General features: G+C 29.7%; 96 protein-coding genes, 2 tRNA genes, 1 pseudogene, 1 riboswitch and 1 other annotated feature (1 of these 101 running past the window's edge). Of the genes and pseudogenes, 25 read left to right on the top strand and 74 right to left on the bottom strand.

Features of this window, described 5'->3' with window-relative positions; all coding sequences use genetic code 11:
* The 17 genes from KEC93_RS01715 to KEC93_RS01635 form a co-directional block, all read right to left on the bottom strand.
* Nucleotides 1-654, bottom strand: partial view of an electron transfer flavoprotein subunit beta/FixA family protein gene (locus KEC93_RS01715; protein ID WP_011967673.1) — the 5' portion only. 126 nt of this gene lie to the left of the window's left edge; the window shows 654 of its 780 coding nt (coding positions 1-654); its start codon is at nucleotides 652-654; its stop codon lies off the left edge, out of view.
* A gap of 13 nt (nucleotides 655-667) precedes the next feature.
* Nucleotides 668-1,807 (bottom strand): acyl-CoA dehydrogenase, encoded by a 1,140-nt coding sequence (locus KEC93_RS01710; protein WP_077870055.1) that lies wholly within the window; start codon nucleotides 1,805-1,807, stop codon nucleotides 668-670.
* Nucleotides 1,808-1,891: 84 nt separating this feature from the next.
* The gene (locus tag KEC93_RS01705; RefSeq protein WP_011967671.1) at nucleotides 1,892-2,677 is read right to left on the bottom strand and encodes a short-chain-enoyl-CoA hydratase; all 786 of its coding nucleotides are present in this window, start codon (nucleotides 2,675-2,677) and stop codon (nucleotides 1,892-1,894) included.
* Nucleotides 2,678-3,053: 376 nt separating this feature from the next.
* On the bottom strand, nucleotides 3,054-3,689 hold the full coding sequence (locus tag KEC93_RS01700; protein ID WP_017209928.1) for a redox-sensing transcriptional repressor Rex: 636 nt from the start codon (nucleotides 3,687-3,689) through the stop codon (nucleotides 3,054-3,056).
* A gap of 534 nt (nucleotides 3,690-4,223) precedes the next feature.
* Complete coding sequence (locus KEC93_RS01695) at nucleotides 4,224-4,805, bottom strand: zinc dependent phospholipase C family protein (RefSeq protein ID WP_011967669.1); 582 nt, start codon at nucleotides 4,803-4,805, stop codon at nucleotides 4,224-4,226.
* 362 nt (nucleotides 4,806-5,167) lie between these two features.
* A complete protein-coding gene (locus tag KEC93_RS01690; RefSeq protein ID WP_011967668.1) occupies nucleotides 5,168-6,235 on the bottom strand; it encodes a mannose-1-phosphate guanylyltransferase in 1,068 nt (355 codons plus the stop codon).
* Between the two features lie 115 nt (nucleotides 6,236-6,350).
* Complete coding sequence (locus tag KEC93_RS01685; protein ID WP_077869593.1) at nucleotides 6,351-7,028, bottom strand: transaldolase family protein; 678 nt, start codon at nucleotides 7,026-7,028, stop codon at nucleotides 6,351-6,353.
* Between the two features lie 210 nt (nucleotides 7,029-7,238).
* Complete coding sequence (locus KEC93_RS01680) at nucleotides 7,239-8,174, bottom strand: glycyl-radical enzyme activating protein (protein WP_023976416.1); 936 nt, start codon at nucleotides 8,172-8,174, stop codon at nucleotides 7,239-7,241.
* 3 nt (nucleotides 8,175-8,177) lie between these two features.
* Nucleotides 8,178-10,532, bottom strand: a complete 2,355-nt coding sequence (locus KEC93_RS01675; RefSeq protein WP_023976417.1) for a glycyl radical protein — start codon at nucleotides 10,530-10,532, stop codon at nucleotides 8,178-8,180.
* Nucleotides 10,533-10,810: 278 nt separating this feature from the next.
* Nucleotides 10,811-11,722 carry a hypothetical protein gene (locus tag KEC93_RS01670; RefSeq protein ID WP_077869592.1) on the bottom strand — a complete coding sequence of 304 codons (912 nt, stop codon included), beginning with the start codon at nucleotides 11,720-11,722 and terminating at the stop codon, nucleotides 10,811-10,813.
* A gap of 18 nt (nucleotides 11,723-11,740) precedes the next feature.
* A complete protein-coding gene (locus KEC93_RS01665; RefSeq protein ID WP_077869591.1) occupies nucleotides 11,741-12,313 on the bottom strand; it encodes an RNA polymerase sigma factor in 573 nt (190 codons plus the stop codon).
* A gap of 339 nt (nucleotides 12,314-12,652) precedes the next feature.
* Nucleotides 12,653-14,056, bottom strand: coding sequence for an FAD-binding oxidoreductase (locus tag KEC93_RS01660; RefSeq protein ID WP_011967662.1), 1,404 nt, complete (start codon nucleotides 14,054-14,056; stop codon nucleotides 12,653-12,655).
* A gap of 3 nt (nucleotides 14,057-14,059) precedes the next feature.
* Nucleotides 14,060-15,250, bottom strand: a complete 1,191-nt coding sequence (locus KEC93_RS01655) for an electron transfer flavoprotein subunit alpha (protein WP_023976420.1) — start codon at nucleotides 15,248-15,250, stop codon at nucleotides 14,060-14,062.
* Between the two features lie 55 nt (nucleotides 15,251-15,305).
* Entirely contained in the window at nucleotides 15,306-16,094 is a 789-nt protein-coding gene (locus KEC93_RS01650; RefSeq protein WP_011967660.1) for an electron transfer flavoprotein subunit beta/FixA family protein, read from the bottom strand.
* 523 nt (nucleotides 16,095-16,617) lie between these two features.
* Nucleotides 16,618-17,319: a FadR/GntR family transcriptional regulator gene (locus tag KEC93_RS01645; RefSeq protein ID WP_011967659.1), complete on the bottom strand. Its 702-nt coding sequence runs from the start codon at nucleotides 17,317-17,319 to the stop codon at nucleotides 16,618-16,620.
* A gap of 183 nt (nucleotides 17,320-17,502) precedes the next feature.
* Nucleotides 17,503-18,345, bottom strand: coding sequence for a patatin-like phospholipase family protein (locus tag KEC93_RS01640; protein ID WP_077869590.1), 843 nt, complete (start codon nucleotides 18,343-18,345; stop codon nucleotides 17,503-17,505).
* A gap of 234 nt (nucleotides 18,346-18,579) precedes the next feature.
* A complete protein-coding gene (locus tag KEC93_RS01635; protein WP_077869589.1) occupies nucleotides 18,580-20,289 on the bottom strand; it encodes a methyl-accepting chemotaxis protein in 1,710 nt (569 codons plus the stop codon).
* Between the two features lie 598 nt (nucleotides 20,290-20,887).
* On the opposite strand from KEC93_RS01635, the gene KEC93_RS01630 reads away from it, so the two are divergent.
* Nucleotides 20,888-23,551: a cation-translocating P-type ATPase gene (locus KEC93_RS01630; protein ID WP_077869588.1), complete on the top strand. Its 2,664-nt coding sequence runs from the start codon at nucleotides 20,888-20,890 to the stop codon at nucleotides 23,549-23,551.
* A gap of 328 nt (nucleotides 23,552-23,879) precedes the next feature.
* Here KEC93_RS01630 and KEC93_RS01625 read toward each other — a convergent pair whose 3' ends face one another.
* The 11 genes from KEC93_RS01625 to KEC93_RS01575 form a co-directional block, all read right to left on the bottom strand.
* Nucleotides 23,880-24,773 carry an IS982 family transposase gene (locus KEC93_RS01625; protein ID WP_023977109.1) on the bottom strand — a complete coding sequence of 298 codons (894 nt, stop codon included), beginning with the start codon at nucleotides 24,771-24,773 and terminating at the stop codon, nucleotides 23,880-23,882.
* A gap of 332 nt (nucleotides 24,774-25,105) precedes the next feature.
* Nucleotides 25,106-25,444: a hypothetical protein gene (locus KEC93_RS01620; protein WP_077869939.1), complete on the bottom strand. Its 339-nt coding sequence runs from the start codon at nucleotides 25,442-25,444 to the stop codon at nucleotides 25,106-25,108.
* A 21-nt stretch (nucleotides 25,445-25,465) separates the two neighbouring features.
* The gene (locus KEC93_RS01615; RefSeq protein ID WP_077869938.1) at nucleotides 25,466-26,491 is read right to left on the bottom strand and encodes a hypothetical protein; all 1,026 of its coding nucleotides are present in this window, start codon (nucleotides 26,489-26,491) and stop codon (nucleotides 25,466-25,468) included.
* Between the two features lie 139 nt (nucleotides 26,492-26,630).
* Entirely contained in the window at nucleotides 26,631-27,293 is a 663-nt protein-coding gene (locus KEC93_RS01610; protein WP_077869937.1) for a YiiX/YebB-like N1pC/P60 family cysteine hydrolase, read from the bottom strand.
* A 69-nt stretch (nucleotides 27,294-27,362) separates the two neighbouring features.
* Nucleotides 27,363-28,934, bottom strand: a complete 1,572-nt coding sequence (locus tag KEC93_RS01605; protein WP_077869936.1) for a S8 family serine peptidase — start codon at nucleotides 28,932-28,934, stop codon at nucleotides 27,363-27,365.
* Complete coding sequence (locus KEC93_RS01600) at nucleotides 28,935-29,231, bottom strand: peptide maturation system acyl carrier-related protein (RefSeq protein ID WP_077869935.1); 297 nt, start codon at nucleotides 29,229-29,231, stop codon at nucleotides 28,935-28,937.
* A gap of 15 nt (nucleotides 29,232-29,246) precedes the next feature.
* Nucleotides 29,247-30,365: a TIGR04066 family peptide maturation system protein gene (locus tag KEC93_RS01595; protein WP_077869934.1), complete on the bottom strand. Its 1,119-nt coding sequence runs from the start codon at nucleotides 30,363-30,365 to the stop codon at nucleotides 29,247-29,249.
* A gap of 21 nt (nucleotides 30,366-30,386) precedes the next feature.
* Nucleotides 30,387-31,829 carry a Cys-rich peptide radical SAM maturase CcpM gene (gene ccpM, locus KEC93_RS01590; protein ID WP_077869933.1) on the bottom strand — a complete coding sequence of 481 codons (1,443 nt, stop codon included), beginning with the start codon at nucleotides 31,827-31,829 and terminating at the stop codon, nucleotides 30,387-30,389.
* Between the two features lie 113 nt (nucleotides 31,830-31,942).
* The gene (locus KEC93_RS01585) at nucleotides 31,943-32,119 is read right to left on the bottom strand and encodes a CLI_3235 family bacteriocin precursor (protein ID WP_172462782.1); all 177 of its coding nucleotides are present in this window, start codon (nucleotides 32,117-32,119) and stop codon (nucleotides 31,943-31,945) included.
* A 96-nt stretch (nucleotides 32,120-32,215) separates the two neighbouring features.
* A complete protein-coding gene (locus KEC93_RS01580) occupies nucleotides 32,216-33,970 on the bottom strand; it encodes an ABC transporter ATP-binding protein (protein ID WP_077869931.1) in 1,755 nt (584 codons plus the stop codon).
* Between the two features lie 273 nt (nucleotides 33,971-34,243).
* Nucleotides 34,244-34,420 carry a hypothetical protein gene (locus KEC93_RS01575; protein WP_172462780.1) on the bottom strand — a complete coding sequence of 59 codons (177 nt, stop codon included), beginning with the start codon at nucleotides 34,418-34,420 and terminating at the stop codon, nucleotides 34,244-34,246.
* Nucleotides 34,421-34,902: 482 nt separating this feature from the next.
* On the opposite strand from KEC93_RS01575, the gene KEC93_RS01570 reads away from it, so the two are divergent.
* The 8 genes from KEC93_RS01570 to KEC93_RS01535 all read left to right on the top strand — a co-directional run bounded on the left by KEC93_RS01570 (nucleotide 34,903) and on the right by KEC93_RS01535 (nucleotide 40,389).
* Nucleotides 34,903-36,102: a glycosyltransferase family 39 protein gene (locus KEC93_RS01570; RefSeq protein WP_077870032.1), complete on the top strand. Its 1,200-nt coding sequence runs from the start codon at nucleotides 34,903-34,905 to the stop codon at nucleotides 36,100-36,102.
* Entirely contained in the window at nucleotides 36,095-36,955 is an 861-nt protein-coding gene (locus KEC93_RS01565) for a decaprenyl-phosphate phosphoribosyltransferase (protein WP_077870027.1), read from the top strand. Before KEC93_RS01570 ends, KEC93_RS01565 begins: the two co-directional genes overlap by 8 nt.
* A 15-nt stretch (nucleotides 36,956-36,970) precedes the next feature.
* A complete protein-coding gene (locus tag KEC93_RS01560) occupies nucleotides 36,971-37,591 on the top strand; it encodes an HAD-IB family hydrolase (protein ID WP_077870028.1) in 621 nt (206 codons plus the stop codon).
* Entirely contained in the window at nucleotides 37,588-37,905 is a 318-nt protein-coding gene (locus tag KEC93_RS01555; RefSeq protein ID WP_077870029.1) for an EamA family transporter, read from the top strand. The genes KEC93_RS01560 and KEC93_RS01555 overlap by 4 nt, the downstream gene beginning before the upstream one ends.
* Nucleotides 37,895-38,185 (top strand): hypothetical protein, encoded by a 291-nt coding sequence (locus KEC93_RS01550; protein WP_077870030.1) that lies wholly within the window; start codon nucleotides 37,895-37,897, stop codon nucleotides 38,183-38,185. The genes KEC93_RS01555 and KEC93_RS01550 overlap by 11 nt, the downstream gene beginning before the upstream one ends.
* A gap of 101 nt (nucleotides 38,186-38,286) precedes the next feature.
* Nucleotides 38,287-39,651, top strand: a complete 1,365-nt coding sequence (locus KEC93_RS01545; RefSeq protein WP_077870031.1) for a DUF2334 domain-containing protein — start codon at nucleotides 38,287-38,289, stop codon at nucleotides 39,649-39,651.
* 56 nt (nucleotides 39,652-39,707) lie between these two features.
* Nucleotides 39,708-40,310, top strand: a complete 603-nt coding sequence (locus KEC93_RS01540) for an accessory gene regulator B family protein (protein ID WP_111944733.1) — start codon at nucleotides 39,708-39,710, stop codon at nucleotides 40,308-40,310.
* The gene (locus KEC93_RS01535; RefSeq protein ID WP_077869878.1) at nucleotides 40,270-40,389 is read left to right on the top strand and encodes a cyclic lactone autoinducer peptide; all 120 of its coding nucleotides are present in this window, start codon (nucleotides 40,270-40,272) and stop codon (nucleotides 40,387-40,389) included. The genes KEC93_RS01540 and KEC93_RS01535 overlap by 41 nt, the downstream gene beginning before the upstream one ends.
* On the opposite strand, the gene KEC93_RS01530 is transcribed toward KEC93_RS01535, so the two are convergent.
* The 3 genes from KEC93_RS01530 to adhE all read right to left on the bottom strand — a co-directional run bounded on the left by KEC93_RS01530 (nucleotide 40,365) and on the right by adhE (nucleotide 45,454).
* On the bottom strand, nucleotides 40,365-41,612 hold the full coding sequence (locus tag KEC93_RS01530; protein WP_077869877.1) for a GHKL domain-containing protein: 1,248 nt from the start codon (nucleotides 41,610-41,612) through the stop codon (nucleotides 40,365-40,367). The genes KEC93_RS01535 and KEC93_RS01530 overlap by 25 nt on opposite strands.
* Nucleotides 41,602-42,360, bottom strand: coding sequence for a LytR/AlgR family response regulator transcription factor (locus KEC93_RS01525; protein WP_077869876.1), 759 nt, complete (start codon nucleotides 42,358-42,360; stop codon nucleotides 41,602-41,604). Before KEC93_RS01525 ends, KEC93_RS01530 begins: the two co-directional genes overlap by 11 nt.
* A 511-nt stretch (nucleotides 42,361-42,871) precedes the next feature.
* Complete coding sequence (gene adhE, locus KEC93_RS01520; protein WP_077869875.1) at nucleotides 42,872-45,454, bottom strand: bifunctional acetaldehyde-CoA/alcohol dehydrogenase; 2,583 nt, start codon at nucleotides 45,452-45,454, stop codon at nucleotides 42,872-42,874.
* 524 nt (nucleotides 45,455-45,978) lie between these two features.
* On the opposite strand from adhE, the gene hydE reads away from it, so the two are divergent.
* Nucleotides 45,979-47,025 carry a [FeFe] hydrogenase H-cluster radical SAM maturase HydE gene (hydE, locus tag KEC93_RS01515; RefSeq protein ID WP_017209748.1) on the top strand — a complete coding sequence of 349 codons (1,047 nt, stop codon included), beginning with the start codon at nucleotides 45,979-45,981 and terminating at the stop codon, nucleotides 47,023-47,025.
* 240 nt (nucleotides 47,026-47,265) lie between these two features.
* On the opposite strand, the gene KEC93_RS01510 is transcribed toward hydE, so the two are convergent.
* Nucleotides 47,266-48,021, bottom strand: coding sequence for a DUF3298 and DUF4163 domain-containing protein (locus KEC93_RS01510; RefSeq protein WP_077869874.1), 756 nt, complete (start codon nucleotides 48,019-48,021; stop codon nucleotides 47,266-47,268).
* Nucleotides 48,022-48,427: 406 nt separating this feature from the next.
* Between KEC93_RS01510 and KEC93_RS01505 the strand changes: the two genes are divergently transcribed.
* The gene (locus KEC93_RS01505) at nucleotides 48,428-49,387 is read left to right on the top strand and encodes a polysaccharide deacetylase family protein (RefSeq protein WP_077303902.1); all 960 of its coding nucleotides are present in this window, start codon (nucleotides 48,428-48,430) and stop codon (nucleotides 49,385-49,387) included.
* 15 nt (nucleotides 49,388-49,402) lie between these two features.
* Here the strand turns inward: KEC93_RS01505 and KEC93_RS01500 are convergent, their stop codons facing one another.
* Nucleotides 49,403-50,434: an anti-sigma factor domain-containing protein gene (locus KEC93_RS01500; protein ID WP_077869873.1), complete on the bottom strand. Its 1,032-nt coding sequence runs from the start codon at nucleotides 50,432-50,434 to the stop codon at nucleotides 49,403-49,405.
* Between the two features lie 381 nt (nucleotides 50,435-50,815).
* Here KEC93_RS01500 and ispF point away from each other — a divergent pair, with 381 nt between their 5' ends.
* Nucleotides 50,816-51,295, top strand: coding sequence for a 2-C-methyl-D-erythritol 2,4-cyclodiphosphate synthase (ispF, locus tag KEC93_RS01495; protein ID WP_077303896.1), 480 nt, complete (start codon nucleotides 50,816-50,818; stop codon nucleotides 51,293-51,295).
* A gap of 107 nt (nucleotides 51,296-51,402) precedes the next feature.
* Here ispF and KEC93_RS01490 read toward each other — a convergent pair whose 3' ends face one another.
* Entirely contained in the window at nucleotides 51,403-52,005 is a 603-nt protein-coding gene (locus KEC93_RS01490; protein WP_373866465.1) for a hypothetical protein, read from the bottom strand.
* 423 nt (nucleotides 52,006-52,428) lie between these two features.
* On the opposite strand from KEC93_RS01490, the gene KEC93_RS01485 reads away from it, so the two are divergent.
* Complete coding sequence (locus KEC93_RS01485; protein WP_011967645.1) at nucleotides 52,429-52,833, top strand: HNH endonuclease; 405 nt, start codon at nucleotides 52,429-52,431, stop codon at nucleotides 52,831-52,833.
* 120 nt (nucleotides 52,834-52,953) lie between these two features.
* On the opposite strand, the gene KEC93_RS01480 is transcribed toward KEC93_RS01485, so the two are convergent.
* From KEC93_RS01480 to KEC93_RS01470, 3 genes are all read right to left on the bottom strand, one after another.
* Nucleotides 52,954-53,028: transfer RNA gene (locus tag KEC93_RS01480), tRNA-Gly, on the bottom strand.
* 4 nt (nucleotides 53,029-53,032) lie between these two features.
* A tRNA-Leu gene (locus tag KEC93_RS01475) sits at nucleotides 53,033-53,117 on the bottom strand.
* A 90-nt stretch (nucleotides 53,118-53,207) separates the two neighbouring features.
* On the bottom strand, nucleotides 53,208-55,685 hold the full coding sequence (locus KEC93_RS01470; RefSeq protein WP_077868912.1) for a methyl-accepting chemotaxis protein: 2,478 nt from the start codon (nucleotides 55,683-55,685) through the stop codon (nucleotides 53,208-53,210).
* A 204-nt stretch (nucleotides 55,686-55,889) separates the two neighbouring features.
* Nucleotides 55,890-56,155: a binding site (T-box leader), on the top strand.
* A 128-nt stretch (nucleotides 56,156-56,283) separates the two neighbouring features.
* On the opposite strand from KEC93_RS01470, the gene thrS reads away from it, so the two are divergent.
* Nucleotides 56,284-58,215, top strand: a complete 1,932-nt coding sequence (gene thrS, locus KEC93_RS01465) for a threonine--tRNA ligase (protein ID WP_023974746.1) — start codon at nucleotides 56,284-56,286, stop codon at nucleotides 58,213-58,215.
* 151 nt (nucleotides 58,216-58,366) lie between these two features.
* Here thrS and KEC93_RS01460 read toward each other — a convergent pair whose 3' ends face one another.
* Both KEC93_RS01460 and KEC93_RS01455 read right to left on the bottom strand, forming a co-directional pair.
* Entirely contained in the window at nucleotides 58,367-60,976 is a 2,610-nt protein-coding gene (locus KEC93_RS01460; protein WP_077868911.1) for a transcriptional regulator, read from the bottom strand.
* A gap of 34 nt (nucleotides 60,977-61,010) precedes the next feature.
* Complete coding sequence (locus tag KEC93_RS01455) at nucleotides 61,011-61,601, bottom strand: 5-formyltetrahydrofolate cyclo-ligase (protein WP_077868910.1); 591 nt, start codon at nucleotides 61,599-61,601, stop codon at nucleotides 61,011-61,013.
* 281 nt (nucleotides 61,602-61,882) lie between these two features.
* Between KEC93_RS01455 and KEC93_RS01450 the strand changes: the two genes are divergently transcribed.
* Nucleotides 61,883-62,500, top strand: coding sequence for a HutD family protein (locus KEC93_RS01450; protein ID WP_039772633.1), 618 nt, complete (start codon nucleotides 61,883-61,885; stop codon nucleotides 62,498-62,500).
* Between the two features lie 83 nt (nucleotides 62,501-62,583).
* Here the strand turns inward: KEC93_RS01450 and KEC93_RS01445 are convergent, their stop codons facing one another.
* The 3 genes from KEC93_RS01445 to KEC93_RS01435 all read right to left on the bottom strand — a co-directional run bounded on the left by KEC93_RS01445 (nucleotide 62,584) and on the right by KEC93_RS01435 (nucleotide 65,901).
* Nucleotides 62,584-63,000 (bottom strand): hypothetical protein, encoded by a 417-nt coding sequence (locus KEC93_RS01445; protein WP_011967639.1) that lies wholly within the window; start codon nucleotides 62,998-63,000, stop codon nucleotides 62,584-62,586.
* A 157-nt stretch (nucleotides 63,001-63,157) separates the two neighbouring features.
* On the bottom strand, nucleotides 63,158-63,745 hold the full coding sequence (rbr, locus tag KEC93_RS01440) for a rubrerythrin (protein ID WP_017209758.1): 588 nt from the start codon (nucleotides 63,743-63,745) through the stop codon (nucleotides 63,158-63,160).
* 152 nt (nucleotides 63,746-63,897) lie between these two features.
* The gene (locus tag KEC93_RS01435; protein ID WP_077868909.1) at nucleotides 63,898-65,901 is read right to left on the bottom strand and encodes a methyl-accepting chemotaxis protein; all 2,004 of its coding nucleotides are present in this window, start codon (nucleotides 65,899-65,901) and stop codon (nucleotides 63,898-63,900) included.
* A gap of 339 nt (nucleotides 65,902-66,240) precedes the next feature.
* Between KEC93_RS01435 and KEC93_RS01430 the strand changes: the two genes are divergently transcribed.
* Entirely contained in the window at nucleotides 66,241-66,912 is a 672-nt protein-coding gene (locus KEC93_RS01430) for a helix-turn-helix domain-containing protein (protein WP_077868908.1), read from the top strand.
* A 131-nt stretch (nucleotides 66,913-67,043) separates the two neighbouring features.
* Here KEC93_RS01430 and KEC93_RS01425 read toward each other — a convergent pair whose 3' ends face one another.
* Together KEC93_RS01425 and KEC93_RS01420 are read right to left on the bottom strand one after the other, a co-directional pair.
* Nucleotides 67,044-69,305, bottom strand: a complete 2,262-nt coding sequence (locus tag KEC93_RS01425; protein ID WP_077868907.1) for a glycogen/starch/alpha-glucan phosphorylase — start codon at nucleotides 69,303-69,305, stop codon at nucleotides 67,044-67,046.
* 218 nt (nucleotides 69,306-69,523) lie between these two features.
* Nucleotides 69,524-70,300 carry a putative phage replisome organizer gene (locus KEC93_RS01420; RefSeq protein WP_077868906.1) on the bottom strand — a complete coding sequence of 259 codons (777 nt, stop codon included), beginning with the start codon at nucleotides 70,298-70,300 and terminating at the stop codon, nucleotides 69,524-69,526.
* Between the two features lie 627 nt (nucleotides 70,301-70,927).
* On the opposite strand from KEC93_RS01420, the gene KEC93_RS01415 reads away from it, so the two are divergent.
* From KEC93_RS01415 to KEC93_RS01400, 4 genes are all read left to right on the top strand, one after another.
* Nucleotides 70,928-71,401 (top strand): MarR family winged helix-turn-helix transcriptional regulator, encoded by a 474-nt coding sequence (locus tag KEC93_RS01415; RefSeq protein ID WP_077868914.1) that lies wholly within the window; start codon nucleotides 70,928-70,930, stop codon nucleotides 71,399-71,401.
* A 389-nt stretch (nucleotides 71,402-71,790) separates the two neighbouring features.
* Entirely contained in the window at nucleotides 71,791-72,042 is a 252-nt protein-coding gene (locus KEC93_RS01410) for a hypothetical protein (RefSeq protein WP_172462783.1), read from the top strand.
* Nucleotides 72,043-72,125: 83 nt separating this feature from the next.
* The gene (locus KEC93_RS01405) at nucleotides 72,126-72,521 is read left to right on the top strand and encodes a metal-dependent transcriptional regulator (protein ID WP_077868904.1); all 396 of its coding nucleotides are present in this window, start codon (nucleotides 72,126-72,128) and stop codon (nucleotides 72,519-72,521) included.
* A 32-nt stretch (nucleotides 72,522-72,553) separates the two neighbouring features.
* Complete coding sequence (locus KEC93_RS01400) at nucleotides 72,554-73,879, top strand: CynX/NimT family MFS transporter (RefSeq protein ID WP_077868903.1); 1,326 nt, start codon at nucleotides 72,554-72,556, stop codon at nucleotides 73,877-73,879.
* A 214-nt stretch (nucleotides 73,880-74,093) separates the two neighbouring features.
* Here the strand turns inward: KEC93_RS01400 and KEC93_RS01395 are convergent, their stop codons facing one another.
* Nucleotides 74,094-74,642 (bottom strand): flavodoxin family protein, encoded by a 549-nt coding sequence (locus tag KEC93_RS01395; protein ID WP_077868902.1) that lies wholly within the window; start codon nucleotides 74,640-74,642, stop codon nucleotides 74,094-74,096.
* A 44-nt stretch (nucleotides 74,643-74,686) separates the two neighbouring features.
* Nucleotides 74,687-75,892 carry an alpha/beta hydrolase family protein gene (locus tag KEC93_RS01390; RefSeq protein ID WP_077868901.1) on the bottom strand — a complete coding sequence of 402 codons (1,206 nt, stop codon included), beginning with the start codon at nucleotides 75,890-75,892 and terminating at the stop codon, nucleotides 74,687-74,689.
* Between the two features lie 30 nt (nucleotides 75,893-75,922).
* On the opposite strand from KEC93_RS01390, the pseudogene KEC93_RS26815 reads away from it, so the two are divergent.
* Together KEC93_RS26815 and KEC93_RS01385 are read left to right on the top strand one after the other, a co-directional pair.
* Nucleotides 75,923-76,147 (top strand): annotated as a pseudogene (locus KEC93_RS26815) (TetR/AcrR family transcriptional regulator); the annotation flags it as partial.
* Entirely contained in the window at nucleotides 76,148-76,633 is a 486-nt protein-coding gene (locus KEC93_RS01385) for a TetR-like C-terminal domain-containing protein (RefSeq protein WP_242960328.1), read from the top strand.
* Nucleotides 76,634-76,813: 180 nt separating this feature from the next.
* On the opposite strand, the gene glmS is transcribed toward KEC93_RS01385, so the two are convergent.
* From glmS to KEC93_RS01360, 5 genes are all read right to left on the bottom strand, one after another.
* On the bottom strand, nucleotides 76,814-78,640 hold the full coding sequence (gene glmS / locus KEC93_RS01380) for a glutamine--fructose-6-phosphate transaminase (isomerizing) (protein WP_026886609.1): 1,827 nt from the start codon (nucleotides 78,638-78,640) through the stop codon (nucleotides 76,814-76,816).
* 664 nt (nucleotides 78,641-79,304) lie between these two features.
* Nucleotides 79,305-80,450, bottom strand: coding sequence for a mannitol-1-phosphate 5-dehydrogenase (locus KEC93_RS01375; protein WP_077868900.1), 1,146 nt, complete (start codon nucleotides 80,448-80,450; stop codon nucleotides 79,305-79,307).
* A gap of 1 nt (nucleotide 80,451) precedes the next feature.
* Nucleotides 80,452-80,892, bottom strand: a complete 441-nt coding sequence (locus tag KEC93_RS01370) for a PTS mannitol transporter subunit IIA (RefSeq protein WP_011967596.1) — start codon at nucleotides 80,890-80,892, stop codon at nucleotides 80,452-80,454.
* Nucleotides 80,892-82,943: a BglG family transcription antiterminator gene (locus KEC93_RS01365; protein ID WP_077868899.1), complete on the bottom strand. Its 2,052-nt coding sequence runs from the start codon at nucleotides 82,941-82,943 to the stop codon at nucleotides 80,892-80,894. Before KEC93_RS01365 ends, KEC93_RS01370 begins: the two co-directional genes overlap by 1 nt.
* Nucleotides 82,944-83,481: 538 nt before the next feature.
* Nucleotides 83,482-84,888 carry a PTS mannitol transporter subunit IIBC gene (locus KEC93_RS01360; protein WP_039772661.1) on the bottom strand — a complete coding sequence of 469 codons (1,407 nt, stop codon included), beginning with the start codon at nucleotides 84,886-84,888 and terminating at the stop codon, nucleotides 83,482-83,484.
* Nucleotides 84,889-85,237: 349 nt separating this feature from the next.
* On the opposite strand from KEC93_RS01360, the gene KEC93_RS01355 reads away from it, so the two are divergent.
* Entirely contained in the window at nucleotides 85,238-85,723 is a 486-nt protein-coding gene (locus tag KEC93_RS01355) for a MarR family winged helix-turn-helix transcriptional regulator (protein ID WP_039772663.1), read from the top strand.
* 184 nt (nucleotides 85,724-85,907) lie between these two features.
* Here KEC93_RS01355 and KEC93_RS01350 read toward each other — a convergent pair whose 3' ends face one another.
* The 5 genes from KEC93_RS01350 to KEC93_RS01330 all read right to left on the bottom strand — a co-directional run bounded on the left by KEC93_RS01350 (nucleotide 85,908) and on the right by KEC93_RS01330 (nucleotide 92,291).
* Nucleotides 85,908-87,044 carry a trans-sulfuration enzyme family protein gene (locus tag KEC93_RS01350; RefSeq protein WP_077868898.1) on the bottom strand — a complete coding sequence of 379 codons (1,137 nt, stop codon included), beginning with the start codon at nucleotides 87,042-87,044 and terminating at the stop codon, nucleotides 85,908-85,910.
* Between the two features lie 34 nt (nucleotides 87,045-87,078).
* Complete coding sequence (locus KEC93_RS01345) at nucleotides 87,079-88,227, bottom strand: trans-sulfuration enzyme family protein (RefSeq protein WP_077868897.1); 1,149 nt, start codon at nucleotides 88,225-88,227, stop codon at nucleotides 87,079-87,081.
* 137 nt (nucleotides 88,228-88,364) lie between these two features.
* Nucleotides 88,365-88,482: riboswitch (SAM riboswitch) on the bottom strand.
* Nucleotides 88,483-88,849: 367 nt separating this feature from the next.
* The gene (locus tag KEC93_RS01340; RefSeq protein ID WP_077868896.1) at nucleotides 88,850-90,121 is read right to left on the bottom strand and encodes an ABC transporter permease; all 1,272 of its coding nucleotides are present in this window, start codon (nucleotides 90,119-90,121) and stop codon (nucleotides 88,850-88,852) included.
* On the bottom strand, nucleotides 90,112-90,849 hold the full coding sequence (locus KEC93_RS01335; RefSeq protein WP_011967589.1) for an ABC transporter ATP-binding protein: 738 nt from the start codon (nucleotides 90,847-90,849) through the stop codon (nucleotides 90,112-90,114). Before KEC93_RS01335 ends, KEC93_RS01340 begins: the two co-directional genes overlap by 10 nt.
* A 5-nt stretch (nucleotides 90,850-90,854) precedes the next feature.
* On the bottom strand, nucleotides 90,855-92,291 hold the full coding sequence (locus KEC93_RS01330; RefSeq protein WP_077868895.1) for an HlyD family secretion protein: 1,437 nt from the start codon (nucleotides 92,289-92,291) through the stop codon (nucleotides 90,855-90,857).
* Nucleotides 92,292-92,796: 505 nt separating this feature from the next.
* On the opposite strand from KEC93_RS01330, the gene KEC93_RS01325 reads away from it, so the two are divergent.
* Nucleotides 92,797-93,255 carry an HTH domain-containing protein gene (locus KEC93_RS01325; protein WP_077870063.1) on the top strand — a complete coding sequence of 153 codons (459 nt, stop codon included), beginning with the start codon at nucleotides 92,797-92,799 and terminating at the stop codon, nucleotides 93,253-93,255.
* Nucleotides 93,252-94,154 carry an IS3 family transposase gene (locus KEC93_RS01320; RefSeq protein ID WP_211969883.1) on the top strand — a complete coding sequence of 301 codons (903 nt, stop codon included), beginning with the start codon at nucleotides 93,252-93,254 and terminating at the stop codon, nucleotides 94,152-94,154. Before KEC93_RS01325 ends, KEC93_RS01320 begins: the two co-directional genes overlap by 4 nt.
* Here the strand turns inward: KEC93_RS01320 and KEC93_RS01315 are convergent.
* The 18 genes from KEC93_RS01315 to glmM all read right to left on the bottom strand — a co-directional run bounded on the left by KEC93_RS01315 (nucleotide 94,126) and on the right by glmM (nucleotide 115,279).
* Nucleotides 94,126-94,479, bottom strand: coding sequence for a hypothetical protein (locus KEC93_RS01315; protein ID WP_241395523.1), 354 nt, complete (start codon nucleotides 94,477-94,479; stop codon nucleotides 94,126-94,128). The two genes, KEC93_RS01320 and KEC93_RS01315, sit on opposite strands and share 29 nt — an antisense overlap.
* A gap of 215 nt (nucleotides 94,480-94,694) precedes the next feature.
* On the bottom strand, nucleotides 94,695-95,900 hold the full coding sequence (locus tag KEC93_RS01310; protein WP_077869242.1) for a CapA family protein: 1,206 nt from the start codon (nucleotides 95,898-95,900) through the stop codon (nucleotides 94,695-94,697).
* A gap of 69 nt (nucleotides 95,901-95,969) precedes the next feature.
* A complete protein-coding gene (locus KEC93_RS01305; RefSeq protein ID WP_077869243.1) occupies nucleotides 95,970-97,367 on the bottom strand; it encodes a methyl-accepting chemotaxis protein in 1,398 nt (465 codons plus the stop codon).
* A 320-nt stretch (nucleotides 97,368-97,687) separates the two neighbouring features.
* On the bottom strand, nucleotides 97,688-98,689 hold the full coding sequence (locus KEC93_RS01300) for a LacI family DNA-binding transcriptional regulator (protein ID WP_077869244.1): 1,002 nt from the start codon (nucleotides 98,687-98,689) through the stop codon (nucleotides 97,688-97,690).
* Between the two features lie 385 nt (nucleotides 98,690-99,074).
* Nucleotides 99,075-100,565 carry a 4-alpha-glucanotransferase gene (malQ, locus tag KEC93_RS01295; RefSeq protein ID WP_077869245.1) on the bottom strand — a complete coding sequence of 497 codons (1,491 nt, stop codon included), beginning with the start codon at nucleotides 100,563-100,565 and terminating at the stop codon, nucleotides 99,075-99,077.
* A 304-nt stretch (nucleotides 100,566-100,869) separates the two neighbouring features.
* A complete protein-coding gene (locus KEC93_RS01290) occupies nucleotides 100,870-101,769 on the bottom strand; it encodes a carbohydrate ABC transporter permease (protein WP_077869246.1) in 900 nt (299 codons plus the stop codon).
* Nucleotides 101,769-102,635: a carbohydrate ABC transporter permease gene (locus KEC93_RS01285; RefSeq protein WP_017209786.1), complete on the bottom strand. Its 867-nt coding sequence runs from the start codon at nucleotides 102,633-102,635 to the stop codon at nucleotides 101,769-101,771. Before KEC93_RS01285 ends, KEC93_RS01290 begins: the two co-directional genes overlap by 1 nt.
* A 108-nt stretch (nucleotides 102,636-102,743) precedes the next feature.
* Nucleotides 102,744-104,057, bottom strand: coding sequence for an ABC transporter substrate-binding protein (locus KEC93_RS01280; RefSeq protein WP_023974782.1), 1,314 nt, complete (start codon nucleotides 104,055-104,057; stop codon nucleotides 102,744-102,746).
* Nucleotides 104,058-104,429: 372 nt separating this feature from the next.
* Nucleotides 104,430-104,693: a GIY-YIG nuclease family protein gene (locus tag KEC93_RS01275; RefSeq protein WP_023974783.1), complete on the bottom strand. Its 264-nt coding sequence runs from the start codon at nucleotides 104,691-104,693 to the stop codon at nucleotides 104,430-104,432.
* Between the two features lie 123 nt (nucleotides 104,694-104,816).
* On the bottom strand, nucleotides 104,817-105,821 hold the full coding sequence (ilvC, locus tag KEC93_RS01270) for a ketol-acid reductoisomerase (RefSeq protein WP_077869247.1): 1,005 nt from the start codon (nucleotides 105,819-105,821) through the stop codon (nucleotides 104,817-104,819).
* A 12-nt stretch (nucleotides 105,822-105,833) separates the two neighbouring features.
* Nucleotides 105,834-107,507: a biosynthetic-type acetolactate synthase large subunit gene (gene ilvB / locus KEC93_RS01265; RefSeq protein ID WP_077869248.1), complete on the bottom strand. Its 1,674-nt coding sequence runs from the start codon at nucleotides 107,505-107,507 to the stop codon at nucleotides 105,834-105,836.
* A gap of 69 nt (nucleotides 107,508-107,576) precedes the next feature.
* On the bottom strand, nucleotides 107,577-108,659 hold the full coding sequence (leuB, locus tag KEC93_RS01260) for a 3-isopropylmalate dehydrogenase (RefSeq protein ID WP_011967568.1): 1,083 nt from the start codon (nucleotides 108,657-108,659) through the stop codon (nucleotides 107,577-107,579).
* 139 nt (nucleotides 108,660-108,798) lie between these two features.
* Nucleotides 108,799-109,284, bottom strand: coding sequence for a 3-isopropylmalate dehydratase small subunit (leuD, locus tag KEC93_RS01255; protein WP_017209668.1), 486 nt, complete (start codon nucleotides 109,282-109,284; stop codon nucleotides 108,799-108,801).
* A 13-nt stretch (nucleotides 109,285-109,297) separates the two neighbouring features.
* Nucleotides 109,298-110,557 (bottom strand): 3-isopropylmalate dehydratase large subunit, encoded by a 1,260-nt coding sequence (leuC, locus tag KEC93_RS01250; RefSeq protein WP_077869249.1) that lies wholly within the window; start codon nucleotides 110,555-110,557, stop codon nucleotides 109,298-109,300.
* Nucleotides 110,558-110,570: 13 nt separating this feature from the next.
* Nucleotides 110,571-112,166, bottom strand: coding sequence for a citramalate synthase (gene cimA, locus KEC93_RS01245; RefSeq protein WP_011967565.1), 1,596 nt, complete (start codon nucleotides 112,164-112,166; stop codon nucleotides 110,571-110,573).
* Between the two features lie 65 nt (nucleotides 112,167-112,231).
* Entirely contained in the window at nucleotides 112,232-112,741 is a 510-nt protein-coding gene (ilvN, locus tag KEC93_RS01240) for an acetolactate synthase small subunit (RefSeq protein ID WP_011967564.1), read from the bottom strand.
* A 539-nt stretch (nucleotides 112,742-113,280) separates the two neighbouring features.
* A complete protein-coding gene (locus KEC93_RS01235; protein ID WP_039772693.1) occupies nucleotides 113,281-113,706 on the bottom strand; it encodes a hypothetical protein in 426 nt (141 codons plus the stop codon).
* Between the two features lie 226 nt (nucleotides 113,707-113,932).
* The gene (gene glmM, locus KEC93_RS01230; protein ID WP_017209671.1) at nucleotides 113,933-115,279 is read right to left on the bottom strand and encodes a phosphoglucosamine mutase; all 1,347 of its coding nucleotides are present in this window, start codon (nucleotides 115,277-115,279) and stop codon (nucleotides 113,933-113,935) included.
* Between the last annotated feature and the right edge of the window lie 64 nt (nucleotides 115,280-115,343).

The following is a 115,343-nucleotide window of genomic DNA, read 5'->3' as shown; positions in this document are numbered from 1 at the left end:
GCCTTTAAGCCCTAATTCAGCTACATCTACATCTATATCAGCTGCGCTCATAACTTTGATTTCATCATCTGAAGTTTCGAATATATCTACAACATTCATATATCTAGTTTCATTTAATTCTTCGATTGCAGTTAATAGACATGGAGTTTTAACTTCTACTACTTGATGTCCATCTTCTAGTGCTCTATTTACTATTAATGTATTTCCTTCAACTTTAACGTCTTGAACGTAAGTTACTTGAGGAATGTTTAAATGTTCTGCTATTTCTGGTCCTACTTGTGCAGTATCTCCATCAATCGCTTGTCTTCCAGCAAATACCAAATCATAATCTAATTTAGCTATTACTCCTGCAAGTGCCTTTGAAGTTGCTAATGTATCTGCTCCCCCAAGTGCTCTATCTGTTAATAGGACAGCTTCATCAGCTCCCATACATAATGCTTCTCTTAAAACCGCTTTAGCCATTGGAAGTCCCATACTTATTACAGTAACTTTTCCTCCAACTTTTTCTTTTAATTGTAATGCACCTTCTAAAGCGTGTTTATCCTCTGGATTCATTATTGATGGAACACCATCTCTTATTAATGTACCAGTTTTAGGATCAATTTTTACTGCTGTAGTATCTGGAACTTGTTTTACACAAACTACTATATTCATTCTAAAAGTCCTCCTATCTTAAAATGCTTCCTGCGATAACCATCTTTTGAACTTCTGAAGTTCCTTCGTAGATTTCGCATATTTTAGCATCTCTCATCATTCTTTCTACTGGGTATTCTTTAGTGTAACCATATCCACCAAAGATTTGAACTGCTTTAGTTGTAACTTCCATTGCAACATCTGCAGCAAATAATTTAGCTCTTGCAGCATCCACTGAGTAAGGCTCACCAGCTTGCTTCTTTGTTGCAGCTAGGTATACTAAGTATTTAGCAGCTTGGATTTTAACATCCATTTCAGCTATATACCATTGTAATCCTTGGAATGCTGATAATGGTTTATTAAACTGTTTTCTTTCTTTCATATAGTTAACAGCTTCTTCAAAAGCTCCTTCTGCAATACCTAAAGCTTGAGCAGCTATACCAATTCTTCCTCCATCAAGAGTTTTCATTGCTATACCAAATCCCTTACCTTCTTTGCTAAGTAGGTTTTCTTTTGGTACTATGCAGTTTTCCATAACTAACTCAGTAGTTGAAGATGCTCTGATCCCCATCTTGTTTTCTAATTTTCCTATTGAGAATCCTGGGAATGACTTTTCTACTATGAATGCAGAAATTCCTTTTGTTCCTTGACTCTTATCAGTCATAGCAAATATTATGAAAGTTTCAGCAACTCCACCATTTGTTATGAAGATTTTTGAACCATTTAATACATAATGGTCTCCTTCTAATACAGCAGTTGTTTGTTGTCCTGCAGCATCTGTACCAGCGCCTGGTTCTGTTAATCCGAAAGCACCGATTTTCTTACCACTACAAAGATCTGGCAAATATTTTGCTCTTTGTTCGTTAGTTCCATTTTCATTAATTACTGATGCACATAATGATGTATGCGCTGAAAGAATAACTCCTGTAGTACCACAAACTTTTGATAATTCTTCCACAGCTATTATATATGAAAGAACATCTCCGCCTGCTCCACCAAATTCTTTAGAAAATGGGATACCCATCATTTTAAGCTTAGCCATTTTTTCAACGTTTTCCATAGGGAATCTTTCTGATTCGTCGATTTCAGCAGCTATTGGCTTAACTTCATTTACTGCGAATTCTCTAACCATTTGTTGTACTAATTGTTGTTCTCTAGTTAATTGGAAATTCATTAAATTACCCTCCTTGTTAATTAAACCTATTTGATACAAACTATATATAAATCTCTAATAGATTTTTAACTAATTATTAAAAAATTATTTATTTTGAAAATTCTTTTCTGCTCTTCTTTCTAAGAACGCAGTCATTCCTTCTGTTTGATCTTCTGTTGCAAAGCACTTTCCAAAGTCTTCTGCTTCTATTAATATAGCTGCATCTATATCAACTTGCATTCCTCTGTCTATAGCATCTTTACAATATGCAACTGCTTTTGGAGCATTAGCTGCAATCTTGTTAGCCATTGCTTTTGCTTCTTCCATCAATTTTTCTAATTCAACTACTTTATTAACTAAACCTATTCTATAAGCTTCTTCTGCATTTATAAGGTCACAAGTATAAATTAATTCTTTAGCTTTTCCTGGCCCTACAATTCTAGCTAATCTTTGAGTTCCACCAAATCCTGGAGTTATTCCAAGTCCTGCTTCTGGTTGACCAAATTTAGCTTTAACTGAAGCTATTCTTATGTCACATGACATAGCAAGTTCACATCCACCACCAAGAGCAAATCCTGATATAGCTGCGATAACTGGCTTATCCAATTTTTCTAATCTTCTGAAGACATTGTTTCCTAAAATACCAAATTCTTTACCTTGTTCTTCATTAAGATCTTTCATTTCTGAAATATCTGCTCCAGCAACAAAAGATTTCTCACCAGCACCTGTAACTATAACTGCATACACATTGTTGTCTGCTTCTAAATCATCTAAAACAACATTTAAATCTTTTAGTGTTTCTGAATTCAATGCATTTAATGCCTTTGGTCTATTGATTGTAACAATAGCTAAATGCCCTTCTTTTTCAAGAATAACATTTTTTAATTCCATTCTAAGGACCTCCTTCAAACTTGCTTATTTTTTTAATTTTCACACTATTTTTTATATTTTTTATCCTAATTGTTAATAATATAACAAATAAGTCTAAAAAAATATCAAGACTTCACGCCTCAATTAAAATTATAATACGTTCCTAGATTATTTGCAATAAAATATTGCGTTATTAATATAAGTTTTTAAGTATATGAAAAAAATAACTGATCAAAGGTATATATCTATTTTCATGCCAAACAGAGAAGAAAACTTTATTCATGTAAAGCTTTTGCATAAATTTTTCTTAAATCTATTTCTAAAAACAAATATATATATTTAATCTGTTATTTTTTGAACAAGCTTTAAATAATATATTGCAATATTTATTATATTTTTAACCTTCACTCTCATTTAATAAATAAATTAAAGTCAATAAGCTTTCACTTAGATGTACATTTTCTACTTTCACATGATCTGGAACTACTAAATCTACAGGTGCAAAATTCCAAATTGCTCTTACTCCCCCCCTTATTAATTCATCAGCAACAACTTGAGCATTTTTTCTAGGAACACAAATTATACCAATATCTATTTTATGTTCTTCTAGTACGGATTCCATTTCGTCTATATCCATTATTTCTACATCTCTGATTTTCATTCCTATTAATTTAGGATTTGCATCAAATATTGCTGTTATTTTAAATCCTAAATTTTCAAATCTAGAATAATTCGAAACTGCTTGCCCTATATTTCCAGCACCAACCAGTGCAGCTTCATAACCTCTGTCTAATCCCAATATAGCGCTAATTTGGGTATATAGTTCCTTAACATTATATCCATAACCTTGTTGTCCAAAATCTCCAAAACAATTTAAATCTTGTCTAATTTGTGATGCAGTAAATCCAATCTTTTCTCCTAATTCTTTTGAAGAAATTCTATCCACCTCATTTTTCATAAGTTCTTCAAGATATCTATGATACTTAGGCAACCTTTTGATAACTGCCATCGATATATTTTTATGCTTTTCCATATCTACTTTCTCCTATTTCAATACTTTTATATTTTTCGACCCTATAATATTTATATCAAATTAAATTATATAACTACTATTTAGACTTTTAGTAATTATGATTAGTCTATTTATTAACAATCAATTTTAAAATTATATTCACATTGTTAAATTTTAATTAATTGCTATAATTTATAATTCTACCATATTTCTATATTTTTATGTCAAGCTTAATTAAATTATTTATTCAAAAGTGCCTATAAATTTAAAATTTCTCTTGATAAGCAACAGAAGTCTCTAGAAAACTCACTGCTATGAAATTTTACTTTTTTATATTTTGACCACTTTTTTTAATTTAAACCGCTTTATTTTTAACCTTTTCTATATAATAACAATATCAATACTTAAACATGTGTTCAAGAATTTTATTTTAACATTGCGATTTTTGTTTATATTAAATAATATCTTTATAAAATTTTATACCTTTTAACAAAATCAAAAAAATATTTCAAAATAATTTTTCAACCATTTTGAAATATTTCTTATCTTAAGAAATTAAATTACTTTAATTACCTTATTTTCATTGATAAACACATTGTTCAATATCATATTTAATACGCTATCGCAAACATAATACGAAAAGGTTAAATCATTATAATAATTTATAGTTCCATCATATTGCTTCTGTAGCTGCATTATAAACTCTTCTATATTACTTGAATCTACATGTGTATTTATAATTCCTGTCGGATCAAACGACTTAGCTACCTTAGCTAAATTTTTCTCATACATCATATGATGTTTTACAGCGCTCGTACTCTTAAATTCCCATCTATAATAGTGTGGTGCACAGAAAAAATCACATAAAAAGTGACATATTACTCCAAGCTCTTCACTAAACTTACCAATTGTCATATCATAGTATATTTCTTCCAATGATAATGATGATAAATGTATAATCTTTTCAATAATCATATTTATACTTTCATTAAAATAATGCTTCTTAAATTTATATTTAGGCGCACAATCAGGTTTCACGTTCCCCCATATAAATCTTTTATTATTAATTAAATAAATACTCTTTGTATTAGCATATTTTATAATATTTTCTGCCATAATCTTGTGAGTATTGATCATCAATGCTTGATCACATCCTCTGCATATTAAATTTTATATTTTATGAAACCCTCATTTAGGCGTTTCGTTATTTTTTATAAATTAAATTTGTTTTGTATACTTATAATAATACTCTAGATTCAAATTTACAACACTTTATTAATCGATTTCTTCAAGTATTATATGTACTAATACCCAAGAATATCAAAGCTCATAACGTATTAAACTATATTAGTAAAAATATTAGTTTAATATAGTTTAGGCATACATTTCATATGTTTTCCTTATATACTAACTCTAACTTGCACATGCTTTCTAAGTGCATCTCCAAAGATAAATAAGCTGCTTCAGTATCATTAAGATATATTGAAACAGCTTACTTACTATAGAAATTTATTATATTCTTTATTTTCGTTGAGCCTATTTAATAAATGTTTTATTTCCTGATCCTTATTTTTATCCATTACAAGAATAACATCTCCAGCATCTACTACAACTAAGTCTTTTATTCCAAACCCAATTATCAGGTTCTTGTCCCCAAATATGGAGCAATTCTCGCAATCGTCAATATAAACATTCTTAGATATACTATTATTTCTATAAGTGCTCAGTAGCCTACTTAAAGCGCCAAAACTTCCCATATCATCCCAACTAAAATCACATTTAATAACATAGGCTTTTCTAGTTCTTTGCATAACCCCAAAGTCTATAGAAATTCCGTCTATAAGTTCATATTGGTCTTTTATAACACTCTCTTCATTTTCCTCTCCTAAATTTTTATATATCTCCATCAGTGATTTATGCAATTTAGGCAAGTATTTTTCTATTTCTCTTAGTATAACGTCGGCCCTAAATATAAACATCCCAGAATTCCATAAATAAGTTCCTTTTAATATGAAATCTTTAGCTACCTCTGAATTTGGTTTTTCTGTAAACCTTGCAATTCTATAAGTTGGTATGCTTCCAGCAGTTCTTTCCCCCATTTCTATATATCCATATCCTGTTTCAGGTCTACTAGGTTCAATCCCAAGTGTAACGATACACCTTCTCCTATTTGCCATCTCTATTGCTTGTGATAAAGTATCTATATAATTCTTCTCACCCTGAATATAGTGATCTGATGGTAATACAACCATTACTGCATTAGCATCTTGTTTTAATAATTTTACTGCAGACAAACCTATACAAGTTGCAGTTTCTTTATTAGCAGGCTCTACAAAAATATTTTCCTCTCTAATTCCTATTAGTTCATCCTTAACTTTTTCTTTGTAGTCCATATTGGTTACAATATAAATATTATCCCTGTCTATTAATGGCATTATCCTATCAACAGTATTAACTAAGAAACTTTTATCGTTAATTAGCTTTAAAAATTGTTTTGGTTGATCGGCTCTTGATAGAGGATATAGTCTACTGCCCTTACCTCCAGCTAAAATCAGCCCGTATATCACGCATTTTCAACTCCATGTAATGATACTAGTTCATTATATGTCAAAATATTTGTATGTGTGAGTCTATAGTAAAAAGAACAATAAATTATTTCCCTTAAATGTTCTTCTTCCTGAATTATAGCCCCTCCATTGTGTTCCCTTCACCAACCAAGCTATAGAAATCTTTTGTAAATACATCTACTGCATTTTTAGTTGCATCATTTTTTATTAATCCTTCTACTACATCTGGTGCTGCTGTAACTGATCCAATTCCATACTTGCATAAATTCAAAACTTGTTGTGAATTTTTGAAGCTTGCAGCTAATACATCCGAATTTAATCCATGCATTTTAAACATGTCATGAATGTCTTTTGCAACTTGAACTCCATCAGCTCCCATATTATCAATCCTATTTACATAAGGTGCTGTATATCTTGCCCCTGCTTTTGCTGCCATGAATGCTTGCATCGAAGTATAAATAGCTGTTGCTGTAATATTTACATTTTCCTTACTTAATAATTTCATAGCTTTTATTCCTTCAGGTGTTACAGGAATTTTAATATAAGTGTCCTTTCCAAGTACTTCAATCATATGTTGTGCTTCATCAACCATTTTTTCAGCAGTTAACGATACAACTTGAGCATGTAATTGTGCCCCTTCTGGTAAAAATTCTCTAATTGCTTTTAATACCTCCATAGGATTTCCACCTTGTTTTTTTAAAATAGATGGATTAGTTGTCACCCCATCACATGGGTAAAATTCATAAATCCTTTTAATTTCATCTAAGTTTGCATCATCAATTAACATTAACATTTTTTCTTCTCCCTCTCTCTTTTTAATTTCTATATTTAAATTAAGTAAATGCGTTATAAATACTATAAAACAATACTCCTATTCCAAGAATATATATTCTTATATTGTAATATTCTAAACAATATATATTCTTAAGAATTTTAGAACTTTAGAATAAAAACATTTTTATTTATACCTTTTTATTCAGCAATCAATGAATATCCGAAACAACTACTTAACTAAATTTCTTATTCCTGCTGAATAAGCTATATCATAAAATTCCTCCATTTGAGTCTCAGTATACATTTTAGGATTCTCTTCAAAACAATAATCTAAATTATTGATTAAGTTGTATTTTGATTTTGCAAGTGGATTATAATTTAATAGTTCATACCTTACTTTTGAGTAAATGCTTGAAATATATCCACTTATATCATGAATATTAATTTTATTTGCTGTAAATTGAGGTATTAGCGGAGTTCTGATAATCACATTATCTTTCTTATTGCTTTCTAAAATAAACTTGATGTTCTTTTTGATTAGTTCATTACCTACGCCAGTAAAAATCTTATGCTTATCATTATCAAATACCTTTAAATCTGCAAAAATTGTATCTAGATACGGTAGCGCTTCTATTATATATTCAGTAGGGACGAATAAAGATGTTTCAATCGCTGTATTTATTCCAGCTTCTTTTAACATTTTAAGTAATACAACTACAAATTCTTTCTGGTACAATGGTTCTCCACCAGATAAAGTTACCCCACCGCCGTATTTAAAAAACGCTTTATCCTTCAGTGCTATTTCTATAACTTCATCTAAAGTATAATTTTTAGAATCCATAGTTAACGCACCAGTCGGACAAATATCTGTAACAATTTCATTTTGTTCATCTATACATTTATCTTGAACAACACATATTTTATTATTTTCTCGTATAACTGATTTATTAGAGCATTTTTTAACACATAGATCACAATTAATACATTTATTTTCAAAATGAATTAATTGTTCCTTTGGAGAAATACCTTCGGGATTTTGACACCAAACACATTTAAGCGGACATCCTTTTAAAAAAATCGTTGTTCTTATTCCCTCTCCATCATGTGTTGAAAATCTTCTTATATCAAAAATCTTTCCTGTTAAAGACGAATAATCTTTTTCCATAGGCTATATATCCCCATAACTTGTTCTTGCTATAATTTCATTTTGCAATTCTCCTGCAAGTTCAGTGAAATATGCTGTATATCCTGCTACACGTACAGTTAAACTACGATAATTTTCAGGATACTTTTGCGCTGCTAATAAATCTTCTTTACGTAAAACATTAAATTGAATATGTGGTATTTCTAAATCTACAAAGGTTCTTAAGAATCTTGCAAACTTATCCCGTCCAATCTCATGCTTAAAAAACTCAGGTAAGAACTTCATATTTAATAAACCACCATTAGTAGTTAATACATTATCTAATTTTGATACAGACTTTAAAACAGCAGTAGGTCCTGCAATATCTCTTCCATATACAGGTGACATACCACCGTCAGCTAAAGGTGCCTTTGCATATCTTCCATCTGCAGATGCTCCTACATTTTCACCCATTGGAACATGGGCAGATACTGTATACATTCCTGTATGATATTTACCTCCACGATAGTTTGTATAAGATTTAAGCTTTCCATTGAAATATCTTGCCCAATTAGCACCAATTTCATCTACCCATTGAATATCATTCCCGTATTTAGGTGCACGATTTAATAGCATAGCCCTTATCACTTCATATCCTTCAAAGTTATTTTGAAGAGCTTTTAACAATTCTTCTTTAGAAATTCTATTTTCATCATATACTAAAAGTTTTATTGCTGCCAAGCTATCCGCTAAATTTGCAACTTGTATCATTTGAATTCCTGACAGATTATATACTGCTCCACCTGCAGTAACATCTACACCTTTCTCAATGCAGTCGTCAATAACTGACGATAAGAATGGCGAAGGTAAAACATCTATGTGGGCTTTTTCAACTTGTTCACAAGCTAAAATCATTCTATCAATGAAATAATCTATTTGCTTAGCAAATGCTTCCTCTAAATCTTCATACTTTTCGTAAGTGGTTAGATTACCTAAGTCTTGAGACAATGAATCTCCTGAAATTAAGCATTTTCCACCATTTAGAGTGATCTCTAAAACCTTATTTAAATTGAACATTGCTGCATCACTCCAACCAAGATTATTACCTTGAGTTGTAAGCTCTACGCATCCAACAATTGCATAGTCTCTTGCATCTTTTTCTTTAATTCCTAAGTCTATCATAGACGGCACTACTGATTCATCATTAAAGAACTGTGGCATTCCACTGCCTTTTGCCACAACTTTTATGCTCTCTTTCAATAGTTTTTCTGATGTGTTCTTATGAAGTCTCACAGATAAGTTAGGTTGTGGCAGACCTAAATGTTCTTGAGCTTTTAGGAATAAGAAAGATAATTCATTTGAAAAATCATTACTCTTTTCATCTTGGCCACCAATTGCAATATTAAATCCTATAGGAAATCCTGCAAAAAATTTAGCACTATGAGAATTTCTTAAATAAACTATTTCATTAAACTTAAGCCAAAGACATTCAATTATTTCTAAAGCCTTTTTATCATCTATATTTCCAAGATGTATATCTCTTTTATAATATGGATATAAAAATTCATCCATTCTTCCTGGTGAGAATGATGATGCATTTGATTCCATATGAAGTATAACAAATAAAAACCAAATTGCTTGCACCGCCTCATGGAAAGTTTGTGCCGGCCTTCTAGAGATATTCTTACAAATCTCTGCAACTTGAAGCATATCTGCTACTAATTCTTCCTCGCAGATTGACTCAGCTTTTTCTTTCATTAAGTCATGGTATCTCATCATAAATTCTTGAGCACCTTCCATAACAATAATTACACTTTCATAAAATTCCTTACTTTCTTTTGTAGAATTCTTCATTTTTTCAATGGCTCTTTGCTTAATTCCTTCTGGGCCTAAAGCAAGCCACTCTCTGCAATTTGGACAAATATGCCCTTGAGCATGGTCTTTTTGATTTATTTTTACCACTTTTGCAATTTCATCAATTTCTTTTCCATATCTCTGTCTAATGACATTCTCTAATGAGTGTCCATCCCAATATGGTTTAATCACTTTTCGAAATGTTTCTATATCATTTAAATTCACATTAAATTTGTCTTGAGGTCTAGTTGGTAGAGATTCAAATTCTTTATCGATCCATGAGCTACCGCTCTCTGGAAAAACAACACCATATCTAACCCCTTTAGTACGGTTACCTACTATTAACTCTTCATCATCAACACCGATTTCTAATTTTGAAAGAGAATTCTTTAATGCTAATGCTCTTTTTATAATAACTGGCTTATCTTCATTCTCTTTATAAGTTTCAGTTATTATAAGTGCTTGTTCAATAGATGCATATCTTTTTTCGGATAACATCTTCTTCTTTAAATTTTCAATTCTTCGAGACATTATTAATTCATCCATTTCTCTTTCTCCTTTCTGCTTATTTATTATCATTTATTATTACTATATTCTTATTTTATATTATTTCAAATTATTTTTCAATGTATTTTTTATTATTTCATACAGTTTTATTAAAATAATATTGATTTATTTAAAGAAGATTATTTAATCTTAAACACCTAAAGGTTCAATTTCCTAACTTATTCTATAAATCATAGATTTTATATTATATTTATTAAAGTTCATATATCCCTTTCAAAACAAAGGGTAAGAGATCACTCCCTTACCCTTTGTTTTTTCTATTCTTGTTTTAGAATCTTTATATAATCTTTTGCAAACTGTGTTGCTACATCAATATCTGCAGAATTTTCTCCAATGTATATCCTGTAGCTTACTCCATTATAATCCCAAACCATATAATATATTTTGTTAACACTAATAGGCTTCTTTGTCACATCATCGCCATTTTCACTTCTTTCATATTTAGCCCTATTTTCTTCTAAAACTCTACATTTTATATTATCAATAGTTGTTTCTTTAACACTATTCATTTCTGAATCCTCACTAAATTTTGATAAGTATATAAAAAATTTATGTTTCTCACTATCTTCATATGATTCACAAATGTTTCTTATAATCTTATAATCTTTACTAAGCTCATTAAATATTTGATCATCTCCTACTGCTTTTCTAAACTTATCTAATGAGTTTTCTTCATCTTTATATTTCAAATCTTTAACAGTCATCATCGCTACTGGAGACACAGGATATCCTGCAATTTCTGTAATGGAGAAATTCCCAACTTTTTTAGGAAAATTAAATTCAAATCCGAATTTCCCCTCTATCTCATTCTTGTTTTTATCCGTTATCTCAAAACCTCCAACGGTAACATCATCAACTGCCTCATCTTCTGATTTCTCAATAATATTACCTGATTTATCAAGTAAAAATATTGTCTTCAATGCTTCCTGCGCAGCAGTCCTTGCTACTGGCGAAAATGTAAAAATACCAACAATAGCAAATAATACACAGCATATAGGAACTAATACCTCCTTTCTTATATTTTTTATACTAAAATACTTTTTCTTTCCCATTTCTTTCTCCTTATTATTCCAAGCCTCATTAAAAATATCTCTTGAAGCTTTAATATTAAAAATACTATCATCTATAGCACTCTTTATTACCTTATCCAAATAACCCTTATCTTTCATTTTTAATTAGACTCCTTTCTATTTAATTATGCTCATCCCACTTTCCACCTCAAAGCAATTGGCTAACTGCTTCTTCAAAGCAGCTCTGGCATAAAACAACCGTGATTTTACCGTAGTCTTAAAACAACCTGTAACCTTTGAAATTTTTTCCATTGTCATGTCATTGTAATAATAAAGAATAACAACTGTTTTTAAATTAGGACTTAATTTGTTGATTGCACTCCGCATTACATGTTTTATCTCATATCTATCAATTATGTTTTCTTTTTCTTGATTCTCATCAAAAAATAAACCTTCATTTTCTGATGTTATTTCTAACGGAACTAACCCTGACTGCTTTTTTGTCATTTTCCAGCCTGTTCGCATAAGAATCTTAAAAAACCATACTTTAAACGCTTGTGGCTCTTGAAGTTTATTTATTTCCATGAAGCATTTCATATATGTCTCTTGGAGTATGTCTTCAGCAATTCCTCTATTTCCTGATAAAAAATATTCAGTAGCCAACGCCTTTTTTTCTACAATTTGAAAAAGTTCGCGAAATGCTTCCTTCTCTCCGAGCTTGCAACGCGTTACTATTTCTTCTATATCCATCTTTGCACCTCTCTTCCTTTTGGAGCTCCTATAATATAAGAGGATTAATTTAGTAAAAAGGTTTTATTCATTTTAATTTTTTCTTTTAATGAGAACTATTAATTTATAAATCTCAATGCCATTTTTATAATTCTTTTGTATTAATTTGTTTTTTATCTATAAATAAATTATACATAAAAGGGTATATTGTTGTGAGTTTGCTTTTTTATGTATAAAAATAAGCTGTCCCAAAATAGAAATTAAATTTCTATTTTAAGACAGCTTTGATTTGTAAATAAAGCCTAGTTAAATTATTTATATTTATAATTTGCTAGTATTCAAATTGAATACTTTTTTATTCTATTCACATACCTTTCCTGGATTTAATATGTTCTTAGGATCAAAAGCTAATTTAATTCCTTGCATTATTCCAATACATTCACTTGGAAGTGATTCTTTTAAATATCCCTTCTTTGCAAATCCTATTCCATGTTCTCCTGACACCTGGCCATCTAATTCTTTAGCTTTATTATACATTATTTGCATAACTTCTTTTAATTTAGATTCCCATGCTTCTTGGTCAAGGTCATCTCTTAATATATATATATGAAGATTTCCATCGCCTGCATGTCCAAAGCTTTTTATTCTTATATTAGCAGTACGTTCAAGTTCATGAGTGAAGGTTACAAACTTTCCTATTTGATTTCTTGGAACAACAACATCAACTTCATCCATTTCAGTAGTTAATGCTTTAATTGCTTCAAGGAAACAACCTCTAGCTGACCATATTGATTCTTGTCTTTCTTCAGTATCTGAGATTAATACATCTAAAGCTCCAGCTTCTAAACAAATATTAGCTACGTTTTCATAATCCTTTTCAATTTCTTCTGTGGAATTTCCATCGAAAGTTAATAATAGGTATGCATCAGATGATTTATCTGGAAAACTTTTTCCTAAAAATTCTTCTGCAGCAAGTATCGCTTCTCTCTGCATAAATTCGATTGCTGTTGGTATTGACTTAGATTTAATTATTTTAGGCACAGTCTCTATCGCTCTTTCGAGGCTTTCAAAAGGAATAAGCAAGCTTAAAGCCTTTTTAGGAAGTGGTAACAATTTCAAAATAGCCTTTGTTACTATTCCTAAAGTTCCTTCTGAACCAACAATTAAATCTTTTAGTGCATATCCAGAGCTATTTTTAACTACTTTTCCTCCTAGATTTACTATATCACCATTTGGTAATACAACCTCAAGTCCTCTTACATAGTCTCTAGTTACTCCATATTTTACAGCTCTCATACCTCCTGCATTAGTACTTATATTTCCTCCAATTGTTGCTGATTTTTCACCTGGATCTGGTGGATAAAATAAGTCAAATTCTTGAACATATTTACCTATCTCCATAAGTAATACTCCCGGTTCTAATGTAAGAGTAAGGTTTTCTTCATCTAATTCTAAAATTTTATTCATTCTGCTAAGGTCTATAACTATTCCACCTTTAAGTGGAACCGCTGCTCCAACAAGCCCTGTTCCTGATCCCCTTGGAGTAACAGGAATATTATTCTCATAGGCATATTTCATTACTTTTGAAACTTCATCAGCACTTATAGTTTGAATAACTATATCAGGCATTTTCTTAATCCCGCCTAATTCATCATGGCTATAGTCTTCATTTATTTCTTCTCTAAAGAAAACTCTCTCCAAATCATTCTCTGCTATAGATAATATATATTCATAATCTTTTAATTCAACTTCTTTGTAACTCATCACCTATGCCTCCTTAGCCATTTTTATTTTTTCTATTAATTCTGGAATTATTTCATACAAGTTTCCAACAACTCCATAGTGAGCAACCTTAAATATTGGTGCTTTATCATCAGCATTTATAGCAAATATATAATCTGAATTATTCATTCCAGCTGTAAATTGAACTGCTCCAGATATTCCACAAGCTATGATAAGTCTTGGCCTTACAGTTCTACCGCTTAATCCAATTTGTCTCTTTGCATCAACCCAGCCTGCCTCTATTAGAGGTCTAGTACATGCAAATTCTGCTCCTAAAAGTTTAGCTAATTCTTTTACTAATTCTAAATCCTTTTCTGATTTAATCCCTCTTCCTGCTGCAACTATTACTTCAGCATCACTTATTCCTACTTCAGCATCTTTTTTCTTTATACTAAGCGCTGTAATTTTAGATAAAAGTTTTTCTTTATCTATAGAACATTCTACTATTTCTCCTGAAATATCATCATTTCTTTTTGGAGCTGTCATAACTTTATATCTAACAGTTGCTAATTGAGGTCTAGAATTTGGAGTAACTATCTGAGCCATTATATTACCACCAAATGCCGGTCTAATTTGAACTAAATCTGTATTTTCCTTCATATCTAATATTGTACAATCTGCTGTAAGTCCAGTTTTAAATCTAGCAGCTATTCTTGGCGCTAAAGATCTACCTATAGTTGTAGCACCAACTAAAATCGCTGTTGGTTTTACATTATTTATAAAATCTCCGAAAGCAGCTGTATATGGTTCTATTCTAAAATACTTTAATTCCTCGTCATCATATACAAATACCTTATCTACACCATAGTGTAATAATTCTTCAGCTTTATGAGAAATATTATTTCCGATAAATACAGCATATACTGGATGATTTATCTTTCCTGCTAATTCTCTTGCCTTTCCTATTAGCTCATAAGTAACAGGATGTATTTCTCCATCTACATGATCAACATAAACGCCTATTCCATTCCAAAGACTTTTATCTATCTCTTTGACTTCTTCCTCTATATATTCAACAGCTCCCTTAGGCCCCTTTTTAACGCAAAGCTTGCACATTTTACATGCTCCACTTATTTCAACAACTCCATTATTATTTTCAAGGGCACCAAAAGGACATATTTTAATTAACTCATCAATATCTAATATTTTCTCTTGATTTACTACTAACTTTGCCATAACGCATTCTCCCCTTTAATTATCTTTGTGAGATATCTTTACTAATATTTAATACCTAAATAAATTTCAATTCTTTTAATTTCTCTCCCATTTTTCCACTTAATTCACCAGAACTGCCTGTCCACATTTCTCTATCATTATTAACCTCTGGTGGAAATATTCTCTCTACTTGAGTTGGTGATCCATTAAGTCCATAATTCTTCTCATCTTTATCATCAAAATCTTTTAGGCTTAATATTTTTATTTCTCTGTCCTTAGTTGAAAGTTTTTTTCTATAAGAAGGTAACCTTGGTTCAAAAATTCCTTTATCTACAGTGATTAGACATGGGTACGCTATCTTTACTGTTTCAATACTTTCTGGCATATCCATTTCAACTGTGATTGTTGAGTCTTCTACTTTAACTATGTCCTTAACGTTAGCTACATGTGGTATGTTTAACCATTCAGCCATTTCAGATCCTACCTGCGCTGTATCTCCATCTGTTGTTTGCTTACCGCAAATAATAAGTTCGAAATCCCCCATCTTTTTCACGCCTTGAGCTATTGTATACGATGTAGCTAAAACATCAGCTCCTCCAAATTTCCTGTCTGATAATAATGTGCCTTCATCAGCTCCCATTGTGTAGGCTTCCTTAATTACGCTTAAAGCTTGATTAGGTCCCATACTTAGGACTTTAACAGTTCCTCCTTCACTCTCCCTAATCTTAAGAGCTGTTTCAAGAGCATACAAATCATATGGATTCATTTTGGAGTCTATGCCATCTCTTTTCAAAACTCCTGTAACTGGATCAACCTCAACTTTAGATGTTCCTGGCACCTGCTTAATGCAAACTAAAATATTCATGATAACTTCCTCCTAAAACTGTATTTTAAATTCCAAACACTGATTGGCAAAGTGATAGTAGTAGTTTTGTCAAAACAATGTGGAATAAACAAACTTTTAAAAATTACTTCAATTTATTTCTTGATAAAATCCAATATCAGTTTAATTATTCCGCTATATATAATAGTTTTTGCTAGAGTCACAATAAAACTAATTTATTCCTCCTCTTTTCCAACATGTCATACCAATATCAAATTGGTATGACCAATTTCAATTTAATTATACTTTCCAAAATATAGTTTGTAAAGTATTGTTATTTATTTAACAGAAAATGTTTACATTGACTCTATTCCAATATACTCCTTAGTGCCTTATATTCTATATCTTTTTGCCCATATAAAATTTAATAAAAATTTAATTTATATTTTTAATTAATCGTATTTAAGCATTTTTTGTTTAAAATATAACAAAAATAAAATGGATAAAAAAAATAACCTCACTGACGATTATCTTTTATCCATCTTATTTTTAAAACAATATATTTTTATTTTTTATACCCATAGGATCCTCGAATTAAATCAAAGTGCTCTACCATAGCATTATGAGCTTTACTAGCATCTCTGCATTTCAAAGCTCTTACTAAATTCTCATGAATCTCTAATAAATTCTCCCTAGTTTTTCCTGTATGTAAAATTTGCGCTCTTGATTTTCGAATGAATTCATCCATAAGCTGAGATATAACTTCAAGAACATTTATAAGTAAAGTATTTCTTGAGGTTTTTGCAATTAAATAATGGAACTTAATATCAAGTTCAAGACTCTCGTCCTCATTTTCTGCTATATACATTCTATCTAATATTGCTGTTAAAAGCTCTAGCTCATTATTTTCTATATTTTTAGCGGATAACCTAGCACAACGAAGCTCCAGCGTTTCTCTTAAATCATACATTTCTTCAATTGAACTTTCTTGTAACATAAACATGACAGAAAGAGGTTCAAATAATGAATTATCAAAATTAGTTTTTATATAATTTCCTGCGCCTTGCCTGCTTTCCACAAGACCTACCACTTCTAATGCTCTCAATGCCTCTCTTATGGATGCACGTGATACTCCAAGAGATTCTGACATTTCTCTTTCTGATGGCAATCTATCTCCCTTTTTTAATTTACCACTTTTTATGTTGTTCTTAATTTGTTCTATAACTTGATGATATACTTTAGGTGTTTTGCTATTGGATGTAAACATATATATCTCCCTTGTTCGCTTTATTGTCTAAAATTTTATATTTTATTAGTACATTATACATCAAAAACAGCTAGAATCCTACATTTGCAGATTTTTTAATTCATTCTATTCTATTTATAAGCATTCATAATATATATAATTTATCTATTTAAAAATACTTCTCTAAAATATTATATTTAAATACTATCCAATATATTTGAGTATTTTTTCTTTATTTTGAATAATCAAATCATACCCATTTTGATATATTGCTTTTAGTTTACTTTTATTTCGCTCAAATCTACTTATATCCATACTTATACTTGGTCTTATTATAAATGCTTTCCCACTTTCCTCTAATTCTTTGCAGTAATCAAGTTGCTCATTATATTTAATATGCCTATTTTTTAGCACATCTGCAAGCTTTGGATACTTATTTTTATAAAGCCTATAAGTTACTTCATTGGCTTTAGATTTTGTCTTTCTATACCCCTCATTCCTTGTTAATACTATTATATGTTTGTCATTACCATCATCTATTGACTTATTAATTGGTATAGGCTCTGAAAGGCCTCCATCAGCGTAATATTGTCCTTCTATCTTTTCAAATGGAAATACTAATGGTATCGCTATGCTTGCTCTAAGAATTGAATTTCTCTTATCCAATAAATCTTTATCAAAGTACTCATTCTTTCCAGTCTCAATATTAAAAGCACCTGCTAACATCTTTCCATCAAATTCATAAAACGCCTTATAATCAAATGGACAATGCTTATTAGGTATCTCGTCAAATACAAATTCTAAATCCATAAGAGATTTACATCTAATTAAATTTCTATAGCTGATATACCTCTTATTATCCATAAATCTTTCCATTATCTCTAAGTTTCTTCCTCTTTGCCTAGAGACATAAGAATATGCATTAGTGGCACCTGCAGATACTCCTACTATATATTTTATTTCTGCCTTTATATCTAAAAATGCATCTAACACACCTGCTGTAAATAATCCTCTGAATGCTCCGCCTTCAAGTACAAGTCCTGTCATAAAAAAACCTCCATACACAATAAATACTATTATATATTATAACTTAAATAATAAATTTAATCATATAAAAACTTACATCAATGGAATTTCTAGTTTTTTAATCAAGTCATTTATTCTTAGTTACTATATATTAAATTTCTTAAATTTGTAATAAAAATGAGAACCTCTATAATTCTAATAGCATAGAGATTCCCATGATAAACTAATATTTATCCATATTTAATTATTTTTATTTTAAAGAACAAACTTCTCAATTTGAGATGTAATCTGCTGCATTATATCTTTCAATTCTTCTGCAGATTTAGAAACCTTATATGCTGAATTATCCATTTCATGGGCTGATGCGGATATCTCTTGGGATGCAGCAGAATTTTCTTCAGGTACAGCGGATGATAATTCCACATTTTCTACTATATTATTTTTTCTATTATTAATATCAACTATTGCATCATTTATCTCATGAACTTGAGGTACTATATCACCTATAGATTCTACTATTTCTTTAAATGAAACTATAGTTGATGCTATTGTATGAATCTGCTCCTCTAATTTCTTGTTAGCAATACCTGTTGTTTCTTCAACTAATTTAGTTTCGGAACTTATGTCACCTAGCAAATTATTAATATCTTCTGATGAACTTTTAGATTGCTCTGCTAATTTTCTAATTTCATCTGCAACGATTGAAAATCCCTTACCTGCTTCACCTGCTCTTGCCGCTTCAATAGCTGCATTTAAGGCTAACAAATTAGTTTCATCTGCTATTTCATTAATCATATTAGTTATTTCTGTTATTTTATTTACACTTAGGCTTAATTTATTAACTTTCCTTTGTGCTTCATTATAAGATTCTGCAATTTCATTTATCGATATACCTATATTTCTCAATCTTTCATCGCTAATATTGGCTTCATTACTAATATTAATAGTACTTTTATCCACTTTCTCTACAGATCTTGTTATTGAATCCAATTTATCACTAAAAGAACTTAAATTATTGTTTATTGACATAAGTCTTTCAGATTGTTCATTAGATCCTTCTGCTATATCATGAATTGAACTGGATACATCTCCTATATAATGCTTCATTTTTTCTGAAACCCTTGAAAGCTCTATTGATTGCTCTGTAACAAGGTTCGAATCTTCCTTTACTGTAGATATAATTGATGCAATAGATGTTATGGTCTTGCTTAATGCATTCTGCATCACTCCAAATTCGTTTGCGGATTCAGTATCAAACTTTACAGTGAAATTTCCTTCTGATAAGATTGAAACTTTATGTACAAATTCTTTAATTGAATTCTTAATCATGAATATTATATATGTTGACATAAACGCTAGAGCTAGAATTGATACGCTCAATATACTTATAAACATAAATATATTTTTTCTATATGCACTCATAGATTTATTAATCTCATTTGTAGCTTTATCCTTTTGAAGTTGAACCAATGCCTTATTATCTTGAGCAATTTGATTTCCATATACTCCCATAGCATCATTTGTAATCTTTTTATCTGGAGTTAAGTCTTGTTTTCTTTGATCAATAATACCAGGTATGTACGAATAATATTGTTCATATTCTTCTTTAAATTTCATAACTAATTGGTGTTCTTCTGAATTATTTTCTGATTCTTTAGCCTGCCTATTCACTATTTCTGTTATATTTGTATTTAATTCTAGCATCGCCTTTTCATTTGCTTCATCAAATGGCCTATCTATTATTTTGGTTAAAGTATTTCTTAAAACACCCATACTGCCATTAACATCACCCCAATCACTAAGTTTTGGAATAACATTATTATACATTATCAAGTTGGCATCATACATTTTAGATGTATTTAAATAACCCAAAACTCCAATAGTAATTGTTGATATCAAAGATAAAATTACTATTATAATTATGCTCCTTATGATTTTTACATCTTTTACTTTTTTTAATCTCACTTCAACGTCCCCCTATGGCTTAAATATATAATTACATACATAACATAATATTGTTAACGTGTGCAGTTATAATTATACATATTAACCAATGTGATAACAATAGTTATAATTTTACATATACTTTAAACAGTAGTTCACTTATTTGTTTTTTATGGAGTATAATTAATATATATTGTATAAAATAACTCTTAGCATATTGACTAAAACCATATAAAATGCTATAATCATTATATAAAATAAATCACTATATTAAAAGGGAGTAGTTATAAATATAACATCAACAATCGCGACTATATTGTTAGTCTGGTGTTATATACCCTAACAGGTAACGAGACTTTTAATATAACTTCAACAATTTGAAGTTATATTAAAAGTCTTTTTTGTTGTTAATTTATCCTATAGTTAGTATCCGTAACATCAACATTCCCCCTTATTCAATTAGGGTATAACAACTGTACATTTCTGGACGATGTACCACTTGAGGGTATATGTTCAACTAAATTCAGTCAGAGTTAAACTCTACCTGAAAATGTTCACTTTATAGACTTTAGCTAATTATATACTTATTAAATTTTTTCTTTGAAAGGAAGATGCCATAATGAAAAAATATTTTTCTAAAACAGTAGAAGAATCTCTTAAAACCTTCGATGTGACTTTAAAGGGGCTGACGAGCGAAAAAGCTAATAAAATATTAGACTCTGTAGGCGAAAACACCTTAAATGAAAAAAAGAAAAAAAGCATTTTATCTGTATTTCTAGAACAATTTAAGGACTTATTAGTAATCATATTAATTGCTGCTGCTATAATTTCAGCTATGACTGGAAATATGGAAAGTACTTTTGTAATTTTAGCTGTTATAACTATGAATGCTATTTTAGGTACTGTTCAATACGTTAAAGCTGAACAATCTCTAGCTAGTCTAAAAGCGCTATCTGCGCCTAATGCTAAGGTTATTCGGAATGGAGTTAAAATTGAAATACCTTCTAAAACTGTAGTTCCAGGAGATATTTTGATACTAGAGGCTGGAGACCTAGTTGTTGCTGATGGTAGAATTTTAGAAAACTTCTCTCTTAAAGTTAATGAGAGCTCATTAACTGGTGAATCTGAGAGTGTGGATAAGTTCTCTGATGTTATTGACAAAGATGAAGTTGCTTTAGGTGATCAAAAAAATATGGTTTTCTCTAGTTCACTAGTCACTTATGGACGTGCTACTGTTCTTGTAACTAATACTGGTATGAATACTGAGCTTGGTAAAATAGCTACTCTTATGGAAGAAACTCAAGAAAAAAGTACCCCGCTTCAAATTTCCTTGGATGAGTTTTCTAAGAAGTTAGCCTTTGGGATAATTGGTATCTGTGTTATTGTATTTGGATTAAGTATGTACAGAGGTATTGCTCTATTAGATTCATTAATGTTTGCCGTTGCTCTTGCTGTTGCTGCTATTCCTGAAGCCCTTAGCTCAATAGTTACAATTGTACTTGCCATAGGCACACAATCAATGGCTAAAGAGAATGCTATCATTAAAAAGCTAAAAGCTGTTGAAGGTCTTGGTTGTGTATCTGTTATCTGTTCTGATAAAACTGGTACATTAACTCAAAATAAGATGACTGTTAAAAAGATCTTCGTTGATAACAACTTAATTGATAGTACTAAAATAGATTTCAAAAATTTTGATTCAAATTTCCTTTTAACTAGTTCTATACTATGTAACGATTCTACTTCAAAAGATGGTGCTGAGATAGGAGATCCAACAGAAGTTGCCTTAGTAAACTTGGGTCATAAATACTCCTTAAATGAACTTGAATGTAGAAGCACTTATCCAAGACTTAAAGAAATTCCTTTTGATTCTGACAGAAAGCTTATGAGTACTCTTCACGAAATTGATGGAAAGTATATAATGGTCACTAAAGGTGCTCTTGATGTATTACTTAATAGAGTAACTTCAATAAAGACTTCAAATGGAGTAGTAGACTTCACCAACAATGATAAAATCAATATAAATAATGTTAATAGAGAATTATCATCTCAAGGATTAAGAGTTTTAGCATTTGCTTATAGAGAGCTTAATGAAAATAAAGAACTCACTTTAGATGATGAATATGATTATACTTTCTTAGGTTTAATTTCAATGATTGATCCACCTAGAGAAGAATCTAAAGCAGCTGTTAGTGATTGTATTAAAGCTTCTGTCAAGCCGATTATGATTACTGGAGATCACAAGATTACAGCCTCTGCTATTGCTAAAGAAATTGGAATATTACAAGATGGTGACTTAGCTGTAGAAGGCTTGGAACTTGATAAAATGTCCGATGACGAACTCAACTCAAAATTAAAGCACATTTCCGTTTACGCAAGAGTATCTCCAGAACATAAAATAAGAATAGTTAAAGCATGGCAAAACAAAGGTAAAATTGTAGCTATGACTGGAGATGGTGTTAATGATGCACCTGCATTAAAGCAAGCTGATATTGGTATTGCAATGGGTATAACAGGTACTGAAGTTTCAAAAGATGCTGCTTCAATGATTTTAACAGACGATAACTTTGCTACTATTGTTAAATCAGTTACTAATGGGCGAAATATTTATGCTAATATAAAGAATTCAATAAAATTCCTACTTTCAGGTAATACTTCTGGAATTCTTGCAGTACTATATTCATCAATATTTGCACTTCCTGTTCCATTTGCAGCCGTACACTTATTATTCATAAACTTATTAACAGATAGTTTACCTGCCATTGCAATTGGTATGGAAAAATCTAAAAAAGATGTTTTAAAAGATAAACCTAGAGATGCCAAAGAATCTATTTTAACTAAAGATTTTATAATAGATATTTGTAGTCAAGGTTTGCTGATTGGAATATTCACTATGGTTTCTTATCATATTGGTTTAGCTACAGGAAGCCATGGGCTTGCAATGACTATGGCATTTAGCACTTTATGTTTAGCTAGATTATTCCACGGATTTAACTGCCGAGGCAAAAAATCCATCTTTGCTCTTGGAGTTTTCAATAACAAATTCAGTTGGATTGCATTTATATCAGGTGTTGTACTTGTAAATGCAGTTTTACTTATACCAGCACTTCAAGGATTATTTGAAATAACTCCACTTACTAGTAATGAATTAATGTTAGTTCACTTATTTGCTTTCATTCCAACTTTAATAATACAAACTGTTAAGGTTGTTAGAGATTTTATTGAAAGAAAGAATGAAAAGCTTCAAGAAAAAGATATTTTAGAATCAAAAAGTGAAGCTGCTTAAAACTATTTGCATCTAAAGCAGCTTATAAAATATATTTGTATTCCTGTCTTAATACTATACTTAAAGATAGTAAAGGAATCGTCCTTTGCTATCTTTTTATATTTAATTAATGTTTTTCAATCATTGCTAAAATCTACGACATATTCTTTATTAATATTCAAGTCTTCACTTGAAGCCTTAACATATAAATAACCTTTCACCCTTTCATCAAATCCATTAGAAGATTTAATATAACGTGAGTTCGAAAAGCTAGAATATTTTATGGGTAAATATGGTTATGAAAAAAAGCAAAAAAGTATCCTTGTAATCTTGTGGCTCGATATTCCAATTATTCCATAGTTAGATATTTGTCCAACTTAAGAGAAGGTTTCTTAGGAAGAAAACTATACGAAATCAATCCTGAAACTATATTAACCGCAAAATTAGTAAAACTTCTATGTCGATTATGCTCTATCTGACATATATTTTTTAGTTGGTCATTTATTGTTTCAATGATAGCTCTTTTCCTAAGAAGAATTTTATCCTCCATTAACATTAATTTATTTTTCATGTTTTTCTTTATCTTTGTTATAAGTTGAATACCTTTGGAATACAAAATATCGGAGATCTTTTTAGATAAATAACCTTTGTCACCAAAAAGTTTTCCAAATAAATCTTTTGCTAATATTTCTATAGTCTTAATTTCTCTATCATCTACATTTCCCGGAGTTAGATAAAAAGAGAGAATATCCCCTTTATCGTTAACAACAAGATGAAGCTTAAAACCATAAAACCAGCCTGTTGAACTTTTACCACGTTCTGCAATTCCTTTAAAAACCTTATGAGAGTGTATTCTTCTATTATGGCATACATTCAAAGTTGTAGAATCGATAAAAGAAATTCCTGTGCACTTGCCAGTTCTAAATTTCATCATGTATAATAGTAATGCAACTAATGATTGTTGCATTAATTCAACAAACCTATTGTAGCTCACAAGCTTAGGAAAATACGGTTTGAGAACAGTAGACACATGCTCAATATAGTATGATTTAAAAGTTCTGTAATTTGACAAATGAAAGTAGATAGTTATTGTCATAACTTCGCTTAATGATAAAGTTTTACTTTTAATCATTGCAAATTTGCGGTCGCTATTTTCCGTTAGGAAATGACTTTTACAGTAATTTTCAAATCCAATACAAAAATTGTCTACATCATAAAATATTTCTACTAATAAGTTTTGCATAAAATCCCATCCTTTGTTTTATTTATTTGGTCGCACTTATATAATAAAACATTTTGATGGGATTTTTTATCCCTTAAATTTTTCTATCGAACTCACGTTAATATACTAAAAACTTCTAACAAAATAATGAAAGTCCCCCTATTTGAGTCGTAGTATACTTAGTATTTTCTGATGCTATTTATATAATAACCACATAATAATCTATGTATATGCTGTAAACATGAGATTTACCTTTTTCTGCCCAACTTCTAATAATATGTCACATATATATTAATTGCTCCATAAATATGAATTTCATAGTATTTTTATAAGTTGAATATTAAAAACTTGTATTAGATTTGTTTTTTACTCTTTCTTTTAATAAAATTCACAGTTCTTATTAAAAAATATGTTATTCCAGCTAATAGTAGATAAACTATTATGGCTGGCATCATGCTGCTCATTTTATACCATTTATTAATAGGTAATATAATCGACAGCGATAATAATAGCAATCCAATTAACATATTTTTTACTGATTTTGAAGAAATGACAGTTTGAGTGATAAACATAATAGGAAATAAAATATAAATACCAATTAATATACATTTACTATATGGAAAACGAGAGTCTACATATATAAATAAATATGTTAATAAACTTGGTAATACAGTTAAAAATATTTTTTTCATTTATTATATCTCCTTTAATTATTATTCTAATATTAAAATATCTCGTGGAGTTGTATTTCTTATTGGCCCCACTGAAAGATTATTTATATTATCAAGATTATCACAATCAAATACATCAACTAAACCAATTTGATTATTTTTATTTATATCTACACTTAGAGAATATAGTTTATCTTTATCTAAACAAGCACTTAAAATTACTTTATTATTCAATTTAATGTTTCTCACGATATCCAAACTCGCCTTATTTAATTGTAGTATATTACCATCTAATGATATGTAAAAAATATATTTATCACTATAAAGAATCTTTTTAGTATCCATTGTACCTTCTTTTAGATAATCTTTGTATTCAATCTTATTTAGAGTAGATCTTTTCACATCATAATATAATAAAAAATCTACCTTTCTATCTACTCCAATAAAAAGTTTGTCATCAATTAGCGAAGTATCATATACCCGCATATTTTTCATTAGTTTAATTTCATCTTTAATTTTAAACTCACTTTTATCTATAATAAATAGAAAGGTATCACCTTCCTTATTTTTATCAAATTTATAACCTAATACGTAAATATTTTTATCATCAAAATCAGCAGATAACAACAATGAGTCTTTGATATCAAGTGACTTTATCTGCGAGTCTGAGCATATGAAATTAATTCTATTATATTCTAAAGATACATTATATAAAGTTAATTGTTCATTATTTTTATATTTTATGTAATCCCCACCCAAATCAGTTTCAGATGATTTAACAGTTTCGCTTTTATCAATTTTAAATAATTTGTTATCCGATGATGTTGGCAATAATACAGTACCTTTTTCATTACAGCTTGTCACTATATCTCTTGCAGGTATCTGAATATTGCTTCTTGTATTTAAATTTTTATCTAAACTCACAATTTCGCTATCTGCTTGAATAGAGTCAGAATATATAATATATATTTTTTTTAATCCTTGATCATTTAATACTTCAGAACTTAAACTTAAGCTTAACATTATAATTATTAATAAAAAGAAATATACTTTTTTATTTTTATACATTATTTATCTCCCACTCTTAATTTCAAGTCTAAATAAACCACATATAGTTTAAAATTAAATTATGCCAATATTCATATTAACACAGAATTAATTTATACCATTAAGTGGTTTATTTCAAGAAAATTATATATTGAATTAATTAGTAATTTGTTCTCCAATTTATATCAATTTTATCACTAACCAAATCAGTTGGTAAAACAGCATTCCCACCATCTTTATCTAAATCAATACCTTGTTCTATATAAGCTCTCCAGACTAATTGTGAACAATAAAATGTATCTGTTTTCCACTTATTTAAAAAGTTGTAATTATAACTACTTCCGATTTTACTACTTGCATAATCTACGGCTTGTTCAGGATCAGCATTTTTCACTGTAGCACATAAAGCTTTAGTATATCTAGTTTTCCAATCATTCGTATATCTACGAACACCTCCAGATGTCATACTTTCTATTGTAAGATCAGGATTTAAATCAACCATTCCAGCATGTCCTGTAATAGGACCATTGCCAAAAACAGTGGCTGGAGTTACAAGTATATCACCAGCACTTCCAACACTATTTAGTGATCCTTCAGAGTCTAAGCTATTCATTCTTTTTGATGTGTCCGGTTTAGCCGTAACTTTTAGTTTGTCCCAATTTTTAATTAATTCATCTGAATCATGTTTACTTTTATTTATAATTTCTTGCATTTGCTTATTAGAATTGTCAACATTAACGTTTTCTGTGGCAAATACGGTTGATGTCATACCAACTGTAGCTAAAAGTGTAAAAATAGTATATTTAATAAAAATCTTTTTCATTGATTGTCCCCCCATAATTTGTTTGAGTCATTATGTAAACTCATAAGAATTTGAAATTACTCTCTTTTACTAAGTTTTCTCATTTTCACAAAGAAGCATGTTCAAAATTTGCGTATATAATAACTCGATATCTGTATATTTAAACATTTTATGACCCAAATCGGAATACTTTTCAATATTTTCTTTTGATGTTATAATTAAATTCTGATCAACGCCATTTTTTTCTACCCATGTCGTTATTTCGTTTGAGAAATTATCTCCAATAAAAATAACTTTATCAGGATTTAAACACATATTAATTTCTTTAATTATATTAGTATCGTCTCTATTAATGCTTAATCCTAGAATCATAATGTCATAATCATAAACTTTATACAAAACTTCAATCTTATCTTTTATTTCTTTAAAGTTTCTATCTTTACGAAAAGGAATATATTCCAATCCATATAAAACGCCTAGTGATTTTGTACATGCTCCTACTGCATAATAACCATCCCTCCTAAATTTAACCGTTAATGTTTCTAATACTTTTATCATCTCATTTTCTGTATAGTCATAAATTATTATTAATGGCACATCCAACTCTTGCTGTGGTGGAGATGCCCTATAAAAATGCTCCACTATTGAAGGATACCAAAGTTTAACAGCACCATTAAGATATTTATAACTTTCCCCTTGGTATTCATCATCTATAACAACAATACTTTTTTGTTTTTTTTTAAACCGGTAAATAATGGGCTCAAATTTCTTATAATCATTTATCATGCTATTTAATAAAATTAATGTATCAAATTCATCAACGTTTATATCCTCAATTTCTTTAAAATTATTAATCTGATTTATATAATGTGACTCAAAAATACATTTTCTTTCCTTGATACATAGCAATGTAGCATTACTAACCCAATCTATATTTTTATAATTATTTACTTGTATTGTATCATCTATATAATTGAGTGAGTTTTTATATAAATTTTGTTTTATTTGCTCTAAAGTTATATTAGGAGATTTGTCCATTACTTTGCAAACTTCAGCAGTAATCATCGGTGCTGCATAGCTATTACACCTACTTGTAATTTTTGAGTCACAACCACTTACTAACAATTGATGTTGACTGCAAGAGATTACTTCAATTCCACTTATAGGATATAAATTAAAAATATATTCTCCTTCTTTTAAGATACTATTTTTCTCACATTTTACACCAATAACATTGCTTAAAGATGCAGGTACTGTAAATATATCTCTATTGTTACATGCAGCTACAATAATTAGACCTTTATTGCAAGCTCTATTAATTGTCTCTTTTATTATTTCAAAATCCCTATAATCTATGGTACCAAGGCTAAGATTAACAACTTGGATACCATTATCTAAACACCATTCAATAGCTTTTATAAGTTGTTTACTTGTACATTTACGAGTCTTATCATTAAGCACTTTTATGCTGGTAAGTATAGCTTTAGGGTAATATTTTTTTACTATAGCAGCGCAAATGGTCCCATGACTGGCATTTTTCAATTTACATATATCCACATCTTGTACTATAGAATCAGGTGTAATCTCTATACTACGTCCAATGTCATATGTATCATAAAACCCAATACCAATCCCATCATCAATTATTCCAACAGTTACCATTTAAACTGTTTCCACAGCTTTTTGTTGTAATTCCTTATTAATAATTTTAATAATATTATTTATTGTATTAAATTTAATATTATCAATATCCTCTTCAGAAATAGTAATATCAAATTCTTTTTCAATGTCACATAGCAAATAATAAAGATTTCGTGCTGCTAATCTAAATTTACTTCCCAATAAATTATCATCAATATTTATATTCAGTTCATCATTAAATAGGTCTATATTAAATCTATCCTTAAATATCTCATTCAATTTTATATTTATATCAATATTCTCTGAAAAATTATTCACAACATGTCCTCCAAACTATATAATTTGATTTTCCGCATATTCTACCAATTTATTAACTAAAAAATTTGTCATACTTTTTGCATCATTTTTATTTAAAATATTATAAACAGGTCTATCTAACTCTTTATACATCTTTTTCTTTTCATTTATAATGTCTAAATTTAATACAATATATTGTAATGACTCTTCATATTTACTAGCTCTAAGATCTAAAGATGTATTGCTAATATTATAGCAATCTATATTATATCCCAATTTATATTTGAAAGACTTAGATAATAATTGTAAAATTTCTAGTGAACTATTAGTATATAATGTACTAAATACAACAACATCTGGCATAATAGCTTGTGACACTTCATAAGCTATTATGCCAAATCCATTTGTAAATTCCTGATTAATAGGCATTGCCCCACCTGGTATACCGATTACTATTACATCTGGTGCTTCTTTACTTTCAATATTCTTAATATAATGATTGAATAAAATCACCTTTTCTGATTCAGTAATAGATTTACTATACATAAATTTAGGAAATGAATGAAATCCCATTAACTCACAATAATGTCGTGTACCTATTTGTGATACTTTATACCCCATCTCATCTAAGTTTTCTCTTAAATTTAGTTGTATCTCAAACTTGTTTGTTCTTTCACTCAAACCAAATACCAAAACTACAGGTGTGTTAATTTGATAAATTTTTTCAGTTGGGGGGCTTATCATACTATTACTTTCATTTGTAAAATACTTAAAAAACATATTATTTTGATTGCAAATATTTGATACTTTATCAATAATTTCATTTTCAAGTTTTATAGTACATATTATATTTTTTGAACTTTGAGCTGCTTTAATAATTTTAGGATATACAAATTTATGCAAATCTATTTTCATACTAGAATCAGTAAAAAAAACTGTATCGCAATTTTCTAGTGCTTTATCAAAATCACTATCTATAATTATACCAACCGGTTGTCCACCATCAGTGTGCCCTGCATCCTTACCGCAAAGTCCCCATCCATTTGGAGAAATAATATTTACAATATTATGGTTATCAATAAAATTACTATGTCTTATTAGTGGTGCAGATTCCACATCAAATGGATATATCATAGTTTTATACTCATTTTTCATTTTTATCATCCCCATTTCTAATTAGTCATTAAATACTGTCATTTCTTCGTTTTTGTCAAAACTATGACCAAATTCCTTTAAAAAACAATAATTTTTAAATTTTTCTTCTAAAGATGCTTTAACATTCTTACAACATTCTTCTCTTTTCTTTTTTGAAAACTCTTTTTCATCAGTATCCATATCTAACGCACCAGCGCACACACCGCAAAGTCTTATAGCCCAACAATTTTTACAATCATCCTCATTTAGCTTACCAATATTAAAAATACTTGTTACTTTTTTTATATCAAAACCTGTATCTATATGTCCTATCTGCATAAGTTCAGAAGTTTCACTAACCCTCTCACATGGATAGAAAAAACCATCTACATTCATAAATAATCTTTGAGCACCAGGAATACACGGTCCACTAGGATGTGCTTTTTCAGATAACATTTTTTGAGGCATCAATTCTTCCGAAAGTTTTAATATTTGAGAATATCTTTCAATTACTATTCTAGAGCAATTCTTTGTATTATGTTTCCGTAATAAATAATAGAAAATTCTAAATAATTCATATTCTACTTTTAAATAATAATCTTCATTCATTTCAATAATAGATTTTATATTGTTACCAGATATTACCCCAGATATCATATCTATATCTTTTATACTCTCATAATCTAGGAAAAATTTATCTATACAAGAAAAATCATTTTGAGTATCAATAACTACATTAAAAAGAATATTATTGATATATTGTGGAAACTTCTTTTCAATATTCATAACATTTTTAATAACCTTATCAAAAGTTCCACAATTATTGAAAGCAAACTTTCTATGCTTATCATGTATTTCCTTTGGCCCATCAAGACTAATTGTCAACATCACATCATGTTTATATAAAAACTCTACAACCTCATCAGTTAATAGAGAACCATTTGTGGTCATATAAAACGTTACCTTTTTGCCTTCCGCTTTTTTTTCAGCATAATCAATGCATTGTTTAATAAAATCAAATTCAAGAAGAGGTTCTCCTCCATAAAAAGATACATCAATTTTACTAAGATTTCTTGAATGATTAATGAGAAAATCAATACCTTTAAATGCCATTGAAATATCCATTTTTTTACTTGAGTGAGTTCTATTTAAGTAGTTACCTGAATAAACACAATATTCACATCTAAAATTGCACTGTTGAGTTACCTGTAGTATTATCATTCCTACATTACTATCTAAATAAGATGGCAGAACCCCATTATAAGGACTCTCTATATCTTTTACTCTATTTGAAGATAGAAAGCCTTCCTTATAAAATTCATTTATTTCCTCTGAATCTATATAATGATCGATATCGTCTTTCATATAATTTTCTAAAGAATTGTATTGTTTATTACTAATATTTAGGATAGTGTTTTTATTTGTATCGTACATATAATACTTATCATTTGTTCTAAAAAGCTTAATTAATGGTTTGCTATTCATATACATCATCCCCTTCTTCAAATATAATCTACTAATAAAGCGTAGGTTAGAAATTTCTTATCCTACGCTTTATTTTAATTTTTAATAATAATTAACTAAATCTGTGTTTGCGATTACCAATGAAAACCGCCGTCGCCGTAGTGTGCCTCATTAAATAATTTGTCATTTAATGATTTACGAGCTACCCTATCTTTACAGCTTTTGTAACAATCTTGCTGCGCATAACAGTCATCCTCATATGCCTCTACTGTTTCAATAATTTCATAATTCTTTTTTCCTAATTTTCTCATTTTAAAATCCTCCCTCATAGTTTAAATTATTTATTAAATATTTATATTATCATCCAATATCTTTCTCGAGAACTAAGAAATGGATGTTAATAGCAATTAGATAATCTCATCTAATGGTATATTTACCATCAGCCTATAAAATTCACTTCTATTATATAAATCTATATGATTTCCGATATCTTCTATTACTCCATTGTTAATAACTATAATTTTATCTACCTTTGCCAGTATATCTGGCTTATGGCTTATTATAATAATTGTTTTATCTTTATAACTCTCTTTAATTATATTATTTACTTGATATTCAGCTTCCATATCATAGTTAGCTGTGGCTTCATCCAATACTAATATCTTAGAATCTCTTATAAAAGCTCTAGCCATAGCTATTTTTTGTCTTTCACCACCAGATAATGTGCCTCCTCTTTGCCCTACAATACTTTCATATTTGTCAGGCATTTCTTCGATAAATCTATATGCTCCACTTTTTTTTACTGCTGAATTCATCTCAATATCTGTTTTCTTGGAGTTAAGCATAATATTTTCCCTTATGCTACTATTAAATAAATACACGTCTTGGCTTACCACGGATATTAATTTTCTATAGTCCTTTAATTTAAAAGAATTAATATCGTTACCATCCAAGAGTATGCTGCCAGAATCAGGAGTTAAGAATCTTAAAATCAGATTTATAACCGTTGTTTTACCTGAACCGTTACTTCCAATTATAGCAACCTTCTCCCCAGCATTTATTTTAAAGCTAATATTCTTTAATACACATTCCTTATCATTATACGAAAATTCAACATTTTTAAATTCAATGTTTCCTAAAACTTCGCTTGAATTTAATTTTTTTGATATATAATTTCTGCATATATCCTCAGTTTCTGTATTAATGAATTCAAAATATCTTTTTGCAGATGGCATTATGCCTGCAAAACTATAACCAATATTCATAATCGCAAATATAGGCCCAGTAACATAGGAACTGTATGCTATAAATGCAAATAACCGTCCAACAGTAAGACTATTGCCTATAATTAAATAGCCACCAATAACATATATTAATGATGTTATTGCTTGTGTAAATACTGTTTCAGAAATTTCATTTGCCTTTGCCAAATACGACATTCTTATATTCTGCTTTATTATCTCTTTTTGTTTTTTTATAAACTGACCTGTTTTTGATAATTCTAATCCCCAAATTTTTATTTCTTTTATTCCACCAATGGTGTCCCCATACCAGCCTGAGAAATCCTCATAACTGTTTATAAACCTTTCGAATAAGTTCCTTCTTTTTTTAGCAAGGTATTTCACGATTAAATACCTTAATGGGGTTGCTATTAGCACCAAAATACTTAGTCTCCAGTCAATAGTAATAAGTCCTATAATTCCAACTATAATCCTAAAAATACTTGTTACAATATAAAATGTACTTTGATCTACTATTTGGGATATATTTCCAATATCTATTTTTAAATTATTCATTATCTCAGCATAGTTTGTGCTCAAAAAGAAACTCATTTTCATTTTTAAAGTATGTGTAAAAGCTTGCTCCTCAAGATTATATGATAATAAATTTTCTATGTAAGAACGATATTTAGTTTCAATTATTCCTAACCCCTGAATAATCATTATTAGAATTAAATTACAAATTGAATATGTTATAATTATCTTCAAATTCTTTGCAATTAATCCCTCATCCATTAACCGCTGATTAACAGTAGGTGTTAATATACTTAAACCAGCTGACATTGTTATGCAGATAATTACTAAAATTATTTTCAATTTAAATGGTTTAAATAATTTTAGAAGATTATTTAGGATTTGCATGTCCTCTTTCTTTCCATTCATAACACTTCTCCATAAAATATTATTTACTTAGTTGATTTGTGTACCAAATTTAGTACACAAATCAAACAAGCAGCTAAAACCAAAGGTGTATTGGATAATTCGTATCTATGAGTGCATATTATCATGTTATCCAATTATAATAAATACATTTTCATTGAATTGTGGACAATTATGCATAAACAGAATAATATTTCAATATATGTAATATTGTTCTGTTTATGCATTAATAATTACAATTTATGCAATTACTGTTGATATTTACTCTTTTCTGTATTATAAATTAGTAGTTAAATAACTTATGTTATATATATAAATCATTGATTTTAAGTGATCTTTAGTAAAAAGTTGCGAAATTTTATTATCAGCATTTAACTTAAATTCTGAATGTTTCAATGTATCCCAATTAATAAATTCTATAATTATATCGAATAATTTGATATAATTAACCACTTATTCAGTAACCTCCTTTGGTTTTATTGTTTTGTGGTAATTACATTAAATCAAAGGTTACTGACTATTTTCACGTATATATTTATGGTTACATATAAAGTTGTAACCATGTACAATTTATCAATGGAAATTTTAAATCAATGTTTAAACATTAATAACTAAGAGTATGAAAGGATTATTTTATTATGGACAATATAAAAAATATGTTTAATAAATTTTTAAATTTAAGTCTTAAGGTACTATTTTTACCTCCCATAATAGGAAGTATTATCTATTTATATTTAAAAAAAGATGATAATAATTTATTATTTTCAATTTTTTGTTTTATTATTTCAATTATGCTAATCGGAATAACATATTATTGTCTAAAAAATAATTATAAACACTTATCAATTATTACTATAATATTGATTTGCGCATTTGTTATAAGATTGTTATGGTTCTATAACATTGATAGTATTCCTATAAGCGACTTTAATAGAATGTTTATATGTGCAGAAGATTTTGCACATGGATCTACTTATATGTTTAGAGATTATAGCTATTTTGCTAGATTTCCACATATGAGCATGACAGTTATATATTTTTCTTTAATCATAAGAGTTTTTTCAAATCCATTAGTAGCTATAAGATTTATAAATGTTATTTTCTCTATGTTAAACATAATATTATTATTTTTTATATCAAAAGAGATTTTTAAAGACAAAACAAAAAGCATTTGGGTACTACTTTTAAGTTCAATTTACCCACCTATGATTACTTATAATAATGTTTATTGCTCAGAGAATCTGGCCATACCATTATTGTTACTAAGTGTATTAATGTTTTTTAAAGCAATTAATGGATATATTAAAAATAAACTTCTATTTTTTTTAATATCAGGCTTATATTTAAGTGCTATGCAGCTTTTTAGGCCCCTTGGGTATATAATGATTGTTGCTTATACAATGTATATTTTTCTATATTTCAAAGAAAAAATTAAACTAAAAATAATTAAAAGCTTATTAATTATTTTAATGTTTATAATCCCTTATGTAATTGTAAGCTACACATTAATAGGCCTAAATATTACAGAGAATCCTCTTTGGAGTCCTATGGAGCCAATAAGTACATCAGTACTAAAAGGTACAAATATTTATTCAGGCGGAGGCTGGAATGAAGAAGATTTTAATTTAATAGATAAATATAGTGAAGATTATTCTAATTTAGATAAAGCGGCAAAAGAAGTCATAACTCAAAGATTAATTACAACACCTAAAATAGAATTATTATGTTTTTTTGTTTTTAAATATGCTAAACAATGGTGTATAGGAGACTTTGGTGGTGTTTATTGGTCACAATTAGGACTTAATGAAGCTTATAATAAAGAACATTATTTAGACATAATGGGCAAAAATGAAGGTAGAGATTTAATAAAGCTAAGTAATGATATGCAAATTTATACACAGCTATTTTATATTACAATTTTAATACTTACTTATATTGGCCTATATAAGAACAAAAAAAATGTGAATTATAAAATTGATTTCTTTTATATTATGTTTTGTGGTCTTGCCATTCAATGTTTACTCACAGAAGCTCAAGACAGATATAGCTATCCTTTTTCATGGATTTTTATAATATTAGCAATTACAGCCTTTAATAACAATACTGTAAACAGTAATGGAGGAAAAAATGAATAATTTTAAATATAGTATAAAATTATTGCGCCCTAAGCAATGGGTTAAGAACTTATTTGTCTTTGGTCCAATAATTTTTTCGAACAATTTAATGAATCTTGAATTATTAAAAAGAAATTTTATTACATTTATATCTTTTTGCTGCATATCATCCGCTATTTATATACTTAATGATATTGTGGATAGAGAAAGCGATAAAAAACATCCTATTAAATGCAACAGACCTATTGCAAGTGGTAAAATCAGTCTACTTCAAGCTTCAATAGTAGGAATCCTGTTATGTTTAATATCATTAAGTTTAGCAATTATTCAAGATAAATTTATATTTATTATAATATGTTTATATGTAATAAATAATCTAGCTTACTCTTTTAAGCTTAAGAATATTTTCTTAATTGATATATTATCAATATCACTAGGATTTATTTTAAGAGTACTATCAGGTGGAATTTCAACGACAGTTCAAGTTTCCAGATGGATAATTCTATGTACATTATTTTTATCCCTATTTCTAGGATTTGGTAAAAGGCGAAATGAAATAATTGTTTTGGGTGAAAATGCTAGCTCCCATAGACAAAATTTATCTCAATATACTGAAAATTTACTGGATAAATTTATAACTATAACATTGACATGTACTATTATGTCCTATTCTATCTATTGTATATTAGGTTCATATAATGATAACTTTATATGGACAAGTATTTTTATCATTTTTGGAGTTTTAAGATATTACTACTTAATGTATTCCAAAGAAGTAGGTGGAAATCCGGCTGAAATAGTATTAAAAGATAAGCAACTTTTTAATTGTATATTATTATGGGGATTCACTTGTATTGCCATTTTAAGCATATAGGAGGTATTAGAATTAATGAAAATTCCTTTTGCAATTTTTGATGTTGATCATACCCTTATAAATGGGGATTCTATGTTTTTAATGTTGTTTTTTGCTATTAGCAAAAAAGTAAGACTCATATTCTATACCCCTATGATTTTTCTAAAAATATTATTGTGTCTTTTTAAAATTATAGATATAAAAAATGTTAAAGAATCCATATATGCACCTATAAAATATTTAAATGAAAAACAATTAGAAGAGTTTTATGATAAGGTACTATTAAAAAAAATTAATGAAAAAGTTATGAGCAAATTAAACTTTCATAAGGATCAGGGATGCCATATTCTACTAGTTTCAGCTTCTCCAGAAATGTATTTACACTATTTTTTAAAAAATAGTTCTATTGATACTATAATAGGAACTAAGCTTAAGATGTTGGATGGGAAATGTACTAATAAGATTCATGGCAAAAATTGCAAGGGTATTGAAAAGGTTCATCGGATAAAACAATATTTAAATGAAAATAATTTAGAAATTGATTTCGACAATTCATTTGCTTATTCAGATTCTTTGTCAGATAAGCCTATGCTATCTTTGGTTAAGAATAGGTATAAGGTTAACAAGAACGGATTAGAAATTGAGGAGTTCATATGAAAATTAGAATTGGTATTATGTTCATATTAATATCAGCGTTTTTAACTGCTACAGGTCAGTTATTATGGAAAATAGGCATAAATAATATTAAGTTTTTACCTCTAGGCTTTTTATTTTATGGATTTGGTTCGATCTTTATGATTAAGTCCTTTGAAAAAGAAAAGCTTGTAGTAGTATATCCTATTATGTGCATATCATATGTGATATCTATGTTCTACGGCAATCTTTTTCTAAATGAAACCATAACACCTAACAAAGTTTTAGCAGTTATTTTAATAATTTTAGGAGTGTCTTTTAATAGTTATGATAAATAGTATAAAATTTTTACTTATAATAAGCATGACATTGTGTGGAGCTTTAGGAGGGACATTTTTTAAAAAATCATCTTCAAAAAGTAACAAAATAAATGGTTATTTAATTCTTGGGATGTGTCTTTATGGAATGGGCTCAATATTAAACATAATACTTTTAAAGTATATTCAGTTAACAATTCTCCTTCCTTGTAATGCTATTACATATATTTGGACAGCTTTAATAGCTAAATATATATTTAATGAAAATATAATTTACTGGGAATATCATTTATTGGATTAGGGTTATGCTTTTTATATATCAATTGAATTTTTACAATATGTATTTTTAACAACACCTTTATAGAAGTAACTTATACATAAATAAAAGGAGTGAGAGAACATATGAAAAGAACTATAAAATTCTATGTTTTTTGTTTTTTAGGAATATTTCTATCTATATTTATAATTTATGCTATAATTAACCTCAGAAAAAATATAATTATAATAAACAAAACCATATACTCAAGTTCATTTCCAAAGAGTAATTTTAAAAGCACATATAATTCTAAGATTAACTTCTCAGATACACCTGTGGCAGAAATTAATGGAGTAAACTTAAATATTTTAAGCGAAACTAACATTGCTAATGTTCCTATGCTACTTAAATCCCAACGATACTATATACCACTTAGTTTTATTTGTGATAAACTTAGCTATACCCTTTATGTTTCAGTTAACGAAATTTTATTATACGGCAATAATAATAAAATTTCGTTAACTAAAGATTGTTATTATAAAAATTCTAATTCAGGTTCTCTTCGTGGTAATTTAATAAAATATAATGGCACTTATTATATTTCAATATCAGATATAGAACAACTATTTGATTTAGTTGCAGTATTTGACTTTAAAAATAATAGTATTAGCTTAATTAATAGTAATGTCAAAGCTCCAGAAGAACCTTACATATTATACAGTGATAAGATTGCCTTAATGAGATGGGAAGACTTTGCTTGTGGTGGTTCAAATTTTACTGACACAAATCAAACAAAAATAAAATGTATGGCTGATCTTTTATATTCTAAAGGAGTAAAATTTCATGTTAGTTGGATTCCTAGATTTAAATCTCCTGAAGATAATATTGATAATGATTTATTAAAAAATAATAATATAGTAAATGTAGGCTTTGTTAATCTTTTAGATTATTTAATTAATAGAGGCGCTAAAATAGGACTTCATGGTTATACCCATCAACATGGTAATGAAGAAAGTGGTACTGGTGAAGAAATGTCTAAGGATGTAAATAATACAATTCCTGAAACTCGAAGCATTGTTGAAAACGGGATTGATACTGCAAGTGCTTTAAACATTCCTATATCATATTTCGAAAGTCCTCATTATCAAAAAACCCAACTTCAACGAAAGGTTATTGAGGATTATTTTCAGTATATATATGAATCTTTTGATGGATCACAAAGCAACATATATAAATCTGATGACTATCACTTATTTGTACCAACCCCTTTAGGATATGTGCATGATTCAAATCCTTCATCTATAATTGATGGACTCAATAATTATAACCCTTATATACTTCATAGCTTTTACTATCATCCATTTGTTGAATTAAAATATATAAATTTTGATACTACTAATAATAAGCTAAATGTGACCTATGATGAAAACTCACCATTGCAGCAAATAGTTAGAACACTTAAAACTGATAAATATACAATGGTTCATATCGATGAACTTATAAATAAATGATTGAATAATACAAATATTATGACTGTACTATTCAATTACATACATGCGAGGTTAAAATGATAAATTCAGTAGCAACGTTTTTAACAGAATACTTAGGTAAAAATAATAATTCTTTAACCGAAAAGGATCTTCTAAAAATTCAATATTCACTACAAGTAATTCTAGGGGATTTAAGTAAGTCAGTAATAATATTATCAATCTTCTTATCTCTAAAGCAATTACCTTTCTTTTTCTTGATTTTTGTTATTCTAAACTCAACAAGAATTTTTATGGGAGGTATTCATTGCAAAACATTTAATTCGTGCTTAATTTGCAGTATAATATATTTCTTAATAATATTATTATTCAGCATATTATCGCCTAAATTAAATATATATTTTTACATTATATTTTTTATAATATCATTCATTATAACTTCAGTTTATGCTCCTTGTCGTAATGAAAAAAGACCCGTAAAAAATAAAAAGATATTAAAAATACTTTCTTTAATATCTCTTACTTTCTGGTGCATATTATTTTTTAAACTTAGAGACACACAAGTATGTAATTGTATCTTTCTAAGTTTATTGTTAGAAGTTATTCAAGTGATAATAATTAATCTTAAAGGAGGTGTTTATAATGCAAAAATCACTAAACATTTTTTCAGCCTTACTAATTAAATTCTTTAATTTAGTATCAAACACAAGCTGTGCAGGCTACATAGGTGAACCAGATTATCCTGAAGAATTATTAAAATAAATATTTAAAATAATTTCTTTTGATTCCACTTTAACTTCCAGGCACCCTTTATGTGACGTAATTATTTGTTCTACATTATAAAGTCCATAACCTCGTGTGCCTGTATTTTTAGTGGAATAACCTCTGGTAAGCATATCATTTATATTAACATTATTCGCGTTTGAAAGATTATTTTTAACTATTAGATAATGTGTTTCCCCTTCTTTTAGGATCTTAATTTCAATATTCTTTTTGATGCAGTCATCTTTCATTACTTCCTCAAAAGCATTATTCAACAAATTATTTAATAAATTTGATATTTCATTATAACTTAAAATATTATCTAAAACATTGTTTTCAATTTCATATTGAAAATTGATATTATTCTTCTTAGCCTTACACATATTTCTATATACTATAGACCTAATAATTACATTATCAATATATACAAGTTCATTTATCTTATCATCATATATATCTTCATCTTTAATATAATTCCTAATCGCCTGTCCTATCTTATCCTCATCTACAATTTCAACGATTCCTCGTATTGTATTCTTATAATTAACAAAATCGTGTTGTCGTTGCTTTATCTCTTGAACAATTTCATTAATTACTTCATTATATTCCCTTGATATTTTCAATTTTTCATTTTCTTTCATCCCCCTAATTATATAATTATATATTAGTATTTGAGAACTAACTAATATACTAACTATCAAAGCTGTAATTGGTAAATTGTTTGAGATTAGTGTATCATCATAAATCAAAATAATTTTAAAAATTATAACATCTATACTAAATGTTAAAATCAGGTACATGGAAATATCATTATTTATTTTCTCAAAATTAATCTTATTGTTAGAATTTAGTTTTGAAAAAATAGCTATACTCACAAGTGTTATTAACTCCAAGATAATTCCTTTAATAAACTCACCATAAATAATTCTATATACAATTGTAGAAATCACCAATTGAAAACTCATTTCTGTAAATAATACCAAAAAAAACTGCAATACAATATCTTTTAATTCTCTTTTATATATAATTTTAATTGTTATAGTCATTAATATATATGAAATAACAAAGTTCAATTTAAAGTATTCTACAGTCGTGACTGAGCTTGAACAAATAATTACCGTAAATAAAAACCTATGCCAGCTACTATTCCTTTTATTTAATACCACCCATAAATAAATTATATTCATAGCATCTAAACTATTTACAATAAAATTACTTAACATAATATCTACCTACTTGCTTAAACTCTGATATTATATTATTCTTAAATTTATACCCTAACAATGCTGTTTTAGAATGCTTACTAAAGTATATCGTACTTAATCTGGAGTCTAACCTTTCTACTTTAAATATGTAATTTTTATTTACGGCAAAAGATTTATGACTTTGAACTATATGTTCACAATCAATTAACCCTAATATTTTTTTTAAGCTTATGTTTGAATATGTATAAACTTGGCTAATAGTATTTACTTCACAGTCTCTTCCCTTAACTTCTATAAATAAGATATCATGTATCTTTACTCTTATGAATACCCCTGTTCTTATTCTTATAACAAGTTCCCTACTTAAATCACCAATTTCATTGCTTAAATTATTAATATCTTTACCAATAAGCTTATTCAGCATACTTTGTACATCATCTTTGCTATAAGGTTTTAATATATAATCATAGCAATGAGTCTGCTTAAATGCTTGCAACATGTACTCCACATGCGTTGTTAAAAAAACAATCTCTCTAAATTCATATTTAGGAATTCCTCTAATATCCATTGCAAGATCTAATCCTGAAGATTCTTTTAAACCAATATCTATGAAAAACATGTTAATATCACTATTTTTAATTATTTCTAAAGCGACGCTTTCACTATCAGCTTCATAAATCTTTATAGACTCATCTATGGAATTAATCATTGTTTTTAAAATTCCTCTCTGCGTGGAATCATCTTCGACTAAAATAACTGAATACAAATGTAGCACTCTCCCTAATCCTTACGTCTTTTAAAAATGTATTACTTTTCTTTACTTGGCTTTCATTCCGTATAATAATCTTACAATATTTTTAAATATTGTACAAATTATTCATTTCCAAGTTATTATATAGTATTTTATCGTTAAATATATAAATCATTCGCATCGTTGTATATTGAAGATTAGGTTTCATGTAATTTATATGTTAATTCTTATAGCTTTTATAGAAATTCATTATGGTTTATTTATCATAATAAGTAAACTGCAATGTGAATTGTATATTATAATCAACATTGCAGTTACTTAAATATATACTTTTATATACTAAATGAATAAACTTACCTTAGAAATCCTGATAGATCAAACTCTCAATTAAAAGAAATGTAGGGACCCAGTTTCTATATACATTATACTTATATTATTTAACTAACATAATTATCATAGAAATTTAGGATACACTAATATACATATATAAGTTACTTAATCCATAGTATCTTTTTTAGTGATTATATTAATCATATGATTTTATGTACATCTCTTTAATTTCACTCATTAAAGGATATCTTGGATTTGCACCTGTGCATTGATCATCAAACGCCTGTTCAACCATTTCATCCATTGAAGCATAGAACTTTTCTTCTGAAACTCCAAATTCCTTTATGCTCTTTGGTATTCCAACTTTGGCCTTTAAATCATCTATTGCTTTAATTAATAATTCAACCTTTTCTTCTTCTGTATTTCCTCCTAGATTTAAATAATCAGCTATTCTAGCATATCTCCATCCTGCATTTGGGTATTTATATTGTGGGAAAGCCGCTTGCTTTCTAGGCGCATCTGTTGCATTAAACCTAATCGCTTCATCTATTAATAATGCATTTGCAATTCCATGAGGTACATGGTGGAATGCTCCTAACTTATGAGCCATTGAGTGGCATATTCCTAAAAATGCATTGGCAAAAGCCATCCCTGCTACAGAAGACGCATGGGCCATCTTTTCTCTAGCTTTAATATTTGTAGTTCCTCCATTATATGCATCTGGTAAATATTTAAATGTTAATCTTATTGCTTCTAAAGCTAATCCATTTGTATACTCAGATGCTAACACTGAAACATACGCCTCAATTGCATGAACTAAAGCATCTATACCAGAGGCTGCTGTTAATCCTTTAGGCATGCTCATCATAAGTTCTGCATCTATTATAGCCATATTAGGAGTCAATGCATAATCTGCAAGTGGATACTTAACTCCTGTTTGTTGATCTGTTATAACTGCAAATGGAGTTACTTCTGATCCAGTTCCTGCTGATGTTGGAATTGCAACTAAAATTGCCTTTTCTCCCATTGGAGGGAACTCATATACTCTCTTTCTAATATCCATAAATCTCATTGCTAAGTCTTCAAATCTAACATCTGGATGCTCATACATTACCCACATAATTTTAGCTGCATCCATAGGCGATCCTCCACCTATAGCTATAATAACATCTGGATTAAAGTCTCTCATTGCATCTGCACCTAAATTTGCAGCCTTTAATGTTGGATCAGGTTCTACATCTGAAAATATCTTGTATTCTATATGATTTTCACTTAAAATATCTGTAATCTTATGCGTATAACCCAAATCAAATAATACTCTATCTGTTACTATGAATGCCCTTTTCTTCTTCATTGCGTTTAATTCTTCTAAAGCAATTGGAAGACATCCAAATTTAAAGTAGATTTTGTCTGGAACTCTGAACCAAAGAATATTTTCTCTCCTCTCAGCAATTCTTTTAACATTAATTAAATGCTTAGGGCCTACATTTTCCGATATTGAATTTCCCCCCCAAGATCCACAGCCAAGAGTCAATGATGGTGCTAACTTAAAGTTATATATATCCCCGATTGCACCCTGAGGTGCAGGCATATTTATTAAAGTTCTAGCGGTCTTCATGGCTACTCCGAACTTCTCTATTCTGTCTACTGATTCCATTTGATTTGTATAAAGTATTGATGTATGACCAAATCCGCCTAATTCTATCATTCTGGAAGCTAATCTTAGCGCATCATCAAAAGTTTTAGCTTTATACATACCTAATATTGGTGACAATTTTTCATGTGAAAATGGTTCTTCTAATTCAGGTGATTCAACTTCACCTATTAATACTTTAGCAGCTTCTGATATCTCTACTCCAGCCATTTTTGCAATCTTGTAAGCTGACTGACCAACAATCTCTGAATTTAAAGATCCCTTTGAATCTAATATTATACTTCTGACCTTATCAATTTCTTCACCTCTAAGTATATAAGCTCCTCTTTCATCTAATTCCTTTAGAACCTCATCATATACTGATTCCATAGCTATTATGCTCTGTTCTGATGCACAAACTACCCCGTTATCAAAAGTCTTAGAAAGCAAAATCGAGTTTACAACCATTTTTATATGAGCTGTATCATCAATTATAGCTGGAGTATTTCCTGCTCCAACTCCAATAGCTGGTTTTCCTGATGAATACGCAGCTCTAACCATTCCAGGACCACCTGTAGCTAGTATAATATCAGATTCTGCCATAACGTTTCTGGATAATTCTATTGATGGCTCATCTATCCATCCAATTATTCCTTTTGGTGCACCAGCTCTTTCTGCTGCTTCTAGAACTATTTTTGCGGCTGCTATTGTTGAATTCTTTGCCCTAGGATGTGGACTTATAATTATTCCGTTCCTTGTCTTTAATGCAATTAATGTTTTAAATATTGCTGTTGATGTTGGGTTTGTTGTTGGCACAATTGCAGCTATTACCCCTATAGGTTCAGCAATATGAGTTATTCCAAACATTTCATCTCTCTCTATAACTCCGCAAGTCTTTGTATCTTTGTATTGGTTATATATGTACTCAGCTGCAAAGTGATTCTTTATTACCTTATCCTCTACTATTCCCATGCCGCTCTCTTCTACTGCCATTTTAGCAAGAGTAATTCTCGCATCATTCGCTGCCATGGCTGCCTGCCTAAATATTTCATCTACATCTTCTTGGGAAAACTTTGCAAATTCTCTTTGAGCTTCTCTTATTTGCTCCATTCTTTTTGTCAATTCTTCTGGATTTGTAACTCTCATTTTCTACCTCCAAAATTATCTTCTAAATTTTTATACTCAAGTTACTTTTGTATAGTAGTTGTACTTACTATAAACAAACTGTGTATAGTTTATCCTGAAAATAATATTTAATTTATCCCATATCAAAATAATTGCTAAGGTATCTAATAAAAATATAAATTATATATTCATTTGCAATGAGAACAAAGTACATATCATGCTGTTATTTTCTAAAAATCGTAAAACAATAGACATGATAGAATAGATTATTCTTTTTCCTATTCTACATGTCTCTAACAAAGCTTCTTTTATATTGATATTAATGTATTGTAGATATTAAATTTAATCCTATGACTCCTATTATTATGAGTCCTATAAAAACTATCTTCTGCAGATTAATCGATTCCTAAAAAAAACATTGCCCTAATAATAGTCCGTTATGGTGAATGTCATATTTTACACAAACTACTATGTTGTTATGTTGTTAGATTCTATAGTATACTAATATCAGTTAGCTATTAATTTCTTTTAACTTAGGAGGAACTATGAATAAAATTATTGAAAAAGCTAAAATTACACATGACTTAAATAAAGATGAAATACTTGAATTACTACAAAACGATGATATAAATGAAGAACTATTTAAAGCTGCTGATGAAGTACGTCAAAAATACTTAGGAGATTATGTTCATTTAAGAGGGCTCATAGAATTCACAAATATTTGCAAAAGAAATTGCCTTTATTGTGGTTTACGCAGAGACAATAAAAATCTTGAAAGATATAGATTAACTGAAGAAGAAATTCTAGACTTTGCTAAAAAGGCTGTTAGTTATGGCTATAAAACACTTGTGCTTCAAGGTGGAGAAGATGATTATTTTACTAAAGAAAGAATGACAAACATAGTAAAAGAGATAAAGAAATTAAACGTCGCTTTAACCTTAAGCTTAGGTGAAAAAACTTATGAGGAATATAAAGCATTTAAAGAAGCTGGAGCTGATAGATATTTAATAAGAATTGAAACTACTGATAAGAAACTTTATGAAGATATGGATCCTAACATGAGTTTCGAGGAAAGATTGAATTGTTTAAAGAATTTAAGAGACTTAGGATATGAAGTTGGAAGTGGCATTCTTGTTGGTCTACCAAATCAAACATTAGAATCTATCGCTAGTGATATACTTTTCTTTAAAGAAATTAATGCAGATATGATTGGTATAGGTCCATTTATACCAAATGAAGATACACCTTTAAAGGATGCTCAAGGTGGAAATCTTACTTTAGCATTAAAGGTCATGGCTTTAACTAGATTAATACTTCCTGATATAAATATTCCTGCAACAACTGCAATGGAATCTTTAACTCCAAACGGAAGAATAGTTGCACTTCAAAGCGGTGCTAATGTTGTAATGCCTAACGTTACTGAAGGTGAATATAGAAAGCTTTATGCATTATATCCAGGTAAAATATGTACAGGCGATACACCTGCACACTGCAGAGGATGCATAACTGGTAAGGTAACTGGAATAGGCAGAATAATTTCAGATGGTTATGGATTTAGAGGAAATCAAAACACTAGTGCCTATAATAATTAAAAAATATTAGTAATAATAAGTTAAATCATAGTATTAAGTAAAATATACCATACAGGATAGATAATATAATCCTATATGGTATATTTTTATGAATTGCTATGATTTAATTTCTATATATATGTCTTTTATTTAAATTTGTTCTATAATTTATTACTATCTATTTTAAGTCCATAAGTTAAAGTTAATCTTAAGATGTCAATCAGCTTTCGATTTAATGACCTATCTAATTAAAATTATTATCTACTTCTTACTTCCCGAATCCCAATTTTTATAATAAACAAAATCCTTATCAAATAGTTTTAGAGGAATTTTAAATTCAGGGATTCCAAATACATATGGCGCTATATCATACAGCTGGTAGTATATTACTAGGTTATCGTCTCTTATATAAAAACTTTGATTTTCACTAATGCCCTTAAATACATTACCTGAATCAAAATAATTTTCTGGATTCTCTTTTATTTGATTTTCTATTTCTTTATTTATTATGTCAGAATAATTATATCCTTCACTGAATAATTCCTTTAAAGTTAGCAGCGCTTCTTTCTTCTTATCTATTGTATATGAAGTCCTTGTTGTCATACCATGAGCTCCACCAAGAAACTCATAATAGTCATTATATAGGCTAAGAATTTGATTATTATCTTCTGAGGTTGTATATCTTGAATAAATTTCATATGGAAATCTTGGGGTTTCTTGTCCCTTTTCTCCGAAGTATTCTTTCGCTGTTTTTTCAGACTCCTCAGCTCTTGGCAAAATATCTTGATTAATTACATTATTTATCAAATTTATTCTTTTTTCATCATTTTCACCTACTAATTGAGGCATATTTATGTCTAATTTTAAGTAATTTAGATTTTTAGTTATAGATTTATCCACAATTTTAATTTTGCTTTCACTTTGCATTTTATTAGTTATAAACATTTCCTGTGGACAAGCAGTGGATAACATTGAACTTACTATTAATAGCCCTGTTATATTAGCTATAATACCCATTTTAGCGCCTCCCTGATTTATGCATTTTGCGACATAATATATTTTATATCCACAAAACCAACATGTAAAATTATGTATGTTAACAGCTTTATAACATTTTATCCACAAGCGAATGTGGATAATGTTAGTAAGTTGTACTATTTTTATATTATGCTACTTTTTTCAATAAGTTATTCCGCTCAAACTATATAAAAATAAATTTTTTATATAATATCTTGCACTAATAAATTTACATTTAAACCCCTGGTAATCTAAGGACTCAATTAAGGCTGAGATTTAGAATTTTAATTAGAATATATATCACAAATGACTTATATTAGGTCTTGTAGTTTTTCTTTAAGTTTAGGGTATAATTATAAAAGAAAATTATATTTGTTTTAATTACAAGGAGGTGAATAATAACAACATGTTAAAAGGAACTTTACCACCAAGAAACATTTCTTACAAAAGATTTTTCAAAAATAAAACTTCCTTAAGTATTTTGATATTTAGCTTATTGTTTGTAATGTTTTCTATTTACCTAATACTACATAATATATCTTATAAAAATTCTATAGCTTCTAATCATAGTTCTGATAATACAAGTATTGATGAAAATCATGTTGAATCTAAAAATGGATTAGAAAAGGATCCTTCCAACATAGAACAAAACACAATTCAAAACGAAAGATCCTTTAATGGCTCAAACTTAATTACTGACAATAGAGGAGTTCCCGTATTATATTACCATTCCGTGAGAGAAACAGCTGAAAATGAGGTTACAATAACTCCAGAAAATCTTCGGATGCAGCTTGAGTACATAAAAAATCAGGGTTATATAACATTAACTTTAGATGAACTAAAAAACTACTTATTAAACAATTCTCCAATTCCTGAGAAGAGCATAGTTATTACTTTTGATGATGGCTATATGGATAATTACTACAATGCTTTTCCAATTTTGAAAAATCTAAATATGGTAGCAACAATATTTTGTATAACATCAGATCTAGATGGTTCCTATTATTTATCAAAAGAGGCTATAAAAGAAATGTCTGATTACGGAATAGATATAGAAAGCCATACTGTTAGCCATCCCAAACTTAATCAACTTCCATATGATAAGCAATTAAATGAATTGAAGGAATCAAAAGAAACTTTGGAATCAATAACAGGAAAAAAAATTGAAGCTATTGCCTATCCATTCGGAGATTTTAATGATGATAGTGTTACCGCAGCTAAAAATTCAGGTTATACGTTAGCATTTACTACTAAGAGAGGACTCTCAGATAGAGATGATAATATTCTTAAACTTGATAGAATTTATATTAGCTCAAAATATGATATGAATACTTTTAAGGAAGTTTTAGCACAAACTAAAAAATAACTCTTAAATAAAGAGTTATTTTTTTTCTTCCTTGCTATCTTCAGTTGAGTATTTAGGTAGTTTTTGTTGATTTCCTGCATTATTTATAGCTATAGGTATATTATGTTCGTATATAAATTTATTTGTTTTAGTAAGCTCTCCATATTTTAAAGCTTGTCCATTAATTGTTATTAATGTTTTCCTACTTAAATCTAACATTTCATTATCCAATGCGTATTCAAATATCTCCGATATAGCATCATCAACATCCTTGTTCAAAACATCAATATTTCCTATAAGTTCTTTTCCTTTATCTGTAGGCGAATAGGCATATATAACTTTGTGAAACTTATTAATATGAATCTTTATATTAGAAGTTGTTTCTATAACTATTATGCTTTGTGTTGTCCTATATTCAATAGTTATACCACTACCAATCAATATTAAAATAAATAGTAATATTGATATATGTATTTTGTACCCCCTAATCCCTTTCTTTTCTTTTCCTTCACATACATCTCCAACCTTTGATCTATTAGAAGTCTTTATCTTTAAAAATTCTCCTTTTGAAGTTAATATATATGCTGAACTTTTAAAAGCTTTTATTACTATCCCTTTATATAGTTGTTGATTTTTACTTGAAATGCTTGCAACTTGATTATCTTCTTTTAATTTTATTCTTAGATAATCTTGAATAAATTTATAATTTGAATTAGTTATTATAATGCAATAAGCTATTATGTAGTCCCTAAGTTTATTTATAATCTCAGATTTTATCCTAGTTAACTTACTTATTTTAGCTATAGGTAAAGCTCTTTTTTCATTGATTATTCTTAGTAAATCCTCATCACTAGCTATATAATAAGCTATATTTAAAGCTATATTTCTGTCAGCTTCTTTAATCGGAAAGTTTACTAAATCTTTAAGTAAAACATTATATGAGCTTAATTCATTTATAAATAAAGATATCTGTTTTTTTCTAATATCCTCCGCAGTATCTCCTATTAAGAACATTGACGGCATGGATGAAAATACATATTTGTCTTTACTAAAGCCCAAATTCTCCATAAAATTAACACCTCTTTAAAATATTAACCCTTTGTATAAGTTCTTCATACTATGATATTATAGCATATAAAGCTGTTTATCTATAAAATTTTCTTTATCTAAATTTAATTTAAAAGCAATATTTTGGAGATTATTAATGAGAGGAAAAATTATATATGTAGATTTTGTAAAAAGACGTAGAATAACCTTTATACATTTTCATATAAATAGATTTATTTCTTGGTTTAACATTAAATTTTATATTAAAACCAAGACAAGTTCTTTAAATAACATGTCCACAAATAAGCGTAGACGTATTTTAAATTAGTATAATTATTTATATAAAAAGCCTCATAATATGTTAAAATAATAAAATAATAAAACACATAATGAGGTGATTATATGAGAATTGGATTAGGATATGATGTTCATAGATTAGTTGAAAATAGAAAATTAATTTTAGGGGGAGTAGAAATTCCATATGAGAAGGGGCTACTAGGTCATTCCGATGCGGATGTTCTTATCCACGCTATAATAGACTCTTTATTGGGCGCTTGTGCTCTTGGGGATATAGGAAAACATTTCCCTGATACAGACAATAGATTTAGTGGCATATCTAGTATCATACTTCTTGAAGAAACAGGTAAATTGCTTCTTAAGTCCGGCTATGCCATAAACAACATAGACGCTACAATAATAGCTCAAAAACCAAAAATGCTGCCTCATATTGAGAATATGAGAAAGAACATTTCAATTGCTCTGAATATAGATATTAATAAAATAAATATTAAGGCTACTACTGAAGAAGGCCTTGGCTTTACTGGTGAGATGCTTGGAATTTCTTCTCAAAGCATATCTTCTGTTGAAAGTATAAACTTTTAGAAATGCACTATCTATTCAAAGTTTATAGGGATTTATAATTAAAAAGGAGCTATAATTAGCAGATTGAACTCTGCTAATTATAGCTCCTTAGATTATTTATTAATCTGCTAAAATACTTCACTTAATTTCTTTAGTAGAATCTCTCTGAATACTTCCCCTTTATTAGGATCACTTATTGCATTTTTGCAGATATCTTCCCACTCATTAATAGACATTCCTATTCTATTTTCTAATTCTTCCTTTGTATTTGTTAATAACGAAGAGGAAATTACAAATTCTCCAAGCTCCTCTGGAGTCTTGAAAATTTTTATATATAAAAATTCTGTGTTATCCCCCATCCACTTCTTGTTAAACTCTACTGGGAATTTATCTAACCTAGCTTGAGCCTTTTCAGATGGAAGATGCCATAAACTACTTAAGAAATCATAGTCTCTCCTCATATTACTTGCAACTTCTTTGTCTATTTTCTTTAGTTTTTCTCCATCACGAATGATCTTATCAACAGTTAAATGTGGAATTCTAGTAATTAATTTTTCTTTTCCATATATCCACTTATAAAAAGCTTCCTGCAAGAACGAATACTGAAGATACCCAATCAAACACTTTCTATTAGGGAAATACCCCCATATATTGTTTATACCATTATTGTTTCCGAATATAAGGGTATGAAAATAAATACTTCTTTCTGTTGGTGGTTTCTGCATAAACATATGTCCTCTTATTGTCTTATTCTTGCTGATAACGTTTTCCCAATAATTAAATGAATTATAAACTTCCCACACTTTACTCACCTTCCCAACTAATATTTTATAAAATATATTATTAATAGTTATCTTTTGTTTTCTAATTATATTATAACTCATTTATCTCATAATTGTTTATTCTTGGATAAATTTGTTTAATATATACATATTAATATATTATCCCCATTTTATTATTTTATTACAAAATTTTAGACTTTTATTATAGATATTCAAATTGATATTTCTTATTTATTACTTTATAATATTAAATGTCAAGTTATTTACAGTTATCATATTATTATATTAAGAATTCTATTATTTTTTTAATTTAAATAAATTTTAATAATTAATATATTTTTATATAGGGTAGATTCTAAGGAGGATTAAAAATTGTCTTTATGTGAAATATGTAATGCCGAAGCTGATATACATCATATTGTTCACAGAAGTGAAGGTGGCTTTGATATAGAACTAAATTATAAATATTTATGTCCTTCCCATCATAGAGGAAAATATGGTCCCCACCAATCCAAAGAAGTTGATTATAGATATAAGTTAGATCTTCAAAATAAATTATATGATATGCTAAAAAAAGATTATTATTCTTTTAAGGAGCTAGCATTAGAATTAAATATACCAAGAAACACTCTTAAAAGAATTACAAGAAATTTAAAGCTTTATAAAGAAGGTTATAAAAAATCAGAAGTAATATTTAAAATAATGGGTGAAAAATTTTACTCTGAAGAAATGATTGTCAACTTAACTTTAGACAAATTAATTGAAGACAATTATTAACTTATTATGTTATATAATTAAATTTATCTTAGTAACCATGTGTAAATTAAAATAACAAATATCTAAAACAAATTTTTGTTTTAGATATTTGTTATTTTAATTTAATCTTTATATTCTTACTGGAGCGGAAAACGGGGCTCGAACCCGCAACGTCCACCTTGGGAAGGTGACACTCTACCATTGAGTCATTCCCGCTTATTGGTGCAGATGAAGGGAGTCGAACCCTTACACCAAAAGGCGCTAGATCCTAAGTCTAGTGCGTCTGCCAATTCCGCCACATCTGCATACCAATATTATACATCTATTAAATATATTAAATCAATATTAAATTTTATACATTTATTACAAATTTTTAGATATATTTATATAAGAAACTATGATATATTATATCTTCCTAAATCATCCTCCGAGCATTCTCCCTCATCTTTTTGCTTAATATATTCTTTAATTTCTGTTATCTTCGAACATCCCCATCCAAAATCTTTAGTTGATGTATCTACTTCCAACTTTTCCAGCGGAGATACACTTAAATCAACAAAGTGTTCTGCCAGTGATAAATCCAGATCACTTGTCTCATAATTACTAAATTCCAAATTAATTTCTTCCTCCGGTAATATTGATAATTCCTTTAATTCTTTTTCCAAATCAAGATCTAGATTTCTTTCATATTGATTAATATCTCTTGAGTCTTCAAACTTATTTAATAAATTCGTTTTTTCTAAACTCTTATTCTTAGTGTCTAACTCTCCGCCCCCACTAGAATATGATTTTTCTTCATATGGATTATTTGCTTTTGAATTTTGTTCAGATATGTCGGTATCTTTTGTCAAATCCTCTTCTTTGATTTTAAATTGATTAACTTTTTGCAGCAAATCATCTGCTCTATCTAGTAAAATATCAGAACTGCTGTTAACTTTCTCTGCAAGTCGTGCAAGCTGAACTGAGGAATTCGTTACTTGTTCCAAGGAATTCGATGTCTCTGTTATTTCTCCTGATAACTCATATACAGTTTCAACTATTAAATCTTTGCTGTGATTAATATTATTAAACACACTATCTATATTAGATACTTTAGGCGCTATTTCTTTAACTAGCAGTGCTATTTCTGAAAATGAACTTGATGCATTATAAATCATTTCCTTCTGCTCATGCAACTCACTCTCCATATTTTTAGACTCTTCTACAAGTTTATTTATTATATTTATAAGTCTATTTATTATCTTATAAATATTCTGTGCAGACTCCTTACTTTTGTCTGAAAGCTTTTTCACTTCTAATGCTATTACGCTAAACCCTCGTCCTGCATCACCTGCGCTAGCTGCTTCAATAGCTGCATTAAGTGCTAGAAGATTTATTTGTTCAGATATTCCATTGATAATATTCGTAATTCCATTAACATTTTTCATATCACCTTGTATATACTCTATGCTGATTAAAAACTTTTCGAAACTATCATTAACACTTATAATTCCACCGTTTAATTCTTCTATGTCTTTAGTCCCTTTTAAAGCTTTGTCATTTATTATTGCAATATCTTCATTAATTGAATGAACATTATTCTTAACTTCAGTTATATCTTCACCAAAGTTTTCAAGCTTAGTGCTTATCTGTACAAAGTCATGACTTTGTTTATTAGTATTATTAGAAACCTCTCCTATGGATGCTGATATTTCCTCTGTAAGAATTGATAGTTCTTCTGCAATTTGATTTAATGATACAGAACCTTCTCTAACTATATTTGAATCCTCTCTTACTGCCTCTATCATTTTCCCTACTGATTCTTTAGCTTGACTTACACTTAGGCATATTTCACTTATTTCATCATTACCTTTAGTATATTTACCATCAACTTTAGTATAAAAATCACCTTTAGCAATACTATCTACATAATATTTTGCCCCAAGTAACCTGTTTACAACTATAATTGTAAAGCCTATTATAATAGTTAATATTAGTAACGTCATAATAACAGTCACTATAATATCAATGAAAGCTAAACTGTTTAATGCACTTAGCAGGTCTTTTTCTTCTACTGTGATTCCTATGGCAAGACCTGTTTTCCCTATCGGGCTATATGATATATATCTTTCTTTACCCTCATAAGTATATTTTCCTGTTCCAGATTGGGTCCCAATTGTCATACTTTTTCCTATGTTATTTAGATCTTGTAAATTTTCTTTATCAGAGGTCATATTAGTTATATTTTTATTCTCATTTACTAAGCTCTCATCTTCTGAAACTATAAAATTACCATTACTATCTACAATTAATAAATTTCCAGTTTTCAAAAAATTAGTTTCTTTGTTTAAAGAAGCAAAATCTTTGCAATCTTTTATCGAGGTAATAATTCCTATAATACTATTTGAAGAATCCTTGATAGGTACTGAATATGATATGACTTTTTTCTTTATGATTGGATCTATATATGGATTGGTTATTGAATCTTCACCATTTATTGATTTCATGAAACTTTGTGTTGTCTTTATTGATTTCTTATTTCCTAAAGTATCTATTGAATTTCCATCTTTATCACTTATACTCATTTCTAATTGTCCAACTGTTTTCAATGCTGGTTTAAGTATTTGAATTTTTTCTTCTATTTGTACATTCTTATCCGTTATTATCGGATTGCTTGCAATTACTTCAAGGTTCCTAATCTCACTTTTTATTTGATCATCCGCTCGTGATGCAGCAGTTTTCGTCATCTCTTCCATTACATTTAAGTTACTCTCTTTTAATGACTTACTTGCAAATCTATATCCTATTCCCGACAAAGCTATAAATGCAATTAATAACATTGGTATTAGGAACATAATAATTTTAACTTTTATACTTTTAATACTTCTATTCATCTTTACCTCCTGAAAAAAATACTAAATACAACCTAATATACATAAATTTTATTTGATTTTAATAAATTCTAGGTTAAAGCCTTATTATAATTTTGTTAAAATATCCAATATATTCTGAGATTCTTAATATCTTTTGTATTTTTTTTGTTAATTAGTTGACATCTAAAAATCATGTGCTTATAATTAAGAATATTAATATAATAAATAAACACGTTGATGAGGACAGTAAGCTAAAATCTTATTTTTCAGAGAGAGAATATGTTGGTGCGATTATTCTTATATAAATTTAGACTGAAAACCACCTCTGAGTGGCCCTAATAAAGCCCGTAATTATCACGTTACGATAAATTTAAGTGACCTATTCAACTGATTTTTTAAAAAGGTTTTTAATGTTTATTTTATTTGACCTATTTTAATCAGTTTCTTCTAGGTAATTAGAGTGGAACCACGGATATTACTTCGTCTCTATTTTTAGAGATGAGGTTTTTTTGTTTGCAAAAATGTATGATTTTAGTAATAACTTTTCTTAACGATATTATTATTAAAATTTAACAAGTCACAAAATCAAAATTTTCTTAAATCTGAAAGGAGTTTTAAAATGATAAAAGTAACTTTAAAAGACGGATCAATTAAAGAACTAGAAGCTGGTTTATCTATTTATGAAATTGCGAAATCAATTAGTGAAGGTTTAGCTAGAAATGCTTGCTGCGGCATAGTTAATGGAAAGGTTGAAGACCTTAGAAAAGAAATAAATGAAGATGTTGAATTAAGCATATGCACATTTGATTCTCAAGAAGGTAAAGATGCTCTAAGACATAGCATATCTCACGTTTTAGCTTATGCCGTAAAAAGATTATTCCCTGAAACAAAGTTAGCTATAGGACCTTCAATTGCAACTGGCTTCTACTATGATTTCGATAGAGAAATTGCATTCACTGCTGCAGACTTAGAAAAACTTGAAGCAGAAATGCAAAAAATAATTAAGGAAAATCCAGAAATATCTAGATTTGAGCTTCCAAGAAATGAAGCTTTAGAATTAATGAAGGATGAACCTTACAAAGTTGAATTAATAAACGATCTTCCTGAAAATGAAATAATCTCATTCTATAAAATGGGTGATTTCACAGACTTATGTGCTGGTCCTCATCTTATGTCACTAAAATCAGTTAAAGCAATTAAACTTACTAGAAGTGCTGGTGCTTACTGGAAGGGTAATGAAAAAAATAAGATGCTTACAAGAATCTATGGTACTGCATTCTTAAAGAAAGCAGACTTAGATGCTTTCCTAGAAGCTTTAGAAGAAGCTAAAAAGAGAGATCACAATAAGCTTGGTAGAGAGTTAAAGTTGTTTACAACTGATGAAAATGTAGGTCAAGGGCTTCCATTATTAATGCCTAAAGGAGCAAAAATAGTTCAACTTCTTCAAAGATGGGTTGAAGATGAAGAAGAAAAAAGAGGTTATCTTTTAACTAAGACTCCTCTTATGGCTAAGAGTGATTTATATAAGATTTCTGGTCACTGGGATCACTATAAAGATGGTATGTTTGTATTAGGTGATGAGGAAAAAGATGATGAAGTATTTGCTTTAAGACCAATGACTTGCCCATTCCAATATACAGTTTATAATGCTGAACAACACAGCTATAGAGATCTTCCAATCAGATACGGCGAAACTTCTACTTTATTTAGAAATGAAGCTTCAGGCGAAATGCATGGTCTTATAAGAGTTAGACAATTCACTTTAGCTGATGGTCACTTAATTGTTACACCTGAACAATTGGAAGAAGAATTTAAAGGTGTACTTGAATTAATTCAATATTTAATGGGAACTTTAGGAATTGCTGAAAAGATAACTTATAGATTCTCTAAATGGGATCCAAATAATACCGAAAAATACATCAATGATCCTGATGCTTGGAATAAAACTCAAGATACAATGAGAAATATCCTAGATCATTTAAATATCAATTATGTTGAAGCTGATGATGAAGCTGCTTTCTATGGTCCAAAACTTGATTTACAATTTAGAAATGTTCATGGTAAAGAAGATACTTTATTCACAGTTCAAATTGACTTTGCTTTAGCTGAAAGATTTGATATGAGTTATGTAGATAAAGACGGAGAAAAGAAACGTCCTTATATAATCCATAGATCATCAATTGGATGTTATGAAAGAACTTTAGCTATGCTTATAGAAGAATACGCTGGTGCTTTCCCAACATGGTTATCTCCAGTTCAAACCAAAGTATTACCAATCTCTGATAAGTACAATGATTATGCTGAAGCAGTTACAAAAGCCTTAAAGAATAAAGGTATTAGAGTTGAAACTGATTATAGAGCTGAAAAGATTGGTTATAAGATTAGAGAAGCTAGACTTGAAAGAACTCCTTACATTTTAGTTGTTGGGGAAAAGGAAGCTGCTAATAATGAAGTATCTGTAAGAAGCAGAAAGAATGACGATGAAGGCGCTGTTAAATTAGATGCGTTTATCGAGAGAATCGTTAAAGAAATAGAAAATAAAGAATTATAAAATTTATATAAAAAATGAGGATGCCCTTGTAAATAAGGCATCCTCATTTTTTTAGTTTACACAATTTTTTTTACAGAGCCTAGGCTTATGTTCTTTCTGTAAAATAATATAATATTCAGTAAATCATAATAATATATCTACAATTAACCTTTTAGTAGCCACCTTCTATGTCTATATACGCATTCTTCATAGTAGTTAACTGCTTCTGCAAGTCAATAATTTTACTTCCTATATTATCAACTAGTGCATCTTTGCTTTTCAGCATCTCCTTATTTTTTTCCATAGATTCATTCACTTTTTGAATTTGATCTTCTAATTCTAAGAAGACTGAATATTCTTTTTTAAAGTAAGGCTTTTGCTTTGCTTCTTTAATTAGCAACTTTTCAGCTTCTAGCATATTGGATTCATTAATAAACTTATTCGCTTGATCCTTCCAAACCTCTATAGAAAAAATGCTTTTCAATGTTCCGATTTTATTTTTTGATTCATTGATATGCTTTTCTGCTAACTTTTTCTTATTGCACAAATCATCATAGTAAAAATATGATGGCAAGAGAACTCTTTTTTCTGAATTCATAACTAGATTTTTAAATTCACTCTCGTAGCTTCCATACCTTCTCAATAATGAGTCATAGGCTTCTGATAATTCTTTCTGGTTAATTTCTAATTCTAATTTTTCTCTCATTAGTAGTGCTAAGCTACTTTCCTCTTCCTCTTTCTTCATACAGATATCGTTATATTTTTGCTGTTTTTGTTTCCATAACTTGACCAAATCATTATAACCTTCCAGATTTATAAAATCATTATCTGAGACTAAACTTACACTCGTTATTAACATCACTGCTAATGGTACTAATTCTTCTTGCTGATTTTGGCTTACAACTATTGCATCGCTAGATAAATATAATAGAACCATAAAATAGGTATTAGAAAAATTTTTAATTAAAGACCTTTTCTCAATTAAATTTTCAATTTGAAATATAATACTAGACATATCCTTATATGAATCAATGCTCGCTAAGTCTGCTATCATATATAGAAATGTATATGGTTGAGATTTTATAGCTGCTTTAATGGCCGACTCCGTCATGACATCTAAATCGAGTTTTTCATAGTAAAGCCTTTTCTCTTTATTTTCTGGTCTTTGTCTTAATTTTGTGATTATATCATAAATCTTTTCTATAAGCTCTTCTGTAATATGTGTATTTGAACCTTTATTTTTTAATGCTGATATAGTTCTATTCATATAATATTCATTTATTGCATCTAGCTTTTTTGTTCTTGCTTTAAAATCCTTTTTAGTGGCTAAAAGACTATAAGCTTTATCTACCATGTAATCCAATGTCTGTACAAATTTTCTTCTATTGTATATCTTCCCATAAGGCGCATTTGACAAACTTATTAATTTATAATATAAAATTAGCTTTATTTCATTATCATTAATGTTTTTTAAATTCTCTAAATTTCTATTTAGTAATTCTAAAAACTTATCTTCATTATATCTACCCAATAATTCCTTAGGTTTACTTATCAAATTAAAACTTGAAGTAATATTATTAATGATTGTATATACGATTTTAAGCTCTTTTCCTGATAGTCTTAAAAATCCATCATAAAATTTTTCATGCCTAATTTCTCGTTTTATATTTTCATTTACTAGTTCTTTAAATATTAACGCTTTTCTTTTATACTCCACTGTATTTTTATTGTAAATAATTATATTCTCATTAAATACAGCATCTTCAAAGTTTATTTTTATTTGAATACTGTTCTTTTTAGCTTCTAATTCTTTTCGTAGCTCATTATCATATAAAAATTCTATTGTTTCAACAATATCATTATATTCTTCTGTTAAGTTTAATAAACTTTCATATGCGTGTCTTAATATTCTTAATTCTTCATCCAGTGATACTTTCATCCTTTTTATTGATTCATCTTCGTCATCTAACTCCTCAGTCGATATTTTCAATTCTTGATTTTGTATCTCAGCCTTCAGAAGCTGCCCCTCTTTTTCTAGAAGAAGTTCTTCATTCTCATTAAACTTAATTTTCATTTCATTAAGCTTTTTTTCATATGTTTTATAATCCGTTTCCATATTCAATACACATTTATTTTGCATTTCTACTTTTCTATTTAATATATCTTGGATTTCTTCTAAATAAGCTTTTTCTTCTTTTATTAATATTATGATGTTATTTATTTCACTTATTCGCTTTGGAGAACTATCTACCTCAAGAATCTTTTTCCTAAGATTATTGATTAAATTTTCTCTTTGAGCAATATCGTTATTGATCTTTAAAAGTTCTTTCTTCATATATTCTATAGTACTAGGAGCACTAAAACTTAAATTCTTTATATCTAGCATCAAATTTTCTTTTTCTTTCAAATAGTAATATAGAACCTTCTGAGCTATTTTTAAAATTTCTATTGGATGTTTAGGTATCTTTCTATTTCTATCTCTTTTTGAAATGTTCTCATACCCGTTAGCCAATATAATCTCTATATTATTATAAATTTCTTCTGAAAAAGAAATATTAGACTTTAACTTAATACCATTTAGTAATGTAAGTGCAGAAACATTCATATCCATTCCACTGTCCTGCGCTATATCTCTTAAAAGCATTTCCATTACTTTTCTAACAATAATCTTTGTAACTATTGGATAATACTCGCATAAAAATTCTGCTTTTATCAGATCATTGTAGTACTTTTCTATTTTGGTTCCTTTTAGGTAACCAAAATTACTTTCAATGTATTCCATATATTCCCCCTGTTTATTTTAATCCGCCATTACATTATTCCAACTTTATAAATTCTTTCTCAGTTATAATGTAATCTACTGGTACATCATGATAACTGGTTGGAACTTTATCAAGTACTTGAAAATCATATGCTAATGCTAATTTTGTAATTCTTTTTATATTATCCTTGTTAATTTTCTTGAAATATCTATCATAAAAACCTGCTCCATAGCCAACTCTTCCCCCACGCCTGTCAAAAGCTACGCCTGGAACTATAATTAAATCAAGTTCGTTTGGATCAATATATGGATCATTTATAGATGGTTCTGGTATTCCATATGAACTCTCCAACAAATTATCCAGTGATTTAATTTCTACTGCATCCATAAGTCTAGTTTTAATTTCCGTCCTTGGAACATAAATTCTTTTATTATTATTTAAAGATTCCTTTATAAAATCTCTTGTATTTATTTCAGTGTCAAACGATATATAAACAAAAATTTTTTTTGCCAATTTATAATACTCGCTACTATAAACTGTTTCTAATATTTTTTCATCCATTTTTTCTTTTTCTGTTGCATCTATTTTTTTTCGCTTATCTAAAATTTCTTTTCTTAGTATTTTCTTATTAATAAAGCTTTCCATACAAACAACTCCTATAATTATACTTCATATCAATCATGAACTTTATATTGTTCTCAAATTAATAAATCTATAGATATTTTATCTAGCTATTCACTTTACTTATTATTTTAATTTTACTTACTAAAACATCTTATGTCTATTCTTTATATATCTAAAAATAGTAAACCTTACATAGTAGTAAAATTAATTATGCTTTATATTGTACTTATCTTTATTGATTATACATATATCTTTTAATATAATGAACATAAAATATGTGATAAATAAAGGGAGAGTAATTTATGAACTACGATGTTGAATTAATAAGAGAAAAGAGCTATAAGCCGACATTTTGGTCTGGTGGAATGGCGACAGAATTAATAACATATCCAGTAGATTCTGATTATGCAAGCCGGAACTTCTTATGGAGACTTGGTATAGCTAAAATTGATATACCGGAATCTACTTTTAGCGATCTTACAAATGTTTCACGTAAATTTATGGTTACTGAAGGCAAAATAACCCTTGATCATAAAAATAAGTATAGGAAATTACTAAAAGCCTTTGAACAAGATAGCTTCATGGGTGATTGGAAAACAAAAACTTATGGAAAAGCCTCTGTTTTTAACTTAATGACAAGAGAGAATTATAATGGTGAATTAGTTCATTTAAATATTACGCCTAGAAAAAAGTGTGTATTCAAATATCAAGTTCAATTAGATAAGGAACTTATAGCCATTTGTTTTTATGTTGTAAGTGGTAGCTTTAAATTTACTATTAACAATAAAATTTTCAAAGCTAATACTAATGATTTGCTATTGCTTAAATCCTTAAACCTAAGTTCTATACATGAATTTTTACTCTCTAGCAATTCATTAGAAATTACTAATATAATAGCAAGCGTAATTTATAGTCAATAATACTAGAATGCATTAAAAAGGCTTCATCTCAAATTACTTCTAATTTGAGATAACTCCTTTTTATTTTTCTTTTAAAATACATATTATAAACTGAAGTCCTTAATTACTACCTTAGGCTTCTTAAAGACTACCTCCTTTGTTATTTCATAGCTATCTTTATCTATAGTTATTCTATAAATATCAGGACAACCTTCTTCTCTCCATTTTTTCATATATTTTGCGGTAGCATCTATATCTGTATAATAATTTTCATCATAATAATCTGAGAATTCCAAATAAGATAATATGCATCTCTTATCTAATACTAAATTCTCTCTACCTACATTTTTACATATTGGAATAAAGAATCTTAAAGGTACTTCATATTGATATCGTCCCTTAATTTCTTTTGATTCCATAATAGCTCTTTTAAATAAAATATTTTCTTTATAATCGCTATCTATTTTTAATTTAAATATTATTTTTCCACTTTTATTCTTTTCTAATTTAGCTTTAATCATATACTCACCATCTGTCTTATTTTTATATACTTCTTTTATTTTAACACGGTAAATATGAACTGTCTAAATTTTCAAAAATACCAACGCAAAAAAGGAAACACTTAATTTAAACTTAAATATAAGTGTTCCCTCAATGCATGTCTATTTGATTTCTATATTAATAATTTTCAACAAATACTTCAAAGTATGCTTGTGGATGTGCACATGCAGGACATGCAACTGGTGCTTCTTTGCCTTCATATATAAATCCGCAATTGCCACACTTCCAAAGAGTTACTTCATCCTTCTTAAATACTGTTCCATCTTCAATATTTTTAGCTAGTTTTTTATATCTAGCCTCATGTCGTGCTTCAACTTCACTTATCTTTCTATAAACTACTGCAATTTCTGGATATCCTTCCTCTTCAGCTGTTTTTGCAAAACTTGGATAAAGGTCTGTCCATTCTTCATTTTCTCCTGAAGCTGCTGCAAGTAAGTTTTTCAATGTACTTTCGTGGAATGAGACTGGGTAAGATGCTTGTATTTCTATCTGCTCGTCAACATAATCATCCTTAAGGAATTTATAAAACCTTTTTGCATGTTCTTTTTCTTGTTCTGCTGTTTCTAAGAATATGTTCGCAATTTGCACAAACCCTTCTTTTTTAGCAATACTAGAATAGTAAGTATATCTAGTTCTAGCTTGGCTTTCCCCTGCGAATGATTTCATTAAATTTACTGCTGTTTTGCTTCCTTTTAAACTCTTCATAATCATACCTCCAATATACAAATTCTCTATATAATGATACCACTAAATAATTAAATTATCTAGGATGCTTTTAACTCTAATTCATTATTATTCCTACAAATAAAGAACAAGTTGAATTAGATTCTTACATCAAATTCAACTTGTAATTCTACCTATGTCATTTTAAACTTACTTATTTCTTCATCTAACTTTTCCGCCAATAATTGTAGCTCATCCGCATATTTTGTGAATCTATCCATAACTGCTGTTATTTCCTCTGTTGATGCAGTTACTTCTTCTGAAGCTGAAGCAGTTTCCTGTGATATTAGTGATATATTCTCAATTTCTAATACCGCTTTTTTCTTTTTCTCATCAACATCAATAATAGAAGTCTTTATCTCATCAACCTTGCTTATCATTGTTTCAATTGATCTAAGGATTTCGCTAAATATCTCCTGTGTCTTTCCTACTGCTAAATCTTGCTCTGTCACTACACTTTCTGTAGATTTAATCGCTTTAACCGCTGTATCAGACTTACTCTGGATATTTGTAATAATAACTTTGATTTCTTCTGTTGATGATTTTGATTGTTCCGCGAGTTTTCTTATTTCCTCTGCTACAACTGCAAACCCTTTTCCTGCTTCCCCTGCTCGTGCAGATTCTATACTTGCGTTTAATGCCAATAAATTAGTTTGCTCTGTTATTTGCGAGATTGTTTCAGATATTGTATTTATTTTTCTAGTACTTTCGTCCATATCTCTAACTATGCTATCAACTTCACCTGTAGCTATCTTAGTTTTCTTTGATTTCTCTATTAATGTATCTATCATAGATAATCCTTTGGCACCTAATTCTTTGGTACTTGCAGAGAGTTTATCCATCTCATTAGAATTTACACTTATTTTATCTAATCTATTAGATAAATCATTCATTTCTGCAACTCCATTTTGAGCATTTTGCGATTGATTTGTTGCTCCTTCTGATACCTCTTCTATTGCTTTTGCAACCTCTCCTATAGATGCAGTTACTTCCTCAGACATACTTGCAAGATTAGATGACGTTTCCAAAACTGTTTTTGATGATTTAGTTACATTGTTCATAAGATCTGAAATATTCTTTAGCATTTCATTAAATGAATCAGCTAGATCCATAAATTCATCTTTTGTGGATGAAGTCATAGATACAGTTAAATCTCCACTTGAAGCTTTTTCAAATACTTCTTTTAATTTCTTAATATTATGTGCTATTCCTTTACTTAATAATAAAGATAAGACTATAGAAATCAAACATATAACTACTACTATAATTAGAGTTGTAGTTAATATTGAATTTGTGTCATTTGATAGCTCTTTTTCATCTAACGTCGCTACTAATTTCCAACCTGTAATATTATTAGTTTCATATACTCCAAACTTCTTTGCATTGTTAAAGGTATACGTTATAAATCCTTTTTCATTAGTTTTAGCATCATTCCAAAAGGATTGTTTAGATGCTGCATCAGTTCCTAATAAATCTTTATTGGGATGTGCTATCATATTTTTACCTTCTACGTCAGAAATAAAAACGTATCCAGTTCTTCCTATTTTTTTCGTACTTATTTTTTCTGTAAGTGTCTCTAAGGAAACATTCATAGCGCAAACTCCTATGACTTTTCCATCTCTTTCTACTGTCTTTGCAATAGACACAACATTTTTTCCCGTCTGAGCGTCAATAAATGGTAAAGTTATTATTACCTTTCCTTTATTATCTACAGCCTGTTTGTACCAAGGCCTTTCTTTGGGGTTAAATCCTTCTGGCATTTTACTGTTAGGATATATATCAAACTTCCCATCAGTAGTTGCAAAATATGAACTGAAAATATTACTATTACTTTCTTTTAAATTCTTTAGACTCTCTGGTATGTATGCTGCTTGTTCACTCTTATCACTGTTAACAAAGTTATAATCCGTGGATATCATAATTATCATATTACTAAATCCATCAAAATAATTACTGATTCCATCATTTACTTCTAAAAGTGTTTGCTGACTTGTTAATTTTAGTTTTTCATTAAGAATTGATCTGGCTTGTATATTAGCACCATAACCTAATATTATTAAAGGAATTACACAAATTCCCATTAAGCTAATAACTAGTTTGCTGCGAATAGTATTAACCCTAAGCTTTTCCGTTTTCATTACTATTACCCCTTTTCATAAAATTGAATAAATAACAATTTAATTTAATCAAAGCTGTTATCTATTTACATTATTTTCCCTCTTAATTTTTACAATAACAATTTACATATTCTTTTTATTATCGCACTGGGAGTTCAATTTCTTTACATATATACTATAATATTATTAATTTTTATCATAAAACCAAGTCGAAAATTGCACCTTTTTACCATATATGTTTTAATTAATTAATTACATCTTCCTTACTTACTAATACTTGATTATACTTGTATATTTTTAATATAATATGTATATATTTAATATGCATTTATAATATTAGAATATGGGGAGGAAATTATCTTGGATAATTCATTTATATCAGATATGAACATTTTTAATAATGACATATCATTCTTAATAAAACTTAGGGCAAAGCCACAAATATTAGAAATAGTTAAGAAAAAGCACTTAGACGAAATTTCCGATGAGATATCTATACAAGATAAGAAAAACGATTTGCTTATTTGGAATGCGATGTATACTAGAGAAATAGTTGAAAATGGCATTTTAACAAGATATCTTCATCCCATATATAACAAATTCTATACTTTAATTCCTACTCTTAATACTATAGAAGATTTACAAACTATTGAAATACAAATGATAGATACATACATTAATCTCCTTATAAATGACGTTGAAGTAAAAGATAACTTTGTTATAAATAGAATTTTGAAGCACCTACATCTTAATATCGAGAGCCAAATTTCATTGAAAAAATTGTCTAGAGAATTAAATCTATCTGAGGGCTATATATCAGATTGTTTTAAGAAACATATGGGCATGACTATTATGAAATATGCAAAAAAAATAAGGATAGATAGGGCTAAAGTGTTACTTGTAACTACAACTAGTAGTATTTTAGAGATAGGCTTAACCTTAGGTTTTCATGATCAAAGTCATTTCCATAAAGTATTTAAATCATTTACTGGTGTTTCACCTTCTGAATACAGAAACAATAATTTTGGATAATAAACAAACTCACTCTAATAAAAAGAAGACTAAAAACTTGAACTTTCAAGTTTTTAGTCTTTCTTATCAGTTGAATTTAGTACTAACCGGTATCGATCCCATTTAAACTAAATTATTATTTTATTTATAAATTATAACTTCCAAATGTCTTCATTGTATTGAGCAATTGTACGATCTGAAGAAAAGAATCCTGCTTTGCTGATATTAATTAATACTTTTTTATTCCAAGCTTCTCTATCTTCATAATCTTTAAATACTATATCTTTAGTCTTGATATAATCTTCAACATCGAGTAAAGTCATGAACCAATCCTTATTAACTAATTCCTTATGAAGTCTTGTAAGATTTTCTTCATCCCCAACTTTTATCATTTTATCACTTATGATAAAGTCAACCAATTCTTTTATTTCTGGCTTTTTATAGAATTCCTTAGAAACATAATCTGCATTTTTATAATGTTCGATAACTTTTTCAGAAGATTCACCAAATATATAAATATTTTCATCTCCAACTAATTCGTGAATTTCAACGTTAGCTCCATCTTCGGTTCCTAAAGTTAATGCACCATTTAGCATGAACTTCATGTTACCAGTACCTGATGCTTCCTTAGATGCAAGCGAGATTTGTTCTGAAACATCACAAGCAGGTATTAACTTAGAAGCCTTAGTCACATTATAGTTTTCAACCATAACAACTTTTAGATATTTATTAACTTCTGGATCATTATTAATTATTTCTTGTAGACAAAGAATAGTATGAATTATATCTTGTGCAATTACATAGGCTGGTGCAGCCTTAGCTCCGAATATCATTGTTATTGGTGTAGTTGGCTTATTCCCCTTCTTTATATCCAGATATTTATAAATAATATAAAGTACATTCATTTGTTGTCTCTTATACTCGTGAAGTCTCTTAATTTGGATATCAAAGATAGAATTTTCATCAATTTCTACTCCTTGAGTTTCTTTTAAATATTCCTTTAGTGCAATCTTATTTTCTTTTTTAATTTCCCCAACCTTACTTAACACTATCTTATCATTTACGAACTTAGCTAATTCTTCTAGCTTAGCAGCATCTTTCTTATATCCATCTCCGATAAGTTCTGAAATATAGCTGGCAAGTTTGTTATTGCAATGAATTAACCATCTTCTGAAGGTTATGCCATTAGTTTTATTATTGAATTTTTCAGGATATATATCATAGAATGGCTTTAACTCTTCTTCTTTTAAGATATCAGTATGGAGAGCTGCAACTCCATTTACGCTGTATCCATAGTGAATATCCATATGGGCCATGTGCACTCTCATATCTTCATCTATAATAGCTACTTTTTCATCTTTAAATTTAAGTTTAACTTGATTGTCCAATTCTCTGATAATTGGTAATAAGTGTGGAACAACCTTTTGCAAATAAGCTATTGGCCACTTTTCCAAAGCTTCTGCTAATATTGTATGGTTTGTATAAGCACAAGTCTTAGATACTATTTCAATGGCTTCTGACATAGTGATACCTCTTTCTCCAAGCAGCCTTATCAATTCAGGAATAACCATAGATGGATGCGTATCATTTATTTGAACAACAACATGTTCATGTAATTTATGAAGATCATACCCATTTTCATCTGCCTCAAGTAATATTAATTGTGCAGCATTGCTAACCATAAAATATTGTTGATATATTCTTAATAAGCGTCCAGCCTCATCACTGTCATCAGGATATAAGAATAATGTTAAATTCTTCTTAATATCTTCTTTGTCAAAGTCAATTCCTTCTTTAACTAAAGTTTCATCTATTGTATCTACATCAAATAGACGAAGTTTATTTGAGACTTCTTCATCATAACCTGTTACATCTATATCATAAAGTGTTGAAGTGACTGTGAATCCTGCAAATGGAACTTCAAACTTAATATCAGATTTATTTAACCAACTTTCACTTGTTATCCAAGGATTCTTAACAGCTTTTTGCTTATGATCTTCAAAAACTTGTTTAAATAATCCAAAGTGATAGTTTAGTCCTACACCATCTCCATTTAGTCCTAAAGTTGCAATAGAGTCTATAAAACAAGCTGCTAATCTTCCAAGTCCACCATTTCCTAGTGAAGGTTCTAATTCAATTTCTTCAATTTCAGCTAACTCCTTACCATTCTTAGTCAAAACATCTTTAACATCTTCATAAAGACCTAAATTAATTAAGTTATTTGATAGTAATTTACCAATTAAAAATTCAGCAGAAATATAATATAATTTTCTCTTCCCTCTATTAACACTCTTTTTCTTGATTGTTCCCTTTGTTAATTCTAATAATGCTAAATAGATTTCTTCATTACTCGCTTCTCTTGCTATCTTATTAAACCTTTTCTTTAAGATTTCGTTTAAATTTTTTTCTAACATATAATTTCCCACCTTAAATAAATTATTTATTTTTATACCCATGAGTAATATCTTCGATTTAGCCTTATTATATCAATTTACATTCAAACCGATTGTATATTTCTATTATATTTTGTATATTTATCATGTGAATTTTAGATTCATAAATTTCTATAAAAATAATTTATGATATAAACATATTGATATTATGATTAAAACCTAAACCCTTAACACATTCATCAATCGAATGTCAATGATTTAATAATGCGCTCATCTTTTCCTAACGGTCTCTCCTCTTCGAAAAAGCCACTAACTTCATCATCAATAATATCTCCTTCAAAAACTTCAATTATTGAGGCTTTTTCCTTCTTTCTTCCTTTACTCCTTCCTCTTTTAACCTTTACAGGAATATGGATGTTATTTTTTAGATCACTTGACTCTTTTTCCTTAGTTGTATCTTCTTCATTACTATTAATATCCTTATGCATATCTTCCAAGTTAGCTACCTCATCACTTTTTATATATTTACTCTCATTCTCACCTACATTATCTCCAGCGTTTATATGTTCACTTACAGCAATTGTGCTTTCATTTTTTAAATTTTCTTCACTTTTTATTTCTTCATTTCTAGCTTCTTCTTTTTCTATCTCTGCTGAATTTGATATCTTATTACTTTCAACTTTTTCCTTCAACTTAATATTTTTATGTTTAGCAAAATTCTTTACCCTATATGCATTATGTTCTATAACTTCGATCATTTCTAATTCCATTAGCACCTTTAGTGCAAGTTCAACTTGATCAATATCCCTATTAAGCTCTATTGCTAAGGTTTCAATTGTATATGGAATATTTTTTGACATAAACAAATCGCCTTCTCTATTCACTTTCCCAGCCAATATTACAACTCTTGTCCAAATATAGTTAATAAGATCTCTTTCAGGTTTTCTATCTATTATTTTAAATTTAGTATCCTCATACATATCAACTCTAAATTTGACATATTTTCTCTCTCTCATATCAATCAATCTCCTTTAAATAATATTTCCTCTATATGTATGAAATATTATTTTTCAGCAAATTTGTAAACCTATTTTTAAAAATATTTTCTCCTAAAATGCTACAATATTTTTATTTAATTTATGAGAGATTAGCTAAAAATATAGATCGATATAGTATATTTTCTACACTACTCTATGGCATAATTTCTATAATTAATTGTAAAAATGAAATAAGTATGAAGATTCAGGATTAAATCTGATTTATTCATGCCATATATATGTTCTGAATAGAGTCTATAAGAAAATCTTGTTAACTTAGATTTATTACTAAAAAAATCTTTTACGGTATATACTTTTCCTACAAACATGAGTGGTTTTTCTGGACTTTCTTGCAGAGTAATTGCTGATATATAAACTTATATTAAATTTCTATTAATATATAAATATAAGCATGCATGAAATTTACTTACACGAACTTATGCATGCTTAATATTTATAGAAATGATGTCACAGCCACATTTTTGCCTTTTTTGCAAAAGTGGCTTTTTTATCCTTTAGCCTACTATATATCATTTTGTTACGATATAAGAAATGTTAATTCAACAGTCACTTGACAAAAGTGTATGGCAGCCATATACTATTGACATGGATAGATATATAAATAACAAACATAAAATTGCATATGATTCTCTTGATTTAGCATTTTCCTTAATCGATCTTGATAAAAAGACGCGCTATTTCGGAACTGATGTGCCGATTTTTCACTCTGAAATTCATATAATAAAGGCCATTGCTGAACATCCTGGTATTCATGTTGGTGGATTAGCAGATATTCTAGGAGTAACAAAAGGGTCTGTTTCCGAAATCCTCAAAAAGCTAGAGAGAAAGGCTCTGGTTGTAAAGGAAATTGATAATCTTAATTTATCTAGATATTCGCTGAGCCTGAGTGAAAAAGGTAAAAAAGCTCATAGCAGCCATATGTACTATCATTCTATTTTAAACAGTATGTTTGAAGATGAGCTAGAAAATGCTTCCGAATATGAATTAGAATTTTTGTCAAACTTTTTATCGTCTATGATAAACAAAGTTAAATCTTTTAATGAAAACTTTGATGAATAAATACTTTACGCAAGTGTATAGCTGCTATGTTAATTTTCATTATAATTTAAGCTAGAAAATGCTAATATCAAAAAGAGAAAATTATCAGAGGTCAGATATGACTTCTGATAATAGTAAAATATGTAAGTGAATATATAAACAATTATCCCCAGGCATATGGCAACCATACACCCTTTATCTATAATCAAAGCAAGAAACTCATATTAACTATGTGAACTACCATTCTATTGTGTCAAATATAGTTGGATATGAACCACAAAATGCCTCCAAACGTGAATTGAAATTTTTCTCATTCATAATAAGCAAAATTAAGTTTTTCAATTAAAATTTTATACATGTGTATGTATGCTATACGCTTTTTCATCACAATTAAGTTAGGAGGAAATAGTATGAAAAAGAAAACATTATTAAAGTCATTTCTGAGTTTTGATAATAGTAAAGTAAGTAAGAGAAAGCATAAACCTAAAACACTTGATGCTGATGAAAGAGGTTTATGGACTGCTGAAATGAGTTTATGGGCTATCTATACTTCTTTATCCTCATGCGTTCTCTTTGGTTCTTATCCATATGAATGTCCGATATTTACACCAACGAATCTTTCCAATAGCAAATTGGAAAACAATAAATTTGATGGGCTCTAAAAAAATAAGACAAATGAGGAATTATACTAAAGTGTATGCCACCAATACGCTTTAATCTATAATTAATGCAAGGAGGATAAGTGATGTATCAAAGTAGGCGTTATTCACAGAAAAAACTTAGTCCTTCAAAAGAAGAATATTTAAAAGCCATATATAAATTATCTGAAAAAACACACTCGGTACGTTCGATTGATCTTGCTGCTTATTTAGGATTTTCAAAGCCAAGCATTAATAATGCTGTGGCTATATTGCAAGAGGCCGGATTAGTTGTTAAGCCCTTAGGTGGGGAAATACATCTCACTGATGAAGGACGTAAACAAGGCCAAATAATTATAGCTAAGTTTCAGCTAATAAAACAATTCTTAATTGCCTATTGCAATGTTAATGAGCAAACAGCAAGTAAAGATGCCTGCAAAATTGAGCATATTATCAGTGATGAAGCTACTTTTGCTCTAAAGAAATATTTAAATCAAGTATAAACATATGATAATTTTAAGGAGAAACTATATAAATGAATCAATTACGTAATGAACACACACCCAAACCACATCCACATTCAAGAAGATCCATACAAATAATACTGATAATCGGAATTACATTTACTGCAGCAAATTTGCGTGCACCTTTAACAGCAGTTGGTCCGTTGATCGATGAAATTCGTAGAAGCTTACATATTTCAAATACATTAGCGGGTATGATTACAACACTTCCGTTATTCGCTTTTGCAGGATTTTCACCTTTCGCTCCAAATTTGGCGCGAAAATTTGGCACTAAGTTAGTGCTTTTTTGGTCACTTATTTTCCTGACCTTGGGAATTATATTACGTTCATTGTTTGGAGATTTAGGACTGTTTCTTGGTACAGTAATCATTGGATTATCCATTTCTGTAGGTAATGTGCTGATTCCCAGCTTAATAAAACATGAATTTCCTGAGCGGGTCGGTGTAATAACGGGTATCTATACTGCTTCTATGGGCCTTTTTGGCGCTATAGCATCCGGTATCAGTGTCCCCGTTGCTTCAGAATCAGGAGTAGGATGGGGAGTAGCCTTAAGCATTTGGGCTTCACTTAGTTTCTTATCCATTGTCCTCTGGATGCCTCAAATTATACGAAGAAAACAAAAACTATCTATTGTTCAAAGAACGGTTCATAGTGGCATTAGAACAAAAGCCAAAGACGTCCACGAAAAAAAAGATGAAATGGAGATCGTTAAGGCAAATAGTACTAGTATTAATAAGATTAATCTCTGGAAATCTCCTTTAGCATGGCAAGTGACAGTATATATGGGATTACAGTCTATGCTACTCTATTGCATGATTGCGTGGTTACCAGCTATTTTAGTGCATCAAGGTATGGATTCAAGCAAAGCAGGATGGATGCTCTCCCTTTACCAACTGGTATCTCTTCCTACATCGTTTGTTGGTTCTGTACTTGCTGGGCGTAAGGCTAATCAACGACCATTAGTTATCACTGCTTCCCTATGTGTTTTGGTAGGGCTTTTGGGAATATTCCTCGGAGAAACAGAGCTTACAGCACTATGGATGATTATATTAGGTATTGGCGGAGCTCTTACTTTTTGCTTAGCTCTTATATTTTTCAGCTCTCGTACAAGAAATGCAGACGAGGCAGCAAGACTATCCGGTATGGCTCAATCAGGAGGCTACTTACTCGCTGCTTTCGGGCCGATGCTTTTTGGTTTTCTGCATGATGCGGTTAACAACTGGACGTTGCCACTTATTATCTTAATCGGTGCTGCCGGATTATGCTTATTTGCCGGTCTAGGCGCATCGCGCAATCTTTATGTTAGTAAAAATGCTGGCAATAAAGCCACCATCTAGATCTTCTATCTATAATCTAGATTAATGCAGTAAACTGTTTTTAATTTAAAAATAACATTCCAAAAGGTGGTTTTGATATGAAAACCACCTTTTTTCCACTACAACTAGCAATCACATTATTATGGCAGCTAACTGTATGGCAAATTCTCTTCCTGCATGATAGTGTTATGTGAATATCTTAGACACAAAAGTTAAACTTCTAAAATACATTTTATTAAACTAAATTTTCTCCATTCTTAAATGCTCTTAAAGATAACTCATTAAAAACTTCATCATCAGTTCCACAGTAGTGGATGCAATCCTCTAATTTCCAACCAAATACGTCAAAAATATTATTAACATATTTAATGGCTTCTGCACCTTTTTTAGGATCTAAGCTTCCTTGAGCAAATACAGTTATTAACTTTTTACCTGGATGTCTAGGAATAAACTTATTGGGAAGCTCTTCAACCATTGGAAACGTACGATCTAACCAAGTTTTTGCCTGACCTGTAATTTGGTACATATATATTGGGGAACCAAATACAATGCCATCTGCCTCAGCAATAGCTTTATACATTGGTTGTAAATAATCATTAACAGCACAGCCATCATGAGTACGACAATAAAAACATCCTTGGCATCCACGTATTCCGGTGTTATTTAAATCAAATTCAATAACCTCAGCGCCTTTGGATTTTGCTCCTTTTGCTACTTGATCTAATAATTTTGTTGTATATCCATTCTTTCTTGGACTACCTTTAAAAATAACTACTTTTGACATTTCGCATCTCTCCTTATAATATAAAAATTTAAATTCTATGATATCTATATACCCTTAAGAATCTTTTCAATCCAACTGAAAATACGTTCATTTGCGATTAATTTAGCTCCAGCTTGGCAGTGGAATTCAGCACCTTCTTCAGCTGTAAATAAAATAAAATCTTTATAGCAGGTAAGCTCCTCATACAATTGCCTTGCTTGATCTCTAAGAAGTTTGTCATTTTCCGAATCAACGATTAAGGCAGGGCATTGTATTTTTTCTGTTAATCCTTTCATATAAAACTCTCCAACCTTTAGAATGAATTCAGCAGGGGTATTTACACCAAATACATACATTCCATGTGAAAAGCTCCATTTTGCTTTTGAGTTTAATTCCATTTTTTCCTTAACAGCTTTATTAAATCCCTCTGAATCAGAAAGTGCGAAATTTAAAAATTCTTCTCTTGGCATATTAAAGATACTTGTAAATCCTACTAAAAAGTCATATACTCCTCCATTAGCTATGCAGCCTGCAAGTCGATGTTCAAAAGCGGCAGCTCTTGGTGCAAGATATCCGCCTAAGCTTTGTCCCCATAAGACAATTTTCTTTGGATCTATTTCCTTTCTTGTAAGCAGATAGTCTACTACTGGGGTTATAACCTTCTCGTAGTCATGTCTAAAAAATAGTTTTTGTTTATGTACAGCTTCTCCTTGTCCTGGTCCCTCGAAGGTAATACAATGCATACCGTGTTCAAGTGCATCCATTGCCATTCCGTAAAATGCTTCTTTTGTTCCATCAAAGCCAGTCATAGCAATTAAAACTGGTTTTGGTTCCTTTGAATCCTCTAATTTATAAAAATGTCCTGAAAGTGTTGTATTTTCATAGGGGATTTTCACTTCTTCAATAACAGGCTTATTAAGTTTCATAACATTAGAAAAGCAATCTAGGCTTGAATTGTATAATTCCTCTACCTTTGAGTCTTCTGGATTTTCATGAAGGTAAAATTCTGCAATTCTATAATAATTAGAAGCTCTAAGATAGGCTTTTCTTGCACTTATCAAGTGACCATCTGAATAGCTATCCTCTGCAACTTTTTGCAAACGCTTGGCTGTTTTGGTCCATTCTTCACACCAGCTTTGATAGTCTCCCTCTTTAATTTTCTCTGCTGTTGAAACCACTTCTCCTATATCTGCAGCTTTGAAAGCAGTGTCTCCAAGAAGGCCCAATACCTTGGATGCGAATTGATCGTCTTCAAAAATCAAATTATTCATGGTCATTCTCCTTTACAGTATTTATTGTTTATGCAACACGTTGTTGCTATAATTAAAATATATCAGATACAGATTTATATTCAACCAACAATACTTATAGTTTGTTTTATATACAACAAAGGAGTGAAAATGTTGCAGAATAAACATGATATTCGAACAAAACGAACACATCAGCAAATAAGAGATTCTCTTATTGATCTTATTTTTGAAAAACGTTTCGATAACATTACAGTTGGTGATATCACCAATAGAGCTATGATTAATCGTTCTACCTTTTATAGGTATTATCAGGATAAATACGACGTTGTACTAAAAATTTTTGAAGACGCAATGGAAAAAATGAAGAAAGATTTAGGCCTTCCAAAATCCAGCCTTAAGTATCTTAATGAAGAACAAAAATCTGATCCATGGGTGAAACTATTTGATCACTTTGCTGAAAACAGTAGATTATATCTGGCAATGCTGGATGATTCATGTAACATATGGTTTATATCTAGACTGCGCAGCTACATCATCTCAATGTTAAGAGAACGTGAAAATTTACGAAGCTCCTTCATTGTAAGCAAAGAAGACTGCTCACCAGAGATACAAGAAATGGCATTCTTATTTACCGCTAATGCTTTAATCGGCACTATTGATTGGTGGTTAAAGTCAAACTGTACTCCTGATTCAGAGAAAATGTCTTATTTATTTAGATCTTATTTTAAAAATGGATATGTAGGAATGCTGAATAAAGATTAATTTTGTCTGCTGCTCTTACTACTTTTATTCCTGCCCCCCTTCCCTTAGACGAAACATCTTCAATATTGATCCCCACTAGATATTCTTTACTATAATTAATTGCAAAAATAAAAGAAGCATGAAGATTCAGGATTAGACCTGAGTTCTTCATGCTCAATATAAATTGTTTTAAATTATCAATTATTCTACTGTTACTGATTTAGCTAAGTTTCTTGGCTTGTCTATATCACAACCTTTATTTCTAGCTGTATAGTAAGCTAAAAGTTGTAATGCAACTACAGCAACTATTGGTGAAACTAAGTTAAGAAGTTCTGGAATTCTAATTACTTTATCGAAAATTGATTCATCTAATACATCATTTTCGTAAGCAATTGCAATTACTTCTGCTCCTCTAGCTTTAACTTCAACTATATTACTTACCATTTTTTCTCTTAATGATTTTTGAGTTAATAATGCTATTACTTTAGTTCCTTCTTCAATTAAAGCAATTGTTCCATGTTTTAATTCTCCACCAGCATATGCTTCTGAGTGGATATATGAAATTTCTTTAAGCTTTAATGATGCTTCTATAGATAATGCATAGTCAGCACCTCTACCTAAATAGAATACATCTGTTTCATCAGTTAAAAGATTTGCAATTTCTTCTACTTCACTTGCTTTATCTAAAATTACTTGAACTTTTTCAGGTACTAATAATAATGCTTCTTTTAATTCTTTTTCTAATTCCTTAGTCATTAATCCCTTTAATTCACTGAAATACATTGCCATCATATACATAACAACAACTTGTGTTGTATATGCTTTAGTAGAAGCTACTGCTATTTCTGGACCTGCCATTGTATATAGTACATCGTCAGCTTCTCTAGAAATTGTACTTCCTACAACATTTGTTATAGCTAAAGTTTTAGCTCCAGCTTTCTTACAATCTCTAAGAACCGCTAATGTATCAGCAGTTTCTCCTGATTGGCTTAATGTTATTACAAGGGATTTATTAGTTACTAATGGGTCTTTATATCTAAATTCTGATGCTATATCAACTTCAACTGGAATTCTTGCTAATTTTTCAATTGCTACTCTTCCCATAAGTCCTGCATTATATGCAGTTCCACAAGCTACTATAAATATTCTATCTATATTATTAAGATCCTCTTTTGATAACTTAAAGTCTCCAAAAGTGATATCATGGCTCATTGATAATCTTGATGCCATTGTATCTCTAATAGCTTTTGGTTGTTCGTTGATTTCCTTTAACATGAATGAATCATATCCACCTTTTTCAGCAGCATCTTCATTCCAAGTTACTTTGAAAACATCCTTCTTTATTTCACTTCCATCAGCGCTTAAAATTTTAGCGCCATCTTTGCCTATAACAACAAATTCTCTATCTTCTAAAAGATAGATATCTCTTGTATAGCTTATTATCGCTGGAATATCTGAAGCAATAAATGTTTCATCTTGTCCTAAACCAACAATTAGTGGACTATCTTTTCTTACTGCAATTAGCTTGTCTGGTTCTGCTCCAGTCACTACACCTAATGCATAACTTCCTTCTAGTCTTTCAGTAGCTTTAACTACTGCTTTAAAAAGATCTCCTTCATAATAGTAGTGAATCAAATTTGGTATTACTTCAGTATCTGTTTGAGATACAAATTCGTATCCTTCTCCTTTAAGCCATTGTCTAAGTTCTAAATAATTTTCTATAATTCCGTTATGAACTACAGTAATATCTCCCTTTGAACTTTGGTGTGGATGTGAATTAATATCTGATGGTTCTCCATGAGTTGCCCATCTAGTATGACCGATACCAAGTGTTCCTTCAGCTTTGCCTTGTCCTAAATTATCAGTTAAGTTAGTAAGACGACCTTTATGCTTTTCGATGCTTACCTTACCATCATTAACAACTGCAATACCTGCTGAATCATAACCTCTATACTCCAACTTTGATAATCCATCTACTAAAAAAGATTTTGCTGATTTACTTCCAAAATATCCAACTATTCCGCACATATTTATCTTCCTCTCTTTTTTCATATAATATTTAATTTTAATTCTTCTTTTAACTTCATTCCTAGCACAATTATAAAAGGGCATAGTAATCCTAGAAATTAAAATTAAAACAAAGGTTTTAACACCAGACTGAATTTGTCCTGTGAATCACTTCACAGTTTTACCAGTCGTTTACGGTAGTGCGATACCGTGGGGCACCCGCCGAAGTTTCGATACTCCCCAACCTCGTCGACGTAAATGAAACTCCAAATCTTCGATTTGGATAGTTGAATTTACTCAGCGAACGAACGTGAGTCGAGTTTCCTTTAAAAAGATTTAATTAGCTATTCGCGTAACTTATATCAAAGCTTACTATTAACTAAATTCCTTTTCTAAAAACCAACCCTGTAAAAATTCACTTTCAACTAAATCTCACTTAGTCCTGGCGCTTTTTATTGATTTTAAGATTTTCTTTCTTCTCCATTCATCACCTCTGTTTTCTTTATTTATGCCTCTTTGACTATTTTATCACATTATTTTCAATTGTCTATATTTATATATATATTTTATTATTACTTTTTGGTTACAAAATCATCTTCAGATAATTAATTATTAATATGTTAAATCACTAAAAATTATTAATAAAATATTTAAGGTGGATAATTATCCACCTTAAATGAGTTTTCTATATTGCTAAAACGTCATTATATGCCTTTTCTATCTTTTCTAATAAGTCATTATCATCGATATTAGCAACTTCTGCTATAGCTCCTTTTACGTCCTTTTCTTTTATTAATTCTTGTAGTTTTACACTTTGTGTATCTTCTTGATTATTGTAGTGTAATGCTGCACCTACTCCTAGTAATAAATTGTCAACGCTTAAGTCAAATCCTCTAGCAGTCATTAATGGTTTTATTAATCTATCACTATCACTTAATTTTCTAAGTGGTTCTCTTCCAACTCTTGATACATCATCTTTTAAGTAAGGATTTTTGAATCTTCCAATAATCTTATCTATATATTTGAAGTGAGCTTCTTTATCAAATTTATGCTTTTCTACTAAGCCCATTCCACTTTCTGTCATTGCTTTCTTAACAACATTATATATTTTTTCATCAGCTATACTTTCATCTATTGTTCCATAACCTTTTAAATTTCCTATATATGCTGTAATGGCATGACCAGTATTTAATGTGAATAGCTTTCTTTCTATATAAGCCATTAAATTATCTGCTAAATTCATTCCTTCAATTGCTGGAATACTTCCTTTGAATGCTTTTTCTTCAACATTCCATTCATAGAATTTTTCAACTACTACATCTAGAATATTTTCACTCTTAACTGGTGGAACAATTCTGTCTACAGAGCAATCTGGGAATCCAACAAATTCTTCTAAATAAGCTTTTTCTTCTTCGCTTAGACATTTTTCAACTTCTGCTTTTAATTGAGAACTTGCTTTTATTGCATTTTCACATGCAATTATATTTAATGGTGTTTTGATTCCTGCTTCTTTTCTAAGTTGTATTCCTTTAGCTATTGTTGGAGCTATTCTTGGTAATACAACAAGACCTACTGCTGTTGTTATAATTTCAGCTTCTTTTATTTCATCTAAAATTTCATCATTTATAGAAATAACTCCGCTTATGTTTTCAACTACTATTTCTTCACAATTTACATCCATTACATGTATTGTATATTTTTTATCTTCATTGATTTTATCAATTACTTCTTTATTTACATCAGCAAATACTACATGATATCCTGCTTTTGAAAGTAATGCACCTATGAATCCTCTTCCTATGTTTCCTGCACCGAATTGAATTGCTTTCATATTACATTTCTCCTTCTTCTATAATCTCCATTATTTCTTCTGGTGTCTTTGCTTTTCTAAGTCTTTCAACATTTTCTTCATATTGAATAGTTAAAGCTATCTTTGATAATATCTCCATATGTTCATCGCCTTTTCCTGCTATTCCTATTACTATATAAGCAGTATTGCCTTCGCCAAAATCTACACCATTAGGATATTGAGCTATAACTATTCCTGTTTCAAGTATTTCTTTCTTGTATTCATTCATACCATGAGGAATAGCAACACCATTTCCCATGTAAGTTGTAACTTCTTCTTCTCTAGCTTTCATTCCCTCTATATAATTATCTTTAACGTATCCTCCATTAATTAAAAGTTTACCAACTCTTTCTATTGCCTTGTCCTTAGATTCTGACGCAACATTTAATACTATTCCTTCTTTTACTAAAATTCCTTTTTCCATTAGTCTTCCTCCTCGTTATTTATAATATTAATTAAATAATCTCTAATATCTATAGTGTTACTTAGTCTTAGCATTTCAACAAATTCTTTCTTTTCTATTAATGAAACGCTTATTTTTCCAAGAATCTTAAGTATATAATTACTTTCAGTATTTCTTGCAAACATTACTATAAAGGTATCTACATCTTCTGTTGAAAATCCTATACTCTTCATAGATAAAGGTTTATTTATTCTATACACTCCTACAAATGGAGAAGTTATTGTATCACTTCTTGTGTGTATAAGGGCTACATGAGTTCCCGGAATTACAACATTTCCATTTTCCTCTCTCTTAAATATAAGATCCCTTATTACCTCTTTATCTGTTCCAATATCAATCTTGTGAATATCATCTACTATATAATTTATTAAATTAATAAATGAATCACTATCTGATTTTTTTAGCTGAAAATTCTTAACCATCGTATTGGCTAATTCATATTCGTGATTTGTCACTGTATTATCTTTTGTTTGAGCAAATAATTCTAGTTCTCTTTCATTATTACTAGCTTTAAAGTTAGAAATAAAATTACTTATATTCTCTATATCCACTTCAGTCATAAAGTGAGAAACAACAATCAGGTTATGTTTTGTTTTCAGGTTTACAGGAACAGTGGATAGGATCAAATCATATTTATTTTTATCAATTATACTATTAATGTCATGTAAAGATACTACATCAATAACATTGATTTCATTAAATATCGACTTTACTTTACTACAAAGTATTCTTGCAGTACCTATTCCACTTGGACATAAAACAAGTGCTTTTATATTCTTTGACATCGCCTGTTGCTTTTGTACTGCAACAGCAATATGCATTGTTATATATCCAACCTCTTCTGGAGGAATCTTAAAATTGTACCTAGAGAATATTAATCTGCAAGTATTTTTTATAATTTTATATAACTCTAAATAATGTTCCTTTATTTCATTAATCAAAGGATTTATAACTTTCAATCCTAAATTTAACATATAAAATGTTTGTTTAAAATGCTGAGTCAAATCCCTTATTAGCTGCTCATCTTTGGTAATATCTACATATATTTTTGTTGATATTTCCTCTGTAACCTCTTTAGCAATATTCTCATAATTAATGTCTGATTCTATAAGATGCTTATTGTTAAAAAAGTATTTGTAATCACTTAAATATAAACATAAGTAAACAAGTTCATCTTCACATATATCTATATTATTCTTTTGTAAAACACTACCTAAATATTGTATTTTTTTATATTCCTCTAAAGATAATATACTATTTTTAATCTCTTGAGGTAAATATATAATTTCTCCATTCTTTGTCTTTTTTATAGATAGCAATACTTGGATAAACAAACTAAAGTATTTGACATCATTTCCTTTAAGATAATCAAAATCTATATCTTTTAATATATCCTTTACTAATTGGATAGCCTCATTCCCAAAAACAATGTTAAACAAAGTTTTAACTATCGGATCAACTTTTTCATCATAAAGAAATGCTATTAAATCTTCAAAAGGTTTAAAATCAAAGAATAGCTCCACTAATGCATTTCTCTTATTCCACTCTGACCCTTGAATACTTATCCCATAGCTACGTTTTCTAATCACACATAAATTCTTAGATATTAGCCTTTCTTCAATATTGTCTATATCAAGGCTTATACTTCCCATTACAACATTGAACTTATGACAAAAGTACGAAGCTTTTAGTGGCTCATTACTAACTAATAATTCACATATGATAACTATTTGTCTCTGTTCTTTACTTAATAGCCAAGGAATCGGAACCATATCTAATGATTTCTTTATCTCCTCTATATTTTCTTTATTACCTGAAATACTTAAATTCATATTTTCGTCATTAAATATAGTTATACTATTCTTCTTTAATCTTTTATTAATAGAAGAAAGTTCTCTTAAAATAGTTCTCTCACTTATGTCAAGATCTTTATGAAGCCGTTTTATATTAAAAGTTCCTTCATTTAATACTGTACTTAATATGAATTGTTGTCTAGGCGTTAAATTATTCATAATATCTCACCTGATTTATCTATTATTTTGTATATATTGATAGACTGATCATATCTATAACAATTAATTTTAACTTGAAGTAGAATCTTCAGATGTCATTAGATTTTGAATTTCTTAAATTCTTTTAAAAATAGATTTTCCTATTAAAGAAGATCCAATACACACATCTTAAATAAAACTGCTAATTTAAAGTTAATAACCCGTTGTATCATAAACGTTATCATCAGATCTACCAGTTTATCCAAAGTTCAAGTTGGAAGTCACTTTGTCTAAATAAAGTTTTATATAATAAAACCTCCTATTTAATTACTATAAATTATTGCTTCTTTCAATATATATATTACTCTATATGAAACATCCTTTCAATTCAAACAAGTTCAAAACTGTGATACATTTCTAATGACAAATTTAAAGTTTGACTATCATCCACTCTCATCTCTATTATTTATCAAATTTAAAAATGGCATTGGTAAATCAGTCCGTTTACCAATGCCTGTAAGTTATATTACTAAATTCTACTCTAGTTAATAATATCTTATTATTTTAATGTGTTAATAAACTCATCATACTTAGAACGATCTAAGAAGTTTTTAACTGTAATTATATTAGCAGTTTTAGCTGATTTTCTTGCTCTTTCAACTAAGTTTTCTTGAGTAAATACAACATCTGCTTCTTGTGGAATGCTATCAACTGATGAATGCTTAACTCCAACATCAGTAATTCCAGCATCTTTTAATGCTTTTTTAAGAATAGATTCTCCCATTGCAGAAGATCCCATACCTGCATCACAAGCAAAAACTATTAATTTAACATCAGCTTTTGATACATTAGCCGCAGTTTCTGAAGCTTTTGCGCCTTTACTTTCTGCTTTCATATCTTTCATCTTAGCTTGAGCTTCATCAATGTCTTGTTCTCCATTATCTTTTGATGCCTTAAGAATTATTGAACCAACTAAGAACGATACAATTGCACCTACAGCAACTCCTGCTAAAACAGATGCATAACTACCTTTTGGTGTCATCGCAAGTACTGCAAATATACTACCTGGTGAAGCTGGTGCTGCAAGTCCAGCATGAGTTAATACAAAAGTTAAATCTGCACATATTCCACCAGCTATTGCTGCTAATATTAATGCTGGTTTCATTAAAATGTAAGGGAAATATATTTCATGTATTCCTCCAAGAAAGTGAATTATTATAGCTCCTGGAGCTGATTGTTTTGCATTTCCTTTACCATAGAAAGTGTAAGCTAAAAGTATACCAAGACCTGGACCTGGATTTGCTTCAAGTAAGAAGAATATTGATTTACCAACTTCTTGTGCTTGTTGTATTCCAAGTGGAGATAATATTCCATGATTAATTGCATTATTTAGGAATAATACTTTAGCTGGTTCAATGAATATATCTATTAGAGGTAAAAGTCCCATATTTGTAACTATAGTAGCTAAACTTCCTAATGTGTTTGAAAAAGCTGTAACTACTGGTTCAATACAAGTATAACCTATAAGTGCTACGATTCCTCCAAAAATTCCAGATGAGAAGTTATTAACAAGCATTTCAAAACCTGTTGGAACTTTTCCTTCTAGGAATTGGTCAACTTTTTTAATTACAAATCCACCGAATGGTCCCATGATCATTGCTCCTAAGAACATTGGGATAGAAGCACCAATTACAACTCCTGTTGTTGCTATTGCACCAACTACTGCTCCTCTTTGACCATATACCATCTTACCACCTGTATATCCAATAAGTAATGGTAATAAGTAACTTAACATAGGGCCTACCATTTTACCGAAATATTCATTTGGAATCCATCCTGTTGGAATGAATAAAGCTGTAATTAAACCCCAAGCAATAAATGCACCAATGTTAGGTAATACCATACCGCTTAAAAAACTACCTAATCTTTGCACGCTTCCTTTAAGAGACGATTTGTTAGTTTCCATAATAAAACCTCCATCTATTTTTATTTATATAATTTATTATTAGTTCTTTCATTTACTATCTTAAACTATGAAGAATACCTTTTCAATTTAAACAACTTCAAATTTGAGTTACGTTTTCAATGACAAATTTAAAGTTAATGTTAAACTGTTGAAAATACATGGTTATATCCTAAAATGATCGAAAAGAAAGCATACTTTTATTATCTTTACAAAACAAAAAAATATACTTAGTAAGTGTTTTTAACCTATTAAGTATATTAAATATTACAATAATCCTTATCTATTGTCTTCAATTTATCAATAGTTTATAATTTACTAATATACCACCTCAGGAAGGATTTGTTTTAATATGGAAAAAGAAAATTTATTTAAAGTTGCAGATTCCTTAATTAACTTTTTATGGATTATTCAAAGTAATATATTCAAAGTACAAGATATATCTAAAATTTTTCAATCATTACATGAAAATAATAAACAATGCTGCTCCGATTTTTCTATTCCTCCTTCACACGCCAGAGTTATATTCTATCTTTTTCACAGTAATTCATCTCCTATTTCTCAAATAGCAGATAATATAGGTATATCAAAATCTAATATGACTCCAATTATAGACAACCTTATTAATTATGAATTAGTTAATAGATATCCAGATCCTAATGATAAAAGGATTCTTAGAGTTGAACTAACACCAAAAGCTTATGATTTACTGAATTCTCTTCGTAATGCCATCTGTAGCTCTTTCGCTGAAAAAATTTCTTCTCTTTCTGATGATGAAGTAATTACGTTAGATGATTCCATAATAAACCTTATAAATATATTAAAAAAATTAAAATAACACTTACCTAATCACTTGCTTACATAAAGGATATTTTTTAAATTATAATATCTCGATTAATTCTATTTCTTTCATTTCACCAAATTTAATCGAATTATTCCTCTAATCAGAAGCATGAAAAAAGGATGATCATATAAATCACCCTTTTTCATCAACTTTTATATATAACTTATCTCTGTAATTTTTATTTTTCCATTGCTTCTCTAAATGACTCTATTAAATCATCTATATCTTCTAATCCTACGGATACTCTTATCAATGTGTCTGTTATTCCAAGCTCTTCTCTTTCTTCTTTTGGAATTGAAGCATGACTCATCTTAGCTGGATATGAAACTATAGTTTCAACACTACCCAAGCTAACAGCTACCGCTACATTCTTTACATTATTTAAAAATACTTTTGTTCTTTCAAATGTTTTGAATTTAAATGATAATACAGCACCTGCTCCATCCGCTTGTTCTAAATGTACTTCTCTTCCTTCCATAGAAGGTAATCCAAGATAATATACTTTTTCAACCTCTTCTCTAGATTCAAGCCATTCTGCTAGCTTTTGAGCACTTTTTTGAAGCGCATCTAATCTAACTTTTAGTGTTTTAATACCTCTAACCAAAAGCCACGAGTCTTGTGGTCCAAGTACTGCCCCAAAAGTATTTTGTATTTGATAAACTCTATCTCCTAATTCCTTTGTTTTAGTTACAACAAGACCTGCTATAACATCACTATGTCCCCCAAGAAACTTAGTTGCACTGTGAACAACAATATCCACTCCTAGCTCAATAGGTCTTTGCAGATATGGTGACATAAATGTATTATCCACTATAGTTATTGCCCCATTTTCTTTAGCTAATTTGCTAGCTATTCTTAAATCTATAACTTTTAGCAGCGGATTTGAAGGTGTCTCTAAATAAAGCCCTTTAGTATTTTCTTTAAATGCTTTTTCTATCTCTTCAATATTTGATGCATCTACAAAAGTGAATTCTATATTGAATCTTGAGAATAATTTTGTAGTGGCTCTATATGTTCCCCCATATACATCTCCACATATTATAATATGATCTCCTGCAGAGAATATCGATAATACTGAGCAAATAGCTGCCATTCCTGATGCAAATGCAAATCCGCACTCACCACCTTCAAGTTCTGCAATTAATTTCTCTACTACATCTCTAGTTGGATTACCTGATCTTGCATAATCATATTTTCCGAAGTTCTCTATATCAAATTGGTGAAATGTTGATGTCTGATATATTGGAGTGCTTACTGATCCTGTTGCCGGATCTATATCTCCACTTGCATGTATTAATTTAGTTCCAAAATTCATATTTAACGCCCCATTCTATTTTTTATTATAAATTCTATTTTCCTATAGCATTTTCTAGATCATTTAACAAATCTTCTACATTTTCTATTCCTACTGATAGCCTAAGTAGATATTCATCTACTCCAAGTCTTTGCTTAATTTCTTCTGGTATCTCTGAATGTGTTTGAGTAAATGGATATGTTATTAACGTCTCCACTCCCCCTAAACTCTCTGCAAATCTTATTACTTTAACTCTTTCCAAAATTTTAGCAACTAATTCTTTTTCTTTTACTCTAAATGATAATGTTGCTCCAAAACCAGTTGATTGTTTCTTATTCAATTCATAGCCTTCAAAACCTTCTAACCCTACGTAATATACCTTCTCCACTTTAGGATTACCTTCTAAAAACTTAGCTATCTTAAGAGTATTCTCTTGTGACCTTTGCAACCTTATATGTAAAGTCTTTATCCCTCTTAAAATTAACCATGAATCAAATGGAGATAAAGTTGCTCCTGTTGACATGTGAATTCTTCTGAGTTTTTCTAATATTTCTTCATCATTTGCTACTATGAATCCTGCAAGTAAATCATGATGCCCACCTAAAAACTTTGTTCCACTGTGAACTACTAAATCTGCTCCTAGTTCTAGTGGTCTTTGATAGTACGGAGTTAAGAAAGTATTATCCACAATTAACAGTAATTTATTTGTTTTTGTTATTTCTGCAACTGCTTTTATATCTGTTACCTTCATCATAGGGTTAGATGGAGTTTCTATAAGTATTGCCTTTGTATTTTCCTTTATAGAATTTAATATATTTTTAGTAACTGTAGTATCAACGAAGGTAGCTTCTAATCCAAAATCCCTAAAAATATCATCAAACAATCTATATGTCCCACCATATAAATCATCAGATAATATTATATGATCTCCAGCCCTAAATAAATGTATACAGGCTGTAATTGCTGCAACTCCTGAAGAAAACCCTATCGCTGATTTTCCACCTTCTAAAACAGCTAATGTTTTTTCAGCTTCTTCCCTGGTTGGATTTTGAGCCCTTGCATAATCATATCCGGTGCTATTATTAAGACCATGATGTTTAAACGTAGCAGCCTGATATATCGGAAAGCTTATAGCACCAGTTTCTTTATCTCCACCTGATACTCCACTGACTGCGATTGTTTCAAAAGATTTTTTTAAAGTCATTATTTTGCCTCCTTTAATTTGCTTTGCTTAATGCATTACTTATTGCTAATATCAGAAATAATATTAATAAAAAAAGCCACTTCCAAAACAAGAAGTGACTTTATAGTCATATTATAAGTTCTACAAAAACTTAATTCCTCTCATTTTTCAAGATATTCTCTTGCAGGATTTAGCACCAACGAAAAAATTTATATATAAAATCTTTCAGGTTGCCGGGCTTCAAAGGGCCAGTCCCTCCACCGCTCTTAATAAGATTAACTTATCCAGATATTTTTTTGTTAATACTAATTATACATAGTTATAGGGACTTGTCAATAATTATTAGTAAAAATATCGACTTTCTATGTAATTAAGTTATGAATTTTTCATTCCTATCTTAAAATTTCTTCAGAATAAGAAAATAGATAGATATTTTAATTATTAGTAAAATTAAAATATCTATCTTTCTTAATTTAACCTCTATAACATAAATTATACTTTACATATACGTTTTAAATAATACAATTCATTCATCATAGGATATCTAATTTTTACTATCCACTAAGTTTAAGGTGAGCTTCGATGAATTAAACTTCTTAGAATATATATTCCTTATTTTTTATTTCCTACCTTTTCATGCTGCTTACTCATATCTTAAGGCTTCAATCGGATCAAGGCTAGCCGCTTTTTTAGCTGGATAGTATCCAAAGAATACACCAATTGCCATTGAAAAAGTAAAGCTTATTAAAATTGTTGGAATAGATATTGATATTGGTGATTTCAATACTATGCACGCAATTATTCCCATTCCAATTCCAAGTATTATACCAATCGTTCCACCAATCGTACATATTATAACTGATTCAATTATAAATTGCATCTTTATGTGACTACTTTTAGCACCAAGAGCCTTTCTTGTTCCTATCTCCCTTGTCCTCTCTGTAACAGATACGAGCATTATATTCATTACTCCTATTCCTCCTACAAGTAATGCTATAGCCGCAATTACAGATATCCCCATAGATATCATACTAAGAACTGATGTTATTTCTGCAGCATCAGCTTCATTATTCTGAACCATTAATGTCCAATTCTTATTATTCTTGTACATCTTATTCCCATACTTTTGCATATCGCTAACTAATTTTCCTTTGTCTATCCCCATTTTAGGGACTACAGTAAAATACTCAAAGTTTTTATTTTTTTGTAGTGCTTTTTCAGTTGTTATAGGGATATATAAAGAAGTTCTTCTGTCCTTTTCTGATGTAGAACCTTCACCCATTCCAAATAATGATGAATTTTCATATTGATATACACCACCTATAACATATGTCTGAATATCATCATTTGCATAAACTTTGATTTCTTTACCTAACGGATCAGTTTTTCCCTTAAAGATATTATTGACAAGCTTATCAGAAACTATAGCGACTTTGGAATTTGCTTTAACATCCCTATCAGTGATAAATCTTCCACTAATTAGTTTCAAGTTTTTAACCTGTTTGTATCCTTCATTTACTCCTGTGGTGCTTACATTTGCATAAGAATATCCATCCTTTACTTTTCCTTGTCCTAATTGTTCCTGTACACTTACACTATTAATTTTATCTTTAAATACTTCATTAAATGAATTTATCTGTTCCATTGTTATAAGATCACTATCTTCTGGCTGTTTACTAGTCCCATTTCCACTAGCAGTACCATCTTCTTTTTTTATTGCTATACCAATATCTATATTATTTGCACCCATTTTATCCATTTGAGATGATACTCTGGATGTAATTGCACTTCCAATAGAAACAATCCCTATAACAGATGATATTCCTATTATAATTCCTAGCATAGTTAATAATGAACGCATTTTGCTTGATTTTATACCTGCTATCGCAAGTGCTATATTCTCTTTTATAAACATAACTTTTCACCATTTTGAAACCTTCTAGTATATTTGTCGTTATGTTCTTCTGATACTATTTTCCCATCCTTCAATGTTATGATTCTCTCTGTTTCTCCTGCAAGTTCATAATTATGAGTTATAAAGACAATTGTCTTCTTCTCCATTTCATGTACCTTATGAAATAAATCCATAACTAGCCTACCAGTTGATGAATCAAGTGCTCCTGTTGGTTCATCAGCAAGTATTATGCTTGGATCATTTGCAAGTGCACGTGCAATTGCCACTCTCTGTTTCTGTCCACCCGATAATTCATTTGGAAGATGCTTCATTCTATCTTTCATTCCAACAAGTTCTAGAAGCTTTTCTGCCCGTTCTTTTCTCTCCTGCTTTCCCATTCCATAATAAAGCATTGGTAACTCAACATTTTTCAAAGCTGAACTCCTCGGTATTAAGTTATAAGTTTGAAACACAAATCCTATCTTCTTATTTCTAACTTCTGATAATCCATTATCTGTTTTTTCACCAACATTTGTTCCACTTAAAATATATGTTCCAGACGTTGGCCTATCAAGTGCCCCTATAATATTCATTAAAGTACTTTTTCCCGATCCTGACGCGCCAACTATTGATACAAATTCGCCCTCTTTTATTGTTATATCTATATTTTTGAGAATATCTAATTGATTGGGAGTTCCAATATAAAAGCTTTTTACGATGTTTCTCATTTCTATTATATTATCATTCAAAAAACTCACCTTCCACTTATTCGAATTTTTTCTCCAACTTTATGAGTTGAAGGGTCATCAATTATGATAATTCCATCTGATATTCCTTCACCTGATATTTCTACACTGAAATCAGATTCAAGTCCTGTATCTACTGGTAACTCTTTAATTATATATTCATTTGGTTTTTCACTACTTTTTTCTGCAACATATATACTTTTCGTATCTCCACTTTCAACTATGCTATTAGATGCAACTGTATAAATATCAGATTTTTCATTTGTAATAATATTTATTCTTGCGCTCATTCCTACCTTCATATTCTCATTTGTATTATCTACTTTAATTTTTGCCTCAAAATCTGCATCTGAGCTTGCTCCTTGAGACTGACTTTGTGAATTTTCAGATTGTACTTGAGGTGCAGATCCCCCTCCTTTTTTAGCCGCTGGACTAACACTTTCTACTTCTCCTGCAAAAGTTTCATCTCCTGTTGCATCTGTTTTTATCTCTGATCTCTGTCCAACTTTAACATTGGCTATATCGACTTCCTTAATTGGTACAGTTATCTCTATATTATCTAAATTTTCGATCTGAAATAAAACTCCATTTCCTGGATTTCCAACAACAGCATTTACATTTGTAATTATCCCATCACTTGTCGCCTTAATAGTGCAATCATCTAGCTGCTGTTTTTGCTTCTCAATCGCAATTCTCTGGCTTTTATTATTATAGTTTGTTTGTGCTGTTTCATAGTCACTTTTAGCTTTATTAATAGCTTGGTCAACTTTAACCTTAGCATTTTCAAGAGCTGTTTTTGCTTTCTCATAATCTGATTTAGCAGTGTCATAATCTATCTTAATCTTATTTAAGTCGCTCTCAGAAATTGCTTGAGCGTTAAATAAGGCTTTATTCTTCTCATATATTTTCTCTTTATCATCAAGAGTAATTTGTGCTAAACTTAGTGTTTCTTCTGCATTTTTAATATCTGCATTTGAGTTGTTATTATATAAATTCAATTCATCATTATATTCCTTTTGAGCTGAATCAAGCTGTGTTTTAGCATTAGCTTCAGTTGCATCTGCTGTAGCTGTAGCCTGTTCAATATCTTTTTCTAACCCATTTGAATCTAGTACCGCTAGAACATCTCCTACTTTAACCTTATCTCCCTCTTTTACTTTCACCTCTTGGACTGGATTGTTTAAGGTACTGTATATATTAGTCGATTCTTTACTTTTTATTTCTCCCAAAACATTAACACTATTTACAATCTTCCCCTTAGAAAGAACTGTACACTTTACTTGCGGAGCTGACTTAGGCATAATAAACTTTCCTATTATAATAGCTCCAACTATTATAAATATTGTACATATTAATATTATTTTTTTGCTTGGCTTCTTTTTTAGTTTCATCCCCTTAAGACTTATGCCCTTAGGTTTTAACTTTTTCATATCTAATTTCGGCATTTTTAAAACTTCCCCCTATTCTTAACAGCCTTTTTATCCATGTAATAGTAATTAACTAACATTATTATATATGTTACTCTTTAAGTCCCACTAAAACTTACACTGTTGTTATAAACGTCCACTATATCGAATTTATGTAACTTTATTAACCTAATATTCATCAGTATATCATTAATACTTTAATATAACCCTTAACAAAACATTAATTTTTCCTTAAACAAAAGCTAATACAAATCCATTACTGTCATATCACTTATATAATAACCTAAGTTTAATTGTTCTTATATTGATAAACCTTACATTTACCTTTCAATTCTGTAACAATAATATAGCTAAAGATACATTATGAATAATTCCACTTAACATAAAAGGCTGCTTTGAATAAAATGGATCCTATAGAATGGACAGTTAGAAAAAAGGCTTATAAAGCTAAATTTCTTACTGACTCTATTTTACAGGGTCTTTTTTTGTTACAATTAATTTCAGTATAATTGGAGGGATGTTTATGGGCGTCAATCATTTTACAGAAGAACAACAAGAAGAATTGCGAAATAATCCATATATCGAAAAAGTTAGTAATAAATCAATAGCTTATACAACTGAATTTAAAGAACTGTTTGCAAAAGAATACCGTGCCGGAAAAATACCATCTCAAATATTGACTGAATGTGGAATTAATCATAAGTTCTTAGGTAAAAAACGTAAGGATGCTCTTGTTGCAATGGTGAAGAGATGTGAATTTCGCTCAGATGGCTTTGAAGATATAAGAAAATGTAACTTAGGTCGTCCAGTTGCAAAGGATTTAACTGATGCTGAACGAATTGCCAGACTCGAACATCAAATTAAATATTTAAAACAAGAAAATGAATTTTTAAAAAAAATCGAATTTCTAGACAAACAAGCCGAATGGAAGAACAAACAGAATCAACGCCAGAAGAAAAATTCAAACTCATCCAAGAAATGACTCAGCGTGATAATAATGAATTAAATATAAGTTGGCTATGTAAAATGGCTCGCGTGTCGCGAAGCGGATACTATAACTGGCTTCATTCATTTGGGCAACGATGTAATAAGGAAGAACAGGATAGAGCTGATTTTACACTAATATTAGAAGCCTATAAGTATCGTGGATATGATAAGGGTAGACGTGGAATATATATGCGGCTGCTACATATGGGCGTGCGAATGAATCAGAAAAAGATTAGCCGTCTAATGAAGAAATACAATCTCTTTTGTCCAATTAGGAAGGCCAATCCGTACCGTAGAATGGCGAAAGCTCTTAAGACAGATGCCATATCTGATAACCTTGTAAAACGTGAATTTGTAGAACATGGTGCAGGGAAAATACTTCTTACAGATATCACATATTTATTTTATAACCATGGCTGTAAAGCTTATCTTTCTGTCATTAAAGATGCGTATACAAAACAGGTTCTGTCATATGTAGTAAGCGAGTCTCTTGAAGTTGATTTTGTGTTAGAAACTATTAATAACTTAATTGATAAACATGGAGACAGCCTTCAAATGGATGCTATTCTTCATTCAGATCAAGGCTGTCATTATACCAGCATTTCTTTCCGTCAGTTGCTGAAAGACAAAGAGCTGAGGCAGTCTATGTCACGAAGGGGAAATTGCTGGGATAACGCACCGCAGGAATCTTTCTTTGGGCATATGAAAGATGAAATACATCTAGACAGATGCAGTACTTACGATGAACTTTGCAATGAAATTGATAATTATATGGACTATTATAATAATGAACGTTATCAGTGGAAACTAGCGAAGCTGGCACCAAATCAATATGCAGAATATATAATAACTGGAAAGCATCCGCTCAACGATGAACAGACAGGTCTTCCATGAACTGGGTATGGTAACGTTGGCTATACATAGCCCGGTATTCATCCTTAATCAGTGATTCAGAACTACACTCTGGATTGATCATGTCATAGAAATACATTTCATATGCGAGGTCATGGAAATCGGTTTTTAAAATCCATTTCAGCACATAAAACAGATAGTCAAGTTCTTCTGTAATTATCACAGCTTCCATCATTTGTACATAAAACCATATCCACTTCACTTCATTAAGCTGTTCGCAATAACGAATAACATAAGAGGGAATATCATCACTTAACATAGATTCCTTGAAAGTATTTAAGTTTTCTATAAATTTTCTATTTATCATAATAATACAAGATACAGTTAGCTATTAAGATGAACCAACATCAAATCCAAAGGATTCAATGTTGGCTCATCTTTTCTGCATCTCCTCCTTACGGATAAAATACATGATTTAGATTTAAAATCTAATGCCTTTTTTTATAAATGTCCTTGACAATGGGACCACTTTAGAAATAATTATTCCAAAGCAGCCTTTTATATTTGTTAACAATAAAAACTCTATTTAATTTGAAAAAACTCATCTTTAATATTCCCATTTAGCGTCGGCGATAATTCATTTAATTTCCTTAATATACTAGTCTTACTCTCACCACCTGCTAAAGTTGGAATATAATCATTTTTATCATTTCTTGAAGAAATCATTGCTGGAATTACTTTATATTCAAGACCAGATAATTTATCATCTTCAATATTAACTTTAATTTGAAGTATAAAAGTTCTTTTATCTGATGGATTAGAATTTCCTCCAAAACAAAAGTTTCCCATGGAATATGCTATAAATCTCCCCTTATAATTTTCCATACTTTCAATTACATGTGGATGAGAACCAATAACCGCATTAGCTCCATTATCTATAGAAAATCTAGCTAAACTTTTTTGAACATCATCTGGTTCATATTTTCTCTCTACTCCCCAATGAAAGTATGGAATAACAACTTCTGCTCCCTGCTTTCTTAACTCACTAATATCGCTTATTATTTTAGATTTTAAATTATTAGAATATTCCCAACCTGTATACCCTAAAAATCCAAATTTTATTCCTTGAATATCCTTTAAGATTTTATATCCTTCACCACATATATCAATATTCTTTTCTTTTAAAGTATTAATCGTATCATTTATCCCTTGCTTTCCATAATCATAAATATGATTATTTGCTATCGTAACACCTTCTATTGATCCGTTAGTAAGAATATTAACATATTCCTTAGGTCCTTTAAAATTATAAAATACTTCTCCATCTTTATGTGCTTTATCTTTGGAATCTGTAAATGTAGTTTCTAAATTCACTAATGTATAGTCATCTTTACTAAATATGCTCGATACATTTTGCATGAAATAAGAGTAATTCTTTCCACTACCTATAAACGCTGCTGTTAGACTACCATCATAAGGAAATTTAGTATCAGTCCCTAAAGTGAAGTCCCCTGCGAAAGAAATAACAATCGTTTTCTTTATTGGTTCTTTGAGTTGATTAGTTTTATACTTGTCATCATCAATTGACTTATCAGTTTCTCCATTTACTTTATCGTTGGCTGTATTTTTTTTATCGCTTAATCCTTCTCTATACTTTAAATAAATTAATGAACTAGTTAAGACTAATATAGTTACCAATATAAAAGTTATATATTTTAAATAATTATTTTTCTTCTTATCTCTTATGTATGTTTCTCCATGGCTGATCCTAGAGTTTTTATCATTCATATATAGACCCCTAACTTTTTAGTTTTGAGTTATCTTTATATAAATACTAACATATTATACATTTTGACTCTATATTTTATATATATTAATCACAGATTTAAGTTCTTCTGCTATTTTCATTTGTTCCCTTATGGCATTAACAATAACTTGCACTTGGTTAGTTACTCCATTCACATTCTTTTGTATATCCTGTGACTTGTTAGCTGCTTCCATTGAATTTACACTAACTACATTAATTCCCCTTGTTATCTCCATTATGATCTTTTGAATTGTTACACTTGTATTTTTGACTTCTTCTGCCATCTTAGTAATCAATTCAGAATCACTTTCATAACTTGTCGCAGTCTGAATCAGTAAATCATAATCACTATAAACATCATTCTCTAAAAAAGTCAGTAAGTCCTTGCTATAATTACTCAGATTATTGAATGCTTCTTGGACTTCATTAATAACATCTTTTATTTCGTTAACAGTTTCTTTGCTTTGCTCTGCAAGTTTCATTATCTCGTCAGCAACCACAGCAAAGCCTTTCCCTTGATTTCCAGCTCTTGCGGCCTCTATAGATGCATTAAGTGCTAATAGGTTTGTTTGCTCTGATACGCTCGCTATTACATCTGCCATTATCTTTATATCTCTAACTACCTTTCCTTGATCAATCGCATTTGTAATAGTATAAATCTTTTCTTCGCAGATTTCCCTTGCTTTCTGAGCCGCTCTTTCTCCTTTTTCTTTAACTTTAACAGCCTTGCATCTTATTACTTCTGCTGACTTACTATCTTTTATAGCTATTTGATTTAATCCTGAAACCACTGTTTTTATATCAAATGTTGATTTATTAACATTTTGAGAAATCTCACTTAATTGTTCAACTTCACTCGATATTGATTTAGTAGATGAATTAACTTCCACTATTCTTTGATTTATATTACTTACTATTTTATCTAGTTTTTCACTTGATTCTGTTAATAACCTTGAATATGAATGTATATCTCCAACCATATCTCTGTTTACATTAATAGCCCCATTTAAGCTTTCTATAACATCTCCAATTTCTCTATCATAATTCCCTTCAATCTTAGCAGTTAAATCTCCTTCTTTTAACGAATGTGAAAGTTTACTTAAATCCTTTAGGGGCTTAAGTATTCCTCTCATTATTCCTATGGATAGAATTATAGTTACTACAACGCCAATGATAGATATTATACCTGCTATATTCGTAAATTTATTTATTGAGTTTTGCATTTCTACAATCGATGCCCTCATATTTTGTTTAGTTACAGTTTGTACCGCTGCATTATTTATTATATTTTGTGTTACTCCTAGTTCATTTATAATATTTTTCATTTGATATAAGCATATAGTTGCAATAGAAAACATAAAACTTAAAACTATAACATAACTTAACAATACCTTACTCTTAAGACTATGCATATTACGTCTCTTTAATAATATACCTTTTTCCTCCATCGTAACCTCTCCTTTACTAAAGTAATTTTAACTAAAACCAATATCTTATGTCTTGTAAATTACTATTGCATTGAGTTAAACGTTAACAAAGATATCAATTATTGTTTGTTTCTAATCTACAATAATATTACCAGTAATTATGTAAATAAGAATAAAAGAATTCCCCCTAATTGCAAACAATAACTGTTTGTTAAGGAATTCCTTTATCTGAAATATATTTCTAATACTTAATAAAAATCAAGAAGTGTTAGTAAGGTTTCACCTAGCATCAATTACCTTCAATCATATGAACATATTCTAAATTTAAATTTCATATTTTGTTACTTAAATGATTCTCTTTTTACTAGCTTAGTATCTATAATATAGTGATTTATCGATGTATAATCATTTTCTAAAAAATCTATTAAAATTTTTGTAGCATGATACCCTAATTCTTCAGAATTAATATCAACTGATGATAATGGTGGTATTTGGAGCTCCGCTAATGGACTATTATTAAATCCTACCACATCTATATTTTTAATTTTTCTCTCATTAAGTACCTTAAGTATCCCAAATGCTAATACATCATCTTCTGCTATAATTGCTGTAGGAGTAATGTTTTCTAGCAATTTAATTGTTCCGTTTATTCCTTCTTGTTCATTAAAATCATCCATAATTACGAAATTTTTATCCTGTATTGAAATGCCATTAATTTCGCATGCAACTTTGAATCCTTTAAATCTATCTTTTGTAACATTCCATTCTTTCTTTGCCCCTAGAAAAGAAATGCATTTATGTCCCTTTTTTACAAGCTCATTTACTAAATTGTAAGTCGCCTGAAAATTGTCATTGTCAACCCACAGTAAATTTTCTGATTCTTCTGGCCTTCCTATTACTACGAATGGAAATTGTGTTTCTTTAAGATATTTAATACTTCTATCATCAGTTCTTGCACGTAATAAGCATATTCCATCAACTAAGTTACTTGTTATGAAATTATTTATATATTCTAATTCAGCTTTTTCATCCTCGCTAAATGCATATGTAATATAATACCTTTTATTTTGAGCATATTTGCTCATTCCCTTCATAGCTTGAATAAAAAACGTGTTAGTTATCAAATCTTGAGCTTCATTAGGTAAAACCACACCTAATATTCTACTTTTCCTATTTGCAAGACTCCTAGCTATTGCATTTGGCTTGTATTTCAATCTTTTTATCGCATCTCTAACTCTTTCCTTAGTCTCTTCACTTATCTGCGAACTATCTGATATAACTCTCGATACAGTTGATGGAGATACATTCGCTTCTTTTGCTACTTCCTTTATTGTAACTTTCATAACTTACTCCTATTCTCAATAATAAATCACTCATAAAGTTTATTAACATAAAAACATCTAAGTCACATTCTAATATACTATCTTTTTAGGAATAATCACTTAATGACAGTAAAAACTTATCTATGTCATGCTTTATAACTATTTTCCTCTAATAATTTTAATATTAACATACTTAAAATGATGTTACAATTACCATATATATGGTTTTATTAAACAACAATCAAATAATCTCTCTTTCTATTACTATGAAGTATAAACTGAGGCACACCTCTAATTAGCAAATAGATATGTAGCTAATCTCCACCATAATTAATGAGTATATATTATTGCAGAGATTATTTTTCATATAAATTATCACTATCCTTTACTTTTACTATAGTACCTGCTAATTATCACACCTTCCATAAGTTCTAGTAATCTGATGAATTTTTTCTGCCAACTGATCTGTCAATACACCTTTTTTTACTCTCCAGCGCCAATTCTTCCCCAATGTTGAAGGTAAATTAATTCTAGCTTCATTGCCTAGATTCAAGAAATCTTGCATTTGTGCTATAGAAATATTCGCAATACTACTCCAAGCTCCCCTAATAAATCCCCAGTTATACCCCTCTTCTTTATTTAGACCTAAATACTCTATCGCTCTTTGAACTTCCCCTTTAGGTGCTGTTGTTTCAATCCATCCTCTTACAGTATCATTATCATGGGTACCAGTATAAACTATAAAATTCTTTTCGTAATTATGAGGTAAAAAAGGATTTGAGCTATCTGTATCAAACCCAAATGTCAATATTTTCATTCCTGGGAACCCAGTATCATTTCTAAGCTTTATTGTTTCTTCAGTTAGTGTACCTAGATCTTCTGCAATTATATTAACATCGCCAAGCTCATCTTTAATTGCATTGAAAACTTTTATTCCAGGGCCTTTAACCCATTCACCATTTTCTGCTGTTAGATCTCCATAAGGAATTGACCAATATGATTCAAATCCTTTAAAATGATCTATTCTAAGTACATCATATAAGTTCAAACTTTGTCTTATACGATCAACCCACCATTTATAATTCGTTTTCTCCATATAGCTCCAATCATAGATTGGATTTCCCCATAGCTGTCCTGTATCAGCAAATATATCCGGAGGACACCCAGCAATTTTTAATGGTTTCAGTGTTTTTTTATTAAGTAAGAATGCTTCGGGATTTCCCCATACATCAGCACTGTCCTCTGCTACATATATAGGCATGTCTCCTATTATTTCAATTCCCAAATTATTAACATAGGCTTTTAGATTTCTCCATTGTTTATGGAACTCATACTGCAAAAACTTCCAAAGCCCTATTTCATCTTCTAATAAGCTTTTATACCTATCTATTGCTTCTGTTTCTCTTAACCTAATGTCCTCATCCCATTCGTGCCAGCTCTTTAAATCAAAATGTTTTTTTACTGACATATATAATGCATAATCATCAAGCCAATAGGATTCAGCCTCTTGAAATTTAATTAAATCTTCATCTTGATTTAATTTAAATTTTTCATATGCTATTCTTAATACTCTTAATTTTTCTTTAAAAATCAAACCATAATCTATATCCTCTGAATTTTCTCCAAAGTTCACTGAATAATAATCACTTGCATCTAAAAGTCCATCCTGTCTTAAAATATCAAAATCTATAAAATATGGATTCCCAGCAAATGCCGAGAAAGATTGATATGGTGAATCTCCAAAACTTGTAGGCCCAACCGGTAATATCTGCCAATATTTCTGACCAGCCTTTTTTAGAAAATCTCCAAACTTATATGCTTCTTTACCAAATGTCCCTATTCCATACTTTCCTGGCAGAGAAGCAATGTGCATTATTATACCACTACTTCTATTCATATCTTCCTCCTAATTTCCACCTTTTGTTTAAAATTTATTTTTATAACCAATCTCTATTCTTCTTATGCCTTAAGCAACCGCTTGCATGAGAAATCATATTAAATTGAACTAATAAAATATAGTAGCTAAAGACTAAAAGGTTATCTCAAAAGCATTTTAATTTTTTAGGTTTCCTAATTAAAATTTAAATTATATTGTCTTACTTTCAGTAAATACTTTAACTAGCAAAAGTTGAACTTTGATTAAAAAACCTTACCTAAGATACCTCTATACCTTTAAGTTATTCTCAACTCTTTATTAATAACTATTTTATAGATCCTTGAACAATACCTGCAATAATATGCTTTTGAACAAAGAAATAGAATATGATTATTGGAATTATTGCTAAAATTAACGCTGCCATTGCTAATTCCCATTGCTTTGAGAATGCTCCGAAGAAATTGTTCATGGCTAATGGTATAGTATTTATTCTTCCATTTATAGTTAAAAACGGAAGTAAGAAGTCATTCCATATCCATATACTATTTAAAACTGCGACTGTAACAGTAATTGGCTTCAATAATGGTAATATAATTTTCACATATGTTTGCCATTTGCTGCATCCATCTATGGTTGCGGCTTCTTCAACTTCTTTTGGAACTCCTTTAATAAAGCCATGATATAAAAATATGCTCATACTAACGCCAAACCCTATGTACATGAATATGAGTCCATAGTGTGTTCCTAGCATTTGAAATGGTCCGAATTGAATTTTTGCCATCCATTTTACAAGTGGTATCATTACTGCTTGAAATGGAACGATCATCCCTGAAGTAAATATATAAAATATTATCTTACTCTTTCTTGACTGATCCCTTACTAACATCCATGAAGCCATTGATGAAAAAAGAATTATTAGTACCACACTTCCTATAGTTATTATCATAGAATTTGTAAATGAACTTATTACACTCATTTTTTTCATAGCATCTAAATAATTCTGAAAATTCCATGTGTCAGGAAGACCAGTTGTGTTTGAAAAGATCTCTCTTCTTGTCTTAAATGAATTTATAAGCATCAAGTAAAATGGTGTCATATATGCTATCAATAGTAACCATGAAAATACTTCTAATAGTTTTAATCTACCAGTATAACTATCTAGTGTCTTCAGCTTTTTATTTGCTTTAACTTTTTCTATATTATTAACAACTTTACTTGGCTCCATTATACCTCTACCTCCTTTTTCTTATTAAAGTAAACTTGAGTTAAAGAAATAGTAGTTACTAGTACAAAGAATATAATAGCTTTTGCTTGTCCTATTCCCATATTGTTCACAATAAAAGCTTCATTGTAAATATTTAATGCTAACATTTCAGTAGTTTTCATTGGTGTAAGTGAAAAATTTAAATCAAATAACTTAAATGAATTTGCTAAAGTTAAGAATAAGCAAATTGTGACTGCTTGTCTAACCATAGGTATTGTTATATTTTTAAATGTATGCCACCCATTAGCTCCATCAATATGCGCTGCTTCTATTAAGTCAGTTGGAACATTTTCAAGGGCTGCCACATAAATAACCATTATATATCCAGCATATTGCCATGTCGAAACTATCAACATTGCTAGCATTGCCGTAGTTGGAGCTTGTAAAAGTGATGTTGAAAGTGTTGCACTTCCCAATGCTTTACCAACTCCTGTAAATACTGAATTAAACATAAATTGCCATATAAAACCTAAAATTAATCCTCCTATTAAGTTTGGCATAAAGAATCCGGTTCTTAAGAAACTACTAGTTTTTAATTTTCTAGTTACTATATATGCTAGTCCAAACCCTATTATATTTATAGTTATTACACTCGCAATTGTATATAATACTGTTATCTTTAGAGAATATATAAATTGTACATCTTTAAAGATTCCTGTATAATTTTTTATTCCAACAAAATCATAATGAGGATTAGCACCATTCCAATTTGTAAATGTATAATATATACCTATTATAAACGGAATTATTACAACCATTGTCATAGCAAATAATGCTGGTCCGACAAAAATCCAAAAATCTTTAATATCTCGTGATTTCTTGCTCATACACTTACTCCTTTCCTAATAATATTTAGCGCTATCTTATAATTTAAAATATTTATACAAAATTCATGAGGAGGTATTAATCCCCTCATGAATAAATCTTATCTAATATTATTTAGCTTTTGTAGCATCCTGAATTCCTTGTAACATATCTTTCTTTGCTTGTGGCCCCATATCAGTATTAATAAATTTAGAGAATAAAGGCGCTAAGCTATTCTTGTTAAATCCATCTGGTAGATTAGTGAATGCCCAAGGGAGAGTCTTTCCTTCTTTGTTATATTCAGAAATTGATTTATTTAATTCATTATCACTTTCAACTGTGAAGTTTGTAAATGCTGGAATCATATTCATATCCTTAACTAATGCCTCTTGACCTGTTTGACTTGTAACCATCCAATCTAAGAATTCTTTAGCTTCTTTATTAATTTTAGAATCTTTATTTACTACCCAATACATTGGAACACCTACTGGAATAGACCCGCTCATTTTGGGATCATTATTAATTGCAAGTGGTGCAAATCCCATATGGAACTTCTTATTTGGATCTTCTAGCTTTTGTAAATCTCCAGCAACCCAGTTACCTTGATGTAAAAATGCAGTTTTTCCAAGTGCAAAGTTACCAACTTGAGTACTATAATCTATAGTATCTAGACTTTTTCCTCCACCATATTTACAAAGTAATTCAACTAAGTTCATCCAATCATTAAATTGTTTATTATTAACTATATCCGCTTTACCTGCAAGATAATCCTTTGTAAATTGAGCTGGATTATCTTGAGTTGCTAACGGTATATTAAATGTATGATTACCGGTAACCCAAAATTCTTTTGTTGTATAAGAAACAACATTATCAAGACCTAATTCTGCCTTTTTACTATCTAGTGTTTCAAACGCTGCTTTTAATTTGTCAAAAGAATCTAGAGACTTGGGATCGATACCAGCCTTGTCCAAAATATCTTTATTGTATAATAATCCATAACCTTCTGTTGCTGCTGGCATTCCATACACTTTTCCATCAATAGTCACCGTATCTAATGTACCTTTAACAGCATTCTTAACCCAACCTTGATCGCTTAAATCATCAATTTTATGTTTCCAAGTTTCATAATCTCCAGCACCTTGAATCATAAATATGTCTGGCTCAGTACCTTTTTGAAATTCTGCCTTTAATGATGCACCGTAATCAGCACCTCCACCAACTGAAGTAACTTCAACTTTTACGCCTTTTTCCTTTTCATATTTTTTAGCAAGTTCTTGAAGTGCATCATTAATTTCAACCTTTAGTTGATATACTTTAATTGTTTTTCCGCTTCCAGAATCACTTGAACTTTGCGAACTTGCTCCCGATGAGCTTCCGCATCCAACCATAGTCCCAGCCAATAATGTAGAAGCTAAAATTGTTGATAATATTTGTTTTGTTTTCATTTAAATACCCCTCCATTAAAATTTTGTTTAGCATCCTGAATAACTTTCAAAAATACTAAGCATTTATTTATATAACACATATCTAGAAGTCAATTTAGATATATAATGTTAATCAATTGCCATCTTCGCAATCGTTTGCGAAATCTTTAAAAAAATTTAGTCTTTTTAGCGTATTAAGCTATCCAGACTCCATTTGTTAACCTTTTCTGAAGTAAATCTACTTCTTAATGATATAAGTATATCAACCAAAGAAAACTTTTACAACCTATATTTTCCTTTGTTTTCGATTAAATTTAATAACTTTTCTATGTTTTATTAAGATTTACTCAATTATAGGCCATTTTATAAAAACGGTTGCATGATTTTTTTATTTTATTTATATTTACTTTTACCATTATAAATACTGATTAATATTAGCTTATCTTTTCTTGTTAGTTTTTTTATCTGGTACTCTCTTTTCATTGCATCTTTTTTATTTTCAAATACTTCATGATATACTAATTTAACAGGTCCCCTACCCTTCGTATATTTTGCTCCACATCCTTTTGAATGCATTTGAATTCTTTTGTCTAAGTTATTTGTCCACCCTGTATAAAGTGTTCTATCTGAACATTCTACAATATATACATAATTCATATATTACCTCAACTCTTGATCTATAATTTAACATGTTAATAAAATTCAAAATCTTCGCTAATAAAATTATATCAAAAAAGAAGACGATCATCTACGAATCTCGTCTTCTAAAAACTTTAAATATTAATCTACCTTTGCTGTATCAATCCAGCTCATCATACCTCTTAGTTCCTTACCAACCTTTTCGATTGGATGCTCTGCTTCCATTCTTCTTCTTGCATTAAATCCTGGTCTATTAGTTGCATTTTCTAACAACCAGTTCTTAGCAAATGTTCCATCTTGAATTTCAGTAAGAACTTTCTTCATTTCCTTCTTAGTCTCATCAGTTATTATTCTTTTACCAATTTGGTAATCCCCGTATTCAGCAGTATCTGAAATTGAGTATCTCATCATGCTTAATCCACCTTGATATAATAAATCAACAATTAATTTCATTTCATGCATACATTCAAAGTAAGCATTTTCTGGAGCATATCCTGCTTCTACTAAAGTTTCAAATCCAGCTTTGATAAGTTCTGAAACACCACCACAAAGTACTGCTTGCTCTCCGAAAAGATCTGTTTCTGTTTCATCTTTAAAAGTAGTTTCAAGAACACCAGCTCTTGCTCCACCAATTCCATTTGCATATGCTAAAGCATATTGTTTTGCTTTTTCAGATGCATCTTGATGTATTGCTATTAAGCAAGGTACTCCAGCACCTTCTGTATATGTTCTTCTTACTAAATGCCCCGGACCTTTAGGTGCAACCATGAATACATCAACAAATGATGGTGGTTTAATTTGTCCAAAGTGTATGTTGAATCCATGAGCAAATACTAATGCGTTTCCTTCTTCTAAATTAGGAGCTATTTCTTCATTATATATTTTTGCTTGTTTTTCATCTGGTAATAAAATCATTATTAAATCTGCTGCTTTTGCTGCATCTGCAACAGTTGCAACTTGTAATCCTGCTGCTTCTGCTTTAGCCCAAGATTTACTTCCGTTATACAATCCAACAACAACATCTACTCCACTTTCATGAAGATTTAACGCATGTGCATGCCCTTGGCTACCATATCCTATTATAGCAACTTTCTTTCCTCTTAATAAATTTAAATCTGTGTCTTTTTCATAATACATTTTTGGCATTTTAATGACCTCCTAGTTAATATTAATATCTTCTTCACTTATTATTTGGTTAATTGGCGCACCAGGTGCAACCATAGGAAAAACTTTTTTATCACTGTTTATTAGATAATCTATAAGAACTGGACCTTCTGAATCCAGAGCTTTTCTAAGTATATCGTCTATTTCATCTACTTGAGTTATTCTAAATGCTTTAGCTCCAAAAGCTTCAGCAAGCTTAACATAATCTGTAGGTCTATCTAAGGTTGTCTCAGAATATCTTCCTTCGTAGAAGAAATCTTGCCATTGCCTTACCATTCCTAAACAATTATTATTCATAATAACTTGAATTAATGGAAGATTGTTTTTAACAGCAGTAACTAATTCATTGCAGTTCATTCCAAAGCTTCCATCTCCTGCAATGTTAAATACTCTTTTATCAAGTCTGCCTATCTGAGCTCCAATTGCTGCTCCAAGGCCATATCCCATAGTTCCAAGCCCACCTGATGTTATAAATGTTCTTTCACTTTTAAAATTGAAATATTGAGCAGTCCACATTTGATGTTGCCCAACTTCAGTAGAAATTATAAAACTTCCGTCATTTAATTTATTCAACCTATCAAAGAACAACTCCGGAGTCAAATCACAGTATGTCACTAATTTATTATTCTCTTTTAAATTATTTATGGTATTCAACCATTCGTCATTTTTCTTTTCCTCAATTATTGGTATTAATTGATTCAGTGCTACCTTTAAATCTCCAACGATACATGTATCAACTTTTATATTTTTATTTATTTCTGCTGGATCAACATCTATTTGTAAAATCTTTGCATTTTTTATATGATTTTGATTGCTTATAACTCTATCACTAAATCTAGCTCCAAGAGTTATTAATAAATCACATTTAGTTGCAGCAATATTTGATGCTTTTGTTCCATGCATTCCGATCATACCAGTATATAATTCATGATCATTTGGAAACTCTGCCATACACATAAGAGATGTTGATACAGGACAATTGATCTTTTCTGCAAATTTTGTTAATTCAGATGTTGCTCCAGATATACCTATACCTCCGCCTGCATATATAAGAGGTCTCTTGCTTTGATTTATTAACTCAACAGCTTCCTGTAATGATTTTTCTGTAATATGCTCTGATTTTCTAACTATTTCTTTAGGAATTATTTTATTATATTGAGTTTTTTCAGCAGTAATATCTTTTGGAATATCTATTAATACCGGGCCTGGTCTACCCTCCTTAGCTATATAAAAAGCTTCCCTTATTATATCCTGAAGTTCATTAATATCCCTTACAATATAATTATGTTTTGTTATAGGCATTGTAATTCCAGTTATATCAACCTCTTGAAAACTATCCTTTCCAAGTAATGGCTTTGCCACATTTCCCGTAATAGCAACCATTGGAATTGAATCCATATATGCAGTGGCAATACCTGTTACTAAGTTGGTAGCTCCAGGTCCTGAAGTTGCAAGACAAACTCCAACTTTTCCAGTGGCCCTTGCATATCCATCAGCCGCATGTGATGCTCCCTGCTCATGACAAGTAAGAACATGACGAATTTTATCCTTATATTTGTATAACTCATCATATATATTTAATACCGCCCCACCTGGATATCCAAATATAGTCTCTACCCCTTCATCAAGCAATGACTTTATTAATATTTCAGCCCCCGTCAATAACATTTTATTCACTCCTTTGCTTATAAAATGATCTCTGTTTGATAACTAGCAATGTATAAATTGATTTAGATTCTATTTTGTTGCCTCTAATTTCTCGCGAACTAGATTTCCCATTTCAATTGTTCCAACTTTCTTCTTACCTTCAGTCATTATATCTCCAGTTCTATATCCATCTTCAAGAACTGCTAAAACTGCATTTTCAATAGATTTTGCTTCTTCCTCCAATGAAAAACTATACCTAAGCATCATTGCTGCTGAAAGAATAGTTGCTAACGGATTAGCAATTCCTTGTCCTGCGATATCAGGAGCACTTCCATGAATTGGTTCATACATTCCAAGAGTTCCTTCCCCAAGCGATGCTGAAGGTAACATACCTATTGAACCTGTAACCATACTTGCTTCATCTGATAATATGTCTCCAAATATATTTGAAGTTACAATTACATCAAATTGATTTGGATCTTTTACTAACTGCATAGCAGTATTATCAACATACAAATGATTTACTTCAACTTCTGGGTAATCCTTAGCCATCTCGTTAACTACACTTCTCCAAAGTCTAGAACTTTCTAATATGTTAGCTTTATCTACACTTGTAAGTTTCTTATTTCTTTTCATTGCTGTTTCAAATCCTATTTTAGCAATTCTAGTTATTTCATTTACATTATATCTTTCAGTGTCATAAGCACTCTTTACTCCATCTACTTCTTCCAATCCTCTTTCTCCAAAGTAAATTCCACCTGTTAATTCTCTAACTATGCAGATATCTATCCCATCTTTAACAATGCTATCTTTAAGTGGTGATTCATTTTTTAGTGGAGCATATAGTACTGCTGGTCTTAAATTACAATAAAGATTTAATGCACCCCTTAATCCTAGTAGTGCTTGCTCTGGTCTTATTTTAGCAGTAGGATCATCCCACTTAGGGCCTCCAACAGCTCCGAGTAGAACTGCATCACTTTTTTTACATGCTTCTAAAGTTGCTTCTGGAAGCGGAGTTCCTTCTTTATCAATAGCGCATCCACCTGCTAATACATATTCATATTCAAATCTATGCCCAAATTTATCTCCAATAACTTTTAAAACCTTTATTGTTTCATCTATCACTTCTGGGCCAATTCCATCCCCTGGTATTACAGCTATATTACATTTCATTATGATAATCCCCCTCTTATAATTGCCTATTTCTTATTGCTTTTTAATCAAAATTTAATTATTAATTCTAGTTATTAGTATCCTTCTCTTAAGAAAATATATTAGTTTAATTTGATTCTTCTTTTAATAATCAGTTTCTCTATCTATTTCTTATATATCCAATCAATCCATCATTATCGATGATTTTTTGCATAAATTCAGGGAATGCTTCCCCTTGATACTCTTGGCTCTTAGTTAAATTTTTAATAAGACCTGTTGAGAAATCAACTTCTAATTCATCTCCTGCATCAATATTTTTTACAGCTTCATCACATTCTAAAATTGGTAACCCAATATTGATTGCATTTCTATAAAATATTCTTGCGAAAGTTGATGCAATAACGCAGCTAACCCCTGCTGTTTTAATTGCTAAAGGTGCATGTTCTCTTGAAGAACCACATCCAAAATTTTTATTTGCAACAATTATATCTCCACTCTTTACATTTTTAACGAAATCCACATCTATATCTTCCATACAATGTGCAGCAAGTTCTTTAGCATCCGAAGTGTTTAAATATCTTGCTGGAATTATTACGTCTGTATCTACATTATCACCATATTTGAATACTTTACCTTTTACGCTCATTACTAAATACCTCCTACACTAATTCAGGATCAGTTATTTTTCCAGTTAAAGCAGACGCTGCTGCCACTGCTGGACTTGCTAGATATACTTCTGACTCAACATGCCCCATTCTTCCTACAAAATTTCTATTTGTTGTCGATACACATCTTTCACCTTTAGCTAAAATTCCCATATGTCCACCTAAACATGGTCCACAAGTCGGTGTTGAAAATGCAGCTCCAGCCTCTACCAAGTCAGTAACTATTCCTTCTTTTATTGCTTGTAAATAAATTTTTTGAGTTCCAGGGATAACTATACATCTGATACCCTTTTTAACTTTCTTTCCTTTTAAGATATCTCTAGCTATTCTTAAATCTGAAATCCTACCATTTGTGCATGATCCAATTACAACCTGATCAATAACTACATCTCCAGTATTATCAATTGTTCTTGTATTGTCTGGTAAATGAGGAAATGAAACTGTTGGTCTTAATTCACTTAAATCAATTTCAAATACTTTATCATATTCTGCATCTTCGTCAGCTTCATAAACCTTCCATTCCCTAGAAGCATGATCTTTTAAATATTCTTCTGTTTTATCATCAACTGGGAAAATTCCATTCTTTCCACCAGCCTCTATTGCCATATTTGCCATTGTAAATCTATCATCCATTGAAAGATATTGTAAGCCATCACCTACAAATTCCATTGATTTATATAGAGCACCGTCAACACCAATCATTCCGATTATGTGTAAGATTATATCCTTACCACTTATCCATTTTGCTGGTTTATTCTTAAGTACGAATTTTAAAGCAGATGGAACCTTAAACCAACACTTTCCTGTAGCCATACCAGCTGCCATATCAGTTGATCCTATTCCTGTTGAAAAAGCCCCAAGTGCTCCATAAGTACATGTGTGTGAATCAGCTCCTATAACAACATCTCCAGCAACTACTAGACCTTTTTCAGGAAGTAAGCAATGTTCAATTCCCATTTCTCCTACTTCAAAGAAATTTTCTATCTCCATATTTTGAGCAAATTCTCTAATATATTTAACTTGTTCTGCTGCCTTTATGTCTTTGTTAGGAGTAAAGTGATCTGGTACTATAGCAATTTGGCTTTTACTAAATACTTTATCTGTTCCAAACTTCTTAAATTCATTTACAGCAACTGGTGTTGTAATATCATTTCCTAATACTAAATCAAGATTTGCTTCAATTAATTGTCCAGCTTTTACAGCTTCCAATCCCGCATGAGCTGCTAAGATTTTTTGAGTCATTGTCATTCCCATGTTTTAATCCCCCTTAAAAATATGCTTTTACTTTTCTTTCAATATCTTTTATTAATTTATATTCTATTGAATCTACTAGAGCTATCCAACTAGCTTGAATTACATCCCGAGATACCCCAACAGTACTCCAACTTTCAATCCCATCTGTTGATTCAATTAATACTCTTACCTTTGCCTCAGTTGCACTTTCTGAATCCAAAACTCTAACTTTATAATCCACTAATCTTGCCTGTTTTAATTCTGGATAAAAAACTTCTAGTGCTTTCCTAATAGCCTTATCTAAAGCATTCACTGGTCCTTCGCCTTCTGCTGCTGTCATCTCATTTTGTCCATCAACTGTAATGTTTATTACTGCTGTTGATGAGAACTCCTCTGATCCATAGGGTTGTTCACCAATGATCTTAAAATGATTCAATTTAAAGAACGGTTTGTACTTTCCAATAATTTTTCTTATAACTAATTCAACTGTTCCTTCTGCTCCTTCAAACTGATACCCATCATATTCTAGTTCTTTCAATCTATCTGTAATCTTTTGAACTGATTTATCATCCTTAGATATATTAGGAAATATCTTTTGTATTTCCTGTAAAATTGTACTTTTGCCACTTACCTCAGATACTAAAAAGCGCCTCTTATTCCCTACCAATTCTGGCTCTATATGTTCATATGACTTTGGTGATTTAGTTACTGCATCTATATGCATTCCGCCTTTATGAGCAAACGCTGAATTTCCTACAAATGGATCTTCATCTGATAAAGTGATATTACAAATTTCAGCAATATACCTAGATGTTTTTGTTAGATTTACTAGCTCGTTATCATTTAAAACTTTATATCCAAGCTTTAGTTTTAATGTAGGTATTATTGTGCTTAAATTAGCATTCCCGCATCTTTCTCCTATTCCAATAAAAGTTCCTTGAATCTGACTCGCTCCTGCCTCCACTGCCATGATCGAATTTGCAACTGCCATCCCCATATCGTCATGACTATGAATTCCAAGCTCAACCTTCACTGTTTCTTTTATGGTTTTAGTTATACTATATATCTCTTGAGGTAAAGCCCCTCCGTTAGTGTCACATAGTACAACTACTTTTGCCCCTGCTTCTTCTGCTGCCTTTAAAGTTGCCATCGCATACTCTTTGTTGGCTTTATATCCATCATAAAAATGTTCTGCATCAAATATTACTTCTTTCCCCTTAACACACAAATACTCAATTGTGTCTTTTATCATATTTACATTCTCACTTAAAGAAGTTTTTATAATATCTGTTACTTGAAAGTCCCATGACTTCCCAAATACGACAATTGTGTCTGCCCCTGATGACAGTAAGTCTTTTAGATTTTTGTCATCTTCTACGTTAATTTTAGGTCTTCGTGTAGATCCAAATGCTACGACCTTTGCGTTCTTAAGTTCCACATCCTTAAGCCTTTTAAAGAATTCCATATCTTTTGGATTTGATCCTGGATTACCAGCTTCAATGTAATCAACTTTCATCTCATCCAAAACTTTTACTATTTTAATTTTATCTTCTAATGAAAATGAAATTCCTTGACCTTGGGCTCCATCTCTTAGAGTCGAATCAAATATTTTCACCTGATTCTGAGCCATATATGATTATCCCCCTTTTCATTTTATTGCCTTATTGCTTTTAGATTATCTTTATTTAATGTACATTAATAAGATTCAATGGAATTTCTTATAGTTTTTTCCCCTCTTTGTAGTGCTGTCACACCTGTTCTAACCAATTCTTCTATTCCATACTCCTCCATCAGGTTTATTAATGCTGATATTTTATTTTCATCCCCAGTTAATTCTATCGTTAAAGTGTCTGTAGACAGGTCAATTATCTTGCTTCTAAAAATATTTACAGTTTCATTTATTGCGGCTCTGTTTTCTGCACTTGCCTTTACCTTAATTAGCACCAATTCCCTATAAACAGAGTCATCAGCTTTAAAGTTTATAACCCTTATAACATCTTCTAATTTATTTAGCTGCTTCTTAACCTGTTCTAATACATTCTCGTCTCCCATAAGTGTAATTGTCATTCTCGAAATTGAAGGATCTTCAGTTCTACCAACAGTTAAACTATCGATATTGTATCCTCTTCTTGAAAACAATCCACTGACTCTACTCAAAACACCAGATGAATTCTTTACTAAGACAGATAATACATGCTTCTCCATTGCCTTCCCCCCTTAAAAATGGTTAAAAAAATCCACCCTTAATGATATAAATCATAAGAAGTGGGATAATATTCCGCCTTACATAATATCACTAGGTTCTAACAAACCCTTGCATATAACGGATGCACACCGGATATCTTTTACTCAAGGAACGTTATTCCTCTTTCTGGATTCTGCTCAGGAGTGATAATTATAGAGCTAAAGTATCGATTCTCACCAGCCATCGACTCTCTGCAACTTATCTACTAAATAATTTTCTCCATCTCAGCATTTTATAGCTTAAGGACCTATTTGATTTTCCTGTTAGACTAAATTGTACTCTCGGTTTTTATTGTTGTCAACATTTTAATTATATATTTTTCATTATCATTTTTTTATATATTTACAATATATGAAAATTAACTATTTATCATTTTTTTATATGTTTTTTTAACTATTTGTCAATACACAAAGGCTTAATTTAATTGTATTAATTTTTATAGTAGCTTAAATTAACAATTTAAATAAGGTCACTTTTATTGTTTTTTTAATTTAGAGTACTACATCCTGCTAATCTTTGTTCCATAATCATCCATATATTCAACTTCTTGAATGTTTGCTAAAACTGCATCTAAACTATAATCATATATGTTAAAATTTATTTTTGCTTCACATAACTTTGAAATTATCTCTTCCTTCTCATCTTCAAAAACTAACTCTTTATTAATTTCTTCAATGAATGACACTGTTTTATATATTTCGCATTTTGCTCCCTCTTCGGCACCTAACTGCGTAAATACGTTGTACCTATATTCATCTCCACCTATTTCAGTAGCATCATTATAACCATCCTTATGAAAAACATCATCAAGACGCAATTCATAATACATATTAATATATGCTTTTACTCCTTCTATATCATTAAATCCCTTGCAATTACCGGTTGGCATCACTACTAGATATTCATTATAAGGTTCTTTGTCCATATAAATGCCTCCTTTATCAACGTATTATTATTTTATGTATTAATCTATTTATCCCCTTATTGTTCATTTGTTATTCATAAAAAATTATATGTAAAAAGACAAATTTTCAAGCAACTTTATAAACTTATAGTAATTTAAAATTAGTTTTATTTATTTTGGGTAAATAAATAAAAAGGAACTCATTTAATAGAGTTCCTCTTAACAAAATTATATATACTTTATTTAATTAATTATATTTCTTCTCGATTAAGTTTGCTAAATTATGAGCCATTTCATCTATCTCAGCTTGATTTTCTCCTTCAAGCATTACTCTTACTAGCGGTTCAGTTCCAGAGGGTCTTATAAGTACTCTTCCAACACCATTTAAAGCTGCTTCTATTTTTCTTATTTCGTTTTGTATTTCATCATCTGTCAAATATAAATCTTTTTTATCGTTTGGTATTGTTGCATTAGCTAAAACTTGTGGTAATTCCTTCATTATTGAACATAATTCAGATAATGCTTTTTCCTTTTTCTTAACTATCCCTGCAATTTGAAGCGCTGTTACTAATCCATCTCCAGTCGAATTATAATCTAAGAATATAACATGACCTGATTGTTCTCCACCTAAGACATATTTGTTTTTAACCATTTCTTCTAAAACATATCTATCTCCAACAGCAGTCTTAACAATGTTTATTTTTTCATTTTTGCATGCAATATCTAATCCAAGATTACTCATTACAGTTACAACTAATGTATCATCTTTTAACTTACCAAGTTCTTTTAAATATTTTGCACATAACATTAATATAAAATCACCATTTATTAAATTACCTTTTTCATCAACAGCTAAACATCTATCTGCATCTCCATCAAAAGCAAAACCCAAATCGCATTTCTTTTTAATTACATATTCCATTAATTCTTCTGGATGTGTAGATCCACAATTTTCATTTATGTTTGTTCCGTCTGGATTGTCATTAATTACAAATACATCAGCGCCTAGTTCTCTAAACGCTTTTACTGATGATTTATATGCAGCTCCATTGGCACAATCTAATGCTATCTTTAATCCCTTCAAGCTATAAGGTATAGTGTTTTTAGCAAATTCTATATAATCATCTAATGCTGACACTTCAATTGTCTCTCTACCCAAATCTGTGCCTGTTGGACTTGGAACTCCTTCAAAATCACTTTCAATGACTCTTTGAATCTCATCTTCCAATTCATCCGAAAGCTTGTATCCTTTATCGTTAAAGAACTTAATCCCATTATATTCTACTGGATTATGTGATGCAGAAATCATAACACCCGCATCTGCTCCATATTTCCTTGTTAAGTATGCAACAGCTGGTGTAGGTACTACTCCAAGCACTATTGCTTCAGCTCCAACTGATAATATTCCTGCTATTAATGCTGATTCTAACATATCTCCTGATATTCTTGTATCTTTTGCCACTAATATTTTAGGCTTATGAGCTCCTTCTGTTAATACATATGCTCCTGCTCTTCCAAGATCATACGCAATTCTTGCTGTTAATTCTGTATTTGCAACTCCTCTAACTCCATCAGTTCCAAACATTCTACCCATAATTTTACCTCACTTTTTTATTCTGTTATAGTCACTCAATTACTATAATATACTTAATCACTTA

Source organism: Clostridium beijerinckii (genome assembly GCF_018223745.1).
In the GTDB taxonomy this organism is placed as follows: domain Bacteria; phylum Bacillota; class Clostridia; order Clostridiales; family Clostridiaceae; genus Clostridium; species Clostridium beijerinckii.
Note: the sequence above shows the minus strand (reverse complement) of the source record. Positions and strands in the feature narration are given on the sequence as shown.

Bases quoted from the DNA above. Each gene is read 5' to 3' on its own strand.
- KEC93_RS01710 (WP_077870055.1), bottom strand. From the start codon at position 1,807: ATGAATTTCCAATTAACTAGAGAACAACAATTAGTACAACAAATGGTT.
- KEC93_RS01705 (WP_011967671.1), bottom strand. From the start codon at position 2,677: ATGGAATTAAAAAATGTTATTCTTGAAAAAGAAGGGCATTTAGCTATT.
- KEC93_RS01700 (WP_017209928.1), bottom strand. From the start codon at position 3,689: ATGGAAAAGCATAAAAATATATCGATGGCAGTTATCAAAAGGTTGCCT.
- KEC93_RS01695 (WP_011967669.1), bottom strand. From the start codon at position 4,805: ATGATCAATACTCACAAGATTATGGCAGAAAATATTATAAAATATGCT.
- KEC93_RS01685 (WP_077869593.1), bottom strand. From the start codon at position 7,028: ATGTTAATGTTAATTGATGATGCAAACTTAGATGAAATTAAAAGGATT.
- KEC93_RS01680 (WP_023976416.1), bottom strand. From the start codon at position 8,174: ATGGAAAAAGATTATTCGTCTTTAACAGGAAAGATTTTTGATATAAGA.
- KEC93_RS01675 (WP_023976417.1), bottom strand. From the start codon at position 10,532: ATGGATGAATTAATAATGTCTCGAAGAATTGAAAATTTAAAGAAGAAG.
- KEC93_RS01670 (WP_077869592.1), bottom strand. From the start codon at position 11,722: ATGAAAGATAAGGGTTATTTGGATAAGGTAATAAAGAGTGCTATAGAT.
- KEC93_RS01665 (WP_077869591.1), bottom strand. From the start codon at position 12,313: ATGGATATAGAAGAAATAGTAACGCGTTGCAAGCTCGGAGAGAAGGAA.
- KEC93_RS01660 (WP_011967662.1), bottom strand. From the start codon at position 14,056: ATGAGTTACAAAGAAGTTGAATTAAAAGATTATGAATATATATTATCT.
- KEC93_RS01655 (WP_023976420.1), bottom strand. From the start codon at position 15,250: ATGGCAAAGTTAGTAGTAAATCAAGAGAAAATATTAGATATTGATGAG.
- KEC93_RS01650 (WP_011967660.1), bottom strand. From the start codon at position 16,094: ATGAATATTTTAGTTTGCATTAAGCAGGTGCCAGGAACATCTAAAGTT.
- KEC93_RS01645 (WP_011967659.1), bottom strand. From the start codon at position 17,319: ATGTTTACATCCAATAGCAAAACACCTAAAGTATATCATCAAGTTATA.
- KEC93_RS01640 (WP_077869590.1), bottom strand. From the start codon at position 18,345: ATGACAGGACTTGTACTTGAAGGCGGAGCATTCAGAGGATTATTTACA.
- KEC93_RS01630 (WP_077869588.1), top strand. From the start codon at position 20,888: ATGAAAAAATATTTTTCTAAAACAGTAGAAGAATCTCTTAAAACCTTC.
- KEC93_RS01625 (WP_023977109.1), bottom strand. From the start codon at position 24,773: ATGCAAAACTTATTAGTAGAAATATTTTATGATGTAGACAATTTTTGT.
- KEC93_RS01620 (WP_077869939.1), bottom strand. From the start codon at position 25,444: ATGAAAAAAATATTTTTAACTGTATTACCAAGTTTATTAACATATTTA.
- KEC93_RS01615 (WP_077869938.1), bottom strand. From the start codon at position 26,491: ATGTATAAAAATAAAAAAGTATATTTCTTTTTATTAATAATTATAATG.
- KEC93_RS01610 (WP_077869937.1), bottom strand. From the start codon at position 27,293: ATGAAAAAGATTTTTATTAAATATACTATTTTTACACTTTTAGCTACA.
- KEC93_RS01605 (WP_077869936.1), bottom strand. From the start codon at position 28,934: ATGGTAACTGTTGGAATAATTGATGATGGGATTGGTATTGGGTTTTAT.
- KEC93_RS01595 (WP_077869934.1), bottom strand. From the start codon at position 30,365: ATGAAAAATGAGTATAAAACTATGATATATCCATTTGATGTGGAATCT.
- ccpM (WP_077869933.1), bottom strand. From the start codon at position 31,829: ATGAATAGCAAACCATTAATTAAGCTTTTTAGAACAAATGATAAGTAT.
- KEC93_RS01585 (WP_172462782.1), bottom strand. From the start codon at position 32,119: ATGAGAAAATTAGGAAAAAAGAATTATGAAATTATTGAAACAGTAGAG.
- KEC93_RS01580 (WP_077869931.1), bottom strand. From the start codon at position 33,970: ATGAATGGAAAGAAAGAGGACATGCAAATCCTAAATAATCTTCTAAAA.
- KEC93_RS01570 (WP_077870032.1), top strand. From the start codon at position 34,903: ATGTTTATATGTGCAGAAGATTTTGCACATGGATCTACTTATATGTTT.
- KEC93_RS01565 (WP_077870027.1), top strand. From the start codon at position 36,095: ATGAATAATTTTAAATATAGTATAAAATTATTGCGCCCTAAGCAATGG.
- KEC93_RS01560 (WP_077870028.1), top strand. From the start codon at position 36,971: ATGAAAATTCCTTTTGCAATTTTTGATGTTGATCATACCCTTATAAAT.
- KEC93_RS01555 (WP_077870029.1), top strand. From the start codon at position 37,588: ATGAAAATTAGAATTGGTATTATGTTCATATTAATATCAGCGTTTTTA.
- KEC93_RS01550 (WP_077870030.1), top strand. From the start codon at position 37,895: ATGATAAATAGTATAAAATTTTTACTTATAATAAGCATGACATTGTGT.
- KEC93_RS01545 (WP_077870031.1), top strand. From the start codon at position 38,287: ATGAAAAGAACTATAAAATTCTATGTTTTTTGTTTTTTAGGAATATTT.
- KEC93_RS01540 (WP_111944733.1), top strand. From the start codon at position 39,708: ATGATAAATTCAGTAGCAACGTTTTTAACAGAATACTTAGGTAAAAAT.
- KEC93_RS01535 (WP_077869878.1), top strand. From the start codon at position 40,270: ATGCAAAAATCACTAAACATTTTTTCAGCCTTACTAATTAAATTCTTT.
- KEC93_RS01530 (WP_077869877.1), bottom strand. From the start codon at position 41,612: ATGTTAAGTAATTTTATTGTAAATAGTTTAGATGCTATGAATATAATT.
- adhE (WP_077869875.1), bottom strand. From the start codon at position 45,454: ATGAGAGTTACAAATCCAGAAGAATTGACAAAAAGAATGGAGCAAATA.
- hydE (WP_017209748.1), top strand. From the start codon at position 45,979: ATGAATAAAATTATTGAAAAAGCTAAAATTACACATGACTTAAATAAA.
- KEC93_RS01510 (WP_077869874.1), bottom strand. From the start codon at position 48,021: ATGGGTATTATAGCTAATATAACAGGGCTATTAATAGTAAGTTCAATG.
- KEC93_RS01505 (WP_077303902.1), top strand. From the start codon at position 48,428: ATGTTAAAAGGAACTTTACCACCAAGAAACATTTCTTACAAAAGATTT.
- KEC93_RS01500 (WP_077869873.1), bottom strand. From the start codon at position 50,434: ATGGAGAATTTGGGCTTTAGTAAAGACAAATATGTATTTTCATCCATG.
- ispF (WP_077303896.1), top strand. From the start codon at position 50,816: ATGAGAATTGGATTAGGATATGATGTTCATAGATTAGTTGAAAATAGA.
- KEC93_RS01490 (WP_373866465.1), bottom strand. From the start codon at position 52,005: ATGTTTATGCAGAAACCACCAACAGAAAGAAGTATTTATTTTCATACC.
- KEC93_RS01470 (WP_077868912.1), bottom strand. From the start codon at position 55,685: ATGAATAGAAGTATTAAAAGTATAAAAGTTAAAATTATTATGTTCCTA.
- thrS (WP_023974746.1), top strand. From the start codon at position 56,284: ATGATAAAAGTAACTTTAAAAGACGGATCAATTAAAGAACTAGAAGCT.
- KEC93_RS01460 (WP_077868911.1), bottom strand. From the start codon at position 60,976: ATGGAATACATTGAAAGTAATTTTGGTTACCTAAAAGGAACCAAAATA.
- KEC93_RS01455 (WP_077868910.1), bottom strand. From the start codon at position 61,601: ATGGAAAGCTTTATTAATAAGAAAATACTAAGAAAAGAAATTTTAGAT.
- KEC93_RS01450 (WP_039772633.1), top strand. From the start codon at position 61,883: ATGAACTACGATGTTGAATTAATAAGAGAAAAGAGCTATAAGCCGACA.
- KEC93_RS01445 (WP_011967639.1), bottom strand. From the start codon at position 63,000: ATGATTAAAGCTAAATTAGAAAAGAATAAAAGTGGAAAAATAATATTT.
- rbr (WP_017209758.1), bottom strand. From the start codon at position 63,745: ATGAAGAGTTTAAAAGGAAGCAAAACAGCAGTAAATTTAATGAAATCA.
- KEC93_RS01435 (WP_077868909.1), bottom strand. From the start codon at position 65,901: ATGAAAACGGAAAAGCTTAGGGTTAATACTATTCGCAGCAAACTAGTT.
- KEC93_RS01425 (WP_077868907.1), bottom strand. From the start codon at position 69,305: ATGTTAGAAAAAAATTTAAACGAAATCTTAAAGAAAAGGTTTAATAAG.
- KEC93_RS01420 (WP_077868906.1), bottom strand. From the start codon at position 70,300: ATGAGAGAGAGAAAATATGTCAAATTTAGAGTTGATATGTATGAGGAT.
- KEC93_RS01415 (WP_077868914.1), top strand. From the start codon at position 70,928: ATGGATAGATATATAAATAACAAACATAAAATTGCATATGATTCTCTT.
- KEC93_RS01410 (WP_172462783.1), top strand. From the start codon at position 71,791: ATGAAAAAGAAAACATTATTAAAGTCATTTCTGAGTTTTGATAATAGT.
- KEC93_RS01405 (WP_077868904.1), top strand. From the start codon at position 72,126: ATGTATCAAAGTAGGCGTTATTCACAGAAAAAACTTAGTCCTTCAAAA.
- KEC93_RS01400 (WP_077868903.1), top strand. From the start codon at position 72,554: ATGAATCAATTACGTAATGAACACACACCCAAACCACATCCACATTCA.
- KEC93_RS01395 (WP_077868902.1), bottom strand. From the start codon at position 74,642: ATGTCAAAAGTAGTTATTTTTAAAGGTAGTCCAAGAAAGAATGGATAT.
- KEC93_RS01390 (WP_077868901.1), bottom strand. From the start codon at position 75,892: ATGAATAATTTGATTTTTGAAGACGATCAATTCGCATCCAAGGTATTG.
- KEC93_RS01385 (WP_242960328.1), top strand. From the start codon at position 76,148: ATGATTAATCGTTCTACCTTTTATAGGTATTATCAGGATAAATACGAC.
- glmS (WP_026886609.1), bottom strand. From the start codon at position 78,640: ATGTGCGGAATAGTTGGATATTTTGGAAGTAAATCAGCAAAATCTTTT.
- KEC93_RS01375 (WP_077868900.1), bottom strand. From the start codon at position 80,450: ATGAAAGCAATTCAATTCGGTGCAGGAAACATAGGAAGAGGATTCATA.
- KEC93_RS01370 (WP_011967596.1), bottom strand. From the start codon at position 80,892: ATGGAAAAAGGAATTTTAGTAAAAGAAGGAATAGTATTAAATGTTGCG.
- KEC93_RS01365 (WP_077868899.1), bottom strand. From the start codon at position 82,943: ATGAATAATTTAACGCCTAGACAACAATTCATATTAAGTACAGTATTA.
- KEC93_RS01360 (WP_039772661.1), bottom strand. From the start codon at position 84,888: ATGGAAACTAACAAATCGTCTCTTAAAGGAAGCGTGCAAAGATTAGGT.
- KEC93_RS01355 (WP_039772663.1), top strand. From the start codon at position 85,238: ATGGAAAAAGAAAATTTATTTAAAGTTGCAGATTCCTTAATTAACTTT.
- KEC93_RS01350 (WP_077868898.1), bottom strand. From the start codon at position 87,044: ATGAATTTTGGAACTAAATTAATACATGCAAGTGGAGATATAGATCCG.
- KEC93_RS01345 (WP_077868897.1), bottom strand. From the start codon at position 88,227: ATGACTTTAAAAAAATCTTTTGAAACAATCGCAGTCAGTGGAGTATCA.
- KEC93_RS01340 (WP_077868896.1), bottom strand. From the start codon at position 90,121: ATGTTTATAAAAGAGAATATAGCACTTGCGATAGCAGGTATAAAATCA.
- KEC93_RS01330 (WP_077868895.1), bottom strand. From the start codon at position 92,291: ATGCCGAAATTAGATATGAAAAAGTTAAAACCTAAGGGCATAAGTCTT.
- KEC93_RS01325 (WP_077870063.1), top strand. From the start codon at position 92,797: ATGGGCGTCAATCATTTTACAGAAGAACAACAAGAAGAATTGCGAAAT.
- KEC93_RS01320 (WP_211969883.1), top strand. From the start codon at position 93,252: ATGACTCAGCGTGATAATAATGAATTAAATATAAGTTGGCTATGTAAA.
- KEC93_RS01315 (WP_241395523.1), bottom strand. From the start codon at position 94,479: ATGATAAATAGAAAATTTATAGAAAACTTAAATACTTTCAAGGAATCT.
- KEC93_RS01310 (WP_077869242.1), bottom strand. From the start codon at position 95,900: ATGAATGATAAAAACTCTAGGATCAGCCATGGAGAAACATACATAAGA.
- KEC93_RS01305 (WP_077869243.1), bottom strand. From the start codon at position 97,367: ATGGAGGAAAAAGGTATATTATTAAAGAGACGTAATATGCATAGTCTT.
- KEC93_RS01300 (WP_077869244.1), bottom strand. From the start codon at position 98,689: ATGAAAGTTACAATAAAGGAAGTAGCAAAAGAAGCGAATGTATCTCCA.
- malQ (WP_077869245.1), bottom strand. From the start codon at position 100,565: ATGAATAGAAGTAGTGGTATAATAATGCACATTGCTTCTCTGCCAGGA.
- KEC93_RS01290 (WP_077869246.1), bottom strand. From the start codon at position 101,769: ATGGAGCCAAGTAAAGTTGTTAATAATATAGAAAAAGTTAAAGCAAAT.
- KEC93_RS01285 (WP_017209786.1), bottom strand. From the start codon at position 102,635: ATGAGCAAGAAATCACGAGATATTAAAGATTTTTGGATTTTTGTCGGA.
- KEC93_RS01280 (WP_023974782.1), bottom strand. From the start codon at position 104,057: ATGAAAACAAAACAAATATTATCAACAATTTTAGCTTCTACATTATTG.
- KEC93_RS01275 (WP_023974783.1), bottom strand. From the start codon at position 104,693: ATGAATTATGTATATATTGTAGAATGTTCAGATAGAACACTTTATACA.
- ilvC (WP_077869247.1), bottom strand. From the start codon at position 105,821: ATGCCAAAAATGTATTATGAAAAAGACACAGATTTAAATTTATTAAGA.
- ilvB (WP_077869248.1), bottom strand. From the start codon at position 107,507: ATGTTATTGACGGGGGCTGAAATATTAATAAAGTCATTGCTTGATGAA.
- leuB (WP_011967568.1), bottom strand. From the start codon at position 108,659: ATGAAATGTAATATAGCTGTAATACCAGGGGATGGAATTGGCCCAGAA.
- leuD (WP_017209668.1), bottom strand. From the start codon at position 109,284: ATGAGCGTAAAAGGTAAAGTATTCAAATATGGTGATAATGTAGATACA.
- leuC (WP_077869249.1), bottom strand. From the start codon at position 110,557: ATGGGAATGACAATGACTCAAAAAATCTTAGCAGCTCATGCGGGATTG.
- cimA (WP_011967565.1), bottom strand. From the start codon at position 112,166: ATGGCTCAGAATCAGGTGAAAATATTTGATTCGACTCTAAGAGATGGA.
- ilvN (WP_011967564.1), bottom strand. From the start codon at position 112,741: ATGGAGAAGCATGTATTATCTGTCTTAGTAAAGAATTCATCTGGTGTT.
- KEC93_RS01235 (WP_039772693.1), bottom strand. From the start codon at position 113,706: ATGGACAAAGAACCTTATAATGAATATCTAGTAGTGATGCCAACCGGT.
- glmM (WP_017209671.1), bottom strand. From the start codon at position 115,279: ATGGGTAGAATGTTTGGAACTGATGGAGTTAGAGGAGTTGCAAATACA.